The following is a 100,243-nucleotide window of genomic DNA, read 5'->3' as shown; positions in this document are numbered from 1 at the left end:
CCGGCGGCTGGGCGTGGGCGCCACCCCCCCCCCGACCTGCCCCCTTGTGCGCCCCCCGGGGGGGGGGGGGCGCCCCCCCCCCCCCCCCGCCGTCCTGTGGGTCGATCCATGCCGTGTGTCCGTACGTCGAGCAGGCCGCCGAGGAGACCTTCGAGCAGGCCTTCGAGTTGAGGAGTTCCGATGAGGTTCACGCGTTCCGTCGTCGTCCTGTCCGCCGCCGCGCTCGCGGCGAGCGTCGCGGCGGCCTTCGGGCCGTCGGCGTCGGCCGCCACCCCGGCGTCCGGCAGCCTCACGCTCACCGCGAGCACCGCCTTCGCCCACGGCGCCGTGTGCGACGGGCTGTTCGTCTCGGTCGGCTCGCCGGCCACCTCCTCGTGGAGCGGCACGACCGGCGGCACCGCCGTCCTGCCGGTGACCGGTGGCGACGCGAACCTGACCCAGTTCGTGGGCAGCGCGCAGCTGGGCGGCAGCCTGACGGTCGTCGACGTGGCGACCGGCCACTCGGTGACCTTCTCCCAGCTGACCTTCGACGACTTCGCCGGTGTCTTCTCCGGCGTCCCGCAGGGCGGTACCGCGCCGGTGGCGCTGCTGGACCCGAGCGGCGACCTCTCGGTGTCGGCAAGCGGCGGGGTGCAGACGTTCAGCGCGTCCGAGTCCGACCTCGACCCGGCCGGGGCCGCCTACCTGGACGGCGCCCTGCACACCGCCTTCTTCCAGGGCGGCGCCGCGGTCGGCGCGCTGACGCTCAGCTACACGCCCGCCTCCTGACCCACCGCCGACGGGACGTCCCTCGAGGAACCCCCCTCAAGGGGCGTCCCGTTGGCGCCTCATACATCTGCCGGTCCGTCACATGTCATGTGGGACAGGCGAAATGGGCCACACACATGACGGGAGTGCGCAGATGCGATCGAGACACGTCGTCGCCGTCCTTGCGGCGGCCCTGGGTGCGGTACTGCTGCTTCTGGCGGGTGTGCTGCCCCCGGCGGCCCCCGCTCTGGCGGCGGCTCCGGCATCGGCCGCGGCCGGGAGCGGCGGCTCCCTCACGGTTCCCGGCCCCCCGGTCTGGCAGCCGACGACCGGGACCTACGGGCCGCCAGGGAGCGTGACGGTGAGCCAGGCCACCGACCTCACCGACCAGGTGATCCACGTGAGTTGGTCCGGCTTCACCCCGACGCCGGGCAATCCGCCGCCGACCTTCGTCACCGCCACGGACGCCAACGCCCTGTACGCGGTCCGCGTCTACGAGTGCCGGGGCAGCAACCCCTCGGTCGTCGACTGCTACGGCAGCACCCTCTACGGCGGCGACCCCAAGAAGGGGTTCCAGCAGAGCCTGCCGGCCGGTGTGGTCAACGACCCGGAGTTCCCCTCCAACAAGGCCGTGGCCGTGACCCGGCCCGACGGCACCGGGTCGGCCGACATCGAGGTGTGGACCAGCCACGAGAGCCAGACCCTCGGCTGTGACAACACGCACGCCTGCTCGCTGGTGGTCGAGCCCAACTACGGCGGTGACGCCCTCGGGTACGGCCAGGCGCTGGGCACCGCGGGCGGCTGCGGCGACCACACCTACGACACCGCCGACAACCCGACCGGGCTGCCGGGCGAGGCCACCCAGGCCAACTTCAGCCAGCAGGACGTGTTCACCGGCTTCAACGACGGCGAACAGTGCGCCTGGAGCCACCGGGTGGTGATCCCGCTCGCGTTCGCGCCCACGGCCGCCGACTGCGCCGCCCGCGCCGCCGACTTCTCGCTCCAGGGTCTGGAGATGGCCAACCGCCTGCTCCAGGAGTGGCGTTCGGGCCTGTGCCAGGGCAGCGCGCCGCTCTCCGTCCAGTACACCCCCGGCGGCGGGGAGCCACAGGCGCGACGCGCCTTCCTCAGCGGCACCGGCCCGGACGGGGCCCTCACGGCGTACCCCGACACCGCGCCCGCGCCGCGGCCGTACGTCTACGCGCCCCTGGCCACCAGCGGCATCGCGGTCGCGTTCTACACCGACGACGCGGTGACCGGCGCGCCGATCACCTCCATGAAGCTCAACGCCCGGTTGCTGGCCAAGCAGTTGACCCAGTCGTACGTCGGCCAGCAGAACGCGGACGCCTACGCGTCCACCAAGGGCAACCCGGCCTGCATCTACCAGGACCCGGAGTTCCTGGCGCTCAACCCCACGGGCCCGAACGGGCCGCACTGGCCGTCCTGCGGTTCGCTCAACGGCGGCGCCGCGCTGCCGATCGTGGTCGGCGGGACCACCGACCTGGTGCAGCAGCTGACCTCGTGGATCGCCGCCGACCCCGACGCCGCGGCGTTCCTGTCCGGCAAGCCGGATCCCTGGGGCATGCGCGTGGACACCTACTACGAGCAGCCGACCTTCTCCGGCTACCCGGTCGAGGCGTTCATCCCGCAGGACGCCTCCGGCACCAGCCCGGACGGGTCGGTGACGCACATGAAGGGCTACGAGTGGAACCCGCTGCTCGGCGGCCTGGTCCAGGTGGCCCGCAACATGCTCCAGGCCCAGCCCACCGACCTGGACTGGCTCCCCGACCCCACCGGCCAGCACGACAAGGCGGGGCCGGAACCGGCCGGAAGCCGGGCCGTGATGGCGATCCTGGACGAGGGCCAGGCGGCGGCCTACTCGATGCCGCAGGCCCAACTGCTGAACCCGGCGGGCGCGTACGTCGCGCTCAGCCAGGCGTCCATGTCCGCCGCCGTCGCCGACATGGCCGTCAACGCCACCACCGGCACCCAGCAACTCCCGTACAGCAACGCGGGCAGCACCGGCTTCGCCAAGGACGCGTCGGCCTATCCGCTGACCACCGTCCAGTACGCCATGGTGCCGACGCACGGTCTCAGCACGACCAAGGCGAGCAAGCTGTCCGACTTCCTCCAGCACGTCATCGCCCCGGCCGCGCAGACCACCGGCTTCCAGCCGGGGCAGCTCGCCTACGGATTTATTCCTCTGACGAGCGGTCAGCTGACCCAGACGGCAGCCGCCGCCTGCCATGTGCTGCACCAGGACAGCGCCAAGCCCGGCAACCAGGGCGGCGGTTCGGCCGCCTGCGGCGGTGCGTCCCCCTCCGGCGGCGGCGGAGGGAGCGGCGGCGGCAGCGGAGCCGGGGGCCTGTCGGGCGGCGCCGGACTCGCCGGCGGAGCGAGTGGCGGGACGGTCAGCGGCACCAGCGGCGGTACCACCCAGGGCGCCTCCGGCGGATCCGGCGTCAAGCCCGCCACGGCCAAGGGCTCCCACCCGCAGGCGCTCGGCTCCGTTCCGATCGCCTCCGGCAGTGCGGACGGTGTCGGCAGCCAGCGGCTGTTGCTGCCGATCCTGCTGATCACCGGCGCGGTGCTGCTGGTCGGCGGTCCGACGACGCTGGTGCTCACCACCACGGACGCGGGCGAGCGGTTGAACCGGTCGACCAGGCGCCTGCTCCGGCGTCTGCGCGCCACCCGCCTGGGAGGCGGCCGTGGCTGAGGCGACCCTCGCGCCCGACGCGTCCGTGCCGGACGACGGCGGAGCCGCCGACCGGCCCCGCCGGATCGAGACGCCGGTGACCCTGCCGGACCGGCTCTTCCGGACGGGACTGCGCTCCGCCGGGTTCTCCGTCTTCGCGCTGATGGGCCTGATCGCCCTGTTCCTGCTGCTGCGCGGTCTTGAGGCGCTGCGCGCCACCGGCTGGTCCTTCTTCACCCAGTCCGCCTGGCATCCGGAGGCCCACGTCTTCGGGATCGCCGCGGTGCTGCCGGACGGCATCATCATCGCCCTGGTGGCGTTGGCCATCGCCGTCCCGGTGGCGCTCACCACGGCGGTCTTCATCTCCGAGTACGCGCCGACCCGGCTGAAGGCGGCCCTGGTCAGCATGGTGGACCTGATGGCCGCGATCCCGAGCATCGTCTACGGGCTCTGGGGGCTGTTCTTCCTCCAGCCCCGGATCGTCGGCTTCATCCGCTTCCTCGCGCTGCACCTCGGCGGCGTCCTGCCGCTCTTCAAGGTGCGGACCGGGGACATCGACACCTCCTACACCTCGTCGCCGTTCATCGCGGGCTGCGTGGTCTCGCTCATGATCATCCCGATCGTCACCTCGCTCAGCCGGGAGGTCATGTCCCAGGCGCCGCAGGGCGAACGTGAGGGCGCCTACGCGCTGGGCAGCACCCGGTGGGGGATGGTCCGCAGCGTCGTCCTGCCCTTCTCCCGGGGCGGGCTGATCGGCGCGGTGATGCTGGGCTTCGGGCGGGCCATGGGAGAGACCATCGCCGTCGCGCTGATCATCTCGCCCTCCTTCAGCGTCACCTGGCACGTGCTGGAGAACGGTGCCAATTCCATCTCCGCCCTCATCGCGCTGCGCTACAGCGAGTCCGACCCGTTGTCGCTCTCCGCGCTGATGGCCGCGGGCCTGGTGCTGTTCGGGCTGACGCTGCTGGTCAACATGCTGGCCGCGATGGTCATCAACCGCTCGCGTTCCGGCGCGGCCACCAACGAGTGAGGCGACAGTGACCACCATCGCAACGGCGACCGGCGGCCCGTCGGGGCCACCGGACCAGCAGGGGCCCGCGACCGGTCCTTCCGCCGCTCCGGCGTCCGAGCCCGAGGTCCGGATCCGTTTCGGCGGGATCACCGGCCCGGGCCTGACCTCGCTGCTCGGCGCGGCCGTCGGCTCCTTCGCGCTGTGCTGGCTGCTCTACGAGCGCCTGCTCCCGCTCAGCGGCGCGCAGGGTTTCCTGCTCAGCTGGTACGTCCTCTTCCTGGCCATGTACTGGGGGATCGGTCGCACCCAGTGGGACCCGCGCACGGTGCGCGAGAACCTCGCCCGGGTCGTGGTCTGCAGCGCCGGGCTGGCGGTGACCGCGCTCATCGTCGACCAGGTCTTCTTCGTCGGCGAGATGGGCGAGCACGCGGCCTCGCACGCCAACTTCTACACGCAGGACATGGAACGCACCGCGTCGCTGTCGCCGATCACGTCGGGCGGCGCGCTCGCGGCGGTGATCGGTTCGCTCGAACAGCTGGGGCTGGCAACGCTCTTCGCGGTGCCGCTCGGCATCGCCACCGCGGTCTACCTGGCGGAGGTCGGCGGACGCGGGGCCCGCGCGGTGCGCACGGTGGTGGAGGCCATGACCGCGCTGCCGTCCATCGTGGCCGGGCTCTTCGTCCTCGGGGTGGTCATCCTCACGCTCGGCCTCCAACAGAGCGGCTTCGCGGCGTCGTTGGCCCTGACCGTGATGATGATGCCGATCGTCACCCGCGCCTCCGAGGTGGTGCTCCGCCTGGTTCCCGGGACGCTGCGGGAGGCCTCCTACGCGCTCGGATCGAGCCAGTGGCGGACGGTGTGGAGCGTGGTCCTCCCCACCGCCCGCCGGGGGCTCGTCACCGCGGTGGTCCTGGGCATGGCGCGCGGCGTCGGCGAGACCTCGCCGGTCCTGCTGACCTCCGGCTTCACCGCGCAGTTCAACGCCAACCCGTTCAACGACCACCAGGTCAGCCTGCCGCTGTTCATCTGGAACTACGTGCGCTACCCGTCCTCCGACATGGTGGCCCGCGCCTTCGCGGCCGGGCTGCTGCTGATGTTCGTCGTACTCGTTCTGTTCGTCACCGCGCGGCTCCTGGCCGGCCGGTCGTACCAGGGAGGATCGCGGTGACTGGACATCGCGCGTGGAAGCGGACCTTGGCCCTCTTGTTGGCCCTGCCCGCGCTGATGCTGGTGCAGCTGTTCCAGACCCAGCCGGGCTTCGCCTCGACCTCGCTCAACGGCGACGGCTCCAGCTGGGCGGGCCCGGCGCTGGACCAGTGGCGTCTGGACGTCGAACCCCAGGGCATCGTGATCCAGTTCAACCCGGACGGGTCTGCGGCGGGACGGAACAACTGGTCCCAGGGGCAGGACGACTTCACCGCCTCCGACGTCCCGTTCCGCACCACCGCCGACGCGGGCGCGGGCGCGGGCGCGGGCGGACAGTACGGGCTCGGACAGCCGGAGAAGCCCAACTACGGCTACTCGTACGTCCCGGTGACGGCGGGCGGCACCGCCTTCATGTACAACCTCAAGGTCGGCGGGCAGCAGGTGACCAACCTGCGGCTGTCGCCCGACACCATCGTCAAGATCTTCACCGGGCAGATCACCTACTGGGACGACCCGGCGATCCTGCACGACTACGGCGGCACGCTGCCGCACATCCCGATCACCCCGGTGGTCCGCTCGGACGGGTCCGGCGCCACCGCGCAGTTCACCCGGTACATGGAGCACACCCACCAGAGCGAGTGGGACGCCTACTGCCGCCAGGTGCTCGGGGTGGTCTGCGGTGACTACACCGAGTTCTACCCGGCCTCCGGCCACATGGTGGCCCAGAACGGCTCGGACGTCGTCGCCAACTACATCCAGGGTCCGACGGGCCTCGGCACCATCGGCTACGACGAGTACGCCTACGCGCTGCGGGCCAACTGGCCCGTCGTCAAGGTGCTCAACCCGGCCGGGTACTACTCGCTGCCCACCGCGTCCAACGTGGCGGTGGCGCTGACGGCGGCCAAGATCCGCGGCGTCGACGACAACACCTCGCCGAGCGACCCCAACTACCTGCAGCAGAACCTCGACGGCGTCTACACCATGACCGATCCGCGGTCGTACCCGATCTCCAGCTACAGCTATCTCATCGTGCCGCGCGGGGGCGCTTCGCTGCCGGTGCCGCCGAGGTTCAGCAACGACAAGGGCGCCGCGCTGAGCACCTACATCGACTACATCCTCTGCGCCGGTCAGGGCGAGGCGGCGCAGCTCGGCTACTCGCCGATCCCGCGCAACCTGGTGCGCGGCGGACTGCTCCAGGTCAGCCACATCCCCGGCCAGGTCGGCGGGGTCAACCCGAACACGCTGCAGAACTGCCCCAATCCGACCTTCAACTCGGCCGGGCAGCTGACCGTCCTCACCACCGCGCCGATGCCGAGCCCGTGCGACAAGCTCGGCGCGCCGCTCGACTGCACGGCCGGCGGCTCCGGGGGCGGCTCGGGCGGCTCCGGAGGGGGCGCCGGGGGAGCGTCGGGCGGCACCGGGGGCACGGGCGGTTCCGCGGGGACCGGCGGCGCGGCCGGGGGAGCCGCGGGTGGCGGCGGGACCGTCATCGACCCGCAGACGGGACAGGTCGTCCCGGTCGGCGCGGGGACCGGCTCAGTTGCGGGCTCGGGCGGGGTCGGTTCCGCCGGGGCGGCCACCGTCGTGGCCCTGGCAGGTGGCCAGGACGACTGGATGCTCTCCGGCCTGACCGGGGTGGAACTGCTCGGCGTCGTCGCCCTGCCCCCGCTGCTCGGCGCCTATCTGAGGCGTCGTCGGCGTGCGGCGGGCGACGGCCCCACCCCGGGCGGCGGTGACCGGTGAGCGCCCTCGCCACCCAGCAGGCCTCGCCGGGCGGACCGACCCCGGACGACGGTCGCGACGACACCACCGCGCCCGCCTCGGGGCGGCGTCCCGAGCAGGCCCCGCCCCCGCGCGGCCGTTCCCGCGGACGCTCGCGTGCCGTCGTCGCGCGCACGGCCTTCGCGGCGACCCTCCTCGGCACGCTGCTGCTGGGATTCGTGGTGTTCCTGCTCGCCGTCAGCGGGCTCCAGGAGCAGCACTTCCAGTCGACCGAACACCGCACGTTCGCCAACGAGTTGGAGAACGCGATCGCCCCGGTGGGTGCGGCGCCCGACGGCACGCCGGTGGCGGTGATCTCCATTCCGGCGATCGGCCTGCGCGATGCCGTGGTCGTCGAGGGGACCACCGCCCGCGACCTGATGCGCGGCCCCGGCCACCGGCGCGACACCGCGCTCCCCGGCCAGACGGGCGCCGCCGTCGTGTTCGGCCGCCGCACCTCGTTCGGCGGTCCCTTCGCGCACCTGGACGCGTTGCGAGTGGGCAACGCGGTGGACGTGACCACCGGTCAGGGCCGCTTCACCTACGTCGTCGACGGCCTCGGCACCGGCGCGCACCCGGTGGTGAGCGACGCGAGCGCACGGCTGATCCTGGCCACCGGCAACTCGTCCTGGATCCCGACGGGCACCGTCCTGGTCAGCTCCCATCTGCAGGGCTCCGCCGCGGTGAACCCCGGCGGCCGTCCGGCCCAGGTGCCCGCCGACAAGGCCATGGCCGGAGAGCCGGACGCGGTCGCCCCGCTCCAGCTCTGGATGCTCGCGCTGTGCGGCGCGACCGCCCTCGCCGTGATCGCCGCGCTGCGGTGGCGACGGTCGGCGGCGTACCTGGTCTTCGCCCCGGTGCTCACCGCACTGGTGTGGTGCGTCTACGAGAACGCCGCCGCCCTGCTCCCCAACCTCTACTGACCGAACACCGACCCGATCACCGACCTCTACTGACCCGATCACCGAACCGGTGGCGCACCGCGAGCCGATGGAGAACCGATGACCGACGCCGATCTCGTCGAGACGGTCGAACTGCCCCTGACCGTGCACGGTCTGGAGACCCGTGGGGTCTCCGCGTGGTTCGGCGAACGCAAGGTGCTGGACCGGGTGTCGCTCGTCATGCCGGCCGGGGAGGTCACCGCGCTGATCGGCCCCTCCGGCTGCGGCAAGTCCACCTACCTGCGGATCCTCAACCGGATGCACGAGATGGTGCGCGGGGCCGGGCTGGCCGGACAGGTGCTGCTGGCCGGTGAGGACGTCTACGCGCCCGGCCGCCTGCCGGCCAAGGTGCGGCGGCGTATCGGCATGGTCTTCCAGCGGCCGAATCCGTTTCCGGCGATGTCCGTCTACGACAACGTCGCTGCGGGGCTCAAGCTGGCCGGCATCAAGGTCGGCAAGGCCGAGCGCGACGACCTCGTGGAGACGAGCCTGCAGCAGGCCGGCCTCTGGGCCGAGGTCCGGGACCGCCTGCGGTCTCCCGGCGGCGCACTCTCCGGTGGACAGCAGCAGCGGCTCTGCATCGCCCGCTCCCTGGCCGTCTCGCCGGACGTGCTGCTGATGGACGAACCCTGCTCCGCGCTGGACCCGACCTCCACCCGCCGGGTCGAGGAGACCATCGAGCTGCTGCGCGGGCGGTTGACGATCGTCATCGTCACCCACAACATGCAGCAGGCCCAGCGCGTCTCGCAGTCCTGCGCGTTCTTTCTGGCCAGCCACGACACCCCCGGCCGGATCGTCGAACACGGCTCCACCGAGGACCTCTTCGAACGCCCGCGAGACCAGCGCACGGCGGACTACGTCGCAGGTCGCTTCGGCTGACCGGTCGTCACGTCCTGAGCTGTTCATCAGCAGGAACGGGGTCAGCAAGGTCTTGAAACCCGACAAATGGCCGTTTTTCAATGAGGCAAAGGTCACAGATCGCTGAGAGGAAACTGAGAGGTTTCTGGGCGAGATCTATTGACCCGTGTCTGACAACTCTGCTTCACTCTCGTGCCATCCGACTCACCACTCGTCGTGGTGACACGACGTCAATTGGCGCCCCCCACTCCGCACGGAGGCGTCACGTGATCTGAGAGGAAGCTCCCCACATGCGCAACCCCCTCCACTCCGGCCGGGCCCGTACGGCCCTGACCGGGATGGTCTCCCTCGGCATAGCCGTGGCCGGCCTGGCCGCCAGCCCCATCGCCCAGGCTGCGACCACCGCGCCGAACGCCGCACCGCTCGCCGCGCCGGTCCTCGCCTCGGCCCACGCCGGCCACGGCCACGCGAACGTGCACTACCGGCACGAGTGTGCCGCTCCGAAGGCGCACCAGGCCTCCTGCTTCGCGCTGGTCCGCACGGACGTGACGGAGCCGCACGCGCTGGCCCTGCGCGCCGACAGCCCGGCCGCGACGCCCGACGGCTTCGGTCCGAGCGACCTGCTGAGCGCGTACAACATCCCCGCCAACGGCGGCGCGGGTGCCACCATCGCCATCGTCGACGCGCAGGACGACCCCAACGCCGAGGCGGACCTGGGCTCCTACCGTGCCCAGTACGGGCTGCCCGCCTGCACCACCGCCAACGGCTGCTTCCAGAAGGTCGACGAGAACGGCGGCAGCAACTACCCCACCGCCGACGCCGGTTGGGCCGGGGAGATCTCCCTGGACCTGGACATGGTCTCCGCGATCGCGCCGAACGCGCACATCCTGCTCGTCGAGGCGTCCAGCGCCAACACCTCCGACCTGGGCACCGCCGTCAACCAGGCGGTCACCATGGGGGCGAAGTACGTCTCCAACAGCTACGGCGGCTCGGAGGACTCCTCCGACACGCAGACCGACAGCAGCTACTACAACCACCCGGGCGTCGTGATCACCGCCTCCGCCGGTGACAGCGCCTACGGCGTCGAGTACCCGGCGGCGTCGCCCTATGTCACCGCCGTCGGTGGCACGTCGCTGACCAAGGACTCCAGCTCGCGCGGCTGGTCCGAGTCGGTCTGGTACACCAACTCGACCGAGGGCACCGGCTCCGGCTGCTCCGCGTACGAGACCAAGCCGACCTGGCAGACCGACACCGGCTGCTCCAACCGCACCGTCGCCGACGTCTCCGCCGTCGCCGACCCGGCGACCGGTGTCGCCGTCTACGACAGCTACCAGTCCAACGGCTGGCAGGTCGTCGGCGGGACCAGCGCGTCCTCGCCGATCATCGCCTCGGTCTACGCCGACGCGGGAACCCCGGGTGCGAACGACAACCCGGCCCAGTACCCGTACCAGCACACCTCGGCGCTGAACGACGTGACCACCGGCAGCAACAGCGGCTCGGGCTGCACCCCGAGCTACCTGTGCACCGCGGGCACCGGCTACGACGGCCCGACCGGTCTCGGTACCCCGAACGGTCTGACCGCCTTCACCGCGGGCAGCGGCAGCTGACGCTGACGGCATCAGCTCGCTAACCCCTGTGGGGCCGGTCGTCCGACCGGCCCCACAGGCGTGTCCCGCGTCTCGTCGCTCAGCCGATCAGGACGCCGGGGTTGAGGACGTGGTGCGGGTCCAGAGCGTCCTTCGCGGCCTGCAGCGCGAGGGCGAACGGGGCCGGGCGCTGGAGGTCGTAGCCCGGGCGGTGGTCGCGGCCGACCGCGTGGTGGTGGGTGATGGTGGCGCGATGGCGGTGCAGGACCTCGGTCGCGACCGCCTTGATCTCGTCCCAGACCGCGACCTCGTCACCGGGACGGCCGGCGACGGCGACGGTGAAGTAGGGCGCGGCGCCGTCCGGATAGACGTGCGTGAGACGGCAGTTGACCGTCGCGGGGTGGCCGGTGGCCTTCAGCGCGGCGGCGCCGACCTCGGTGCGGACGGCGTCGATCAGGGCGGGGACGGTGTCCCAGGTGGCCGCGGTCTCGAAGGTCTCGACGACGGCGCCGACGCGGGCCAGGCCGTCGCGGATGTAGGGCATCCGGAGGAAGGCCGACCGCCACGCGCTCACGGCGGAACCGCCCGCGCCGGCCGGGGAGTTGCGCTCCTCGTCGTCCCCTTGGCCACCGTGGGAGCGGGCGATGTCCAGCGCGCTCGCGAGCCGGTCGTCGACGCGGGACGTGGCGGACTCGAAGCCGAGGACCAGCACGGACGACCCGTCGCTCGCGGCACCTGACAGCAGTGCCTCACCCGGGTCGAGCAGACGGCAGTTGGCGGGCGCGAGGTCTGACTGCGCGATGGCGCGCACCGCGTCCAGCGCGCGGGAGAAGTCGGTGAAGGAGACGGATGCCGACGCCTTGTGGACGGGCCGCTGCTGCAGCCGCATCCACGCCTCGGTGATGACGCCGAGCGTGCCCTCGGAGCCCAGGAAGAGCCGGTCGGGCGACGGCCCCGCCCCGGACGCGGGCAGCCGCCACGACGTGCTCGTGCCTGCGGGCGTGATCACGCGCAGGGACTGGACGAAGTCGTCGATGTGGGTGTGCACAGTGGCGTAGTGCCCGCCCGCCCGGGTGGCGAGCCAACCGCCGAGCGTGGAGAACTCGAAGCTCTGCGGGAAGTGACGCAGCGTCAGACCGTGGGGTCGCAACTGCTGCTCCAGTACCGGCCCGAGGGCCCCGGCCTGGATGCGCGCCGAGCGGCTGGTGGCGTCGATCTCCAGTACCCGGTCCATCGAGGTCAGGTCGAGCGACAGCACGGCGCGGTGGGCGTCGCCGCGGTACTCCACGCCGCCGACCACCGAGGAGCCGCCGCCGAAGGGGATGACGGCGACGTCGTGGTCACCGGCCCAGTCGAGCAGGTCGGTCACGTCCTGGTCGCAGGTCGGGAGGGCGACGAGGTCGGGGATCCGGCCAGGCCTGCCGCGCAGGGCGCGGGCGACGTCGCGGTAGGCCTTGCCCATTGCGTGGGCGGCGCGCGCCTCGGGATCGGCGGTGACCAGGTGCGCCAGCGCGGACGGGGGCGTCACGGCCGGGCGGGTGATGTCCAGGTCGGCGACCCGGGGTATCGGCAGCGGACGGGCCAAGGTGCCGGGCAGCAGTGCACCCATCGCCAGGCACTCGGCGTCGTCGGGATGGGCGTCGACATAGCCCCAGCCCCACCAGGAGCGGGTGCGCGAGGTGCCGGGGAGGGGCGAGGCTGTGGACATGACGGTGCTCCCAGCGGGGATCCGATGAACTTACCCAACGGAAAATTACCCTAGGGTAAGATCGGGTCCCATGACAACGCTGCACCCGCGGGCCGGTAGCGCGACCGGTGCCAAGGCGGGCACCAAGGGCGTGCCGAGGGCCGCGCGCGAACAACAGGTAATCGCCGCCGCCACCGAGGAGTTCGGCCGTCACGGCTACGAGGGCACCACCGTCGCCGCGGTCGCCGCCCGCGTCGGGGTCACCAAGCCGCTGCTGCACCAGTACTTCGGCAGCAAGCAGGATCTCTACCTGGCCTGCCTCGAACCGGTGGGCGATCGGCTGCTGGACGCCATCCGTGCCGCGATGGCCGAGCCGGGCGCGGACGCGTCGCCCACGCCCCTGCGGGTGCTGCGGGCCCTGTTCACCGCGCTCGACGGGGAGCGCCGGGCGTGGTTCGTGCTCTACGACCCGTCGCTGCCGCCCGGCAGCGAGGCCGCCGAGCGCGCCGACCACTACCGCGACGCCATCGACGACCTCGCCGCGATCGGCTCCGCGGACCTGCTGCACGCGGCCGGATCCGGCGATCCGCTCGACGCCGACGCGCTGATGTACGCGTGGCGTGGCCTGTGCACCGCGCTCGTCCGCTGGTGGATCAACCACCCCGAGGAGTCGCCCGACGCGATGGCGCGTCGCTGCGCCCGGCTCTTCGCCGTCACCCGTTTCGTCGAACTGGGCGATGTTGAGAGTGACGGCGTCGGCGGCGTCTGAGTCGTTGCGCCTCGCGGGCAATGGCGAACGCCGGCCCGTGCCCGAGGACCCGGGCGCGGACCGGCGTTGGCGTTGCGGTGCTGTGGATCAGTGGCACCAGCGCGGCGCGGGGCCGATGTTGACGATGTAGCGTGCGGAGGACCACGCCCACCGGCCGTCGGCCAGCTTGTACCAGCGCGGGTTGCCGTCGATCCACTGGCCGTTGACCTTGCACACGATCCAGACGGTCTGGCCGTAGTTGAGCGAGCCGATCACCGGGGCACTCTGCGACGGGCCGCTCCGGATGAGCAGGCCGGTGCGGGCGATGACCCTGCCCTCGTAGAGGTGGTGATGGTGGTGCATCGCCATGGCGGGCTTGGCCTGCGCGGCCGGAGCCATCTGCGGCGCAGCGGCAGAGGCGGTCCCCGCCGCGGCCAGCGTGGCGAGCGCGCCGATGGCCGTGACGGAGGCGATCTTGCGAATCGTCGACTGCAGAAGCATCTACGAATCTCCTGGTGAGGCGGCCCACTTCGGGCCGAGGAATGGGGGCCTGCTGCCACAAGGCGGCGGTCACCCCTCGAAGACGGCCCTGGAACGTCATCCGTGGTTCCGGACCGGTCGAGACTCACGCTATGCACGTCACCAGGAGTCGGCAACTTGTCACTATGGGTAGCGATTCGCGGCTTTTGTCCCTGCCCTTGCGCTCACGCGTCGTTGGACGACACCTGCGGCCGACCCGTCCTCCAGGTAAGGGACTCGTCGCGGCCCAACGCCTCTGCCGAGGTGGGCAGTTGCTAGAAGCGAACCGTCAACGCCACCGTCACCTCGTCCCCTTCGGCGAGGCGTTCCGGCTTGCGCACGGCGTTCTTCAGCGGCAGCAGATAACCCCCGTCCTTCGGGAAGAGCGAGGTGGAGAAGGCGGTCCCGCCGATCCGGGCGTCGACCGGGATCACGCCCCAGCCGTAGCTGGCCTGCGCGGCCACCTCGCGCACATCGGCGGACTGCTCGTCGGGCAGGGCGACGAAGTAGTACGGCGCAGGGCCGCGCCACTCGAACACGCTGCCGCTGAAGTGGAGTTGCACGATCGCTCCGGTCACTCGTCGCCGCCCGTCAGTCGTCGGCGCGGTCGTGGTCGCCGGTCTTGCCGTCGATCAGCTCGCGGAGGATGTCGACATGACCGGCGTGACGGGCGGTCTCCTCGATCATGTGGACCAGCACCCAGCGCATGGTGACCGTCTCCCCGAACCAGGCACGTCCCTCCGCGTCCAGGCCGGTCGCCTCGACGGCCGCGTTGGCCGCCGCGCGGGCGCGGGAGTAGAAGGCGAGGACGTCCGCGGTGGTCTCGTCGTCACGGAGCCGCAGGTCGGCCTCGGGGTCGTTGTCGTCGAACGGGAGCGGCTCCGTCTCGATCCCGAAGGGCTCGCAGAACCAGCCGTACTCGACCGCGGCCAGGTGCTTGACCAGGCCCAGCAGGCTGGTGCCGGACGGCACCATGGGGCGGCGCAACTGCGTGTCGTCCAGGCCGTCGAGCTTCCACAGCACGGCGTCGCGGTGACGCTCCATGCTGCGCAGCAGGATGGACTTCTCGTCGCGGGGGAGCTCCGGTGTGGTCGTCATGTCCGAGCAAGCTAGCAGCGGCCACTGACAGCCCGCGGCGCTTTTTCCGTGGAAGTCGTCCGTCCGCACGGCCGCCTGTTCGGGCGGGTGATCTACCCTGGGCACCATGCCGACTCTGCTGCTCGTCCGCCACGGCCGTTCCACCGCCAACTCCTCCGGGGTCCTGGCCGGGTGGAGTCCGGGGGTGTCGCTGGACGAGCAGGGGGAACAGCAGGCCAAGGGCCTGGCCGAGCGGCTCTCCGGACTGCCGCTCAGCGCCGTCGTGAGCAGCCCGCTGGACCGCTGCCGGCAGACCGTCGCGCCGCTGCTGGCCGCGCGGCCGGAGCTCTCGCTGCGGATGGACGAGCGTCTCGGCGAGTGCCGCTACGGGGACTGGACCGGCCGCAGCCTGGCCGAGCTGTCCAAGGAACCGCTCTGGAGCACCGTCCAGGCCCAGCCGTCCGCGGTGACGTTCCCCGGCCCGGACGGTGAGTCGCTGCGCGAGATGAGCCGCCGCGCGGTCGAGAGCGTCCGCGAGTGGGACGCGGAGATCGAGCGCGAGCACGGTGCGGAGGCGCTCTGGCTGGTCTGCAGCCACGGCGACATCATCAAGGCGATCGTCGCCGACGCGCTCGGCCTCCATCTGGACCTGTTCCAGCGGATCTCGGTCGAGCCCGCCTCGGTGACCGCGATCCGCTACACCCCGGTCCGCCCCTACCTGCTGCGGCTCGGCGACACCGGTGAGCTGGCGGGGTTCGCGCCCCGGCCGCGCCCGGAGGGTGACGACGCCGTGGTCGGCGGATCGACCGGAACCCGCTGAGGTCAAGGTCCGTAGGTAGGGTGGACACCACGAGAGCTACCGTCATGTCCATCGAACAGGCAGTCGTACAGGTCATTTCCTGGGTCCCCCGTCCCAGGTACCAGTAGTCCCGTCGAAGTCAGTCCCGTCGCAGTCCGAGGAAACGAGCCACCAGCTCGAAGCCCCCGATCCCGTGGAGCAAGCATCGTGCCCCGCCAGGTGTTCTTCTACGACCCTCCCGAGCGCTTCGTGGCCGGAACGGTCGGCGAGCCGGGCCACCGCGCCTTCTACCTGCAGGCCAGCGCGCGTGGCCGGATCACCACCGTGCTGCTGGAGAAGGGCCAGGTGGCCGCGCTCGCCGAGCGGGTGGACGAGCTGCTCGACGAGGTGGTCCGCCGCAGCGGCGGGAGCACCACGGTCCCGGCACTGGCTCCGCCGGAGATGATGGACAGCGCCCCGCTCGACACGCCCATCGACGAGGAGTTCCGCGTCGGCACCATGGCCCTGGCCTGGGACGACGCGGTGCAGCTGCTGGTCGTCGAGGCACAGGCCGTGATCGAGGGCGAGGGTGAGGAGGCCGACGAGGCGGCGCTCTTCGAGGACGACGAGAACGGCCCGTCGCTGTTGCGCGTCCGGCTCAACGGCGCGATGGCCCGGGTCTTCGCCAAGCGCGCGCTGGAGCTGGTCTCGGCGGGCCGCCCGCCGTGCCCGTTCTGCAGCCTGCCGCTGGATCCGGAGGGCCACGTGTGCCCGCGCCAGAACGGTTACCGGCGCTGAGCGCCGCCGTCCCCGAGGCGGACGCGGTCGCCAGCGCGGCGCTCGCGGCGGACCCGGAGCGCGCGCTGCCGCTGCTGCGCGACGGGGACCTGACCGTCCACGGGCGGGTCACCTCGGCGTCCAACGCGGTCTTCTACTGCACCGTCACCCACCCGGAGTTGGGCACGGCGGTCTGCGTCCACAAGCCGGTGCGCGGCGAACGCCCGCTGTGGGACTTCCCCGACGGCACGCTCGCCGGACGCGAGACCGCGGCGTACCTGGTCTCGGCCGCGACCGGCTGGGGGCTGATCCCGCCGACGGTGCTCAGGGACGGGCCGTTCGGCGAGGGCATGTGCCAGATATGGGTCGAGGAGGACGACGACGCGCCCCAGCTGATCGCCCTCCAGCCGGGGGAGACCCCGGCCCCGGGCTGGCACGCCATCGGCCTGGCCGAGGTCGAGCCGGGGCAGACCGCGCTCTTCGTCCACGCCGACGACGAACGGCTGCGGCGACTCGCGGTGCTGGACGCGGTGCTCAACAACGCGGACCGCAAGGGCGGTCACTTCCTCTCGGCGGCGGACGGACGGCTCTACGGCATCGACCACGGGGTGACCTTCGCGGTCCCCGGCAAGCTCCGCACGCTGCTGTGGGGTTGGGCGGGCGAGCCGCTGACGGACGAGGCGACGCAGGTCCTCGGCGGTCTCCGGGAGGAGCTGGACGGCGCTCTCGGCGAGGCGCTGGCACCGCTGCTGACGGAGCGTGAGATCGCGGCGACGCGAGCGCGGGTGGACGGGCTGCTCAAGGAGGGCCGTCACCCGCTCCCGTCGCAGGAGTGGCCGAGCGTGCCCTGGCCGCCGATCTGACGCGGCGTCAATCGTTGGGGCGGTGGGCGGCGCGGACCTGCGCGGCCCAGGCGCGGGTGGTCGCCGTCCACAGCGTGCGGAGCTCCGGCTCGGCCGCACGGACCTGCGCGACGGCGGCGTCCGGGTCGGCGCCCGCCTTCCGCACGGCGGGACCGTCGGAGGCGGCCCATGCCGCGACGTCCACGCCCGTCACCTCGGGGTGGAACTGCACGCCCCAGGCCACACGCCCGATCCGGAAGGCCTGGTGCTCGCAGGCGTCCCCGGTCAGCAGCGGGGTCGCGCCCGGCGGCAGCGCCACGATGTCGTCCCAGTGCCACTGCGCGGCAGGTGCGCCCTCGGGCACCCCGCACAGGACCGGGTCGCTGGCCACGTCCGGCAGCCGGCGCAGCGGCACCACGCCGACCTCCGGCGGCCGTCCGGCTTGCCCGCCGACCCCGCCGGTCTCGGCTTGCGTGCCGGTCCCTTCGGCGCCCTCGGCGCGCGGCCGGACCCGGCCGCCCAGCGCGGACGCCATGATCTGCGCGCCCAGACATATCCCCAGCAGCGGCACTTCCGTGTCCACCGCCTGGCGGACCAGCGCCCGGACGGACGGAAGCCAGGGTGCGGTGGTGTCGTCGTCGCAGTTCGCCGCGCCGCCGAGGACCAGCAGCCCGGACACGCCGCCCAGGTGCTCGGGCAGCGGTTCGCCGCGCCACGGATGCCGGACGTCGAGCCGCAGGCCTTCCGCCGCAAGCGCCGCCCCGACGATGCCGGGACCGGCCGCGTCCTCCTGCTGCACGACAAGGACCGCCGGGATCTCCGTCACAGCGCACGCCTCCCCGATCCGGCTCCCCGATCCGCCGACGACTGACGCTCTACCCCGCGACCGGGCCTCGCATGCACGTGCGACCGATCAAGGTCGACAACGGCTGATCGCCGCCAATCACGGCCAATCATGGCTGATCACAGAAGGTCGTTAGCGGATCGAATGATCAGCCGGTTAGAGTCAAGGCTATGCATGCTTGGCCCGCCTCCGAGGTGCCCCTGCTTCCCGGCAAGGGACACCCCCTGCGCATCCACGACACCGCGACCGGCGGTCTGCAGACGACCAGCCCCGGGCCGACCGCCCGGCTCTACGTCTGCGGGATCACCCCTTACGACGCCACCCATCTCGGCCACGCCGCCACCTACAACGCGTTCGACCTGGTCCAGCGCATCTGGTTGGACGCCGGCCACCAGGTCGTGTACGTGCAGAACGTCACCGACGTCGACGACCCGCTGCTGGAGCGCGCCGTCGCGACCGGCGAGGACTGGGTGAAGCTGGCGGAGCGTGAGACGGCGCTGTTCCGCGAGGACATGACGGCGCTGCGGATGCTGCCGCCGGCCCACTACGTCGGCGCGGTCGAGTCGATCCCGCTGATCGTCCCGATCATCAAGGACCTGCTGGCCAAGGGCGCCGCCTACGAGCTGGACGGCGACATCTACTTCTCCGTCGCCTCCGACCCGCGCTTCGGCGAGGTCTCCGGCTACGACGCCGACGAGATGCTGCGCTACTTCGGCGAGCGCGGCGGCGACCCGGACCGGGCCGGAAAGAAGCACCGGCTCGACCCGCTGCTCTGGCTGGCCGCCCGTCCGGGCGAGCCCGCCTGGGACACCGAGCTCGGCCACGGCCGACCCGGCTGGCACATCGAGTGCGTGGCGATCGCGCTGGAGCACCTGGGCATGGGCTTCGACCTCCAGGGCGGCGGCAGCGACCTGGTCTTCCCGCACCACGAGATGGGCGCCTCGCACGCCCAGGTGCACGCCGACGCCCACCCGTACGCCAAGCACTACGTGCACGCGGGCATGGTCGGCCTCGACGGCGAGAAGATGTCCAAGTCGAAGGGCAACCTGGTCTTCGTCTCCGCGCTGCGGCGCGACGGCGTTGACCCGGCGGCGATCCGGCTGGCGCTGCTCGGCCACCACTACCGCAGTGACTGGGAGTGGACCGACGCCGACCTGAGCGGCGCGCAGGAGCGGCTGGCCCGCTGGCGTGCCGCGGTCTCCCGTCCTGACGGCCCGGACGCCACGGCACTGCTGGCCGAGGTCCGCGCCGCGCTGGCCGAGGACCTGGACACGCCCCGCGCGCTCGCGGCGGTCGACGCCTGGGCCGCGCGTCAGGAGGCCGAGGGCGGCGCGGACACCGGCGCACCGGGCCTGGTCTCCCGTACGGTCGACGCGCTCATGGGCGTCGCGCTCTGAGCACGGCTGTTTGAACGGTTGTCGTACCTGCCCGTCCGCTGGAACTCTCAGCGGGCGGGCAGTTCGCTCTCCTCGCCGTGCTGGTCCGGGGCCGGGTAGGTGCGGCCCTTCCAGGCGGCGCCGCGTCCGCGCCAGTGCTGGATCGCGGAGTCGACCGTCATCAGCAGGTAGAGCGACGCCGTGAACGGCAGCAGCAGCGTCTCGGCCGCCGGGCGGCCGTAGTAGGCGAGCATCGGGCGGAAGGTCACCGCCATCAGCGCCCAGGCCGCCAACGACGGGACGATCACCGTCGGCGCGAGCGTGACCAGCCCGACCACCAACAGCACCGGCGGGACCAGGTAGATCAGCGCCAGCCCCAGCACCGTGCCGACCAGCAGCAGGACGTTGTGCCGTAGCTGCGCGTAGGCGCTGCGGGAGACCATCCGCCACAGCTGTCCCAGCTCCGGGTAGGGGCGGACGCTGTCCACCCGGTCGCCGAGCCCGATCCAGGTCCGGCCGCCACCGCGCTTGACCAGGCGGGCCAGGTTGACGTCGTCGATCACCGCGCCCCGGATCGCGGCCACCCCGCCGACCTCGGCCAGCGCCTCGCGGCGCACCAGCGTGCAGCCGCCCGCCGCCGCGGCGGTCCGGGCGCCCGGCTTGTTGCTCCAGCGGAAGGGGTAGAGCTGGGCGAAGAAGTAGACGAAGGCCGGGACGATCAGCTGCTCCCAGCGGGTCGCCGTGCTGAGCCTGGCCATCTGCGAGACCAGGTCGTAGCCGCCGCTGCCCGCATTGCGGTCCCGCCCGGTCTCGGCGGCGGCCACCAGGCTGTCCAGGGAGTCGGGCGCGTGGGCGATGTCCGCGTCGGTCAGCAGCAGGTACTCGACGTTCCCGGCCAGTTCGACGCCGTGCCGCAGCGCCCAGAGCTTGCCGGTCCAGCCGGCGGGCGGCTCGCCCGGAGAGGTGACGGTCAGGGGGAGGGTGTCGGCGGCCTCGCCGAGCTTGCGGGCCAGGTCACCGGTGCCGTCGGTGCTGCCGTCGTCGACCAGGATCACCCGGGCCTCGCCTGCGTACTGCTGGGCCAGCAGGGAGGGCAGGCTCAGCGGCAGCACCTCCGCCTCGTCCCGGGCGGGCACGACGACGGCCACGCTGGGTCGGGGAGCGCCGGGATCGCGTGGCGGCAGCCGGAGGTCGGTCCACCAGAACCGGCCCTGACCGAAGGCCAGCCAGGCCCAGGCCAGCAGGGACACCCATGCGATCAAGCTCAGCGCGGTCACCCGCGCGAGTATGCCGCAGTTGTGCTGCCGGACGCCTCCGGAGCGCGGATCGGATAGGGTCGGACCCTGTGAAGATCGCACTGATGGACTCCGGTATCGGCCTGCTGGCTGCCGCCGCCGCGCTGCGAACGCTGCGGCCCGACGCTGACCTGGTGCTGTCGCAGGACCCGGACGGCATGCCGTGGGGCCCGCGCACGTCCGAGGACATCACCGCGCACGCCGTGGCCGTGGCCCGCGCCGCGGCGGAGCAGAAGCCCGACGCGCTGATCGTGGCCTGCAACACCGCGTCCGTGCATTCGCTGGAGGCGATCCGCGCCGAGCTGGAGCCGGACATCCCGGTGATCGGGACGGTCCCCGCGATCAAGCCCGCCGCCGCGTCCGGCGGACCGGTCGCGATCTGGGCCACCCCCGCGACCACGGGCAGCGCCTACCAGCGCGGCCTGATCCGCGAGTTCGCCGCCGACGTGGACGTGACCGAGATCCCCTGCCCGGGGCTCGCCGACGCGGTCGAGTACGCCGACGCCGAGGCCACCGCGGAGATTGTCGCGACGGCCGCCGCGCAGACCCCGCCCGGGACGCGGGCGCTGGTGCTCGGCTGCACCCACTACGAGATGCTGCGGGACCAGATCGCCGCGGCCCTTGCGGGCACCTGCCCGGACCTCGCCTTCTTCGGCTCCGCCCGCGCCGTCGCCGAGCAGGCCCTGCGCCGGGCCCGCCCCCTGCGGGAGACCGGCGGCGGCACGCTGACCGTGATCCGCAGCGGCCGCGTCGAGGAGCTGGCCCCGGAGGCGCTCGCCTACGCCGAGGGCCGCGCGATCAGCGACCGGTCGACTGCGGGCCTGCGGTAGCGCCGAACGCCGGGTAGGGACCGGGATTCGGAAACCGCGGCCGTCGGGCCGTCCCTCAGCCGACCAGTCGTTTGCGCCAGTCCAGTGAAGGGAGGAGGACGGCCTGCGACGGATCGCCCTCCCACTCGGGGGACAGCCCGACCTGCTCCAGCGCCGCGACGACCTCGGCTCCGATCCCGCGGGTGGTCTGCTCGGAGCCGTCGAAGCCGCCGTAGTGCAGGTGCAGCGCGCCGCCGGAGGCCGCGCCCTCGGCCGACTGGCTGTGGAAGTAGACGAAGCCGCGTGAGCCCGGCTCAGCCTCCGCGCCTATCTCCGCCTGGCCGCAACTGCGGCAGCAGGTGAAGTGCTCGCGCGCGGTGATCCCGCGCTCCTCCAGTGCGTCGAACGCCCGGGTGATCCGCTCCGGGTCGGTCTCGCCCACCCATGACGTCTGTTCGGCGACGCGCTCGCGCCACAACCGGTTCGCCAGGGCTGCGGCCTGCGGTCCCGACACCGGGCGCACGCCGTCGTCGACCAGGTAGTCCTCGGCAGTCTCGGTCAGCTGTTCAAGGGTGACGTAACCGCAGGTCAACAGTCCCCGCAGGCAGTCCTCCAGGGCGCGGAGGTCCTCCTCCGGCAGCTCCAGAGGAGGGACGGGCGGTGCCTCGTCCCAGTCCTCCAGCCGCTCCCAGGAGAGCCCGGTGTCCCAGGTGTCCTGGACACGGGCCCAACCGAACAGCGCGGCGACGACCTGCTCGGCGTCGGGCAGGCGCGTCCGGAAGTGACGGACCGGCGCGCCGTCGCGATGCTCGACGGTGTAGTCACCGCCGTTCTCGTGCCAGATCTGGAAGTAGACGTCAGGCAGATCGGGCACGCGGCCGGCGACAAGGAAGCGGTCGCCCGGATCGCCGATACCGCGCACCAGCGCGCCCAGGGCCTCGGCGGTCGGGCGGAGCAGGCGCGCGGTGCGCTCGGTGTACACGCTGACGGGGAGCATGACCAGGAGTCTTGCACCCGCCACTGACAACCGTGGATCTGCTTTCGGCATCAGCCTGGTGACAGCGTTTCAGCCGTCGCCGAGCCGGCTGTCCCGGCTGGCCCGGCGGTCGCGAGACGCCCGATCGCTTCAAGCCTCCTGGAGGGCTCCGCGCAGGCGGCGGCTCGGGGCCCAGCCGGAGAGGGCGGCGTCGAAGCGGGTGCGGGCTGTGCGGGAGTCGACGCGGAGGCGGCTGATGCAGAGCGGGTCGGGGAGGCCGCCACGGGTGTCGACCAGCATGCCGTCGTTGCGGAAGGCGCTGCGGTAGCCCAGCTCGCGCAGCAGCGCCACGGCGCGCAGGTCGTGGGTCTCCTCGGGGTAGGCGAAGGAGGTCGTGGCCGTGCCGGTCAGCTCGCCAAGCCGCTCGTGGGCGCCGACGATCTCCTCGCGCAGCGCGTACTCGTCGCAGCGGTCGAGCCGGGCGTGGTCGAGGCCGTGGCTGCCGACGGCGATGCCCGCGTCCAGCAGGCGGTGCAGGTCGTCGGTGGTGAGCTGCGGGGCGGAGGGGGCGCGGTGGCGGGCCGTCACCCGGAGCTCGGCCAGGCTGCGGCGGCGGTCGGGGTCGGGCATGGCGGCCAGTTTCTCGGTGACCGGGCCGCCCCCGCGGCCGGACAGGCAGCGCGCCCAACCGCCCTGGGCCACCAGGTACTCGGCCTCGTCCCACCAGTAGGGCCGGTCGGTGTCCACCAGCCCGGCGACCACGAACGCCAGCGCCGGCACCCGCCGGGCGGCGAGCAGCGGCAGCGCCTCGGTGGCCACGCTGCGGTGGCCGTGCTCGAAGGTGAGCAGGACGCTGTGCGGGGGCAGGCTGGGGCCGCCCGTCATCGCCTGCTCGACCTGGGTCACGGAGACCGGCGTGGCGGACCGGAGCACCCGGTCGAGCTGCGCCTCGAAGACGCCGCGGTCGAACACCTCGCGGAACGTCAGCACCGCGAGTCGGCGGGCGGTGCGGGCCCGCAGAAGTGGCACCGTGGTGACGTGGGTCGACTGTCGCACGGGCTTCCCTTCGGTGGCGGCTTCGGACACATGGAAGACACGCGCCTTCGGAGGAAGGTTGTACGCGGTACGCGATTTTTGTCGATGAGTTTTTCGCGGCCTCTGCGCCTGTTGGGATTGGTGTGACTTTACGGTGCGACCTGCGGCTTCCATGATCCGTGGACATCAGGTGGAGATCGCGAGGAGAAGCCTGGAATTCCCGGTCCGGAGCCCTCGATTTCGGTCCTGGACGAACCGAGAAGAGAATGTGCGCATGACATTTCAGCCGCCCTCACCGGATGCTCTGCCGAACGACCACACGGGCGACCACGCGGACGACCGTCCCGTCGTCCGGGAGGTGGATCTGGGCACGGCCCGGCTGCTGCCCGACGTGGACCGGCCTGGCGGCTGGCTGCTCACCATGGACGACACGCCGCAGTCCTACGTCGACCTGACGGACCCGCAGTACCTGGAGTTCGAATACGTCCAGCGGCTGGCCCACGTGGCGGACCTCTGCGCGGACGAGGGCGCGCCGCTCGACGTCGTGCATCTGGGCGGCGGCGCGCTCACCCTGCCCCGCTACCTCGCCGCTACGCGTCCCGGCTCGCGGCAGCAGGTCGCCGAGCTCGACGCCGGGCTGATCGCGCTGGTCCGCGAGGTCCTGCCGTGGGGCAGGGGCGCGGAGGGCCCGGAGCCCGCCGTCCACGCTGCCGACGCCCGCGCCTTCCTGGCGAGCTGTCCGCCCGACAGCGCCGACCTGCTGGTCGCCGACGTCTTCGGCGGGCACACCATCCCGGCGGCGCTGACCTCGGTCGAGTTCGCCGGGATGGTCGCCCGCGTGCTGCGCGCCGACGGCGTCTACGCGGCGAACCTGGCGGACGGCGCGCCGCTGGACTTCCTGCGCGGCCAGATCGCCACGGTCCGCACCGTGCTGCCGGAGCTGGCGCTGATCGCGGAGCCGTCCGTGTTGCGCGGGCGCCGCTACGGGAACGTGGTGCTGGTGGCCTCCAGCCGTCCGCTCCCGGTGGCCGGGCTGACCCGGCGCGCTGCCGGCGACCCCTTCCCCGCGCGGGTCGTCGCGGGGGAGGAGGCCGCCGCGCTGGCGGCGAGGGTCCGGCCGGTCACCGACGCGACGGCGGTGCCGTCCCCGCCCCCGCCGGACGGGGCCTTCTCGGTCTGAACGGTCGGATGCGCCCGGAAGCGCCCGGCAAGAGGGCCCGCAACAGGCGCTGCGGCGTCAGTCCAGCACGCGGGCGAGGGCGAAGCCGTCCCAGCCCTTGGCGCCGACGGTCTGCACCGCCGTGCCGAGCAGCCGCGGCTCACTCTCGATCAGCTCCAGCGTGGCCCGGGTGCCCTGGATCGTGTCGTCGCCGTTCGGGTCGAGCACGCCGCCGTTGCGGATCACGTTGTCGACCACGATCAGCGCGCCGGGGCGGCACAGCCGCAGGGCCCAGCGGACGTAGTTCGGGTTGTTCTGCTTGTCCGCGTCGATGAAGGCCAGGTCGAACGGCTCGCGGCCTTCGAGCTCCAGCTGCGGCAGGGTGTCCAGCGCCTTGCCGATCCGGATCTCGACCCGGTCCGTCAGGCCCGCCGCCTCGATGTTGGCGGCGGCCACCTCGGCGTGGTGGGGGTCGTACTCCAGGGTGACCACCCGGCCGCCCTCGGCGAGTCCGCGGGCCAGGTTGATCGTGGAGAAGCCGCCGAGCGTGCCGATCTCCAGGATCCGGCGGGCGCCCTGGAGCTCTGCCAGCAGCCGCAGCAGCCGTCCGGCCGGGGCCGAGACCTCGATGTGGGGCAGGCCGGCGGCGGCGCTCGACTTGAGCGCGTTGTCGAGTGCGGGGTCGAGCAGGTCGAGCGTCGACGTGAGGTAGCTGTCGACAGCAGTCCAGTTCTCATGGGTGCTCATGTCGCCAAAGTAACTGCAGAAGGCCTTGTCCAAGGGCATTTCCCGGCTGGTTAGCATGGCTCCATGCGCCTCATCGGAGATCTTGACCCGACCCGTCCGCTTCTTGTCGTCGCCGTCGCGGAGGAAGCGGCCCACCTCTCCACCGACCTTCCGGTGCTGCTCACCGGGATGGGCAAGGTGAACGCGGCCACCGCGGTGGCCGCCGTGCTGGCTCGCGGCCCGCGTCCGACGAACGTGGTCAACCTGGGCACGGCCGGGGCGCTGAAGCCGGGCCTGGCCGGGACGCACGAGGTGAGCGCGGTGCTGCAGCACGACCTCGACTCCGAGTTGCTGGCGGGCCTGACCGGCGTCAGCTACGGGCTGCCGATCGGCCTGAGCGGCCGGGGGCCGGTCCTCGCGACCGGGGACCTCTTCGTCGCGGACGAGGACGCGCGCAAGCGGCTGGCCGAGCGGGCGGACCTGGTCGACATGGAGGGTTACGCCGTCGCCTCGGCGGTGCGTCAGGCCGGGCTGCCGGTGCGGCTGGTGAAGCACGTCAGCGACGAGGCGGGCGAGGGCGCCGCGCAGAGCTGGAAGGAAGCGGTCGACGGCTGCGCGCAGGAGCTGGCCCGCTGGGTGCGCGAGAACCTCGGCTGAGCAGGGGAGTCCTCGGCCGGAACCGGGGACGCAACGGCGCACGTGAGCCCGCGGCCTGCGATCGGCAGGCGGCGGGCTCAGTGCTGTGGTGACGGCTGCTGTGGGTTCTGTTCTGGGTTCCGCTGCCTGGTCCGTGGGTTCCGCGGCCGGCGTGGACTCACTCGGCGGTGATCCGGAAGACCGGGAATCCGGGGGCGATCCGCTCGATCTCCTCCTGCGGGGAGTCGGCCTTGACGTCACCGAAGAAGTAGCCGACCTCCCAGGCCCAGCGCCGCAGGTACTCGCGCAGGATGGCCGGCTTCTCCTCGTCCGGGACCTCGGTGGCGGTGAAGGCCTCGGCCTTGTTGCCCAGGCGCAGCTCGCCGCCGCCGACGACGCGCATGTTGCGGACCCACTGGGTCTGGCCGCGCGGGGCGACCAGGTAGCGGGTGCCGTCCAGGGTGAGCAGGTTGACGGGGGTGGTGCGCCACTCGCCGCTCTTCCGGCCGCGGACGGCCAGGATGCGGGAGTCGAGGACGCTGATGCCCGCCTTGGTCAGCCAGATCATGAGCTGGCGGGTGATCCGGTCGAGGGTGACCATGACCGGGCCCTGCGGGGTGATCAGTCGGGTGGACGCGCTCTGGCTCATCTTTCCTGCTCCTTCGGCCCTGGCACTGCGTGTGGTTCCGACGTTTGCGAGAGCACTGCTCTCGCGTTATGTCTCGACTATTGCGCGATCGGTGCGCTCTGTCAAGAGCAGTGCTCTCGAAACAGTCTGTTGCATGCATCTAGGTTCGCCGCTCTTGTCTGTGGCATCCTGTTCGACATGCCGACAGTGATCCGTACCGCCCGGGAGAGAGCCCGCGAAGAACTGACCCGCGAGATCAAGCAGGAGGCCCGACGCCAGCTCGCGGAGGAGGGTGCACAGCGCCTGTCGCTGCGCGCCGTCGCCCGTGAGCTGGGCATGGCCTCGTCCGCGCTGTACCGGTACTTCCCGAGCCGCGACGAACTGCTCACCGCGCTGATCATGGACGCCTACAACGCGCTCGGCGATCGTGCCGAGCAGGCGATCGCGACGGCTCCGGCCGACGACCACCGGGCCCGCTGGCGCGCGCTCTGCCACAGCGTGCGCGCCTGGGCCGTGGCGCACCCGCACGAGTACGCGCTGCTCTACGGCACCCCGGTCCCCGGCTATGCGGCCCCGGCCGACACGGTGGCCCCGGCGTCGCGGGTCTCGCTGGCCATAGTCTCGGTGTTGCGCGGAGCCGCGGACCGCATCCAACCGGCGGCCGACGCCCGCCCGTTGGAGGGTGTCTTCGCCGCGCAGGTGGCGGCGCTGGTGGCCGAGGTCGCGCCGGATCTCACCCCGGTCGAGGTCAGCCGGGCGCTGGTGGCCTGGACCCAGCTCTTCGGCATGATCGGCTTCGAGCTCTTCGGGCATCTGGCCGGGACGGTCGAGCCGGCGGACGGCTTCTTCGCCCACACCGTCGACACGATGGCCGACTTCCTCGGGCTTCCTGACGGTTCGTAAGGTCTAAAGGCTTCGAATTCGCAGGCGGGAAGGCTTTTGTGACGGTTGGTCAGCAGTGACCGTCGCTCACCCGGGATCTCGTTCCCGCCGGACGCGGGGCATGGGACGGGCGGCGGTCATGCCCAGCAGCAGTCCGCCGCCGACCACCACCCAGGCCACGCTCAGCACCGAGGCGACCGTGGCCTGCACGCCCAGCGCGGCCATCGCCGCGGCGGTGCTCAGCACCGCCGCCGTGGGGCGCGGGGAACGCGCCAGTGTCCACAGCGTCCAGCCGAACGCCGCGCCCAGCAGCAGCACTCCGGGCAGGCCCTGTTCGGCGGCGGTCTGCAGGGCGGACGAGGAGGCGCCGGTCGGCTCCGTGGACTCCAACGCCGTCGGGCTGACGTCGGTGAACCGGCCGGGACCGACGCCGCGCAGCGGCTGCTGGTCGAACTCCCGCACCGCGTCCCGCCAAAGCGCCAGGCGCTGCGAGGAGACCTGCGTCACCGGCCCGTAGGCGCGTGGCGACGGTCCGGTGACGGTCGCTCCGCTGTGCTGCGCCAGCAGCACCGTCGCGCCGAGTGTGAGCAGGACGCAGAGGGAGAGCAGCGTCAGCGCCGGGACGCGTCGGCGCGCGCGGTGCACCGCGACCGCGACCACGAGCGTGCCGCCGCAGGCGATCGGGCCCAGCATCGAGTCGGTGGTGAGGGATTCGGCCACCAGCAGCACCGCCAACGCACCGCAGCCGCGGGCGATCCGGCGCATGCCGTGCGCCTGGGCCGCGTAGCCCGCGCAGCAGGCCGCGCCGACGGCCAGGGAGAGGAGCGCGGCCAGGGCGTCGTCGTCGTGCAGGTGCGCGCCCGTCCAGGGGGCGAGCGCGGCGGCCGCGCCGGCGGCGGCGAGCGGTGCGCCGACGGGCAGCACCGCGCCCGCGATCCGGCCGGTCGCGTAACCGGCGGCGATCGCCAGCAGACCCAGCAGGGTCCCCTCCGGCTGCGCGTCCCGGCCGCTGGAGCTGTAGACGGCCCAGCATGCGCAGGCGGCGAGCAGCAGCACGCCGACCACGTCGCAGGCGGTCCCGTCGCGAGGGTCCGGGGTGTCGATCCGTGCGCCGTCCGCGAGCTCCCCGTCGGCGCTCGGCGCCGCGGATCCGCTCCCGGGCATGCCGGTGTGCGCCATCGGCGGCCCCCCTCGCACGACTGTGTGCTGCCCGGCGGCTCCACGGTAGCCCCGCAACTGGCCGAATGTGCCCCTTGCTGCAGAGAGTTGTTCGAACGTTCGGCCGCTGGTGAGATCCCGGGCTGAGCGGGCGTCAGGATCTACTGTGGGCGGCATGCCAGTACCTGAGTTCGTACGCGAGCTGCGCGCGCACATCGGCCACGGCCCGCTCTGGATGTCCGGCGTCACCGCCGTGATCCTCGACGGGGAGGGCCGGGTGCTGCTCACCCACCGCTCGGACAACCGACGCTGGGCGCTGGTCGCCGGGATCGTCGAACCGGGGGAGGAGCCCGCGGACGCCGCCGTGCGGGAGGCATGGGAGGAGGTCGGCCTGCGGATCCTGCCGGAGCGGCTGGCCGGGGTCGGCGTCGATCCGCCCGCCGTCTACCCGAACGGCGACCAGGTGCAGTACCTCAACCTGACCTTCCGTTGCCGGGTGCTCAGCGGCGAGGCGCGGGTCAACGACGACGAGTCGCTCGCCGTCGGCTGGTTCGCGGTCGACGCGCTGCCCGACGACCTCGGCGCGCACCAGCGCCGACATCTGGCCTGGGCACTCGCGGACGAGGAGCGCGCCCAGTTTTCGCTGACAGCGAGCACCCCTGGCGCGGCGGACGATCACGACGCAGGGTCGGGGGCATGAGACTTCTGATCCTCGGCGGTACCGAGTTCGTCGGCCGCGCCGTCACCGACGACGCGCTGGCCCGTGGTTGGGAGGTGACCGTCTTCCACCGCGGCACCCACCGGCCGCCGGAGGGCGTCCGGGAGCTGCGCGGCGACCGGCTCGCGCCGGGTGGGCTCGCAGCGCTGGAGGCGGTGGACGGGCGCTGGGACGCGGTCGTCGACACCTGGTCGGCCGCGCCCGTCGCGGTCCGCGACGCCGTGCAGGTGCTGGCGAAGCGGGCCGACCGCTACGCCTACGTCTCCAGCGGCTCCGTCTACACCTACCCGAACCCGCTGGGCAGCGACGAGAGTTGGCCTCTGGTCGACGCCTCGCCGGACGCGGCGGTGGCGCCCTACCCGGAGGCGAAGCGCGGGGCCGAACTGGCCGTGCTGGACGGGTTCGGCGAGCGGGCGCTGCTCGCCCGGGCCGGGCTGATCCTCGGTCCTCGGGAGAACGTCGGCCGGCTCACCTGGTGGCTGGACCGGATCGCGCGCGGCGGCACCGTCCTCGCGCCCGGTCCGCGCGACCTCCCGCTCCAGTACGTCGACGCGCGGGACCTGGCGGCGTTCGTGCTGGACGGGCTGGCGGCAGGTCTGGGCGGCGCGTACAACGTGATCGCCCCGCCCGGATTCACCACCATGGGCGAGCTGCTGGAGACCTGTCGCCGCGTCACCGGTTCGGACGCGCAGCTGCGGTGGACCGATCCGGAGACGATCCTCGCCGCAGGCATCGAGGGCTGGACGGAGCTGCCGATCTGGATCGAGCCCGGCCAGGACCACGCGACCATGCACGGCACCGGGGTCGAGAAGGCACTCGCCGCCGGGTTGCGGCCGCGCCCGGTCGCCGAGACAGTCGCCGACACCTGGGCCTGGCTGCAGTCGGTCGGCGGGTCCGTGACGAAGCGGCCGGACAGCTCGGCGGTCGGTCTCGACCCGGCCCGTGAGGCCACGTTCCTCGCCAAGCTGGACGGTGACGCCGCGTCAGCGAGTGTGAGGACGCCGAAGGTCTGAGTCAGACCGGGGGGCGGTGGTGGTTGTCGGTCTTGCGGACGCGATAGGCGTCCTCGGCCGCCTCGACCACCGCCGCCAGGTCCCCACCGGCCGCCGCCGTCGCGATGGCGGGAACCGCGCCCTCGACCAACGGCGCGTCGCAGAAGCGGATCGGGAAGGGCAGCGCCAGCTCCTCCGCCCGCTCCAGCAGGGCGACCAGCTCGTGCGCCGTCTCGTCCAGGTCGCAGAGCAGCGCCACGCCCACGCCCTCGTCGACCTGTCGTGCGGCGGCTACCACGCCCTCGGCGTCGCGGCCGACCGCCGCGACCGGGGCCGGCGCGGGGCCGGTCAGCAGTCCGACCGCCAGGTGCAGCGTCGCCTGGGCCAGCGCGCGGCTGCGCGAGACCAGCACGATCCCGACCCGGTCGTACTCGGCGGGCGGAAGCATCCGGAGCGGAGCGCGCGCGTCCGTGTCCGCGTCGTCCCGGGCGGCCGGGTGCAGGGGCAGGACATCGGCGTCGACCCTGTCGGGCGGCTGATCCGGCCCGGCACTCATGTTCACGCTCCACCTCCGGCGATCAGCGTAGGACGCGGTGGCGGTTTCCGCCGGGATGACACAGGTGGGGCGGCTGCTGCCGCTACAGCTGGTGCAAGGTCCAGCCGCGTCCGGAGGGGTCGAGCGGGCGGGTGGCCCCGGCGAAGAGCTCGGCCGCGCGGCGGTACGACAGGCGACCGCGACCGGTCAGCGGGCAGCGGTCCTCCGGCGGCGTGGTGGCCGGTGCGCGGCGTTCGGTCAGGAAGACCGGCCCGGCGGTGCGGCTGACCAGCAGCAGGGAGAGCAGCCGACCGGTCGCCTCGCCCCAGTGCAGCTGCGGCAGGTCGCGTCGGTGCGCGGCCGGAGCGGCGCGGACGTGGGTGCGGCGGCGGGGGCGGTCCAGGTCGCCGATGTCGAGCGCCAGGACGTGTTCGGCGCTGCCGCCGCTGTCGTGGAGCAGGTGCCAGAGCGTCTGGTCGCGCAGCGTGGCCCGAAGGCCGAGCACGGTGTTGAGTTGACTGTCCGTCAACACCGGTCTCGGCTCGGCCTTCGGGGCGGCGGGTGCGGCGGGTGCGTCGGCTGTCCCGTGCGGTTCCGGCAACGGCCCGGCCGCGAGCCAGCCCTGGGCACGCCACCAGGTCACCGCGCTGCGCAGGGTCGACAGTTCACGCTGCCGCGTCCGTGGGCTCCGCGCCGCGAGCGCGGCTTCGACGCGTGCGGCCTGCACCGGATCGTCCAGCGCGGAGAGCAGCACGACCGGAGGCCGCGCGCCGCGCCGGTCCGCGCCGCACGGCGGGGCCTCGCCCACCAGCGTCCACGCCCATCGCGTCAACGCGATCCGGTACACGCGGCGGGACGCGTCCGTCAGCGGCGCGCTCGCGAGGTAGCGCTCGACGGCGACGGCGAACTCGACCGGTTGGGCGGCCATCGTCCCTCTTTCGTGATCTGCTATTTGCTACCGCAGTAAATAGGCGAATTTACTGCGGCAGGATCTGCCTCAGAAAACAATAGACGGGATTTCCGGAGAAAAACAGGGAAAGGCCTTGAGCGTGTCTGTGGTCCTGTCGCATTCTCGACGTCATGGCACTTGGCATCGGCGGCCGTCAGGGTCGACGTCTGCGTTCGTCCAGCCCGGCCGATGACGCGCTCGGTCGCGATTTCCGGCATTACCTGTGCGCACAGGCGACCTCGCAGACCGGAACCCAGATGGCGTCGCTCGCCATTTCCTTCGCCGTGCTCGCCGCCGGGGGAGGAGGCGGTGGACTCGGACTGGTGATGGGCGCACGGATCCTCCCGCTGGTGCTCGTGCTGCTGCTCGGCGGGACCGCGGCCGACCGCTGGGGCAGTCGCCGGGTCATGCTGGGCGCGGACACGCTGCGCTGTGTGACGCAGGCGGCCTTCGCGGCGCTGCTGCTGACGGCACACCGGCCGAGCGTGGCGGCGATGGTGCCGCTGGCGGCGCTCTCCGGCGTGGGCGAGGCCGCGTTCGGCCCCGGTCAGTCCGCCCTGCTGCCCCGGCTGGTCCCGGCCGCCGGACTGCTGCGCGCCAACGCGCTGTTGGGGACGGTACGCAGCGCGGCGGTGATCGTCGGGCCTGTGCTGGCGGGCGTGCTGGTCGCGGCCGCCGGGCCCGGGGTGGTCCTGGTCGTGGACGCGGCGAGCTTCGGCGTGAGCACGCTGGTGCTGTGGCGACTTCCCGTCGGACGGCGGGCGGTGACGACGGACGGTGACGAGGGCGGCGAGGGCGGCGAGGTGCCGGGCTTTCTCGCGGATCTGCGCGCTGGTTGGGGCGAATTCCGCTCGCGCGGGTGGCTCTGGATCACCACCGCGCACTTCGCGCTCTTCAACCTGCTGCTCTGGGCGCCCTACCTGGTGCTCGGGCCGGTCATCGCCGCGCAGCGCCTGGGCGGGGCGGGTGCTTGGGGCGCGGTGGCGGGCGCGTACGGCGCGGGTGCGCTCTGCGGGGGGCTCGGGCTCGGGATGGTGCGCAGCTTGCGCCGTCCGCTACGGGCGGGGGTGCTCCTCTCGGCGTGCTTCGTGGGCGCGCCCGGTGCGTTGGCGCTGGGACTGCCACTGGCGTGGGTCTGCGGCGGCGCGGTGCTCTCGGGAGTCAGCTCGGCGGTGTGCGGCGCGCTGCTTGACGGCTTCACGCAACAGCGGGTCCCGGCGCAGGTGTTGGGGCGGGTGAGCGCGTACACGTCCGTGGGGTCGTATGTGCTGGGCCCGATCGGCCTGGTCGTCGCGGGGCCGTTGGCGGCGGTGGTCGGCGCGCCGACCGTGTTGGGCGCCGGCGCGATGTGGCTGCTTGCCAGCACTGTCCTCGTCGCTGCGCTGCCTGCCGTGAGGAGTGCCGATTGCGCACTACCCAGGGGCGCGAGGAACTGCGCGGCAAGCCACAAACCCAGGTAGAACACCGATCGCGCAGGGCCATCCGCATGCCGGTGGTGACTCGCGCCCACGCGGCGGAGCCGCAGATCAGCAGAGCCCCGCGCCCCAGGCAGTGCAACTACCTGCCTGAGCCTTTGGCCGCGCGCAGCGCGGTCAGCAAATCAGGCCCGGACCACGCGCGGGACTGCCCCGCAGGGGCGGCCTCGGCCTCGTGGACGAGGGCCACCAGGCGGGCGTTCGCCGGTGCCGTCAGGCCATGCCGCTCGGCCAGTGCGACGACCTCGCCCTGCAGCGAGTCGACCTCGGTCGGGCGGCCGCGCTGGAGGTCCTCCCACATCGAGGAGCGCGCCTTCTCGTCGATGGCCAGCATCTTGGCGGCCGCCCGGCTGAACACCGCGTCCGGCAGACGCAGCAGATACGGCGTCAGCGTCGGTCGCACCGCGCCCAGTTGGGCCGGACGGATCCCGGCCGCGCGGAACGCGGCCAGCGCCTCCGTCTGCATCAGGGCCAGGCAGGCCCGGTACGCGCGTTCGCCGAGCTCCGCGCGCAGCGGGATGCCGGCGAGCGCGTTGACGGCGTTGTTGAGGTTCATCAGCAGCTTGGCGTACTGCACCTCGCGCATGTCGGCGCGTGGCTGGACGTGCAGCCCGGCCGCGTCGAGTGCGGTGACGAGCGGTGCGCCGGCTGGGACGTCGTCCAGCATCAGCGCGCCGCCGGTGCCCTGGTGGAAGCTGCCGGGCTCGGTCTGGAGGATGTTGTAGGGGACCATCCCCGTCAGCACCGTGTGGTCCGGCAGCTCCTCGCGCAGCGCGTCGGCGTTGCGCAGGCCGTTCTGGAAGCTGACCACGACCGTGCCCGGAGCCAGGTGTGGCGCCAACTGCCGTGCGGCGTCCCGGGTTCCGTCGGACTTGACGGTGATCAGCACCACGTCTGCCCCGGCCGCGGCGCTCGCCTCGGTCGCGGTACGGAACGCGTCGGCCGCGACCCGGCGTGGCGGGCGGCGGGAGCTGGTCAGGGTGAGCCCGCGTTCGGCGAGGAGTGCCATGGCCGCCGGACGGCCGATCAGCGTCACCTCGACGCCGTCCACGGCGGCGAGGCTTCCGCCGAGGTGGCAGCCGATGCTGCCCGCGCCCATCACCGCGATCCGCAGGGGACCGCGCCCGTCCGCCGCGCTGCCCGTCGCCGTCTCCGCCATCGTGCCCGTCTCCGTCTGCTCGTCGCCCACGTGAGTGCCCCCGTCCGGTGCGTCCAGTGCGTCTGCCGCGCCCGGTGCGTCCGCCGTGCCCGTCATGACCGGACCGCCTCGGCCGCCGCGCGGCCCGCCGCACGGCCGGAGAAGAGGCAGCCGCCCAGGAAGGTGCCCTCCAGTGCGCGGTAGCCGTGCATCCCGCCGCCGCCGAAGCCCGCGACCTCACCCGCTGCGTACAGTCCAGGAATCGGCGCGCCGTCCGCGCCGAGCACCCGGCTGGACAGGTCGGTCTGCAGACCGCCGAGCGTCTTGCGGGTCAGCACGTGCAGCTTGACCGCGATCAGCGGTCCCGCCTTGGGGTCGAGCAGCCGGTGCGGGCGGGCGACGCGGATCAGCTTGTCGCCGAGGTAGGCGCGGGCCGAGCGGAGCGCAGCGATCTGCAGGTCCTTGGTGAACGCGTTGTCGATCTCCCGGTCCCGGGCCACGACCTGACGCTGGATCGTCTCGAAGGAGAGCAGTGGCTGGTCGGTCAGCCGGTTCATGCCCTGGACGAGGTCGGCAAGGTTGTCCGCCACGACGAAGTCGGCGCCCTGCCGCTTGAACGCCTCGACCGGCGCGGGCGCGCCGCCGCCGAGCCGGGCGGCCAGCACCTGGCGCAGGTCCTTGCTGGTCAGGTCGGGGTTCTGCTCGGATCCCGAGAGCGCGAACTCCTTCTCGATGATCTTCTGGGTCAGCACGAACCACGAGTGGTCGTGTCCGGTCGTCCGCAGGTGCGCGAGCGTGCCGAGGGTGTCGAAACCGGGGAAGAGCGGCACCGGCAGCCGCTCGCCGGTCGCGTCCAGCCAGAGCGAGGAGGGGCCGGGCAGGATCCGGATGCCATGGTTCGGCCAGATCGGGGCGTAGTTGGTGATGCCCTCGACGTAGTGCCACATCCGGTCGCGGTTGACCAGCCGTGCGCCCGCCGCCTCGCTGATCGCGAGCATCCGCCCGTCGACGTACGCGGGCACGCCGGTCAGCATCTGCGCGGGCGGAGTGCCCAGCCGTTCGGGCCAGTTGGCGCGGACCAGGTCGTGGTTGGCGCCGATGCCGCCGGAGGTGACGATCACCGACTCGGCCCGGTACTCGAACTCGCCGACCGCGTCGCGGTTGGACGCCTCGCCGCGCGCCGTCGCGCTGGGCGCGAGGACCGTGCCGCGCACCCCCTCGACGCCATTGGCGCCGGTCAGCAGCTCGTTGACCCGGTGCCGGAAGGCGAAGGTGACCAGCCCGCTCGCGGCGGCGTCCTGGACGCGGCGGACGAAGGGATCGACGACGCCCGGCCCGGTGCCCCAGGTGATGTGGAAGCGCGGCACGGAGTTGCCGTGACCGAGCGCGTCGTAGCCGCCGCGTTCCGCCCAGCCGACCACCGGGAACACCTTGACTCCGCGCTCGCGCAGCCAGGAGCGCTTCTCACCGGCGGCGAACTCGACGTAGGCGCGGGCCCAGCGGCGGGCCCAGGAGTCCTCGTCCTCGCGGTCGAAACCGGCCGTGCCCTCCCAGTCCTGCCAGGCCAGTTCGAGGGAGTCGCGGACGCCCATCCGGCGCTGCTCGGGGGAGTCGACCAGGAAGAGTCCGCCGAAGGACCAGAACGCCTGCCCGCCCAGGTTGGCCTGGTTCTCCTGGTCGACCAGCAGGACCCGGCGCCCGGCGGCGACCAGCTCGCAGGTGGCCGTCAGCCCGGCCAGCCCGGCCCCGACGACGATGACGTCCGCATCCACGGTGGTGCTCCTCGCTGCGCTGCGCTCCTGGCGGGTTCCTGCTGCGTTGGGCTGCACCCTACCGGCGAGTCGGGTGCCGCGACTCTTCCGAGTTTATGGAACACGTTCTAGTCTGCGCGGTGCAGCCGCGCCCGGGCTGCGCAGCCGTGACCGCAGAGGGAGAGCGTCGTGCACCTGGACCACACGCCGGAGCAGCATCGGCTCCGTGCCGAACTGCGCGCCTACTTCGCCGACCTGATGCCGCCCGAGGCGCACGGCCGACTCAACGACCCCCGGCAGCAGAAGAAGTTCTACCGGGACGTCAACCGCCGTCTCGGCGCCGACGGCTGGCTCGGCGTGGGCTGGCCGGTCGAGTACGGCGGGCGCGGGCTGAGCGCGTTCGAGCAGTTCATCTTCTTCGACGAGGCCGCGCAGGCGGGCGTCCCGCTGCCGATCATGGCGTTGAACACGGTCGGTCCGTCGATCATGAAGTTCGGCACTCCCGAGCAGAAGGCCTTCTTCCTGCCGAAGATCCTGGCCGGTGAGATCGACATCGCCATCGGCTACTCCGAGCCGGACGCGGGCACCGACCTGGCCGCGCTGAAGACCCGCGCGGTCCGCGAGGGCGACGAGTACGTCGTCAACGGGCAGAAGATCTGGACCACCAACGGCGACACCGCCGACTGGGTCTGGCTGGCCACCCGGACCGACCCGGACGCCCCGCCGCACAAGGGCATCACCATGCTGATGGTCGACACCACCGACCCGGGCTACTCCACCACCGTCATCCGCACCCTGGCCGGACACGACACCACGGCCAGCTACTACCAGGACATCCGCGTACCGGTCTCGATGCGGGTGGGCGAGGAGAACGCGGGCTGGCGGCTGATCACCAACCAGCTCAACCACGAGCGGGTCACCCTGGCCGCCCACGCCACCATGGCCAACCGCGCCCTGGCCGAGGTCCAGCAGTGGGCCCGCGAGACCGAACTCGCGGGCGGCAAGCGGGTCATCGACCTGCCCTGGGTCCGCCAGCGCCTCTCCCGCACCCACAGCCGCCTGGACGCCGTCAAGCTGCTCAACTGGCAGATGGTGGACGCCGTCCAGCGCAACGCCCTCACCCCGCAGGACGCCTCGGCCGTCAAGGTCTACGGCAGCGAGGCACGCCGCGACGCCTACGCCTGGCTGCTGGAGGTCGTCGGCGCGGCGGGCCCGCTCAAGGAGGGCAGCGCGGGCGAGGTCCTGCGCAGCAACCTGGAACGCGGCTACCGCAGCGCGGTCATCTTCACTTTCGGCGGCGGCAACAACGAGATCCAGCGCGAGATCATCAGCTGGATCGGCCTGGGCATGCCGCGCGTTCGGCGCTGAGTCGCCGCTGAGCTGCCGCTGGGCGCGAGGCGTGTTGCGGTGCCTCGCGCCCAGCGGTGTTCAGTTGTGTGTCGGGTCTGTCAGGTCTTTCGGGCGTCTCAGGAGGCGTTCAGCGCCGTGTCGTCGAGCACGAAGCTGGTCTGCGGGCCGCTCTGCTCCACGCCGGTGAACTTCAGGGTGACAGTCTGGCCAGCGTAGCTGTTGAGGTTGAACGAGTACTGGTTGTACCCGCTGCTCGCGTTCAGGTTGGAGTAGGTCCCGAGGGTGCTGAGCACGGTGCCGGAGCTGTTGAGGACCTGGACCTTGAGGGTGTCGACCGCAGTGGTGGCGGTCCTGCCGGTGTCGACGTGCAGCCAGAGGGAGAACGCCGCGCTGCAACCGGACGGGACCGCAACGGTCTGGGCCACGGTGTCGGTGTGGGCGGCGCCATAACCGTCCAGCCAGGCGTCCCAGTTGCCCGAGTGGGCGGGCTCGTCGACGGTGTCGTTGTTCAGCACGCCCGACGTCATCGTCCACGGTGTAGTCGTGCCGGTCTCGAAGCCCGGGTTGCCCAGCAGCTGGCCCGGCTTGGTGCAGCCGCCGCCGCCCGTGGTCGAGTTGACGGTCCAGCTGAAGGAGGCGGTGCCGGACGCGCCCGTGCTGTCCTTGGCGGTGACCGTCACGCTGTCGGTCCCGGCGGTGGTCGGGGTGCCGGAGATCAGGCCCGAGGAGGAGATCGACAGACCCGCAGGGAGGCCGGTCGCGGTGTAACTCAGGCTTGCCCCGGCCGAGTCCGAGCCGCTGATCTGCAGCGACGCGGCGGTGCCGACCGTCGACGTCTGGCTGCCCGGGTTCGTCACGGTGACCGTGTTGCCGGTGGAGGAGCCGCTCTGGAAGGCGGTGGTGCCGTTCGGGGTGCCCCAGCCGGTCGGGCCGTCGTAGCCGGCCTCGGCGGTGCACAGGTACGCCGGGGAGCAACTGGCCGTGGAGCCGGTGGTGACGTCGTTGAGCGAAGAGGTGTGCGCGTACGGGTACTTGGCCGGGTAGTCGCTCGCGCCCGGGTTTCCGGCGAGGGCGTAGACGGAGGCGATGATCGGCGAGGCGACGGAGGTGCCGCCGTAGACGTTCCAGCCGCCGTTGTTGTTGTAGGTGTCGTAGACGGCGACGCCGGTGGCCGGGTCGGCGACCGCGGAGACGTCGGCGACGGTGCGCTTGGAGCAGCCGGTGTCGGTCTGCCAGCTGGGCTTGGGGTCGTCGGCCGAGCAGCCGGATCCGGCGCCCTCGGTCGAGGAGGTGGACCAGACGGACTCGGTCCAGCCGCGCGTGTTGGACGCGGTGGACAGCGAGGTGCCGCCGACGGCGGTGACGTACTGCGAGGCGGCCGGGTACTCGACGCCGTAGCCGCTGTCACCGGAGGAGACGGTCACCGCGACGCCGGGGTGGTCGTAGTACTCGGTGTCGTAGGTCGAGTCGGTGGAGGACTCGCTGCCGCCGTAGCTGTTGGAGACGAACTTCGCCCCCGCGTTGACGGCCGCGTTCACGGCCGCGCCGAGGTCGTCGTTGCTGTCGGAGTTGGCCTCGACCAGGTCGATGTGGCAGTTGGGGCAGATCGCCGAGACCATGTCGATGTCGAGCGCCTCCTCGCCGGTCCAGTCGTCGCTGGACGGGGCGGGCGAGGGGAGCGGGCTGGCCTGCCCGTTCTCGTTGAGCTTGGTGAAGCAGCCGCTGTCGCAGGCCGGCAGCCCGAACTGACTGCGGTAGGTGTCCAGGTCGCTCTGCGCGCTCGGGTAGTCGTAGGCGTCGATCAGCGCGACGGTCTCCCCGCCGCCCTTCGACGCCGCCGCCGAGGCGAGGTTGTAGGCCGACTGCAGGTTGCTGGGGCCGTAGCCGGACACCGTCGCCAGCGGCGCGGCGTCGGCGTGCGCCGACTGCGGACGGACATCGGTGCGCTTGAGCGCCAGGCAGCTGGAGTAGCCCACGGGCTCCTGCGGGCACTGGCGGTGGACCGTGACGGAGCTGCTGGTGGTGGCGGCAGGCGCGGCTGTCGCCGCCTGTGCGGGCGTGATCGCCGCCAGGCCGAAGAAGCCGACGGTGACGGCGGTGACGGACGCGGCCACGGTTCGGCCGAGCGCGCTGGTGCGGCGCGCGATTCCGGTGGTACGCAACCCACCCTCCCTGAGGGACGAGGGGAAGGCACCGCGCAGCACTGACGCGACGTCAGAACACGGTGCCATTCCGAATCAGGAAACGAATCAGGAAACGCAGTGCATGTGCTGACGACACGTCGGCTCGGCTCGCGGCACGGTCGGCCGCCAGCTGACACCCTGCATCGTGGTGGTCTCGCTGCTACGTGAGAGTAGGGCTGACGCGTACACACTGAACAGAGCATCGGGCGGAAAACTTCTGGAAATCCTCTGAACTGACGGCTCCCTGAGAGGAAACTGAGAAGTTCCTGGTAGAGGCCGAGGTAAAGACCTTGGGGATGGCGGGCGTTGGCCCTCAGTCGGGATGCCGGAGGATCAATACGCGAGCCGGGTCGAACACGCTGCGCGGTCCGGTCACCGGGCCGATGTCGATGTGCGCGATCAGGAAGCGGCGGACGTCGTCGCGCCGCGAGGCGGACAACCGGTGCCAGTTCCGGCGTGTATGACGTCCCGTCAACTCCGGACCGACCGCATCCGGGACGCGTACCGCCACCATGCGGTTCTCCTTGCGGATCCGCGCCGCGAGTGCCGCGTGCTCCCGGGTCGACTGCGGCTCGGGCGTGGCGGTCGGCGCGGGCAGTTCGGCGAGCCGGGCCTGGTCGTGGTCGCGGCCTTCCGCGGTCTTCGGGTCGAGGACGGCGGCGGGCGTTCCCTCACTGGGCAGTTGGGCGTTCTCCAGCGCGAACAGGACGTGCTCGTCGACCAGTTCCTCCAGCCGCGTCGCGCTGATGTACCGGTGGCAGGGTTCGCCCTCGCCGGTGCTGCGGCCGATGCAGCCGTACATGGGGTAGCCGTTCTTGGTCTCGCCGACCATCCGCCGACCGCAACGGCCGCAGCGCACCAGGCCGGTCAGGCGGTAGTGCCGCTCCGGGCGGCGCTCGGCGCGGGTGGTGAGCTCGGCGCTGCGGCGCAGTTCCTGTGCCGCCTCCCACTGGGAGAGGCTGACGCACGGCTCCCAGCTGCCCGGCACGTACGCGCCGCTCGCGTCGCGCAGGACCTCGCCCTGCCGCACCTGCAACGCCGCGTAGCGGGGCGCGTCGAGGATCCGCGCCACCTTGGTGGACGTCCACCGTCCGCCGGCGGCGGTGGGTATCCGCTCGGTGGTGAGCTCGCGGGCGATCCAGGACAGGGAACGGTCCGTCAGATACCAGTGGTAGATCCGGGCGACGACGGCCGCCTCGTCCGGGACGAGCTCGTGGCCGGACTGCGTGTAGCCGAAGGCCCGGCGTCCGCCGCCGTGCGGCCGTCCGTCGGCGGCGGCCCGGGACTGGGCGGTCCGGGTTGTTCCGGAGGCGTCCTCGCGGCGGCGGCACCGTTCCCGTGTCCGCTCCCGGAGGGCGCTGCGGGCGGCGGGCGTGTTGAGGTCGACCTCCTGCTCGGGGTCGAGCAGGACCAGGTCCCGTGCGTCCGCGAGCGTCAACAGCGCGGCCAGGTCCCAGGGGTGGAACTGTTCGAGCTCGTCGGTGCCGGCGATGAGGACGTGCGTCACCGGTCCGGTCCGCAGGTCCCTGAGCAGCGCGTCCCAGCCGGGGCGACGGCCGTCGCGCTCGTCGGTGCGTGCCCAGCTCGTCGCCAGGGGGTCGATGAACACCCGCCAGGGGGCGACGTGAAGGCCGTGACGGTCGGCCAACTCGCGGCACCGGGCCTCGCGTTGGTCCACCCCGGCCTGTCGGGGCGAACGCCGGTGGGCGACGCGGCAGTAGACCGCGGCCTCCCCGACCTGGGTGGAGTCGCTGCCCCCCATGTCGCCCCCAGAGTCATGCGAAGGATTCCGAAACCTGTGGGCGGCGTCCTCTCGGTGCGTCCACGGTGGAACCGATCGTTCCTCTGAGTTTCTTCTGAGTCAACGGCATCGTTGCATTTCACAGCTTCTCCCGATGCGGCCGGCGCGCTTCAGCAACGGGGAGCGCTGGTTACGAAATGGTCACGTCGGCACCTGAGAAGTCGGGATGAAGCGTGCCAGAACGGACGCAACGCCACCGCCCCGTGCATGAGAGCGGAGGGGTGGGGGTAGCGATGCCCCGGGCTGCAACTAAGGTAAGCCTTGCCTACTGGGTCGGCGCGAGGGTTCGTGCCGGTCCGAAAGGCAGCCCGGACCGCGCCCACTGGCGGCCCGGGTGCTTCTTCCCATGTCGGAGGTCGTGCGGTGTTCGTCGGTGTTCGGTCCATGAAGCGGTCGGTGTTCTCGACCGCCGTCGCGTCCCTCGCGGGCCTCTGCGTGCTCTCCCTGAGCGCCTGCGGCTCGGGTGCGTCCTCGGTGTCCTCCTCGGCCTCCGGCGGCTCGCTCGCTGGGCAGACGATCACCGTGTACAGCGGGCAGCACGAGCAGACCATGGACGCGCTGGTGAAGGGCTTCACCGCGCGCACCGGCATCAAGGTCCAGCTGCGCTCCGGCGACGAGGCCGAGCTGGCCCAGCAGCTGCTGGTCGAGGGCGCGGCCTCCCCGGCGGACGTCTTCGTCTCGGAGAACCCGCCCACGCTGACCACGCTGGAGGAGAAGGGCGCCCTGGCCAAGGTCGACGCCTCGACCCTCGGCGCCGTGCCCGCCGCCGACAGCTCGGCCAAGGGCGACTGGGTCGGCCTCTCCGCGCGCTCGGCGGTGTTCGTCTACAACACCGGCAAGCTGACCGCCGCCCAGACGCCGAGCTCGGTCACCGCGCTGGCTTCGGCGGTCTGGCAGGGCAAGCTGGGCATCGCGCCGTCCGAGACCGACTTCACCCCGATCGTCACCCGCATGATCCAGATGAAGGGCCTGGCCGCCACCACGTCGTGGCTCAAGGCGCTCAAGGCCAACGGCAAGGTCTACGACTCCAACGAGGACCTGGTCGCGGCGGTCAACCGGGGCGAGGTCGCGGGCGGCGTCATCGACCACTACTACTGGTACCGGCTCCGCGACGAGCAGGGCGCGTCCAACATCCACAGCGCTCTGGCCTACTTCGCTCCCGGCGACCCGGGCTCGCTGGTCGACGTCTCCGGCGCGGGCGTGCTGGCGTCCAGCCGACACCAGGCGGCGGCCCAGGCCTTCCTCGCCTACCTGGTGAGCAAGCCCGCGCAGCAGATCATCGCGACCTCTGAGAGCTACGAGTACCCGCTGCTCGCCGGTGTGACCGACACCCGCCTCGCGCGGACCCTGCAGCAGGCGGGGCCCGTCGACTCCGCCGCCCAACTCGGCGACGGCTCCCAGGCGATCCAGCTCATGCAGAGCCTGGGCCTGCTCTCGTGACGCTCACCGAAGCCCCGTCACCCGCCGTCCGTCCGTCGCGTTCTCCGCGGCGGATCCGGACGGCGGGTTCCGGCGTTCTCGCGCTGGTGGCGATCGCGGTGACGCTGCTGGTCGCCAGCCCGCTGGTCTTCGTCGCGCTGGAGGCGTCCCAGTCGGGTTGGGGAACCGTCCAACGCCTGCTCGGCCGCCCGCTGATCGCCACCCTGTTCTGGCACACCGCCGTGCTGACCGCGATCGTCACCGTCGGCGCGCTGGTGCTGGGCTTCGGCGCGGCCTGGCTGGTCGAACGCACCGACCTGCCGCTGCGGCGGACCTGGACGGTGCTGGTCGCGATGCCGCTGGCGATCCCGGAGTTCGTCCACGGCTACTGCTGGGTCTCGCTCTTCCCTGCCGTGCAGGGCCTTTGGGGCGCGGCGCTGGTGATGACCTCCTCGCTCTACCCGCTGGTCTTCCTGCCCGTCGCCGCCGTGCTGCGGCGCAGCGACGCGAGCGCGGAGGAGGTCGCCCGCAGCCTGGGCAAGGGCCGACTGACCGTGCTCTGGCGGGTCACCCTGCCCCAGACCCGCCCGGCGCTGGCCGGCGGCGCGCTGCTGGTCGCGCTCTACCTGCTCGGCGAGTACGGCGCGTTCGCGATGCTGCGGTACGACACCTTCGCGACCGCCATCTACACCCAGTTCGAGACGGCCTTCGACACGGTCTCGGCCTCGGTCCTCTCGCTGATCCTGATCGCGCTCGCGCTGGTCGTCGTGGTGCTGCAGAACCGGATCGGACGGAACCGCGGCCGGGTGGTCCGCGAGGGCAACGCGACCCGCCCCGCCACACCGGTCGCGCTGGCAGGCGCCAAGCCGCTCGCGCTGCTGGCGATGGCCGCCCTGGTCGGCGTCGCGGTGGGCGTGCCCGTCTACGCGCTCGGGTACTGGCTGGTCAAGGGCGGTTCCACCACGCTGCCCTCGGCCTCGATCTGGTCCCTCACCGCGACCACGCTCGGCTACGCGCTGGCCGCCGCTGCCATCGCCACCGCCGCCGCGGTCCCAGTCGCGCTGTACGCCTGGCGGCGCGACACCCGCCTGGCGCGGGCCGTCGAGCAGACCGCCTACCTCACCCGTGCGCTGCCCGGCATCGCGGTCGCACTGGCGGTGGTCTTCTTCGCGATCCGCTACGCCCAGCCGTTCTACGAGCAGCCTCCGCTGCTGGTCGCCGGATACGTGGCGCTCTTCTTCCCGCTCGCGCTGACGGCCGTGCGCTCCTCGCTGGCGCAGGTCCCGCACGGCGTCGAGGACGTGGCGCGCTCGCTCGGCACGCCGCCGCTGGTGGTCCTGGCCCGGGTGACGCTGCCGCTGATCCTGCCCGGCCTCGGCGCGGCCTTCGCCATGGTCGCGCTCACCGCCAGCACCGAGCTGACGGCGACGCTGCTGCTGCGGCCCACCGGCACGGACACCCTGGCCACCCAGTTCTGGACCTACACCACCGGCCTGGCCTGGGGCGCGGCCGCGCCCTACGCGGCCGTGATGACCGCGCTCTCCGTCCCGGCCGTGCTCCTGCTGACCCGCCGCACCCTCGGCGGTGCCCGAACCCCGAAAGAGGCTGCGCGATGAGCGGCTTGACCGTCACTGATCTGCACGCGCAGCACGGCAAGGCGTCGGTGCTGACCGGCCTCGACCTGACCGTCGGCGGCGGTGAACTGGCCGCCGTGCTCGGCCCGTCGGGCTGCGGCAAGAGCACGCTGCTGCGGATCGTGGCCGGGTTCCACGCCGCCGCGTCCGGGACCGTCGCCGTCGGCGGCCGGGTGCTGGACGACGGGCGGAGCCGGGTCCGCGCCGAGCAGCGCCGGATCGGCTACGTCCCCCAGGACGGCGCGCTCTTCCCGCATCTGACGGCGGCGGGCAACATCGGCTTCGGACTACCGCGCGCCGAGCGCAAGGCCCGCGTGGCGGAACTGCTCGAGCTGGTCGGGCTGGGCGGCCTCGGCGACCGGCACCCGCACCAACTGTCCGGCGGCCAGCAGCAGCGCGTGGCGCTCGCCCGCGCCCTGGCACCCCGCCCGGACCTGCTGCTGCTCGACGAGCCCTTCTCCGCGCTCGACGCCCAACTCCGCATCGAGCTGCGCGCGGAGGTCGCCGCCGCCCTGCGCAGCGCCGGGGCCACCGCGGTCCTGGTGACCCACGACGTGGACGAGGCGCTGGCCTTCGCCGACGTGGTCGCCGTCATGCGCGACGGCCGGATCACCCAGGCCGACGCCCCGGACACGCTCTTCCACCGCCCGGTCGACACCCACGTCGCCCGCGCGCTGGGCGAGGCCAACCTGCTCGCGGCCACCTTCGCCGACGGCGAGGCCAGGACGGCTCTCGGCACGCTGCCCTTGACCGAGCCGCAGACCCCGTCCGGCAGCGGGACCGTGCTGCTCCGGCCGAGGCAGCTGCGCCTCGGCGACGAGGGCGTTCACGCCACCGTCACCGCCGTGCACTTCCGTGGCCACGACCACCGCGTCGAGCTCGACCTGGTCGCCGACGGCGGGCGGCGGGAGCGACTCGTCGCCTACACCGACACCGCCCCTCCCGGGCCCGGCAGCTCCGTCGGCGTCACCGTCGTCGGCGCGGCGCACGCGCTGACCCCGGCCGGAGAGGCCGCTGCCCGCCCGGAGGCGGAGACCGCGACGGTGCCCGAGCGCACCGTGGCCGAGGCGCACTGACGTTCTGACGGTCCGTCCGAACACCTAGCCCGCCCGGCGTACGTGCGCCGGCGGGCGAGGTGATCGTGCTGGTCAGGCGCGTTGCTCAGGGCGCGTAGGCCTGGAGCTCGGAGAGCTGTCCGGCGGGCCAGGCGGAGTTGGCCGTGAAGGTCAGCTGCAGGTAGCGGGTCGTGGTGCCTGCGGGCAGGGTGATGGTGGCGGTGTTGCCCGTGTTGGGGTCGAAGGAGTAGGTGGCCGACGGGACGAGGGTGCTGTAGCTGGAGCCGTCGGTGCTGTCGAGGACGGAGAGGGTCTGCGTGCGCGCGCCCCAGGACGTCGACGGCGGCAGCAGCATCACCAGCTTGCCCACGGCGGTGGAGCTGCCGAGGTCGAGCGTGAACGTCTGCGGGAAGGCGTTGTCGGTGCTCTCCCAGTAGGTGTTGGCGTCACCGTCGACGGCGTTGGCGGCCATGTAGGTCTGCGTGTGGCCGGTGTCGGAGACCGCCTTGCCCAGCGCCAGGTTGCTGCTCCCGGTGGCCGTGGCAGTCGGCGTCGGCGTCGGTGTGGGAGTGACCGTCGCCGAGCTGCTCGGGGCGTAGGCCTGGAGTTCGGAGAGCTGTCCGGCCGGCCAGGCGGAGTTGGCGGTGAACGTCAGCCGGAGGTACCGGGTGTCGGTGCCCGCGGGCAGGGTGATGGTGGCGGTGTTGCCCGTGTTGGGGTCGAACGAGTAGGTGGCCGAGGGGACGAGGGTGCTGTAGCTGGAGCCGTCGGTGCTGTCGAGGACGGAGAGCGTCTGCGTGCGCGCGCCCCAGGACGTGGACGGCGGGAGCAGCATGACCAGGTGGTCGACGGCGGTGGTGCTGCCGAGGTCGAGCGTGAAGCTCTGCGGGAAGGCGTTGTCGGTGCTCTCCCAGTAGGTGTTCGCGTCACCGTCCACCGCGTTCGCGGCCACGTAGTTCTGGGTGTGGCCGGTGTCCGAGACCGCCTTGCCCAGCGCCAGGTTGCCGCCAGGCGGCGTGGTCTGCGTGGGGGTGGGCGTCGGGGTCGGCGAGGTGCTGGTGGAGGTCGGGGTGGGCGTCGGTGAGCCGGTGCCGTTGCCCGGACCGGTCGGCGGCAGGCCCACCGGGGACGGGAAGGCGGTCAGCGTCGGCGTGGTGCTCCACCCGCTGTTGCCGCTGCCCTGGTTGAACGCGAACGTGCCCGCCACGTCGTTCGGGTAGCCGTAGTCGTACGCGCCCGCCACGCCGACGTTGCTCGCGGTCAGACCGCTCACCGAGGCGGACCCGGTGGTCTCCGCCTGGAAGACCGTGGTGCCGGTCCAGTCGACGCTGTTGTTGGTGAAGTTGAGGCCGTTGACCGCGTAGCCCTGGCCCCCGCCCCCGACGATCTCGAAGGCGCTGTACGGGCTGTCGTCCACCGCGTTGCCGCTGACGTTGACGGTGACGTTGGTGAACGCCGAGTCGTAGGCGTCGAACCGCATCGCGCCCATCGGGTGGCCCCAGTTGGGGTTCATCGCCCCGGTGCGGATCAGCGTGTTGTCGGAGACCGTGACGGTCCCGGAGAGCGGCGTGAACGGCTGCAGGAACGCCTCGTTGGAGACGGCGATGCCGCTGCCGAGCGGGTTGGTGTCGGCGACGACGTTGCCCTGGATGGTGTTGTTCGAGCCGCCGTAGTCCGCGATGCCGTTGGCGAGCGTCGGCTCGACGACGGTGTTGTCGCTGAGCGAGTTGCCCGAGTCGGTGGCGGGGTAGGACCACAGCGCCAGGCCGTCGTCACCGGTGTTGCGCAGGAAGTTGTTCTCGACGGTGTTGTTCGTCGCGTTGCCGTTGAAGTTCAGCCCGTCCGCGTCCGTGGACAGGACGACGCAGTTCTTCACGGTCAGCCCGGTGTTGCCGTACTGGAGCCAGAAGCCGACGTTGGTGTCCTGGATCCACAGGCCGTCCACGGTCGAGCCGCTGCCCAGCGAGCCGTTGATCGCGTTGGCGGTGCTGTCGTCGTGACGGCCGACGGTCGAGCCGAGGATGGCAAAGCCGCTCAGGTTGACCGGGCCGGAGACGTCGGAGGTGTTGTCGATGAACTCGTTGCTCTTGATCTGCGAGTACCAGTACCCGGCTCCGGCGATCGTCGCCTTGGGGACCTGGAGCGCCGAGGAGACCACGAAGGTGCCCTGCGGGATCCACACCGACTCGTTGGCGGAGGCCGCTGCGGAGATGGCGGTCCGGAAGGCGTTGGTGGAGTCGGCCGCACCGGTCGGGTCCGCGCCCTCGCTGACCACCGAGATCGAGTTGGCGGGCTGCGTCGCGGGCGCGCCCACGTCGAAGAAGTCGGCGACGTCCAGGGTGTAGGGCAGCGCGGTGTCGCCCGAGTCCACCTGGAAGGTGACTGTGCCACCGGTGTTGACCGTGGACGGCAGCATCATCCGTACGTCGTCGTAGAGCTTGTGCACCTTGGAGCCGGGCACCTGGCTGGTGGTGATGTAGCTGTAGGCGGAGGTGAGTTGCAGCTCCTGGCTGAGCTTGGTGCCGTTGACGTAGACCGAGAGGCTGCCGGAGCTGCCCTGCGGCACCGCGTAGTGCAGGTCGAAGGCGTTGGCCGGCGCGGTCAGGGTGAACGTCACGTGCTGGCCCTGGCCGGTCAGTTGGACCGCCTGGCGGCCGGAGGCCTCGGTGGCCAGGTCGCCCTGGGTGTAGTCGGGGCCGATCACCGTGCCGTTGGTGGACGCCTGCGGGCCCTCGGCCTCGTACTCGGTCATGCCGGAGACCGAGGCGCCGGTGCCGTTGGCGGCCCCGGCGGCGAAGGGGGTCAGCGCGGAGTGGGCTGGTGCCTGTGCTGCTGCCTGGGCCTGGTGGGCGGGCCCGGCGAGGAGGAGGCCCAACACGCCGGTCGCTGCTGCGGTGACGGCAGCGAGCACGGCGGTGGAGCGGCGGTACGTCATCACGTACGACCTTCCGTGGACGGGGACTTCCGTGGACGGGTTGCAGCCGCGAGGGTCGACATGGCGGTCCCAGCAGGGCGGGGGCATGACACATCCCCGCAGAGCACAGACCGGTCCGTCTCGGCCTGGCGGAACACTCTGGCACAGGCGGCAGGACGTAGCAATATGCCGACAGAAATCTGCAAATAGTGAGCGGTTGAGCTGCTGCTATTGCAGGGCGTGCTTGCACCCGGCACGTCAGGCCGTTGCAGATGATGGCAAGAAGAGGCAAGAACTTGCGGGTATCCGGCATATAGCATGTCGGCATGACACGACGACTTGCCCATGTGGCCCAGAAGGTCGGAGTGAGCGAGGCGACCGTCAGCCGGGTGCTCAACGGCAAGCCCGGGGTCTCCGCGCAAACCCGCGAGGCGGTGCTCACCGCCCTGGACGTGATGGGATACGAGCGTCCGACCCAACTGCGCGGCGAGCGCGCCCGGTTGGTCGGGCTGGTGCTCCCGGAGCTGCAGAACCCGATCTTCCCCGCCTTCGCCGAGGTGGTCAGCGGTGCGCTGGCGCAGCAGGGGTTCACGCCGGTGCTCTGCACCCAGACCGCGGGCGGCGTCTCCGAGGCGGACTATGTCGAACTCCTGCTCCAGCAGCAGGTTTCCGGCGTGATCTTCTTCGGCGGGCACTACGCCATGGCCGGCCTCTCCCATGCGCACTACGAGCGTCTGGAGCAGCGCGGGCTGCCCACCGTGCTGATGAACGCCGCCGTCCCCGGCCTCGGGTTTCCGCAAGTGAGCTGCGACGACGCGGCAGCGGCCGAGCAGGCGGTCGCGCTGCTGGTCTCGCTGGGGCACGAGCGGGTGGGGCTGGTCCTCGGCCCGCCCGACCACATGCCCTCGCGGCGCAAACTCGCCGCCGCCGAGCGGGCGTTGGTCAAGGCGGGGCTCGAACTGCCGGAGGACCGCGTGGAACACGCGCTGTTCTCGTTGGAGGGCGGCCAGGCCGCCGCGATGCGCCTGCTCAACCGGGGCGTGACCGGGATCGTCTGCGCCTCCGACCCGATAGCGCTCGGCGCGATCCGCGCGGCGCGACGGCAGGGGCTGGACGTCCCACGAGCGGTCTCGATCGTCGGATATGACGACTCGTCGTTCATGACCTGCACCGATCCGCCGCTCACCACGGTCCGCCAGCCGATCGAGGCGATGGGCCGGGCGGCCGTGGAGCTGTTGATGGGCGAGCTGGCGGGGACTCAGGTCACCCATGACGAGCTGCTGTTCGAGCCCGAGCTCGTCGTCCGCGGCTCGACCGGCCCGGCAAGCGTCCGGTAGGGACGCACGGCAGGGCACAGCGCAGGACTGAGGGGCCGCATCCGCCGGGATGCGGCCCCTCAGTCATTGATGCATCATCATGTCTCGGTTGTGCGTCGCCTTCTTGCAATTTTTCGTCGACATCTTGTGCTGCCTTGTGAGCATGCCTATCGTGATCCGCGCCGCAGCCTCTTGCCGGCACCCACCCCACGAAGGGCCTCCCGCCATGCGCAGATCCGCAGCGCTCGTGGTCGCCGCCACCGTCGCGATGACCGCAGCAGCCTGTTCCAGCTCGGGCACCAGTTCCACGGGAAACACCGGCAACGCCAACGGCAAGGTCACCATCTCCGTCGACTGCGCACCGCCGAGCAGCCGCCCGACCCAGGTGCAGCAGTGGAACGCCGACATCGCGGGGTTCGAGAAGCTCCACCCGAACGTGACGGTCAAGAGCATCGACACCTTCCCGTGCGAGACGCCGGAGCTCTTCACCGCGGCGCTGCGCGGCGGCACGGAGGCGAACGTCTTCTACACGTACTTCACCGACCTGCCGCAGGTCCTCGCCTCGGGCCAGGCCGCCGACATCACCCCGTACGTGACCTCGGCCAACCTGCCGGTCAAGAACGACATCCTCCCGTCCGTATGGGCGCCGCTGAGCTCGGGCGGCAAGACCTACGGGGTCCCGCGGACCAACTACACGATGGGGATGATCATCAACCGGAAGCTGTTCCAGCAGGCCGGTCTCAACCCCGACCAGCCGCCCACCACCTGGGCCGAGGTGGAGACCGACGCCAAGAAGATCGCCGCGCTCGGCAACGGCATCGACGGCTACGGCGACTACAGCGCGGGCAACAACGGCGGCTGGCACTTCACCGCGGAGCTGTACGCGCAGGGCGGCCGGATGGTGAGCTCGGACGGCACCAAGGCCGCGTTCGACAACGCGCAGGGCCTCGCCGTCCTGCAGAACCTGCAGAAGCTGCGCTTCACCGACAACGTCATGGGACAGACCCAGCTGTACAAGTGGGGCGACCTGCAGAAGCAGATGGCCGCGGGCAAGCTCGGGATGTACATCGCCGCCCCTGACGACATCACCTACATGGTGCAGAGCCTCGGCGCGCACTACTCGGACTTCTCCATGGGCCCGATGCCCGGTCAGAGCGGCCCCGCCGTCGGAACCCTGGCGGGTGGCGACGACTACCTGTTCAACGTCAAGGACACGCCCGCCCAGATCACCGCGGGCGTCCAGCTGGTGAGTTACCTGTGGCTGACGATGGGTCAGGGGCAGCAGTACAACTACCCGCGGTCCAAGGCGTCCGGACAGGCGGTCGGCCTGCCCGAGCCGGAGCTGTTCCAGGGCGCGACCGCGGCCGCGGACAACTCGCTCAAGGCCGCCAACGCGACCATGTCCGTGCAGGCCTTCGCCCCGTTCGTGAACGCCGCGATCCCCGGCGTGACCGAGCCGCCGAACGCGCAGGCCATCTACAAGGTCCTCGACACCACCATGGCCTCCGTGCTCACCGACCCGCACGCGAACCTGCAGCAGCTGCTGGACACCGCCCAGTCCCAGGTCAACGAGGTCCTGGCCAACGCGCAGTAAGGCCGACCCGCTGCCTCACCCTCACCTGAGCTTCGAGGAGTCCCCGAATGGCGGTCCTGACCGCATCCTCCGACGCCGGCTCGCCGCCCCTGCGGACGGCGGGCCGGGCCGGGGCGCTGCGCCGAAGTGTGCGGCGCAACCTGACCGCGCACGGCTTCCTGATCGGCGCGGTGCTCTGCTTCGCCTGTTTCACCTGGTACCCCATGGTCCGCGAAGTGATCATGAGCTTCCAGAAGGCGCGGGCGGGGCAGACCACCTGGGTCGGCCTGCACAACCTCCAGCAGATCAGCAACGACCCGAGCTTCTGGATCGCCTGGCGCAACACCGCCGAGTTCACCGGCCTGGCCCTGGTCCTGGGCTTCGCGCTGCCGTTCGTCGTGGCCGTGGTGATGAACGAACTGCGGCACGCCCGCGGCTATCTGCGGGTGCTCGTCTACCTGCCGGTGATGCTTCCGCCGGTGACCTCGCTGCTGGTCTTCAAGGACCTCTACGACCCGCAGTACGGCCTGCTCGACCGGATGCTCCAACTGCTGCACCTGCCCACCTCGGCCTGGCTGCAGTCGCCGAACATGTCGATGGTGGCCGTGGTCATCGCGTCCACCTGGATGAACATGGGCAGCGCCACCCTGATCTACCTGGCCGCCCTGCAGAACATCCCGGGCGAGCTCTACGAGGCGGCCGAGCTCGACGGAGCGGGAGTGCTGCGCCGGATCCGGCATGTGACGATCCCGCAGACCCGGCTGATCCTCTCGCTCATGCTGATGCTGCAGATCGTGGCGACCATGCAGGTCTTTGTCGAGCCGTTCGTGCTGACCAACGGCGGTCAGGGCGTGGACAACTCCACCACCACGATCGTCTACCTGATCTACCAGTACGCCTTCAACTTCAGCAACTACGGCGCCGCCTGCGCGCTCGGACTGCTCCTGCTGCTGGTCCTGGCCGGGTTCTCGCTGCTCTACGTCCGTCTGAACCGGAGGGCCGAAGCGTGAGCGACACCCGGACGCTGATCAATCCCGCGCAGCTGAACCGCACCGTCTACCGGGTGACGCTGCTGCTGGTCGTCGTGGTCTTCTCTCTGGTCTTCCTCGGCCCGCTCTACCTGCTGGTGACCGACGGCCTGAAGACCACCGCCGAGTCCATCGCGACGCCGCCCACCTTCTACCCGCACCACGTCCAGGTCTCCAACTACTCCGACGCGTGGAACCGCCTCAACATCGAGCAACTGCTGGTCAACACGCTGTGGTACGCGTTCGGCGCCCTCGCCTTCCAACTGGTCCTCGACGTGGCCGCCGCGTACTCGCTGTCGAAGCTGCGGCCCGTGCTCGGCAACGTGATCCTCGGGCTGATGCTGGCCAGCCTGATGATCCCCGCCATGGTGCTGATCGTCCCGCAGTACCTGACCGTGCTCGACCTGCCGCTGGTCCATCTCAACCTGCTCAACAGCCCCTGGGCGATCTGGCTGCCGTCCGTGGCCAACGCCTTCAACATCTACCTGCTCAAGCGCTTCTTCGACTCCGTCCCGCAGGAACTGCTCGACTCCGCCGCCATCGACGGGGCCGGACCGCTGCGGACGCTGTGGTCGATCGTGCTGCCCATGTCCCGGCCGATCCTCGGGGTGGTCTCGATCTTCGCCCTGGTCAACGTGTGGAAGGACTTCCTCTGGCCGCTGCTGGCCGAGCCCGACCCCACCAAGCAGACCCTCAACGCCGGGATCTACTCGCTCTCGCTCGGTGTGCCGCAGAACGTGCTCATCGCGGCGGCGGCCATCTCGGCCGTGCCCACCGTGCTGTTCTTCCTGATCTTCCAACGCAACATCATGTCCGGTCTGACCGCAGGCAGCCTCAAGGGCTGACCCTGCCGTCCCTCTCCCGACTCGCCCGAGGAGACCGCTACCTTGCTTCAAGCCCACGAATGGTGGCGCGGCGCCGCGATCTACCAGGTCTACGTGCGCAGCTTCGCCGACGCGGACGGAGACGGCGTCGGCGACCTGGCGGGAGTCCGCTCCCGGCTGCCCTACCTGGCCCGACTCGGCGTCGACGCGCTCTGGTTCAACCCCTGGTACGCGTCGCCGATGGCGGACGGCGGCTACGACGTCGCCGACTACCGCCGGATCCACCCGGCGTTCGGCACCCTCGCGGACGCCGAGCAACTCATCGCCGACGCGCTCGAACTGGGGATCAGGACCATCGTCGACATCGTCCCCAACCACGTCTCCGACCAGCACGACTGGTTCCGGCAGGCGCTGGCCGCAGGCCCCGGCTCGCCGGAGCGGGACCGCTTCTGGTTCCGCGAAGGACGCGGCACAGCAGGCGAGTTGCCGCCCAACAACTGGCCCTCGCAGTTCGGCGGCAGCGCCTGGACCCGCGTCCCGGACGGGCAGTGGTACCTGCACCGCTTCGCCTCCCAGCAGCCCGACCTGAACTGGCAGCACCCGGAGGTGCGCCGCGAGCACGAGGAGGTGCTGCGCTTCTGGTTCGACCGCGGCGCGGCCGGGGTCCGCATCGACTCCGCAGCTGAGGTCGCCAAGGACCCGCTGCTGCCGGACGTGGTCGAGGGCACCGACGAGCGCCCCTACATCGACCGGGACGAGATCCACGACATCTACCGCAGCTGGCGGAAGCTCGCCGACTCCTACAGCCCGCCGCGCGCCCTGATCGGCGAGGTCTGGCTGCCCGATCCGGACCGCTTCGCCCGCTACCTGCGTCCCGACGAGCTGCACACCGCCTTCAACTTCGGCTTCCTCAGCTGCCCTTGGGACGCGGACCGGCTGCGCGAGACGATCACGACCACGCTCACCGTGCACACGCCGGTGGGAGCGCCGGCGACCTGGGTGCTCGCCAACCACGACATCACCCGCACGGTGACCCGCTACGGCCGGGCGGACACGGGGTTCGACTTCGCCACCAAGGCCCACGGCATCCCGACCGACCTGGAGCTCGGCACCCGCCGGGCCCGCGCCGCCGCGCTGCTGAGCCTGGCCCTGCCCGGCTCGGTCTATCTGTACCAGGGCGAGGAGTTGGGCCTGCCGGAGGTCGAGGACCTCCCGGCGGAGGTGATCGAGGACCCGATGTACCACCGCACCGCCGGGGCGGACCCCGGCCGCGACGGCTGCCGGGTGCCGCTGCCGTGGAGCGGCACCGAGCCCCCGTTCGGCTTCTCGGCGTCGGCCTCGGACGATGCGGTGCCCTGGCTGCCCCAGCCACGGGACTGGTCCCACCGCACGGCGGAGAGCCAGGTGAACGACCCGGACTCGATGCTCCAGCTGTACCGCAGAGCACTGCAACTGCGCCGCACCCACCCCGCGCTCGGGGACGGCACAATGGGCTGGCTGCCCGGCGACCCCACCGTGCTGGCCTTCACCCGCAACGGCTCGGGTTTCACCTGCGTGGCCAACCTGGGCACGACCCCCGCGCCGCTCCCGCCGCACGACGAGGTCCTGCTCACCAGCGGGCCGCTGGCCGATGGCCAGTTGCCCCCGGAGACTGCGGCGTGGCTCCACGCCTCCTAAGAGGCTGTCGGGGAACCTGAGCCGGGCTGGGCCCGCCTGGTACGCACGCTCGCCGCGTTGCCGAACCGCCCAAGTAGCTCCGCTACGAGGGCGCTCCGGCGCCTTGCGATCGCACGCACCAGCCGACCCCAGCTGATCCGGCCCAGGTTCCCCGACAGCCTCTGTGGAGCCGCGCCGCACGGGCCGCACCGCTTTCGAGGGTGAGCGGTGCGGCTTCACCACTCCGTCAGAACGACGCGACCTGCGGTTGCGCCTGGACTGATGCCGGTCCCAGCCTCGCGACAGCAAGGAGCAGCGCTCGCGCCGCCGCGTCGTTCTGGCGGAACGCGGGAGAGTTGGAGCGGGGGCGGGCGAACGCCGCGACCGCCCGCGCGCTGGTGTGCGCGCCGAGGGCGATCCGGCGCGGATGCGGTCGGCCTGAGTCGTCGACGACCGCACCGCTCTGAGGATCCGTCAACATCAGTCCCGAGCGCCGCTCTTCGGTCGCCTCCCCGCGCGCGAGCAGGTCGCGCAGGAGCGGGGAGTCGGTGCGCCGCAGCGTGGCACGCGGGAGGCGTGCCTCGACGAGCGTGGTCGCAGTCGTCACCGCTCCCGCAAGGGCGGGGCTGTGGGCGAGGAACCTGCCGCTCGCCTCGTCCGCCTCGACGCGCAGGTCGGGGCCGAGGAAGTGCAGCAGGCCCGCGTCCGACAGCGCCAGCAGCTCCCGGAGCCGGTGTCCGGGCGGACCGCTGGCGAGGAAGCTGAAGAAGCCGTGCCACCAGCCGTCCAGGTCCCTGGCCAGCGACGTCGCGTCCAGTCGACCGCTCGCGGCGACGCGCGGGAGCTGGCCGTAGACGGAGAGCAGCGCGTAGAACGCACCGAGATCGGCACTGTGGGCGCGGTCGCCGCGCCGCGCGAGGTCGTTGCGGATGTGCCGGCGCAGCGTCTCCCGCAGGGCGTCGGGGGAGGCGAACGACGTCCCGGCGAGCGGGCGGTCCAGCGCCTCGAAGTCGATCCGGTCGTCCGGGTCGGGGACGGCGCGGCCGACCAGTGCGGCCGTGGCCGGGGCGTACCAGGCCAGCGGGGTGAAGGCGGCGAGGAACTCCTCCCACGGCATCCGGGTCCGTTCCGGATGGCCGTGGAACAGCTCGTGGTAGTGGCCGTACGCGATCTCCTTGGCCACCGACGGCCACACCTCGGCCCGGAAGTCGAGCGGGCCGTCCCCGCCCAGCAGCAGGTCCACCGCGTCCGGCCCGAAGAAGCGCGGCAGCGGAGGCGGCGGGCCCTGCAGGCGGTAGCCGGTCTTGGCGTGGTACGGCACACCGCGTCGCGAACCCGCGTGCAGCACGGGTTCGCGGCCCGACGGCAGATACGCGAGTGAGCCGTCGGTCCGGGGGAGGTAGCGGCCGCCGCGTCCCTCGGTGAGCAGCACGATCAGGTCGACGGCAGCCAGGCCGAAGCCGCGCAGGACCACGTCCTCGCCGGGTGCGATCTCGTCCAACTCGGCGCCGAGGTCGGCGGAGTAGGCGGGCGGCAGGTAGTGCAGGCGGTGGCGGCCGGCGAAGTCCGTCAGGCGCTGCTCGTCGGACTCGGGCCGCGCGTCCAGGTGTCCCAACGTCAGCACGACCAGGTCCGCGGTGACGGTGTTCCCGGACGCGAGGACGACCTGCTGCGGCTCGTCCGGCCCCCCGCGCACGTCGACGGCGGCCTCGCGGTGGACGCGGACCGTGGCGTAGGGGGCCAGCGCGGCCGTGGTCCGTCGGAACACCCAGTCGAGGTAGGCGCTCTGGACGCGCCGGGTGGCGAAGTCGGTGGGGGCCAGCTGCTCCAGCTCGGCCCGGACCGCCGGGTCGGCGACGGCACGGGCGTCCGGCCCGGCGGCCCACTCGGCGAGCGAGGGACCGGGGCGGACCGGGCCGTCCATGACGGTGGCGGCGTCGGTGAACATGGTGACGTCCTCCGCCATGGAGTTCATCCGCAGCAGCGGGGACTGGTCGTGCCGCCACACCCGGCCCGGACCGGGCGGATGCGGGTCGATCAGATGGATCGTCAGATCGACTGCTGACGGCAGTAGTTGCGGCGCGTTGGCGACGATCCGGTCCAGCAGGCCGGTGGCGCGCGGCCCGACGCCGACCACGGCGATGCTGACCCGCCTCATCGGCTGCTCCGTCCGACACGGCGCTCCAGAAAGAACTGACCCACCGTCAGAACGCTGGTGACGACCAGGTACCAGATGGCTGCCACCAGCAGCAGCGGGATCACCTGGTAGGTGCGGTTGTAGACGATCTGCACCGAGTAGAGCAGGTCGACCACGGCCAGCACGCTGACGATCGAGGTGCTCTTGAGCGTGCCGATCAGCATGTTGCCGGCAGCCGGGACGATGCTGCGCATGGCCTGGGGCAGCACGATCCGGCGCAGCGTGCGCAGTCGGCCGAGCCCGAGCGCGGCGGCGGCCTCGTGCTGGCCGGCATCGACGGCGAGCAGCCCGCCGCGCACCACCTCCGCCGCGTAGGCGGCCTCGTGCAGGGTCAGGCCGATGACGGCGGTGGCGGTCCCGCCCAGCAGGTTGACCGTGCTGACCGAGGCCAGCGTCGGGCCGAACGGGACGCCGATGCTCAGCGTCGGGTAGAGCAGGCCGATGTTGTACCAGAGCAGCAGTTGGACCAGGACCGGTGTGGCCCGGAAGACCCAGAGGTAGCCCCAGGCCAGCCCGCGCAGCACCGGGTTGGCGGAGATCCGCAGCGCGGCGATCACCGCGCCGAGGGCGAAGCCGAGTCCGGTCACCACGGCCGTCAGCCAGAGCGTGAGCACCAGTCCGTCCAGCACGCCCGCGCTGCTGAAGTACCGGGCGACGACGCCCCATTGGAAGGCGCGGTTGGACAGGACGGAGCGCAGCACCCAGGCGAGCAGGAGCAGGGCCGCCGCGGCGGTCGCCCAGCGTCCTGGATGTCGCCTGGGCCGGATCCGGGTCGGTAGCGGCGGGCTGGTCTCTGTTGCGTCGTTGGCTTCGGCAGCGGGCTCGGCGGCGGGTTCGGCGTTGGAGAGGCGAAGCGGGGGAACGTCGGATGCGACGGTCATGGAAGGAGTCTCCGAAGGGAGTGCGGACAGCGGCGTCGCGGCACGGAGGCCGGGTGGACGCGCCGGGCCCTGACGAGCCACGGCGGCGTGATCGCTGTCGCCGACGCCGCGTCCCTCAACACGGCGTCACCGCAAGACTACGTCGCCCGGTCGGCGTGCCGTCAAGGCCGCCTGCCGTTGCCAGGAGCTGCGCGGCGTCCGACGGGCGGGACGGTGGTTGACGCGAACGTATGACCGCTGCTCAACTGTGCGATGTGAGTATCGAGCAGCCTCTGGTCATTCGGGGCCACATCGACTTCGGTCGGGTGTGGTCCGCAGCGTGTTGTCGCTGACCCCGTCCTGCTGACTCGGTAGCGGGCCGCTCGTTCGGCCCTTCCCTCCTTCGCGCCCCTGTGCCGTGGGCCGGACTCCTCCACGCGTTGCCGCTGCCGCGCATCCGCTGCTGTCGCCTGCCTCCTTTGCCTTGCTTGCCTCCCGTTTCCGTGGCCTGACCCTGCCCGCCTTACCGGTGCGCGGCCGGTCGGCCACGGTGTCACCCATGCCCGCGGAAAGGCCGCGCCTTGCCTGCAACCATCGTTGAGCCACGCCCTCAAGCACCCGTTCACGCCCTGAACTTCGCGGTGCGAGCCGGGCCGCTGCCCTTCCGACGAGCGTGGAACGTCCCCGTCGTACTGCTGCTCAGCCTCGTCGCCCTGATCGCGTTGAGCGGGTGTGCGTCCAACCCGTCCGGCGCGTCCGGCGGCCCCAACTCGGCTGCTGCGGGCGGGACGAGCGCCGACCTGGTCTCCTCGGTGCGGAAGGTGGACGCGGCGGCCGCGCTGCTTCCCGCCGCCGTCCGCGCCTCGGGGGAGATCACCGTGGCGACCGCGATCGGCGGCCCGCCGAGCGCCTCCTATCCCGACGGTGCGAGCAGCACCCCCGTGGGGCAGGACATCGACATCACCGACGCGGTCGCGGCGGTGCTGGGCCTGCGGGTGAACCGGCAGATCGCCGCCTTCGAGACGATCCTGCCGGGGCTGAGCTCGGGCAAGTACCAACTCGGCGTGGGCAACTTCGGGGTGACGACCGAGCGGCTGAAGACCGTCGACTTCGTCACCTACATCGACGACGGCCAGGGCTTCGCCGTCCGTGCCGGGAGCCCGATCAAGCAGATCAGCTCGCTCCGGCAGCTGTGCGGACTGACCGTCGGCACGGGAGCCGGGACGACCTTCGAGGCGACGCTGGAGCAGAACGCGCACGTCTGCACGGACGCGGGGCAGCCCGCGTACCGGGTGCAGGTCTACTCGGACGGTGGGGCGCTGCAACTCGGCCTGCAGCAGGGCCGGTTCGACGTGCTGATGTCGACCATCAACGGCCTGCGCTACCAGGAGAAGCAGACCGGCGGCGCGGTGCACTACCTCGGCCCGTTCCACCGGCTGGACGTCGGCTTCGTCTTCCCCAAGGGCTCGCCGCTGACCCGCGCCTTTCAGGCCGCCGTCCAGCACCTGATCGCGGACGGGACCTACCGGAAGATCCTCGCCGCCTGGGGCACGACCGACTCCGCGATCACCACCTCGCAGATCGACCCGCCCGAGTCGGCGGGCTGAGTCGGCCGGCTGAGTCGCTGCACCGCTGAGTCACCGCATCCTTCACCCCCTCACGGAGTTCCCATGAGCATCACCACCTCCGACATCGCCGCCCCGCCACCGACGCCACCGACGCCACCGACACCGCCGCCGACGGCGGTCGTCGCCCCGGACCGCAGAGCCCAGCAGCCGCGGATCGTGCCGCTGCGCCACCCCGCCCGTTGGGTCGGCGTCGCCGTTGCGCTGGTCCTGCTGGCGCAGTTGGCGCACGCGTTGGTCACCAACCCCGGCCTGGACTGGCCGACCTTCCGGGCCTACCTCTTCGATCCCAGCGTGCTCCAAGGTGTCTGGCTCACGCTCCAGTTGACCGTCCTGTCGGCGCTGGCCGGATTCGCGCTCGGGCTGGTGCTCGCGCTGATGCGGCTGTCCCGCAGCCCACTGCTGCGCGTGGTCGCCTACGGCTACGTCTGGTTGGTCCGGTCGGTGCCGCTGCTGGTCCAGGTGCTCTTCTGGTTCAACCTCTCCTACCTCTACCAACGCATCCAGATCGGCGTGCCGTTCGGGCCGGGGTTCTTCTCGATCACGACCAACAGCCTGGTCAGCGCGATGGGCGCGGCCGTGCTGGCACTCGCCGTGAACGAGGCCGCCTTCGCGGCGGAGATCGTCCGGGCGGGCGTCCTCTCCGTGGACGCGGGGCAGTTGGAGGCAGCCGCCGCGCTCGGCCTGCCACGCGGACGCCAACTGCGCCGGATCGTTCTGCTGCAGGCGATGCGCACCATCGCTCCCGCGGCGGCGAACCAGCTGATCGCGCTGTTCAAGAACACCTCGATCGTCTCGGTGATGGCGATCATGGAGCTCTTCTACACGGTCCAGGTGATCTACGGCCGTACCTCGCGGGTGGTCCCCATGTTGCTGGTGGCCACGGCCTGGTACGTGGCGTTGACCACCGTGCTCTCGCTCTTCCAGTACGCCGTCGAGCGACGCTTCGCCCGCGGAGCCGGACACGACGGCAGACGCGACGGGGGAGCCACCCGACGGCGACCCGCCCATCCGCTGCGGCGACTGCGCGCCGCATTCGACGACCTCCGCGCCCGCGCGGCCGAAGGGAGCCTGCGATGAGCAGCACCACAGAAGTCATCGCGACAGCAGTCAGTACGACGGAGGCCAGGGTCGACACCCCGCCCGTCGTCGTGGACGTGCGCGGGCTGCGCAAGTCCTTCGGCAGTCACGAGGTGCTGCGCGGCGTCGACCTTCAGGTCCGGGCCGGTGAGGTCACCGTCGTGCTCGGGCCCTCCGGTTCGGGCAAGTCGACGCTGCTGCGCAGCATCAACCATCTGGAGAAGGTCGACGCCGGCTACGTCCGCATCGACGACGAGCTGATCGGCTACCGGCAGGTCGGCGACCGTCTGCACGAGCTGCGGGAACGCGACGTGCTGCGCCAGCGGGCCCGGATCGGCTTCGTGTTCCAGCAGTTCAACCTCTTCCCGCACCTGACCGTGGTGGAGAACCTGGTCGAGGCGCCCGTCTCCGTGCTCGGGCGGCCCCGCGACGAGGCCCGCGAGCTCGCGCTGGCGCTGCTGGACCGCGTCGGGCTGCGGGAGAAGGCGGACGCCTACCCCCGTCGGCTCTCCGGCGGTCAGCAGCAGCGGGTCGCCATCGCCCGCGCGCTGGCGCTGGAGCCGAAGGTGCTGCTCTTCGACGAGCCCACCTCCGCGCTCGACCCGGAGCTGGTCGGCGAGGTGCTCGACGTCGTCAAGGACCTGGCCCGCAGCGGTACCACGATGATCGTCGTCACCCACGAGATCGGCTTCGCCCGCGAGGTGGCCGACATCGTCGTCTTCATGGACGGCGGCCAGATCCTCGAACAGGGCCCACCCGCCGAGGTCCTGGACGATCCGCAACACCCGCGCACCCAGGCGTTCCTGTCCAAGGTGCTCTGAGTCTCCCCAAGTTCCTTCCCCCTGCATTCCGTCTCGCAGAAAGTCCGAACACCATGCGTCCCTTCCGTACCGCTGCCGCCGTCACCGTCCTGGCCACCGCGCTCACCCTCACCGCGTGCGGTGCCTCCGGGACGAGCGCCGGGGGCGCAGGCCAGCAGTCCGTGACCGAGGCGAACGGGGTCAGCTTCAACCTGACGGCAAATCAGCATCGTTACACCGCGCCCGAGGATCCGAAGCTCGCGGCCGAAGTCCCGGCCGCGATCCGGGCCAGAGGGACGCTGGAGGTCGTCGACTCCGCCCAGGGGGCCGCGCCGCTCAGCTTCTTCGCCACCGACAACCGGACCGTGATCGGCGTCGAGCCCGACCTCGCCTCCGCCGTCGCCGACGTCCTCGGCCTCAAGGTGCAGTTCCACCCGGTGGACTGGGCGCAGATCTTCGTCGGCCTGGACAGCGGGAAGTACGACGTCGGCTTCTCCAACATCACCGACACCGAACTGCGCAAGCAGAAGTACGACTTCGCCACCTACCGCAAGGACAACATCGCCTTCGAGGCCCGCAAGGGCACCACCTGGCGGATCAACGGTCCGAAGGACGTCGCGGGGAAGACCATCGCGGTCAGCTCGGGGACGACGCAGGAGAAGATCCTGCTGGACTGGAGCCACCAGGACGTGGCAGCCGGGCTCAAGCCGGTGGACGTGAAGTACTACAGCACCGACTCCGACACCTACCTGGCACTCCAGTCCGGCCGGATCGACGCCTACCTCGGCCCCAACCCGACCGCGCAGTACCACGCGGCGGTCTCGGGACAGACCGAGGTCGTCGGCGTCGTCTCGGGCGCGGGTGAGGCGCTGCAGGGCCTGATCGGCGCGACGACCAAGAAGGACAGCGGGCTGGTCACGCCGCTGGCCGACGCGATCGACGAGCTGATCGCGGACGGCACCTACGGCAAGATCCTGGTCCGCTGGGGCCTGACCAGCGAGGCTCTCACCTCGTCCCGGATCAACCCGCCGGGGCTGCCGCTGAGCAACTCGTAACGGCCCGAGGGCATGCAGAAGGGGCGCGGTGCCAGGCACCACGCCCCTTCTGCACACCCCTCGACGTCAGGACGCGACCCGCCGCCGCTCCGCGCCGCCCTGGCCCGGCAGGTCAAGGCCGAGGTGGTCGCGGAGCGTCGTCCCCTCGTACTCCGTCCGGTGCACGCCCCGCTCCTGCAGCAGCGGCACCACGGTGTCCGCGAACTCGTCCAGGCCCCCCGGAACCAGGTGCGGCACGAGGATGAAGCCGTCGCTCGCGTCGGCCTGCACCAACTCGTTGATCTGCTCGGCCACCGAGGCGGGGGAGCCGACGAAGTTCTGCCGGCCGGTGGTCTCGATGACGAACTCGCGGATCGACCACTGCCGCGCCGCCGCCCGCTCGCGCCACTCCGTGGCCGTGGCCACCGGATCGCGGAACATCCGTACGCTGGCCCGGCCCTGGGCGACCGTGTGCTCGCCGACCTTCGGGTCGATCTCGGGCAGCGGACCGTCCGGGTCGTAGCCGGACAGGTCGCGGTTCCACACCTGCTCCAGGAACCGCAGCGCGGTCTGCCCGCTGACCTGCTGACGCCGGACCTCCCTGGCCCGCTCGCGCGCCTCGGCGTCCGTCGCGCCCAGCACGAAGGTGGCGGCGGGCAGGATCAGCAGCTCGTCGCGGGAGCGGCCGTAGCGGGCCAGCCGCCCCTTGACGTCGGCGTAGAAGGCGCGGCCCTCCTCCAGCGTGCCGTGGCGGCTGAAGATGGCGTCGGCGTCGGCCGCGGCGAACTCGCGTCCCTCCTCGGAGTCCCCGGCCTGGAACACCACCGGCCGCCCTTGCGGGCTGCGCGGCACGTTGAACCGGCCGTGGATGTCGAAGTGCGGGTCGCGGTGCTCGAACGCGCCCGCGCGCGCGTCGTTGAGGAACCGCCCGGTGGCGGGGTCGGCGGCGACGGCGTCGGGGTCCCAGGAGTCGAACAGCTCCTGCGCGGTGTGCAGGAAGGAGCGGGCCCGCGCGTAGCGGTCGGACTGGGCCAGGAAGCCGCCGCGCCGGAAGTTCTCGCCGGTGAACGCGTCCCACGAGGTGACGACGTTCCAGGCCGCGCGGCCTTCGGAGAGGTGGTCAAGCGTGGCGAACTGCCGGGCCACCTCGTAGGGCTCGTTGAAGGTCGAGTTGATGGTCCCGGTCAGCCCGAGCCGCTCGGTGACGGCGGCGAGGGCGGCCAGCACGGTGAAGGTGTCCGGACGGCCGACGACGTCGAGGTCGTAGATCTTCCCGTGCTGCTCGCGCAGGCGCAGTCCCTCGGCGAGGAAGAGGAAGTCGAACCGCGCGCGCTCGGCGGTCCGGGCGAAGTGGACGAAGGACTCGAACGCGATCTGGCTGCCTGCTGCGGGGTCGCTCCACACGGTGGTGTTGTTGACGCCGGGGAAGTGCGCGGCGAGATGGACCTGCTTGAGTGGCTTGCTCATGGGTGACGGTTCCTCAGGTCTGGTGCGGTGAAGGTCCTCGGTCGGTCGACTGCGCGGAGCGGTCCGCTCACGACCCCGACAGGGCATAGCGGTTGACGGGCCGCGCCAGCCCGAACCGGGCGCGCAGCGATCCCTCGTCGTAGCCGCGCCGGTAGACCCCGCGACGCTGGAGCTCGGGCACCAGCCCGTCGACGATGGCGGGCAGGTCGTGGGCCAGGACGCCGGGGTGGAGGCGGAAGCCGCTCAGTCCGGCGTGCTGCCAGGCGAGCAGCAGGTCGGCGAGGTCCGCCGGGGTCCCGGCGAAGACCTCTGCCGTGCCGCGGCCGCTGCCGGGCGCGCCGTAGCCGAAGCCGTACCCGTCGATGTCGGCACCGAGGCCGCCCGCCGCCTCGTCCAGCCGGGAGAGGCGTTCCACGGCGGCGGCGTGCGAGTCGTCCAGATAGACCGTCAGATCAGCCAGCACGTGCAGGGGTTCGTCGCCCCGCCCGGCCTGCTGCTGCGCGGAGCGCACGCCCGCGACGGCAGTTGCCGCCTCCGCGTCGCTGTGCGGGGCGACGAAGGCGAGGTCGGCGGCGCGGCCCGCCAGCGTCCAGCCCTCCGCGCCGTGCGCGGGGATCGCGACCAGGGGCTGTCCCTGCGGCGGCCGGGGCGTGATCGACGGGCCGCGGACGCTGAAGTGCCGGCCCTCGAAGTCGATGTAGTGGAGCTTCTCGCGGTCCACGAAGCGGCCGGTGGCGGCGTCGCGGATCTCCGCGTCGTCCTCCCAGCTGTCCCAGAGACGGCGGACTGCCTCGACGTAGTCGGCCGCCTCGTCCAGCAGGTCGGGCAGCGTCTCGCCCGGCGCGGGATCGGTGAGGCTGCGTCGCCCGAAGTGGTCGGCGACGTCCGGGCGCGGCGACACGGTGACCTGGAGACCGGCACGCCCGGCGCTGATGTAGTCCAGCGTGGCCACGGCCTTGGAGAGGTGGAACGGCTCGGTGTGGGTGGCGACGGCGGTCGGCAGCAGGCCGATCCGCCGGGTCAGCGGCGCGACGCGGGCGGCGAGGAGCCCGGCGTCCAGTCGGCCGCGCACGCGGTCCGTCCGCTCGTCCGGCCGGTCGGGCAGGGAGGACTGCATGCCCAGGCCGTCCTCGAAGGTCACCAGGTCGAGCAGGCCGCGCTCGGCCTCGGCGACCTGGTCGGCCCAGTAGCGGGCGGTGAAGAGCTCGTCGGGGCGGGCGCCGGGCTCGCGCCAGGCGGCAGGGTGTGCGCCCGCGTCGGCAAGGGCTACGGCGAGGTGCAGATGCGGTCGCGGGTGGGACTTTCCGGAGGTCACGGAACTGCCTTTCGGGCGGTGGGAGAAGAAAACTGAGGGAACGTCAGGCGGCGCGCAGCGCCCGGCCCGTGGGGAGCGCTCCGATGAACTCGTCGACCGCACGACGCAGCCGCTGCTCCGACTCGGGGTCGAGGAGCACGCCGTGGGGCTGTGAGGTGTCGATCGACCGGTCCAGCAGGAAGCAGCCGCTGACCACGTGACGTGCCGTCAGCGCGGCCAGGACCGGCCGGAGCGCGTAGTCGATGCTGAGCACATGGGCGACCGTGCCGCCGGTCGCCAGCGGCAGCACGGTCTTGCCCGCCAGTCCGTCCTGCGGCAGCAGGTCGAGGAAGGCCTTCAACAGCCCGGTGTAGGCGGACTTGTAGACGGGTGTGGCCACCACGACCCCGTCGGCGCGCTCCACTTCGGCGAGGGCCCGGCGCACCTCGGGATGGTCCGTCTCGGCCGCGAGCAGCGCGTCCGGCGGCAGTGAGCGGAGGTCGAGATGGTGGACGTCGAAGCCGGTCAGCGAGAGCTGCTGCGCCAGATGCTCACCGACGAGCGCGGTGCGGGAGGAGGCGGAGGGGCTGCCGGACAGGACGAGCAGAGCGGACATGGATGGTCTCCAGAACAGGCCGGGGCCCGGCTGCGGACGGAGCGACGCTGCGACCGTCAGGGCAGGCGGGGCCGGGGCGGGAAGGAAAGACAGGGCGGGCCGGACAGGCGCTCCGTCGACGCCCTGCGGGCGTCAGCCCGTGCCGACGTCGGAACGCGCACACGGTCAGGGCGTCAGGGCGTCATCACGTCAGGACGTCAGAACGTCGATCGGGGAGAACCGAAGCGGCGGAGCGGCAGTCCGGAAGAGCCGGGCGCGGCGGAATCAGCGGCCGGCGGCACAGATGGCACTGGCCTGGCGTCGCAGATCGACGTGCAGGCGGGCGCAGAGAACCTCGGACTGGCTCACGTCTGGAAGCCTCTCAGTCAGGAGCATTTCCGTCAATGACTCATATCCGGACGGAGACTGACGGCCGGCGGGCCGCCTGCGGCGCGTCAGCCGTTCGGGAGGATGACCGCGCGGCCGGTGATCTTGCCCTCGTGCAGGCGCTTGTAGGCAAGCGGCGCCTCGTCCATGCTGTAGGTCTCGACATGGACGTCCACCGCGCCCGCCCGGGCCAGGTCGAGGACCTCGATCAGCTCGGAACGCGACCCCCAGTACGGCGCGCGGACCGCCGCGTCGTACGGCAGGACGCCGAAGCCGACCGGCAGCGCGCCGCCGCCGATGCCGACGATGGTCACGTCGCCCTCGACAGCGACCATCGCCCCGGCGGTCTTGACCGTCGGCGGCGCGCCGACGAAGTCGAAGACCGCCTCCGCGCCGATGCCGCCGGTCAGCGCCCGGACCGCGTCGGGCGCGCGCTCGTCGCTGAGCACCGTCTCGTGCGCGCCGACCTGCCGGGCCAGGGCCAGCTTCTCCTCGCTCACGTCCAGTGCCACCACGTGCGCGGCCGTCATCGCCCGCAGCAGCTGGATCGCCACGTGCCCGAGCCCGCCGGTGCCGATGACCACGGCGGTGCTGCCCGGGACGAGCTTGGGCAGCGACTCCTTGATCGCGTGGTACGGCGTGAGCCCGGCGTCCGTCAGCGGGACGGTCCTGACCGGGTCCAGATCGCCCAGCGGGACCAGATGACGTGCGCTGTCGACGAGCAGGTACTCGGCGATGGCCCCGGGCGCGCCCAGACCCGGCGGCCGGATGCCGAGCTCGGCCGCGCGCAGGCAGTAGTTCTCCTTGCCCTCCGCGCACTTCACACAGATGCCGCAACCCCACGGACCGTAGACGGCCACGGACTCGCCGACCGACACGCCGCTTGCGCCCTCGCCGAGCGCGGCGACCGTCCCCGCACCCTCGTGACCGAGCGTGAGCGGCAGCTCGAAGGGCAGCGCCTCGGCGGGCCAGCTCATCACGGCGATGTCGGAGTGGCAGACGCCCGCGGCCGTCACCTTCACCAGCACCTGCCCCGGACCCGGCTCCGGATCGGGGACGGTGACGACCTCCGGTGCTGCGCCGATGCTGCGGTACTGGAGCGCTTTCATCCGGCTGCCTTCCTCACGCGTCGCGGGCACGTCGCCTTCCACTACACACCCGCTCGCCGCGCCCGCGCACCCCGGCCGCCCGTGCCGGTACTACTTCCAGTCGAAGCGGTACGCGCGGTAGGTGTTCACCCCTGCCGGGAACTCGGCGTTGAAGAGCAGCTTCCCGCTCGGACCGAACTCCGACACGTACGGCAGCGAGCCCCAGCCGACGGCGAGGTCACCGTTGCGCAGCGTCTGCGCGTTGCCCTGGGACGAGGCGCTGAGCCCCTCCGGCTGCGCAACCGAGCGGACCAGCGTGGCGGTGTGCGTGCGCAGGTCCAGCTTGACGGTGTCGACGCGGCTGTAGGGGAGCTCGGAGAGCGCGCCGCTGCCGGTGTTGGCGATGCCCGCCGACTCGTTGTCGAAGTAGGTGTAGAGCCCGTTGCCGAGCGGCTCCGGGTCGTGTTGCCAGGCGAAGAGCGTCTGCGCGGTGTTGAGGCTCTGGCCGTGTGCGGCGGTCAGCTTGAACGAGCTGTCCTTGCCGCCCAGCCGCCAGCGGACCGCGCCCGTGGTGCGGGAGACGTCGTAGGTCGTCCAGGTGTTGCGCGCGTCGACGAGCAGGCTGCCGTCGGTGTCCACCTTGACCGCGTTGACGTGGAACCAGTCCCACGGCGTGGCGGCCGAGGCGGGCCGGGGCTGCTCGCTCTGCGCGTAGGGGACGTGCTTGGCGGCGTCCCACTGGAAGACGACCTTGCCGGTGCGGATGTCGATCTCCTGGACCACGCCGTCGATGACCTTCTGGTCCGCCGGGCCGCCGATCGCGCGCAGGTCGGCGGTGGTCTCCTTGTAGGCGAGGATCAGCGCGGTGCCGCGTGAGGTGATCAGGAACTCGTGGCCGTCGGCGGAGTAGCCGTTCCCGGCTCGGACCTCGGCGACCTTCTGGTAGCGGTCGTTGTAGATGTAGTCCACGCCCTGGGTGAGCCCGCCGAGTCCGGTGCCCTGCCACCAGGTCAGCACCGGACGCCCCCGGTAGCTCTGCTTGCGGAAGTCCGCCGCCTCCTGGCCGGTCGGCACGGTGTGGGACCAGACGACCCTGCGGCCGTCGGGGCTGAGGATCTCCACGCCGCTGGCGTACGCGGGGTTGGCGGAGGAGGGCGCGACAAAGAGGTCGTCGCCGCCCGTGCCGGGCTTGTCGGTCAGCACCTTGAGCGGCGGCAGCGGCAGTGCGTGCCCGGCGGAGCCGCTGGTGCCGGTGGCGGCCGAGGCGGACACGGGCAGGAGGGCGGCGGCGACCGCTGCGGTGGCAGCGGCCAGGATGCTGGCATTCCGACGCTTCTTGGGCATGGGAGACATGGGAGACCTCGTCCTGTGGGCGGGCAGACGTGAGTGAACGCCGCGGCAGGGTGGACGGCACAGCGTCCGTGCGGCGGTGGGGAAGTGATCAGTGGTCAGCGGCGGCTGCGGAGCAGCGGCCGGACATGGGGTCGCGTGCGGTGCTCAGCAGGCGCGACAGGCAGCGGAACAGACCCGCAGGAGGTCGATGTGACCCCGCGTGGTCAAGGCGATTCGTCGCTGCTGCATGGCCGGAAGCTAGCACGCGGGGGAGCGGCCGGGCCAACTTCCGTCCGGATCTTGAGAGCAGTGTTGCGGGCACGTTGCGGCGTGTTCCGCCGGTCTTTCCGCCGGTCTTCCGTCGATCTTTGAGGCGATCTTTCAGGCGGGTGGCTGCGGGCGCGGCGGGGTCGCCCCGCATACTGTTCGGGTGGACGAGAACACGCTGGTCCAGGGACGGTACCGACTGCTGCGGCGGATCGGCCGAGGGGGAATGGGGGAGGTCTGGAAGGCGGAGGACGAGTTCCTCGGACGGCAGGTCGCCGTGAAGTGCCTGATGCCGGAGACGGCCGGACGACGCGGGGGAGCGTCGGACGAGCTGGTCAAGGAGCGTTTCCGGCGTGAGGCGCGTCTGGCCGCGCAGTTGCAGCACCCCGGGATCACCGTGGTGCACGACTTCGGCGAGTGGTCCGGCATCCTCTTCCTCGTCATGGAGCTGCTCCACGGCGAGGACCTCGGCGCGCTGTTGAACGCCGCGCGGGGCCGTCGGCTGCGGCCGGTCGAGGCGATCGGCATAGGCCGTCAGATCGCCACCGCGCTCGCGTACACCCACGAACGCGGTGTGATCCATCGCGACCTCAAGCCGGCCAACCTGATCCGCACGGTCGACGGGACCGTCAAGATCTGCGACTTCGGCATCGCTCGGCTCGGCACCGACCTGGGCTTCACCGCCCGCATGGGCGGCAGTTCCTTCGCCATCGGCACGCCGTTCTACATGTCGCCTGAGCAGATCGAGGGCACCGCCGTCGACGAGCGCAGCGACCTCTACTCGTTCGGCTGTCTGCTGTACGAACTGCTGCTCGGCCACCCGCCGTTCCACACCGGCGATCCGCTGGTCATCCTGCTGGACCACCGCGACGCTCCGGTGCCGCCGCCGCGCGCGGAGCGGCCGGAGATCCCCGAGGCGTTGGAGCGCCTGGTGCTCGACCTGTTGGCCAAGGACCCCGCCGACCGTCCCACCGACGCCCGGCAGGTGCTGGCCCGCCTGGACGCGGCGGCCGAGGCCGCGCCGGGGGCGCGCGGCGTGCTGCCCGACTGGGCGAGGGGCATCGGTCCGGTGCCGGTCTCGCTGGTCCGTGTCGTGCCTGAGCCCCCGGCCGTGGCCGCGCTGACGCGACGCTGGCGGCCCTGACAGCGCTGGCGGTGGCGCCGCATCAGCACCCCGTCGTCAGCTCGATTTATCTGACGCTGCGTCAGAAAATCTCTTCCGCTCTCTCGCGCCGTGCGCCATGCTGCCCCCACCAGGGTGACGCCGGATGCGAGGGAGAGCGCCGATGAGGACCCCACTCAGCGAACAACTCGGCATCGAGCACGCCGTCTTCGGCTTCACGCCGTTCCCCGCCGTGGCCGCCGCGATCACCCGGGCCGGAGGGCTCGGCGTGCTCGGAGCGGTCCGGTACGGCGAGGCCGAGGCGCTGGCCAAGGACCTCGACTGGATGGACGCCCAGTGCGGCGGACTGCCCTACGGCGTCGACGTGGTGATGCCCGCCAAGAAGGTCGAGGGCGTCACCGTCGAGCAGGTCGAGGCGATGATCCCGGAGGGCCACCGCGCCTTCGTCCGCGAGCAGTTGGCCCGGCACGGTGTCCCAGAGCTGCCGGAGGGGCAGCGCGGCGGCTGGCGGATCACCGGGTGGATGGAGGAGGTCGCCCGGTCGCACGTCGACGTCGCCCTGGAGCACCCGATCAAGCTGCTCGCCAGCGCGCTCGGCTCGCCGCCACCGGACGTGATCCAACGTGCCCACGAGGCAGGCGTGTTGGTCGCCGCTCTGGCAGGCAGTGCCCGGCATGCCGAGCGGCATGCCGCAGCCGGGATCGACATCGTCGTCGCCCAGGGGCACGAGGCGGGCGGGCACACCGGCGAGATCGGCACGATGGTGCTGGTCCCCGAAATCGCCGCCGCCGTCGACCCGTTGCCGGTACTGGCCGCCGGAGGCATCGGCACGGGCCCGCAGGTCGCCGCCGGTCTGGCGCTGGGCGCGCAGGGAGTGTGGCTCGGCTCGGTCTGGCTGACCGTCGCCGAGTCGGAAATGACCTCTCCGGTGCTGCGGCGGAAGCTGCTCGCGGCAGGCAGCGGCGACACCGTCCGCTCCCGCTCCCTGACCGGCAAGCCCGCGCGCCAGCTGCGCACGGAGTGGACCGAGGTGTGGGACGGCGCGGAGAGTCCCGGCACGCTGCCGATGCCGCTCCAAGGTCTGCTGGTCGCCGACGCGTTGAGCCGGATCCAGACCTACGAGACGCCCGAGCTGATCGGCACGCCCGTCGGCCAGATCGTCGGCCAGATGAACGAGGTACGGCCGGTCGCGGCCGTCATGGACGAGCTGACGCGCGGCTTCGAGCAGGCCGTCGCCCGGCTGAACCACATCGCCCGGAAAGGGGAGCAGGGATGACCGAGGCCAACGCGGGCCCCAACGGCTTCTGGGCGCAGGCCGCAGCCGACCCGGAGCGGGTCGTGATGCACGCGCCCGACGGCACGGCCTGGACCGCCGGACGCCTGCTGGCAGCGGCCAACCGGCTGGTCCACGGCCTGCGCGAGGCGGGCCTGGGCGTCGGCGACGCCTTCGCCGTCGTACTGCCCAACGGCGTCGAGCTGTTCACCGCCTACCTGGCCGCCTCGCAGGCCGGCTTCTACCTGGTCCCGGTCAACCACCATCTGGTCGGTCCGGAGATCGCCTGGATCGTCTCCGACAGCGGCGCCAAGGTGCTGATCGCGCACGAGCGCTTCGCCGAGGCTGCGACCGGCGCGGCCGACGAGGCGGGCCTGCCGAAGGAGCGTCGCTACGCCGTCGGCGACCTGTCCGGATTCCGGCCCTACGACGACCTGTTGGACGGTCAGAGCGCGGAGACGCCGGTCGATCGCACCACCGGCTGGGTGATGAACTACACCTCCGGCACCACAGGACGCCCGCGCGGCATCCGCCGCCCGCTGATCGGCCGGCCGCCGGAGCAGACGCCGCTCGGCGGGTTCCTCGGCATCTTCGGCATCCGGCCCGGCGACGGCAACGTGCACCTGGTCTGCTCGCCGCTCTACCACACCGCCGTGCTCCAGTTCGCCGCCGCGTCCCTGCACCTGGGCCACGAGGTGGTGCTGATGGACCGTTGGACGCCGGAGGACATGCTGCGCCTGATCGACCGTCACCGGGTCACCCACACACACATGGTGCCGACCCAGTTCCACCGCCTGCTCGCGCTCCCGGCGGAGACCAGGGCGCGCTACGACGTCTCCTCGATGCGCCACGCCATCCACGGCGCCGCGCCCTGCCCGGACCACGTGAAACGGTCGATGATCGAGTGGTGGGGCGAGTGCGTCGAGGAGTACTACGCGGCCAGCGAGGGCGGCGGCACCTACGCCACCGCCGCCGAGTGGCTCGCCCGTCCGGGAACGGTCGGCAAGGCGTGGCCGATCAGCGAGATCGCCGTCCTCGACGACGCGGGCGAGCCGGTGCCGTCCGGTGAACTGGGCACCGTCTACCTCAAGATGAACACCGGCGGCTTCGCGTACCACAAGGACGAGGCGAAGACGCGGGCCAACCGGGTCGGCGACTTCTTCACCGTGGGCGACCTGGGCCTGCTGGACGCCGACGGTTACCTCTTCCTGCGCGACCGCAAGATCGACATGATCATCTCCGGCGGCGTCAACATCTACCCCGCCGAGATCGAGTCCGCGCTGCTCCAGCACCCCGCCGTCGCCGACGCGGCGGCCTTCGGCATCCCGCACGACGACTGGGGCGAGGAGGTCAAGGCCGTCGTCGAACCCGCCGTCGGCCACGAACCGGGGGAGGAGCTCGCGGCGGACATCCTGGCGCACTGCGAACGGGTGCTGGCGAAGTACAAGCGCCCCCGCTCCGTCGACTTCGTCGCCGAACTGCCGCGCGACCCCAACGGCAAGCTCTACAAGCGCCGCCTCCGCGACCCGTACTGGGAGGGCCGCACCCGCCAGGTCTGACGGCTTTGACGGCTCGTCACTCGGTCGACCGGCTCTCCACCGTCCTCCACCCCCGGGTGGAGGACGCTGCGTCCACCCCCGGTTGGGTGCCTCCGCCCCCTGACGTGGGAGACCGTGGAGACGGACACGCCGTCGACCGTGGGGAGCGTCATCGTGAGTCTGCCTGGATATCTCGCGGAAGCGGGCATCCTCTGCTGGGTCGGCTACGAGCTGCTGCTGCGCCGTCGCGAGGATCCGAACGCCGGTACCTGGCAGGCGGACGACCGCGACCGCGGCTCCACGCGCGTGCTGTTCGCCGCCTACGGAGCGGCGGTGGCCGCCAATGTCGCCCTCGGCCTCGCCGGGGTGGGCGTGCTCCCCGACGGCGTGCGCTGGTGCGGCGTCGCGCTGCTGGCCTGCGGGTTGGCGCTGCGCGCCTGGGGCATGCGCACGCTCGCCGCCTCCTACACCCGCACGCTGCGCACTGTCGACGACCAACACGTGGTGCAGGACGGCCCGTACCGGCTGATCCGCCATCCCGGCTACTGCGGCAGCCTGTTGGTCTGGATCGGCTACTCACTCGGCCTCGGCAGCTGGCCGGCGACACTGGTCGTCACGGCCCTGCTGGTCGCCGCGTACACCTGGCGGATCACCGCGGAGGAACGCCTCCTGCTCGATGCTTTCGGCCCGGTCTACGGCGAGTACCGGGACCGGACGAAGCGCCTGATCCCCTTCGTCTACTGATCCGCTCCGCGGAACGGGTGGTCTGCGGCAGACTTGGCCGACATGGGGGACTGGTACGAGCGACACGAGGCGGGCGAAGGCGTCGTCCGGATCAGCGAGCCGCACACGGATCCGTTGGTCCGGGCGAACCTGTGGTGGTTGCGCGGCAGCGATCGGGACCTCGTCGTCGACGCCGGGCTGGGCGTGGTGACGCTGCGTCAGGAACTGCCTGAGCTCTTCGCGCGCGACCCGCTGGCGGTGCTGACCCACGCGCATCTCGATCACGTGGGCGGCGCGCACGAGTTCCGCGAGCGTGCCGCCCATCCCGCAGCGGCCCGCAGTCTCGCGGAGGGCGTCCCCGCCAGCCTCTTCGGCGCGGAGCTCTGCGAGAAGCTCCGCATTGACGACGCCGGGGAGCCCGTTCCCGAGCTGCTGCTGGACGCCCTGCCGCACCCGGGTTACGACCCGCGCGGCTACCGGATCGAACCGGTCCGGCTGACGCGCGAACTCCGGGCGGACGACCGCGTGGAGCTGGGCGGACGGACCCTGACGGTCCTTCACCTCCCCGGCCACACCGCCGACAGCATCGGCCTGCTGGAGGAGCGCACCGGGGTGCTGTACTCCGGCGACGCGGTCTACGACGGGTACCTGATCGACGACCTCCCCGACTCGGACGTGCCCGCCTACCGGCGCAGCATGGAGCTGCTCGCCGAGCTGGACGTGGCCCTCGTCCACCCCGGTCACGGGCGCAGCTTCGACGGGACGCGCCTGCGTGAACTCGCCGCAGGCTACCTGCGCCGGACGTCGGGCGACCGTTAGCGTCTGTCCTGCGGCTCAGACCGCGGGTGCCTTGGCGGGTGCCCTGTCGGGCGCTTTGGCGGGTGGGAGCAGGGTGAGCAGGCGGTGCGGGCCTGCGGTCAGGGCTCGGGAGACCGCGTCCTCGCGGGCGTGCGGTCGCGCGCCCGGGCCGCGGCGGACCTCGACGTCCTCGGGCGGGACCGGAACGCCGCAGGACGGGCAGCCGGAGAGCGGGTCCAGCACGGTGCCGCAGCTCGCGTGGCTGAAGACCATCCGGGACCCGTCGGGGGAGGAGTGCCGCTCCCCCCACATGGCCAAGGTGTAGATCGGCAGCCACAGTTCGCGTCCGGAGTCGGTCAGCAGGTAGCCGTAGCGGACCGGGGACTGCTGGTACGGCTCCTTGCGCAGCACGCCCGCCGCCACCAGGGACTGGAGCCGTGCGGTGAGCACCGCGCGCGGGATGTCGAGGTGGGCGAGGAAGTCGTTGAAGCGCTGCACCCCGTAGAAGGCGTCGCGGAGGATCAGCATGCTCCAGCGCTCGCCGACCACCTCCAGGGCGCGGGCCAGCGAGCAGTCCTGCAGTTCGTAGTCGATACCGAGCGCCATGGGCTCCAGGATAACCGAAGGTTCATTCATCGAACCAAGGGTGTAGATTGTCGTCAGTAGGTTCATTCACCAGACCTTCTTGCCGGGGAGTGCCATGCCGTCCGACCAGCCCTCCGCCGCGCCGCCGCATCGGCCCGGGACCACGCTGCTGACCGCCTGCTTCGGCACCCTCCTGGTGCTGATCGACTACACCGCGCCGCTGACCACGCTCGGCCCCACCGCCTCCGCCCTGCGCCTCGGCACCACCGCCCAGACGTGGGTGCTGACCGGCACCCTGGTCGGCCTCGCCGCGCTGCTGCTGACCACGGGCAGCCTGGCTGACGACTTCGGCCGCAAGCGCGTCTTCAGCGCGGGCGCGCTGCTCCTGCTGCTCTCGACGGGCATGTCGGCGCTCGCGTCGGGCCCGGCGGTCTTCCTCGCCGGACGGGTGCTCCAGGGCTGCGCGGCGGCGGCGATCCTCGCCCCGAGCCTCGGGCTGATCGGCCACGCCTATCCGGCCGGTCCCGCACGGGTGAAGGCGCTGGGCCACTGGGGCGCGTCGGTCGGACTGGGCATCGCGGTCGGTCCGGTCTACGCGGCGCTGGTCGAGCGGTCCGTCGGGTGGCGCAGCGTCTACGCGCTTCTCGCCGGTCTTGCCGTGCTGCTGCTCGTGCTCAGCGCGTTCGGGCTGACCGAGTCGCGCAACGAGCGCGGGCGCAGGCTCGACCTGCTCGGCGTCCTCGCCCTGGCGGGAGGCAGCTCCTGCCTGATCGCCGGACTGGCCGAGGGCCGCAGCGGCTGGGACCGGACGGGGGTGGTCCTGCTGCTCGTCCTCGGCGTCCTGCTGCTGGCCGTGTTCGTCCTGGTCGAGTCGCGGGTTCGGGAGCCGATGCTCGACCTGGCCCTGTTCCGCAGCCCGGGTTTCGTCGCGGCCGGAAGCGGCGCGCTGTTCACCGGGCTCTCCATCGTCGGGCTCTTCAGCTACCTGCCGATCGTGCTGCAGAAGGCGCTGGGCGAGACGCCGGCGACCGCGGCCTGGGTGCTGGCGATCTGGTCCGGGCTCTCCGTGGTCGCCGCGCTCCAGTCCCGCCGCCTGGCCGCCAGGGTCACGGCCACCACCCAGCTCGCGGGCGCGCTGCTGCTCTGCGGGATCGGCGAAGCCGCCCTGTACGGGCTGCACGCGCACGGGTCGTGGACCCCGCTGATCCCCGGCCTGGTCGTCGCGGGCATCGGCAGCGGCGTGCTGAACGCCGGGCTGGCCCGACTCGCCGTCAGCAGCGTGCCCGCCGACCGCGCGGCGATGGGGTCGGGCGCCAACAACACGGCCCGGTACCTCGGTTCGGCGCTGGGCGTGGCGGTGATGATCACCGTCGTGAGCCAGAGCCGCTCGGCACGCGGCCCAGCGGTGGCCGCGGCGACGGGCGCGAACCACGCGGTGCTGGTCGCGGCCCTGTTCTGCGTGGTCGGTGCGGCGATCGCGCTGTGGGCCCGCATCGCCGAGTCGCGCGCGGCGCGACGGTCGTCGGCGGGGCCGTCCCTGCCGGTCGCCGGTTTGACTGCGGCGGACGGGGTGGTCCGGGCGGTCGGCGGGGAAACCGACGACTCCCGGGCCACCACCCGTGCTTCGATGGGTGGATGAGCTTCCGGAAGGGTCATCAGGTGGACTGGGCCGGGGAGCACCGCACATCCGAACACGCCGCAGAGCGCTCGTTCGTGATCCGTCGCGGTCCCTCGCCCGTCCCCGGCACGGTGTGGACGCCGGTCGGGCGGCCGGGGCCGGTGCCGCTGGTCCTACTGGGACACGGCGGCAGCGGGCACCGGCGCAGCGACCGCATCCTGACGACGGCGGAGCGGGTCACCCGGTCCGGGCACGCGGCGGTCGCCATCGACGGCCCGTTCCACGGCGACCGTGTCCCCTCACCGCTGACGCCGCCCGGGTACCAGGCGCTGATCGCCGCCGAGGGCGTCGACCGCGTGCTGGACCGGATGGCGGACGACTGGCTCGCGGCCCGCGATGTGCTCGTGGGCACGGGAGTTGCCGACCCGGAACGGCAGGCCTACGTCGGGCTGTCCATGGGCACCCGCTTCGGCCTGGCCGCTGCGGTCGGCCTGGGCGAGTCCCTGAGGTGCGCCGTCTTCGGGAAGTTCGGCGTCCAGTCCGCGCCCGACCTCGACCCCGGACTCCAGTCACCCGACCGCGCGTTGCAGGACGCCGCCCGCATCACCGCGCCCGTGCTGTTCCACCTCCAGTGGGACGACGGACTCTTCCCGCGCCAGGGCCAACTCGACCTGTTCGACGCCTTCGCAAGCCCGGACAAGGAACTCCACGCCTTCCCCGGCCCCCACGGCCACACCCCACCGCGCGCCCCGGACCTCCGGCACGCCTTCCTCGACCGGCATCTCGGATGAGTTCCGCGCCCCTGCTCAGGCCGATCAACGAACGGGTCGCGTGGGGAGAAGGTAGCGCGGTTCCCGACGCCGGCGAGCCGGCGAATCCAGATCCGGATAGCGGAAGTTGAGATACACGGCCAGTGCGTGGTCATGTTTCTCCAGCGCGGCGTCCGGCAGTTCCCCGGGTTCGGTCGCGCTGGACTCCAGCACCAGGCGGTTACGTGTGCTGTGTCGTGTCCGGTGGGCGTGCTGCTGCAGTGAGGTTGCCTGTCCACGGCTGCACCACGAGACCCACAGGGACGGGGCCCGCCTCAGCCTCTCCGACGAGAGTCTCCCGTCCGGGCCCGGCGGATAGCTCAGCGCAGCGGTCGGTCGCCACGAGAACGCTTGGCCACTGTCCGAGGGAACCCACGCTCTGCTTCGCCACACGGTTCTTTCCCATCCTGCAGCCGACAGCGCCTCACGGAGTTGGTTGAGGCGCTCTGTCAGATCGCCGTCGAATCCGTAGACCGCGATCACGCCGCGGTCGCACCCCAGGCTCGCGAACCGACGGGGCTCAAAAAGGTTCCCCTGAAAGGGCGAAGGAACCAAGCCCGAGCAGTAGTCCCAGACATCGCTGCCGACCCGATGCAGCCAAGGCGCGCCGTGTTCGAGCGCAGCGAAGTGACTGTCCAGCCATGCCACGACAATGGCGCGCTGGGCGACGAACACCTGTCTGCTGGTCCAGCGCGGCAAGTTGAACTGTCGCCTGGCGATGAGGACGAACCCGATTGGCCGGACGAGCGGCTTCAACGTTCGGATCAGCAGCGGTCGCACCTTCATGCCGCCAGGCCTCCTGCACGGTTGCGTTCCGGTCGGCTCGTCCATCCAGGTTCAACAGGAGCGTACTCCCCGGGCTCAGCCCAACCCCCGTTGCTTCGGCAGGAGGAGCGCCGCCACGGCCACCGACTCCATCGCCGCCGTCTCGCGCGGCGTCCGGCCGCGGGCGCCGCGGCCGAAGAAGCCTCCTTCGTTGTTGGCGTCGGCGACGGCTCCCGCGATCTTCGTCAGGAAGCCGCGGAAGGTGGCCAGTTCGTCGTCCGCCCGGCGCGACAGCAGGGTGCAGGCGGCCTGGATGGCGTCCAGCGCCTTCTTCTCGTACTCGGCGTAGCGGATGCCCGGCCGCAGGCCGGTGTCGAAGGTGGAGGTCGCGGCCAACTCGCGGATCAGGCGCCGGGGATGGGTCAACCCGGCCTCGCGCAGCAGCTGGACCATGGCGAAGATCTCCTCCGCGTCGATCTCCCCTTCGGCGAGGGCGACCAGGACGCCGGCGGCCATCAGGGCCTGGTGCAGCGTCGCCCACTCGTCCGGCGTGAAGTCGATCTCGCCCACCCCGTCCGCACCCGGACCGGTCCGCAGCACCTGGAAGCCGATGTCGGCCAGCACGGTCGGCAGATAGCGCACGGCGTCCACGGCCTGCGCGCGTGCGGGCGCGGAGAGTTCCTCCCAGGGCGTCAACTCGCCCTGGCGCGGGCCGCCCTGGGCCTGGGCCTCCTCCTCGCTCAGCCGGTACTCGTGCTCCAGACGGGCCAGCACCTCCGCCTCCTGGTCGTCGAAGGCGGTGACCGGTTCGGGGCCGTGGGCGGTGGGGGCGGCGGGGAACGTCAGGCATCCGATCGCAGCCAGGCTCTCGCCGACACGGCGCGCGTGCTCCAGACCGGCCTCACGCGACTCGTCAGGCAGCGCGTGCCAGGGGCGCAGTGCCGCTCCGCCGGAGGACTGTTGAGATGCGGGTTCGGGGCTGGTCGCCTGCATCCGGCTCTGGTGCAGGGCCTGCGCCAGGTGCTCGGCGACCTGGGCCGAGGTGTAGTCGGCGAGGCTGTCGATGACGAGGTCCTGTGCGGCGAGCCGCGCCTTCATGCGGCGGCACTCGTGCAGGATCGCCTCGGCGTCGAGGAAGGTCTGCTCGGACCTCCGGTCGCCGGAGAGGCTGAGCACCTTCTGCCCGACCATGATCACGATCATGAAGACCAGCTGCGCGAAGGTGGAGAGGAAGGACATGAACGCGAACGGGTACGGGTCGAAGGACTGCAACCCCAGCTCGGCCGCGCCGATCCAGACGACCTGCGTCCCGGCCGCGATGTAGAACGCGCCCATGCTGCCCAGTCGCCCGGTCAGCCAGGCCGCGATCCGCCCGTTGACGCCGACCGCGTGGTCCACCGCCTGTGGTGGTGGCTGGACCCGGTGGCCGCGGATCCACGGGTGGGGGCTGGACTCCAGCAGGCTGGCGCCGCGCCCCAGCGCCCGGTCGTGCCGGTCGAGATGCGCCTGCAGGTCCGCGACCTGCGCGAAGATCGCCTCCGCGTTGGTGTAGGTCTGCACGGCCCGTCGGTCGGCGGCCTTTCCGAGCACGCGTTGGCCGACCAGGATCACCGCGCAGAGCACCAACTGCACGACGTTGTTGAGGAAGAGCAGGAACCCGAACGGGTAGGGGTCGATCCGGTGCAGCGGGCCCCAGGTGGCCAGAACCATCCAGGTGCCGCAGAAGACCAGCGTGAGGTAGAGCGCGGGCATGGACCCGACACCCCTGGTCAGGGCGGCGGCGATCGCGCCGTTGACGCCCACCCGCTCGTCGGCGATCGTGACGGGCTGCTGGGGCAGCCCGGCTGCCGTTTCGCCGACGTCAGTCACAGGCACTCCCCAGATTGGTCCGGAGGGGCATGTGACCATTCGTCATCTCCGGTGCGCAAGTCCACCCGTGTGATCCAGCCGTGCCCGCACGACGTGGCGCGGAGCGTGTTGCTCGTGTTGGGGTGGTCGGCGGTGCGACGCGCTGACGCGGAGAGGCAACCGCCGTGTCCCACGCGGCGGTTGCCTCATCGGTCCCGGGTCCGTGCCCTCCCCTCGTAGGGCACGGGCCGTCGGCAGGTGCGGGCGGGCAGCTTCACCGCCGCTGTGAGCGATCTTTCGTGATGCGACCAGGATGTGCCAAGTGTCCGCTGCCCCCGCGCGGCCGTCCCACCCCGGCGCACGCCGCTGACCAGCACTTTGAGACGCGTCTCCGGCCGAAGTGGTGACGCGGGCGGCGGCGCGGACGCGGACCGGAGCGGTCGGTGCACCCGAAGTAGTCGGGCCTAGGACCAAAGTCCGAGTGGATTCAAGATTAGACTTTGTCTAAACTAGACCACGTTCGACAGAAAGGATCGAAGCCATGGGCACCGCGAGCATCTCCCCTCAGCTCCACGACCCCGCTGACCAGCGCGCGGCGCGTGCCCGCTTCCGCGCGGCCCTGGACGCCGAGCGGCAGAGCGCTGTGCTCTACCGCGCGCTCGCGGACGGAGCGGAAGGCGAGCGGCGGCAGATCCTGCTGGAGTTGGCCGCCATCGAGGAGCGGCACGCCGCGCACTGGGAGGACAAGCTCACCGAACTCGGCGAGTCCGTGCCGCAGCCGAGGCGCGTCGGACCCCGTGTCCGGGCGCTGTCCTGGCTGGCACGCCGGTACTCGGTCGATCTGGCGCTGCCCTTCGTCGAGCGCGCGGAGCGGGCGGACTCGGGCCTCTATCTGGGCGATCCCGACGCCGCCCCCGGCATGGCCGCCGACGAGCGCTCCCACGCCCGCGTGCTGACCCGTCTGCGCGAGGACGGTTCCGCGCCCGTGGCCCAGCAGGAGGAGACCGGCGGGCGCGGCATCCTGCGCCGCGAGCGCTGGCACCGCAGCGACCGGTCCGGCGCGCTGCGCGCGGGGGTCTTCGGCGTCAACGACGGTCTGGTCTCCAACGGCTCGCTGGTGCTGGGCTTCGCGGGCTCCGGCGCCTCGGCGGCGACCGTCCTGTTCGCGGGCGTCGCAGGGCTGCTCGCCGGTGCCTTCTCGATGGCGGCGGGGGAGTACATCTCCATGCGCAGCCAGCGCGAGTCCTACGAGCGTGAACTCTCCCTGGAGGCGGCCGAACTGGCGGAGGACCCCGAGGCCGAGGCCGAGGAGCTCGCGCTGATCTACCGGGCCAAGGGCCTGAGCGCGGACGAGGCGCAGCAGGTCGCCGCAACCATCATGAAGGACCCCGACAGCGCCCTGGAGACCATGGCCCGCGAGGAACTCGGGCTCGACCCTGACGAGTTGGGCTCGCCCTGGGCCGCCGCCCTGTCCAGCCTGCTCGCCTTCGCCCTCGGCGCGGTGGTCGTCATCCTTCCGTACCTCTTCGGCAGCGGCGGCAGCGCCGCGCTGGTCACGGCCGTGGCCCTGACGGGACTGGCGCTGTTCACCGTCGGCGGCGCGCTCGGCCTGGTCAACGGCCGACCGCTGCTCCGCTCCGGCCTGCGCCAGCTCCTGGTCGGCGGCGGCGCGGCGCTGCTCGTCTTCGTGTTCGGTCACGTGATCGGCGCGGGTGGACTGCACTGAGAGAACTGAGATGTGCGTGCGGACGTGCCGTCAACTCCGGGCGAACGACGTACCGAAGGCGACCACACCGGCCGCCGCCGCGCTGGTGAAGACGATCGCAGCCGCCTTGGCGGCGGAGTCCACCTGGCCCGACTGGCCCACCAGCGGCCAGAGGACTCCGTGCAGTGCCAGAGCCACGGGCATGGCGAACGAGGCGGCCACGGCGGCGTGGCGCACCGCCCTCGACTTCGACGCCCTCGACCCCCTCTTCGTCACCACGCTCGTGCCGCCGCCGGGTGCGGACTCTGGGCCGGAGTTGGCGCCGTGGTCGGCGCGGGTCGCCTGGGGGACTGCGATCCGCAGGACGGCATTGCAGCACATGCAGAAGGCGAAGTAGCCGCCTCCGGCCACGCCGACGCTCAGAACGAAGAGCAGCGGGCTCGTCCAGCCCTCGCCGATCGCCTGCGCTGCGCTCTGCGCAAGGCCCGCCGCCAGGCTCGCCGCCGCCGCGAGCGCCACGACATGGCGGCGGATCCAGTCGATCACCGCGTCGCTGAGCAGGCGCGCGGCCAACTGCACTCCGGTGTCCGGGAGATGCGAGGCCAGGCGGAGCGCGAGGACGGCCAGGTCGCCGAGCCAGTCGCCGTCGGGTCGGCGTCGGCCCTGGGCTGGCAGTCGGCGCAGCGCATGCCACAGCAGGACGAAGGCCGCGACTGTGCCGGCGGTGAGCAGGGCCAGTGCCGCGATCATCCAGGGCGTGCCCTGGTCCCAGCGCGCACGGTCCGCCCGGAGCGCCACCGCGGCCCAGTCGAGCAGTGCCGTCGCGCCGACCAGCAGCACGGACAGCCCTGCGGCGCGCAGGAGTTGCTCCGCTCGGTACACCGGCTGCGGTTCACCCCGCCGGTACAGCAGCGCCCGGACCGCCGTCAGCACGACGAGCGCGGGGACCAGGAACAGCGTGAAGGACACCCCGACGTCGTAGGGGTCGTCCTGCCAAGGGCTTCCGGCCCGCACCGAGTGGACGTGTGCCGTGACGTAGCCGAAGGCCGTGAACGTCACGGCCGTGGCGAGTGCGACCCACAGGGCTCGAAGGGTGCTCCGTCGGGAGTCGTGGTCGGCAGTCAGAAAGCGTTCGCGCGGCTCCGGCGCGATTTCGTCGTTCGACATGGCGGCATAGTACACAGTGCGTAGTACGCGCCGCGTGCTACTTGAGGTGTACTACCTGGTGCGTAGTACCGTGAGAAACGCCCGGACGGGCCCGGAGCGATGAGGAGAGCATCACGATGCAGGCGAACGACGCCCAGACGCTGGTGCTGTGCGCACTGGTCGACGGTCCCTTGCACGGGTACGCCATCAACGCCGCGATCGAGGACCTGGTCGGTGAGCGCCTGGGTCCTGGCAGTCTGTACGGGGCCCTGGCCCGTCTGGAGGCCAAGGAGCTGATCGAACCGGCCGAGGAGCAGGGGCGACAGCGACCGGTCCGGCTGACGCCGAAGGGCCGTCAGGTGCTGGAGCAGGAGCTCCGGTCGATGGCGAAGGTCGCACACGCGGGGCTGCGCGGCCTGGGGGTGAACCCGGCATGACCGTGCGGCAGGGCCTGGTCCGGCTGTATCCGGCCGCCTTCCGGGACCGGTGGGGCGCCTCGATGGCGTCGGACGACGGGTGGGACCGCGCGGCGGACCACGAGCCAGGCCGCCGGACGGCCGGCACCGCGGCCGGATGGCGCACCTGGGTGAGCCTGCTCGCCGGCGCCGCGGACATCTGGCTGCACCCCGTGATCTGGCCCGTCGACCGCCGGGCCCAACGCCGGGAGCGGGCAGCCGTGTTGGCCCTTGCCGTGGCCGCACTCGTCGGTCTGCTCGGCCATGCGGCCGGAGAGCTGGGCGTCCCGCTGCGCACGGCCCCGGGCGGTGCCTGGATCGCGCGGGCCAGTGCTGTCCTGCTGCTGCTCGGTCTGGTCCTCGTCGCCCCGCTGCCCCGACCGACCCGTGCCGCCGCCACCGCCCTGCTCGGCCGCGCCGTGCGGCGTCTGGTGCCGCCGCTGGTGGCCGTCGTCGCATTCGTGGCCGTGGCGCACCGCTACGGGCCCGTGATCGCCGCGAGCCCGTGGCGACTCGTCGCGGTCGCCGGCTGGTGGGCGGCGCTCGCTGCCGTGGGCGTCCAGGCCTGCCGCGTCCTCGCGGGCCTGGGTGGGACGGCGGTGCGACCACCTCGACCGCGACGGCTGCGACTGGGCCTGTGGGGCCTGACCGCGGCGAGCGTGCTCGCGGGTTCGAACGAGCTCGCCTCCGCGATCGCCCGGCAGGGCGTCGACGGCATCGGGTTCGCCGCCGGGGCCGTGCTGCTGGCGGCCGCGTGGGCGCTGGCGGCAACGCTGCGTGATCTGCACAGCGTCGCGGCGGACTGATCGCGCGGGCTTCCCCGTGTCGCCACCTTCCCGGTGCCGCCACCATCAGCCCATCAAATGTCTCTTTTGCGCGATCTGACCTGACAATGGGGAGGTTGGCGAAAGCCCCTGGAGCCCTGGAGGCTCGTGATGGAACTCGACCTGCTGCGCCCGCTGTACGACACCGACACCGAAGGTCCGGTGGTGTCGGTCCACATGGACACCAGTCGTACCGACCAGGACGCGGACAAGCGCCTGGAGCTCACCTGGCGCGACCTGCGCCGGGACCTGGTCGCGCAGGGCGTGGACGAGTCGACACTGAGCGTCCTGGACGACGCAGTCGGCGGCTCGCCGCACATCGTCGGGCCGCAGGGCGAGTCGCTGTTCGCGGCGCAGGGGAAGCTGCTCGGCGCGTTCACCCTCTCGGCGCCCCCAGCCAGGACCCGGGCGGTGGTCCAGGCGGTCGCGGATCCACTGGAGACCGTGCTGGACCTGGACCACCAGGTCCCCTACGTGGTGGTGGCGCTGGACCGCGAGGGCGGTGACATCGACGCCTACCCGGTGGGCGCGTTCGACGCGGCCACCAGTCGCACGTACGACGGCAGCACCCTGCACATCACCCGGGTCCGCGGCGGCGGCCCGTCCATGGCCTCCTACCACCGCCGCAGCCTGAACCTGTGGACCCGGAACGCCCAGGGGGTCGCGGCCGAGATCGCCGAGGCGGTGTCGGCGGTCGACGCCCGGGTGGTCTTCGTCGGCGGCGACCCGAAGGCGCTCGGCGTGCTGCGCGAGCTGCTGCCCACGCATCGCATCCACGTCCCGCTGGTGGACGTGTCGGGCGGGCGCGGCGGCGAGGACGCCGAAGCCGCGCTGCGCCGGTCCGTGGACACCGAGCTCGCCACGGCCTCCGACCGGATCCACGAGCAGGCGATGGAGGACTACCGCGAGGCGCTCGGCCGGAAGCTGGCGGTGCAGGGCATCCCGGCCGTCTCGGACGTGTTCGCCGTCGGCAACGTCCACACCCTGCTGCTCCACTCCGACCGCGACGCCGATCCGCTGAAGTGGGGAACGCCCGGTGACCCGAAGCTGGTCGCCAGCTCGCCCAAGGCGCTCGGCGAGCACGAGTCCACCGCTTTCGAGGCGCCGGCCTCGTCCCTGCTGCTGCGTGCCGCCACCCTCACCGACGCCGCCTTCGCCGAGATCCTCCCGGTAGCCCCTGTCGACGACGGTTGCGCCGCGATCCTGCGCTACGGCGAGTGATCCGCCCCGCGTGGGGCGGGGAGTGACCCATTCCGTGCCAGGTCGTTGCCAGTGCATGAAGAAGGTCATCGCGCTCGCCGCACTTACCACCGCAGGTATCGCCGTCGCCGCCCCCGCACAAGCCGACGACGGCGCGAACTCGCCCCAGTCCAAGGGCTTCAAGGCTGTCGTCACCTGCCTCCCCGACCTCGTCCTCACGCCCGTCACGGGTCCGGCCGCCGCCACCCACTGCGTGAGGGGACAGCTCTTCGACCACTCCAACTGAGCCTTCGCCGACTCGGCGACGCGGTGGTGCAGCCGGACCGGTCGCGGACGCTAGAGTCCTGCGTATGCGCTACATCATCGTCGGGGCGGGCGCCGTTGGCGGCGCTGTCGGCGGCCGGTTGGCCCAGAGCGGGCGCGAGGTCGCCCTGGTCGCGCGCGGCGCGCATCTGGACGCGCTGCGCAACACCGGGCTGCGGCTGGTGACGCCTCAGGGTGAGGAGCGCCTGCGCATCCCCTCCTACGCCCACCACGAGGACATGGGCCCGCTCGGCGCGGAAGACGTGCTGGTGCTCGCGGTCAAGTCGCAGGACAGCGAGGGGCTGCTGCGTCAGTGGTCGCTCGCGCCCGTCCTGGGCGGCGGCACGGCGGGCGAGGTCCTGCCGATCGTCTGCGCGCAGAACGGCGTCGCCAACGAGCGCACCGCGCTGCGGCACTTCCGCACGGTGGTGGGCATGACCGTGTGGCTGCCCGCGACCCATCTGGAGCCCGGCACGGTGGTGGCGCACTGTGCTCCGCTCACCGGCATCCTGACGCTCGGTCACTTCCCCGAGAACGGTGCGGAGAGCGCGGACTCGGCGTTGCTGCGCCAGATCGCCGCCGACCTGGAGGCGTCGTACTTCGCCGCCCCCGTCGTGCCGGACGTGATGCGCTGGAAGCACGGAAAGCTGCTCAACAACCTTGCCAACGCCCTGGAGGCGCTGCTCGGCCGCTCCGCGCTGGCGCAGGGGGCCGGAGCCGAGGACCTGTTGGCGCAGGTGAGGGCCGAGGGCGTGGCCGTGCTCGACGCGGCCGGGATCCCCTACAACTCCGAGAAGGAGCGCTCGGTGGTCCAGGGCGAGCGGATGCGGGTCGTGGACATCCCCGAGGTCGACCGGGCCGGGGGCTCGACCTGGCAGAGCCTGACCCGTGGCGGCAGCGTCGAGGCGGACTACCTCAACGGCGAGATCGCCCTGCTGGGCCGGATGCACGGCGTGCCGACCCCGCTCAACGACCTGCTGCGCCACGAGGTCACCCGGCTGGCCCTCGAGGGCCTCCCGCCCGGCAGCGTCTCCGCCGACGAGCTCCGCGCGATGCTCGGCGGCGCACGCACCGCCTGAGCAGGGCCTGGAGAGCCACGTCTCAGGGCCTCTGTCTGGGTCAGTCCGCGACGCGGTAGGAGGTGCCGTCGGCCGAGCGGGTCAGGAATCCGTTCTCTACCAGGTAGCGGCGCAGCGCGGCGCAGTCGTCCCAGTACTGCTTGAGCGCGATGTTGACCTCGGGCTCGGTGTAGCGGACGCCCGGCTCGAAGATCCGCTCCGTCAGGTACGCCAGTAGCGCGAGTCGCCGCGCGGGGCGGACCGGGATCTCGGTCAGCCGTCCGTCGCGGAAGAGCTGCGCCACGTCCGCGCCGGGCCCGCCGGGCACGTCCTGCTGCTTGGCAGGACCGCGCAGGGCTGCGGCGAACGGCTCGGCGTCCGCAACCAGCCGGCCGTCCTCGGACCGCGCCCGGAGCAGGCCTGCCGCCACCAACCGGGCGGCGTGACGCCCGAGTTCGGCAGGAGCCACGCCCTCGGCCCCGGCCAGGACGGCGGTGGCGTAGGCGTGCAGGCGGTCCTGGTCCGCGAGCGCGGAGGCGAGCGGTGCGAGCTGCGACACATCAGGCATGCCTTGGAGGCTAGCCCTGGCCCGAGCGACGGAGCGACCGAATTGTTGCCGGTCCCCGCTCGGTCCGCGTTCGGTCCGCGTTCGGTCCCGTTCGGACCGTGATCGGGCTCACCGTCCGGTTCGGTGTGGGAGCACGGCAACTGGTGCATGATCAGCAGCAGTGTGAACGCAGAGCGGAGGACGGGCGTGAGCGAGGCATCGGGCGAGGTCGCGGGCGGTGCGACGGCGCGCCCTGAGGCGGGTGGCGTCGCGGAGGTTCGGCCGCCCGGCGGCGCGTTCGTCGCGGAGACGACGCCGGACGCCGCCTCCGGCGTGGAGCGCACGGCACTGCTGTTCGAGCGGCAGGCCCTCGGCTGCGAGGAACTCGGCTCACCGTTCTACGCCGGTCTGCTGCGCCGGGCCGCCGAGGACGTCCGTGCCGGTGGCCCGTGCGCCGACGCGGTCGCCGGGTACGAGCAGGCTCCCGGCCCGGACGCCATCGCGCTGCGCCTGCTGGGCGGCGTGCACGCGCTCGTCCTCACCGGCCGGGCGCCCCGCCTCGCGCCGTACTACCCGAGCGCCGGCGGCACCGCCGACGCCTCACGGTCGGACGCGTGCTGGCGGGAGTTCCGCCAGGTCGTCGCCGACGAACTGCCGTGGATCCGCGACTGGATGACCCGGCCGCCGCAGACCAACGAGGTGGGCCGGGCGAACCTGCTGATCGCCGCTCTGCTGCGCGCCTCCGTGGACCACCCGCTGCCGATCCGTCTCTTCGAGCTCGGTTCCAGCGCTGGGCTCAACCTCCGTCCCGAACTCTTCCGCTACAGCGCGCCCGGCTACACGTGGGGCAGCCCGGACTCGCCGGTGCACCTGGACGACGCCTGGCAGGGCGGCGTGCCGACCTGGCTGGCCGAGGCGGCCGAGTCACACCCCACCCTCGACGTGGTCGAACGCCATGGCTGCGACCTGACCCCCATCGACCCGCTCACCGAGAGCGGCGCACTGGCGCTGCGTGCCTACGTCTGGGCCGACCAGCCCGCCCGCTCCGCCCGCCTGCGCGGCGCCCTGGAGCTGGCCGCCCGGCACCCGGCCCAGGTGCAGCGGCTGGGAGCGGCGGAGTTCCTCAAGGGCGTGCACGTCCAGGACGGGACGCTGACCGTGGTCTGGCACTCGATCATGAAGCAGTACGTCCCGGCGCAGGAATGGGCCGAGGTCAGCGCCGAACTGGCCCGTCTCGCCGGTGAGAGCAGCGCGGAAGCGCCGTTCGCCTACGTCTCCTTCGAGCCGGAACGGGTCGGCAACAGCTTCCCCTTCCGCGCGTCGGTGCGCATCGGCACGCGGGACCGGATCCTGCTGGCTGAGGCGTACCCGCACGGGCTGCCCGCCTGGGCGATGTGAGCGAGCCGGGCCTCGCGGGCGAGGCGGGCGATACGGGCGATGTGACCGATGGGAGCGATGCGACGTAGCCGCCCGTCGTCCCGTCAGCGGGAGTTGGCCTCGCCGCTGGGCCGACGTATCCGGTCGACGAAGCCGAGCATTTCGTCGGCCGTGGGCCAGCGGGCGGTGGTCAGCCGCTTCGGCGCAGGGCCGGTCGGGCCGGTCCCGGTGGAGCGGGCCGCCTCGCCGGCGTCCGTGCCCGCTGTTGCGTCCGCCTGGCGGGGGCGGTCCCAGTGGCGGAGGGCGTCGGCCTCCTGCGTGCACTCGTCGCTGAGCCGCGCGAGGTCGTCCTCGGAGAAGCGGTGCTGGCGGTCCTGCACGGCCCAGCGCAGCTCCTCCGCGGCGTGCATGATCCGCTCGGCGCGCCGCCGCAGCTCCGGGAGCTTGGCGTCCACACGGGCGGCGTCGGGCTCGCGCTCCAGCACGCGCAACTGGCCGTCGAGCTCGGCCGCGTGCTCGCTGAGCCGCCGAAGCAGCGCCATCGACTCACCGACCTGGGCGTCCTGCGAGGAAGCGGCGTTGAGTGCGTCCCGCGTGCCCTCCAGGGAGCTGCGCAGCCGGAGCCGCGTGGTGGCGATCCGGCCCTGGGAGCCGAGATTGGTGTACGCCTTCGTCCTGAGGCTGAGGTCCTCCGCCTTGGCTCCGACCGCGCGGGCGGCCCGGACCATCCCGAGGACCACCAGGACGATCACGCTGATGCCGACGAGGGCGAACAAGGCGCTCAGCACTCCTGCAACCTCCATGGCCGACCTGCCTCTCTCGCTGACGCCCCGGTCCGCAGGAATCCACCGTAACCTCTCCAGGTGACAGCGGCGCCGGTGATCAGGGGGAGCTCGGGGAACTCTGGGGGAGAACCCCGAGGGCGACCCTGACCGGACCCTGATGCCGGTCCGGTCGAAGCAGGCAGAAGCGCAGGTCAGCGCGGTCAACGTGGCAGGTCCGCCCGGCTTCCCACCCCCGGCCCCCGGCTCGCGTGGCTGGTCAGACCGCGGCCGCCTGCTTCGCCCACCGCATGTCCGGCTTGCCGGTCGGGGTGCGTTCGATCAGCGGGACGAGTCGGAGCCGGCGCGGGACCTTGTAACCCGCGACATGGGCCCGGCAGTGCGCCTGCAGCGCCTCCAGGGTGAGCTCGGGCTGCCCCTCGCGCTGGTGGACCAGCGCCACCACGGTCTCGCCCCACCGCTCGTCCGGCGCGCCCACGACGACCGTGTCGTATACCGCTGGGTGGGCCTTGATCGCCGACTCGACCTCCTCGGGGAAGACCTTTTCCCCGCCGGAGTTGATACAGGACGACCCGCGACCGAGCAGCGTGATCCGGCCGTCCTCCTCCCGGCGTGCCCAGTCGCCGGGCACGGCGTAGCGGGTGCCGTCGGGCGCGGTACGGAAGACCTCCGCGCTCTTGGCCGGGTCGCCCAGGTAGCAGAGCGGTATGTTGCCGCGCCGGGCGAGCCTGCCGACGACGCCCGCGGGGAGCGGGTTGAGGTCGTCGTCGACGACGTCGGAGTCGCCGATCGGCTTGGTGGTCACCGACCCCTGTCCGCCGCCCTCCCGGTCGGCCGCGCTCCACTGGCTGACGCCGCCCGCGCCGCCCTCGCTGGAGCCGATCGCGTCGCTCAAATAGAGGTTGGGCAGCAGGTCGAGGAAGCGGTTCTTCACCGGCGCCGAGAACAACGCGGCGCTGCTGACCAGCCCGAACAGCGACGTCACGTCGTAGCCCTCGCTCGCGCCTGCGCCTGGGCCCGAGCTCGCCTCGACGGCGGCGCCGAGCGCCTCGACCAGGGGGCGGCCCATCGCGTCGCCGGTGATCATCACTACGTTCACCTTCTCGCTGCCGACCAGCTGCCAGACCCGGTCGGCGTCGAAGCGGTCGACCAGCACCGCGCGGTTGCCGCGGAACAACTGCTGCATCAGCGCCCACTGGGTCGCGCCGTGCATCAGCGGTGCGATCGGCAGGAAGGTGACCGGGTTGTCGTAGGCGGTGGTGGCGATCTCCTCGGGGGTCGCCATCCGGTGGCCGTTGGTGACGTCGATGCCGCCGCCGAGGGCGAAGAAGACGTCCTCCTGCCGCCAGACGACGCCCTTCGGCAGACCGGTGGTCCCGCCGGTGAAGAGCAGGTAGTGGTCGTCGGCCGAGCGCGGCGCGAAGTCGCGCTGCGGGCCGCCGGAGGCGACCGCCTTCTCGTACGGAACCGCAGGCAGGGCGGTGCCCAGGCCGGGAGCCACGTCCCCGGCGGGAGCCACGTCCCTGGCCGGAGCGACGTCCGAGGCCCCGGTCCCGGGCTCCTCGATCACGATCAGGTGCCGCAGCCCGGACAGGCCCGGCCGGACCTCGGCGACCCGGTCGGCGAAGCGCTCCTGGTAGATCATCGCTGTGGGCTCGGCCATCCCCAGCAGGTAGGTCAACTCGTCCGTGACGTACCGGTAGTTCACGTTGACGCAGACCGCGCGCACCTTGCAGATCGCCAGCAGCGACTCGACCCACTCCACGCAGTTCAGGGCGTAGACGGCGATCCGGTCGCCCGGACCGAGCCCGGCCTCGGACAGGTGGTGGGCGAGGCGGTTCGCGCGCTCGTCCAGCTCCGCGAAGGTGCGCCGCTGCACGGCTCTGCCGTCGACGGTGGCGCAGCTGATCGCCTCGCGCTCGGGGAAGTGGTCAACCGCTTGCTCGAACAGATCGGCCAGGTTGAATTCCATGGCCGGAGAGTAGGAGCGGGGCCTTCAGAACTCCAGGCTTCCGGCATCTTGAACTTGTTCTTGGAACCGTACTTGAAAACCCGTCAGCAAGACTGCAACCTGTTCTAGATCTGAACCGGACAAGGTCGGCAGCCACGGCGGAGGCGATGCCATGACGGGCACGGAACATCTGATCATCGAGCGGCACGGCGCGACGCTGGTGCTGACCCTGAATCGTCCCGAGGCAAAGAACGCGTTCTCACTTCCGATGCTGGTGGGACTCCACGACGCGTGGATCGAGGCGGACGCGGACGACGCGATCAGATCAATTGTGCTGACCGGCGCGGGCGGTGCTTTCTGCGCCGGAATGGACCTCAAAGCGCTTGCCGGCGGAGGTTTCGCCGAGGACGACGCGTACCGCGCGCGGCTCGCCGCCGACCCGGATCTGCACTGGAAGGCGATGCTGCGCCACCACCGCCCACGCAAGCCGGTCATCGCCGCCGTCGAGGGCGTCTGCGTCGCGGGCGGCACCGAAGTGCTGCAGGCGACCGACATCCGGGTGGCGGCGGAGTCCGCGAGTTTCGGACTCTTCGAGGTCCGGCGCGGGCTCTTCCCGGTCGGCGGGTCCACCGTCCGGCTGGCCCGGCAGATCCCGCACACCCACGCGCTGGAGATGCTGCTGACCGGCCGTCGCTACAGCGCCGCCGAGGCGCGCGACATCGGCCTGGTCGGCAGCGTCGTCCCGGACGGCACGGCGCTCAAACGCGCGCTGGAGCTGGCCGAGGCCGTCAACGAGGCCGCGCCGCTCGCCGTCGAGGCGGTCAAGCGATCCGTCTACGAGACCGCTCCGATGAGCGAAGAGGACGGCCTGAAGCGGGAGCTGGAGATCGGCTGGCCGATCTTCGCGACCGAGGACGCGAAGGAGGGCCCCCGCGCCTTCGCCGAGAAGCGCGCCCCCGTCTACCGCCGCCGGTGACGCGGACCGCAGACGCGCGTCCCGTAGTCCCGCAGATCCGCAGACCCCATCCCGCAGACCCAGGCCCCAGACCGCAGACCCACAGATCCCCGACCCCCGGAAGAGGAACCGCCATGCCCCCCGAGGTGCTCAGCGCACCGCTGATCGTCGAGTTCCCGTTCACCCGCTCCACCGGCCCTGTCCTCGGAGCGTTCCTCACCGGGCTGCGCGAGCGCGTCGTCCTCGGCGTGCGCGGCAGTGACGGCAGGGTGATCTGCCCGCCCGCCGAGTACGACCCGGTGACCGCAGAGGAGCTCACCCACCTGGTGCCGCTGGGCCAGCTCGGCACCGTCACCACCTGGGCCTGGAACGCCAGTCCGCGTCCCTACCAGCCGCTGGACACCCCCTTCGCCTGGGTGCTGGTCCGCCTGGACGGCGCCGACACCGCACTGCTGCACGCGCTGGACGCACCCCGCGCGAGCGTGCGCACCGGCATGCGCGTCGCCGTCCGCTGGGCCGAGGAGCGCACCGGGGCCATCACCGACATCGCCTGCTTCGTGCCGGTGACCGATGCCGCGACCCCGACCGATGCCGCGACCTCGACCGAGACCGCGTCGGCGCCGGGCACGGACGACGCCGCCCCGACGGAACCGGAAGGCCCCGCCGTATGACCTCAGCCGCCGAACTCCTCGCGGGCATAGCCGAACTGGCCGGTGCCGAGCCGATCACCCGGGTGACGATCCCCGCCCGCCTGGAGTACGCCTACAGCCCCGGCACCGCGCAGACCCGGTTCCTCAACGCCCTGCGCGAGAAGCGCCTGCTGGCCGAGCGCTGCCCGCAGTGCACCCGCGTCTACGTCCCGCCCCGAGGGGCCTGCCCGACCTGCGGCATCGCCACCTCCGAGCAGCTCGAACTGCCGCACACCGGCACCGTCACCACCTTCTGCATCGTCAACATCGCCGCCAAGGGCCTCGACGTCGAGGTGCCCTACTGCTACGCCTACGTGCTGATCGACGGCGCCCATGTCGGGCTGCACGCGCGCATCGGCGACACCCCCTACGCCGAGGTCCGCATCGGACAGCGCGTCGAGGCCGTCTGGCGCGACGAACTCGGCCCGAGCCTCGCCAGCATCAGTCACTTCCGTCCCACGGGCGAACCGGACGCCGACCCCGAGAGCTACCGGAGGTGGATGTGAGCAGCTCCAACAGCCCCAAGAGGGGACTGCGCGAGATCGCCGTCGTCGCCTTCGCGCAGAGCGACCACACCCGTCACACCGACCAGCTCTCCGAGGTCGAGCTGGTGATGCCCGTCCTCCACGACGTACTCAAGCAGACGGGACTGACAGCCAACCAGATCGGCTTCACCTGCTCGGGCAGCAGCGACTACCTCGCCGGTCGCGCTTTCTCCTTCACCATGACGCTCGACGGCGTCGGCGCCTGGCCGCCGATCTCCGAGTCGCATGTGGAGATGGACGGCGCCTGGGCCCTCTACGAGGCCTGGGTCAAACTCCAGACCGGCGAGGCCGACACGGCGCTCGTCTACTCCTACGGCAAGTCCAGCCCGGGCAGCCTCCGCGATGTGCTGACCCGTCAGCTCGACCCCTACACCCTCGCGCCGCTCTGGCCCGACACGGTCGCGCTGGCCGCGCTCCAGGCCCAGGCGCTGCTCGACGCGGGTCTCACCGACGAGCGCGAGCTGGCCGCGACGGCCCTCCGCAGCCGTCGCGCCGCCGTGAGCAACCCGCATGCGCAGCTGCGCGACAGCGCCGACGTCGCCGAACTGCTGGGCCGCCCCTACGAGGTGGAGCCGCTACGCCGTCACGACTGCCCGCCGGTCAGCGACGGCGCGGCCGCGGTGATCCTGGCCGCGGGCGACACCGCCCGTGCCCTGCACGCCCGTCCCGCCTGGATCCGCGGCATCGACCACCGGATCGAGGCGCACCAGCCGGGCGTGCGCGACCTGACCGAGTCGCCGTCCACCAGGACCGCCGCCGTCGCCGCCGGGGCCTTCGACGCCCCGCTCGACGGCGCCGAGCTGCACGCGCCGTTCACCCCCCAGGAGGTGGTGCTGCGGCGGGCGTTGGACCTCGGCGACGGCGTCCCCGTCAACGCGTCGGGCGGGGCGCTGGCGGCCAACCCGATGATGGCCGCCGGACTGATCCGGATCGGCGAGGCCGCCGCCCGGATCCACCGCGGCGAGGCCCACCGGATGCTGGCGCACGCCACCTCGGGGCCCTGCCTGCAGCAGAACCTGGTGGCTGTGCTCGAGGGCACGGAAGGCGGACAGGCATGAGCAAGCAACCGGTCGCTGTCGTCGGCATCGGCCAGACCAAGCACGTGGCCGCGCGCCAGGACGTCTCCATCGCGGGACTGGTCCGCGAGGCCGCCGTCCGGGCCCTGGCCGACGCGGAGTTGGGCTGGGCCGACATCGACGCGGTGGTCGTCGGCAAGGCTCCGGACTTCTTCGAGGGCGTGATGATGCCCGAGCTCTACCTCGCCGAGGCGCTCGGCGCGGTGGGCAAGCCCATGATGCGCGTCCACACCGCGGGCTCGGTCGGCGGTTCGACGGCGCTCGTCGCCGCCAACCTGGTCGCCGCAGGGGTGCACGGCACGGTGCTCACGGTGGCTTTCGAGAAGCAGTCCGAGTCCAACGCGATGTGGGGCCTCTCGCTGCCGGTCCCGTTCCAGCAGCCGCTGACCGCCGGCGCGGGCGGATTCTTCGCGCCCCACGTGCGCGCCTACATGCGGCGCACCGGCGCACCGGACACGGTCGGCTCGCTCGTCGCGTACAAGGACCGCAGGAACGCGCTGAAGAACCCCTACGCGCACCTGCACGAACGCGACCTGACGCTGGAGAAGGTGCAGACGTCGCCGATGCTCTGGGACCCGATCCGCTATTCCGAGACCTGTCCCTCCTCGGATGGGGCATGCGCGTTGGTGCTCACGGGGGAGCGCGGGGCGACACGCGCGCCGCACCCGCCCGCCTGGGTTCACGGCGGTGCGATGCGCAGCGAGCCGACCATCTTCGCGGGCAAGGACTACGTCAGCCCGCAGGCCGGACGCGACTGCGCCGCCGACGTCTACCGCCAGGCCGGGATCAGCGACCCGCGACGGCAGATCGACGTGGTCGAGATGTACGTGCCGTTCTCCTGGTACGAGCCGATGTGGCTGGAGAACCTCGGCTTCGCCGAGCAGGGGGAGGGCTGGAAGCTGGTCGAGGCCGGGGTCACCGAGATGGACGGCGATCTGCCGGTCAACCCTTCGGGCGGGGTGCTCTCCTCCAACCCGATCGGCGCGTCCGGCATGATCCGCTTCGCCGAGGCGGCGCTCCAGGTGCGCGGCGGGGCCGGCGAGCACCAGATCGACGGCGCCCGGCGCGCGATGGGCCACGCCTACGGCGGCGGCGCGCAGTTCTTCTCGATGTGGTTGGTCGGCAGCGACAAACCACAGCACTGAGCGCGCTTTTGACACCTTCCAGCCATTCCGGTGATGCCTTCCGTGCACCGAGCGGAGGGTGTCGTCGCCCGCACGCTCTACCACCGCGATCCGCCTGTGTCACCCTCACGGGCGGATCGCGTCCAAGCCCTCCACCCAGGGGTGTCGTGGAGATTACAGTGGGATCAACTGACGGCGGGAGGAGCACGACGTGGCAGGCGACGCATTCTTCGACGGCACTGCGAGGGCCACTGTTCTCACTCAGCGGGGTCCCTTCGGGACAGCCGTTGAAGTGAAACCGCACCTGGACCTGAGCCGTGCGGAGTGGATGTCGAGCAGTCAGGGCATCGGGGACGTTCAGATCGCCTTTGTCGACGGTTTCATCGCGATGCGCGACGGCCGAAGCCCGGAGGGCCCGTCGCTGATCTTCACCCCGGCCGAGTGGAACGCCTTCGTCCTCGGCGCGCGGGACGGCGAGTTCGACCTGACCTGAGCGGCCTGAGCTGCCAGAGCGCCTGAGCGGCCTGAGGGATCACCCGATCTGAATAAGGGCGCCGCGTCGACCACCCCCACGGGGTCAACGCGGCGCCCAGCCCGCACGCACACGCCCCCACGCGGTGCGAAGCGGGCCCGCCTGCCCCTGCCGGTCATGGCACGGCAGGCGAGTCCCAGGGTTCTTCGATGGTTCCGGGTCGAAGCAAGATTGGCAAAGGAAGAGGGCCGTACGCAGGCGCACGGTCGATGCGAGCCTGATCCTTGGGTGAATCCTTGGAGTGATCGCCGGAACTGCCGGACTTCGCTGGACTTCGATGTCTCCGAGGCGTCAACGGCTCGGGATGCAGCACCGACAGGCTGCCGACGCCACGCGAAGCAGGTCGATATGACCCCTGCTCACCAACCGCGTACGTCTCTGCATGTCGCCGACCGTAATCGGAACGTGATCGGCTCGTCAACCCGGAATCCCCGCCCCCGGAACGCGTTGCCAGGGTCAGGCGTGGAGCCGGATCGCACCCGAAGCGGAACCGAACCGGAACCGCGGAGCCGCCGGAAGGGAGCCCGAACGGGGTCGGCAGAGAATCCCGGGCCAGGCCACGCGTTCGCGACGTTCACGGACACGTACGATTGCCCCATGGCTTTCCTTCGCCGCCGCTCCGGCACTCCCGCAGGCCCGGATTTCGACGTTCTCGCGATGGACCCGGGCGACTGGCCTGGAGACCTCGGCGCCGTCCTGCTCAGTGACCCGGAGGACGGCACCTGCCAGGGCGTGGTGCTGCGCTACGACCTGATGGGCGGCCGTGGCCCGTCGATGCTGATCGGCAACCTGCGCTCCGGTTCCCCCGCGCGCGAGCCGGAGGACGGCGTCCCCTTCGAGGTGCGGCAGATGCTGGCGGCCGTCGGCAACGACGAGCCGGTCGGGGTGCTCGACACCGAGGACTTCCCGGTGATGCTGGACGACGCGCTGCTGATCGTGAAGAAGGTCAAGCTGACCGAGGGCCGTCTCGCCTGCGTGCAGTTCGGGCGGAGCGACGACATCCAGGTCACCGTGGTCACCTGGGACCGGCCGATCAGCGAGGACCTCTACAAGCTGCTCAAGCCGCTTCCCGCGGACATGTTCCAGGTCTGAGCCGAGCCGGACCGAGACTGTGACCCCCAACCGCACCACCTCGTCGACCCCGTCCTCCACCTCGACCCGGCGCGCTCCGTCGAGCTCCGGCGCGGCGCAGGCCGAGATGCTGGCCCGGGTGATGGCGGCGCTGCCGCGCGTCGTCGACCTGCTTGCCGCGCGTGCCGAGGAGCAGGACCGCGAGGCCGACTTCCCCTACCAGGGGGTCGAGACCCTGCACGCCGCCGGACTGCTGACCGTCACGGTGGCGGAACGCCACGGCGGACCGGCGGCCGGCCTGGCGCAGACGGTCGGCCTGCTGGCCGCGCTCGGCAGCGGCGACCCGTCGGTGGCGCTGCTGGCGGCGGAGACACTGCTCGTCCATGCCGCCGAGGACCGGTCGCCACGCTGGCCGTCCGGCGCGTACCAGGCACTGCTGGCGGAGTCGAAGCGCGGACCGGCACTCGCCGGGACGCTGCGCAGCCGCTCCGGCGTGCGCGCGGAACGGACCGCCGACGGTTGGCAGCTGACGGGCCACGAGCCGTCCGTGCCCGGAGCCGAGGCGCTGCACTGGATGACGGTCGAAGCCGTGGTCGCCGAGGACCGGAGTGCCGCAACGTTTCTGCTGCCCGGCGACGCCCCGGGGCTGATCATTGAACCCGGCACCGAGCAGTTCGGGCTCCGCGCGCGGGCCGTCCAGGACGTCGGCTTCGAGGACGTCGTGCTCGATGACGAAGCCCGACTGGAAGCCCGCCTGGCCGCGTCGAGTCGATGGGACGAGGCCGCGCGTCGTCTCGCGGTGGCGGCCGTCGCCGTCGGCGTCGCGTCGTCCGCGCGTGCCTGGCTGCGGCGGAGTATCAAGGAGTTGCCGCTGGCGGAGCTCGGTCGGCTTGAGGTCGAACTGGCCGAGTCCGAGGAGCTGTTGACTGCTCTCGCCCGTTCTCTCGACGCCGCGGACCCGGTTGGGGACCCGCACGAGGATCTGAACGAGGCTCCGAGCGTGGACCGGAATGCCGGCGCCTCCGACGCTACGCGTCGTGTGGCACTGCTGGCACCGCGGGTGGCCGAGCGGGCGCTGGGAATCGTGCGCCACTGCGTCGACCTGTCGGGTGCGCAGGGATTGACCCGTGGCTGGCCGCTGGAACGCCAGCTGCGGGATGCGGTGAGCCTGCGCGCGCTGCTGCCCCGGGAGGACGTCCTCCTCGCCGAAGCGGGCCGGTCGCTCGGCTGACCGGCTGTTCTCGCCCGACCCGATGGGTCATGGCTCTGTCGTGGGCCGCCTTTCGGCGGCCGGTCACGGCCGGTCGTGGCCAGCTGCGCTGGTGACGAGCAGTGGTTTCGGTGGTTGCTGTTGGTCTCGGCCGGTCGGCCCGGGAGGCGCCGACCGACCCGTTCAGCGCGTTCCGACGGCGGCGCGGACCGCGCGCCGTGCCAGCGCGGCGTCCTCGTGCAGGCGGCGGATCAGGATGCGCTGCTCCTCGCCCGCGCCGGGCACGTCGTGACGGCGCAGCTCCCGCATCAGCAGCAGGATCAGGTTGACCAGGAAGGCGTCGCGCGGCAGCGTTCCACCGGCCTGGGCGACCTGGCTCAGCTGACGCCGCGCGCCGGTGTCGCCCGACATGACCGTCCAGAGCAGGGCCAGGTCGTAGCCGGGCAGGTACCACCCGGACTGCTCCCAGTCGACCAGGACCGGGCCGGACGGAGCCAGCAGCACATTGGTCAGCAGCGCGTCGCCGTGGCAGAACTGCCAGGGCTGGTGGGCCAGTCCGTGCAGGAGCTGCTGCAGGTCGCCCGCGTCGCGGTCGGTCAGCAGGCCCAGCGCGTGGTAGCGGGCCACCTCGCGGCCGTAGTCCAGCGGACGGTCGAAGACGTCCGTCGGCGGGCGCCACAGGTTCAGCGCGCGGACCGCGCCGACGATCGCCCGGACCTCACCCGGCGTCGGAGCGTCCGAGGGGTGGCGCTCCCGCGCGGCCGGACGGCCGGGGACGCGCTCCATCAGCAGCACGCAGCGCTCGCTGTCGGCGGCGACCAGCTTGGGCTGGCGCGCCGGCGGACGGTGACGCACGAAGGCACGGTAGGTGGCGATCTCTCGCTGGAACTGGATCGTCCCCTCGACGTCCTCGCCGGGCCGCGCCAGGCACTTCGCCACCACCGGGGTACGACCGGCGGTACCGGCGATCAGCACGTGTCGTCCGTCGCGGATCAGCTGGCGCGGGACGAAGGAGGGAGATATCCGCGCGATGTGGGCCAGCGCGGCGCGGACCTGCGGCGAGCGCTCGGCCGGGTTCTCCGTGCGCGGCGCGGCGGCGGGCCGGGCCTGCGTCGGAACGGGGCGACGGAGCTGCTGGGCCGCGTGGGCCGGACGGGCCTGGAGCTGAGCGCCGCCCTGCTCACGGCCGCGGGGATCCAGCCCGATGGCGGGCCGACGCCGCAGCGGGCCCGGGACGGACGGCTGCTGGGGGCGGGACACCGGTGCGGGCGAGAGAGCCTGTGAGTACATGAGGTGGGTCCTGGTCCCTTCGTGTGTCCGGTGGCGGGCTGCCGCCGGTCGGCCGGGGGTTGGTCGACCGCTGGTGGGGTGGCGCACCGCCGCCGAACGGGCCGGAACCCGGTCGGCGCACCCTGGGGAGTTGCGTCTCCCGGGCGAGCCCTGGCGCGTGGCGACTGCACGCCACCCCATGCGCCACACCCGTAACCCTGGGGTCCGGCCGGCGAACCGACCAGGTTGAGGAGGCGCGTCTCTACAACACACCGAGTGACCGGCAGCGTGGCAGTTGGCGAACCCTGG

At 72.0% G+C, this 100,243-nt stretch carries 87 protein-coding genes and 1 pseudogene; 54 read left to right on the top strand and 34 right to left on the bottom strand.

What is annotated here, in order from left to right:
- Positions 1-180: 180 nt before the first annotated feature.
- The 8 genes from I2501_RS18500 to I2501_RS18465 all read left to right on the top strand — a co-directional run bounded on the left by I2501_RS18500 (position 181) and on the right by I2501_RS18465 (position 10,767).
- The gene (locus I2501_RS18500) at positions 181-768 is read left to right on the top strand and encodes a hypothetical protein (protein WP_196195191.1); all 588 of its coding nucleotides are present in this window, start codon (positions 181-183) and stop codon (positions 766-768) included.
- A gap of 133 nt (positions 769-901) precedes the next feature.
- The gene (locus tag I2501_RS18495; RefSeq protein ID WP_196195190.1) at positions 902-3,463 is read left to right on the top strand and encodes a hypothetical protein; all 2,562 of its coding nucleotides are present in this window, start codon (positions 902-904) and stop codon (positions 3,461-3,463) included.
- Positions 3,456-4,472, top strand: a complete 1,017-nt coding sequence (pstC, locus tag I2501_RS18490) for a phosphate ABC transporter permease subunit PstC (protein WP_196195189.1) — start codon at positions 3,456-3,458, stop codon at positions 4,470-4,472. The genes I2501_RS18495 and pstC overlap by 8 nt, the downstream gene beginning before the upstream one ends.
- Before the next feature lie 7 nt (positions 4,473-4,479).
- Positions 4,480-5,622 carry a phosphate ABC transporter permease PstA gene (gene pstA, locus I2501_RS18485; RefSeq protein ID WP_328806449.1) on the top strand — a complete coding sequence of 381 codons (1,143 nt, stop codon included), beginning with the start codon at positions 4,480-4,482 and terminating at the stop codon, positions 5,620-5,622.
- Complete coding sequence (locus I2501_RS40265; protein ID WP_328806448.1) at positions 5,619-7,343, top strand: substrate-binding domain-containing protein; 1,725 nt, start codon at positions 5,619-5,621, stop codon at positions 7,341-7,343. Before pstA ends, I2501_RS40265 begins: the two co-directional genes overlap by 4 nt.
- Positions 7,340-8,284 carry a class E sortase gene (locus I2501_RS18475; protein WP_215909749.1) on the top strand — a complete coding sequence of 315 codons (945 nt, stop codon included), beginning with the start codon at positions 7,340-7,342 and terminating at the stop codon, positions 8,282-8,284. Before I2501_RS40265 ends, I2501_RS18475 begins: the two co-directional genes overlap by 4 nt.
- 78 nt (positions 8,285-8,362) lie before the next feature.
- A complete protein-coding gene (locus I2501_RS18470; RefSeq protein WP_196195188.1) occupies positions 8,363-9,181 on the top strand; it encodes a phosphate ABC transporter ATP-binding protein in 819 nt (272 codons plus the stop codon).
- A 269-nt stretch (positions 9,182-9,450) separates the two neighbouring features.
- Entirely contained in the window at positions 9,451-10,767 is a 1,317-nt protein-coding gene (locus I2501_RS18465) for a S53 family peptidase (RefSeq protein ID WP_408022750.1), read from the top strand.
- Between the two features lie 79 nt (positions 10,768-10,846).
- Here I2501_RS18465 and I2501_RS18460 read toward each other — a convergent pair whose 3' ends face one another.
- Positions 10,847-12,454: an FAD-binding oxidoreductase gene (locus tag I2501_RS18460; RefSeq protein ID WP_196195187.1), complete on the bottom strand. Its 1,608-nt coding sequence runs from the start codon at positions 12,452-12,454 to the stop codon at positions 10,847-10,849.
- Positions 12,455-12,524: 70 nt separating this feature from the next.
- Between I2501_RS18460 and I2501_RS18455 the strand changes: the two genes are divergently transcribed.
- Positions 12,525-13,202, top strand: a complete 678-nt coding sequence (locus I2501_RS18455; protein WP_196195186.1) for a TetR/AcrR family transcriptional regulator — start codon at positions 12,525-12,527, stop codon at positions 13,200-13,202.
- A gap of 87 nt (positions 13,203-13,289) precedes the next feature.
- Here I2501_RS18455 and I2501_RS18450 read toward each other — a convergent pair whose 3' ends face one another.
- The 3 genes from I2501_RS18450 to I2501_RS18440 all read right to left on the bottom strand — a co-directional run bounded on the left by I2501_RS18450 (position 13,290) and on the right by I2501_RS18440 (position 14,798).
- Entirely contained in the window at positions 13,290-13,682 is a 393-nt protein-coding gene (locus I2501_RS18450; RefSeq protein ID WP_196195185.1) for an SH3 domain-containing protein, read from the bottom strand.
- A 293-nt stretch (positions 13,683-13,975) separates the two neighbouring features.
- Entirely contained in the window at positions 13,976-14,263 is a 288-nt protein-coding gene (locus tag I2501_RS18445) for a DUF1905 domain-containing protein (RefSeq protein WP_196195184.1), read from the bottom strand.
- 28 nt (positions 14,264-14,291) lie between these two features.
- Positions 14,292-14,798, bottom strand: coding sequence for a DinB family protein (locus I2501_RS18440; protein WP_196195183.1), 507 nt, complete (start codon positions 14,796-14,798; stop codon positions 14,292-14,294).
- Positions 14,799-14,904: 106 nt separating this feature from the next.
- Here I2501_RS18440 and I2501_RS18435 point away from each other — a divergent pair, with 106 nt between their 5' ends.
- The 3 genes from I2501_RS18435 to I2501_RS18425 all read left to right on the top strand — a co-directional run bounded on the left by I2501_RS18435 (position 14,905) and on the right by I2501_RS18425 (position 17,195).
- Positions 14,905-15,597, top strand: a complete 693-nt coding sequence (locus I2501_RS18435; protein ID WP_196195182.1) for a histidine phosphatase family protein — start codon at positions 14,905-14,907, stop codon at positions 15,595-15,597.
- A 186-nt stretch (positions 15,598-15,783) separates the two neighbouring features.
- Positions 15,784-16,353: a DUF3090 domain-containing protein gene (locus I2501_RS18430; protein ID WP_196195181.1), complete on the top strand. Its 570-nt coding sequence runs from the start codon at positions 15,784-15,786 to the stop codon at positions 16,351-16,353.
- A gap of 65 nt (positions 16,354-16,418) precedes the next feature.
- A complete protein-coding gene (locus tag I2501_RS18425) occupies positions 16,419-17,195 on the top strand; it encodes an SCO1664 family protein (protein WP_236046683.1) in 777 nt (258 codons plus the stop codon).
- Positions 17,196-17,202: 7 nt separating this feature from the next.
- On the opposite strand, the gene I2501_RS18420 is transcribed toward I2501_RS18425, so the two are convergent.
- Entirely contained in the window at positions 17,203-18,000 is a 798-nt protein-coding gene (locus tag I2501_RS18420; protein WP_328806446.1) for a type 1 glutamine amidotransferase, read from the bottom strand.
- 188 nt (positions 18,001-18,188) lie between these two features.
- Between I2501_RS18420 and mshC the strand changes: the two genes are divergently transcribed.
- Complete coding sequence (gene mshC / locus I2501_RS18415; RefSeq protein ID WP_196195179.1) at positions 18,189-19,415, top strand: cysteine--1-D-myo-inosityl 2-amino-2-deoxy-alpha-D-glucopyranoside ligase; 1,227 nt, start codon at positions 18,189-18,191, stop codon at positions 19,413-19,415.
- A gap of 47 nt (positions 19,416-19,462) precedes the next feature.
- On the opposite strand, the gene I2501_RS18410 is transcribed toward mshC, so the two are convergent.
- Positions 19,463-20,671 (bottom strand): glycosyltransferase, encoded by a 1,209-nt coding sequence (locus I2501_RS18410; RefSeq protein WP_196195178.1) that lies wholly within the window; start codon positions 20,669-20,671, stop codon positions 19,463-19,465.
- A gap of 68 nt (positions 20,672-20,739) precedes the next feature.
- On the opposite strand from I2501_RS18410, the gene I2501_RS18405 reads away from it, so the two are divergent.
- Positions 20,740-21,519 carry a glutamate racemase gene (locus I2501_RS18405; protein ID WP_328806445.1) on the top strand — a complete coding sequence of 260 codons (780 nt, stop codon included), beginning with the start codon at positions 20,740-20,742 and terminating at the stop codon, positions 21,517-21,519.
- Positions 21,520-21,574: 55 nt separating this feature from the next.
- Here the strand turns inward: I2501_RS18405 and I2501_RS18400 are convergent, their stop codons facing one another.
- Together I2501_RS18400 and I2501_RS18395 are read right to left on the bottom strand one after the other, a co-directional pair.
- Positions 21,575-22,495, bottom strand: coding sequence for a DUF6891 domain-containing protein (locus I2501_RS18400; protein WP_196195176.1), 921 nt, complete (start codon positions 22,493-22,495; stop codon positions 21,575-21,577).
- A gap of 129 nt (positions 22,496-22,624) precedes the next feature.
- Entirely contained in the window at positions 22,625-23,530 is a 906-nt protein-coding gene (locus I2501_RS18395) for a polysaccharide deacetylase family protein (protein ID WP_196195175.1), read from the bottom strand.
- Between the two features lie 253 nt (positions 23,531-23,783).
- Between I2501_RS18395 and I2501_RS18390 the strand changes: the two genes are divergently transcribed.
- Positions 23,784-24,689, top strand: coding sequence for a spermidine synthase (locus tag I2501_RS18390; RefSeq protein ID WP_196195174.1), 906 nt, complete (start codon positions 23,784-23,786; stop codon positions 24,687-24,689).
- Positions 24,690-24,746: 57 nt separating this feature from the next.
- Here I2501_RS18390 and I2501_RS18385 read toward each other — a convergent pair whose 3' ends face one another.
- Positions 24,747-25,415 carry an O-methyltransferase gene (locus I2501_RS18385; RefSeq protein WP_196195173.1) on the bottom strand — a complete coding sequence of 223 codons (669 nt, stop codon included), beginning with the start codon at positions 25,413-25,415 and terminating at the stop codon, positions 24,747-24,749.
- Between the two features lie 63 nt (positions 25,416-25,478).
- On the opposite strand from I2501_RS18385, the gene I2501_RS18380 reads away from it, so the two are divergent.
- On the top strand, positions 25,479-26,051 hold the full coding sequence (locus I2501_RS18380) for a nucleosidase (protein WP_196195172.1): 573 nt from the start codon (positions 25,479-25,481) through the stop codon (positions 26,049-26,051).
- Positions 26,052-26,208: 157 nt separating this feature from the next.
- Here I2501_RS18380 and I2501_RS18375 read toward each other — a convergent pair whose 3' ends face one another.
- Positions 26,209-26,631: a nitroreductase family deazaflavin-dependent oxidoreductase gene (locus I2501_RS18375; protein WP_408022755.1), complete on the bottom strand. Its 423-nt coding sequence runs from the start codon at positions 26,629-26,631 to the stop codon at positions 26,209-26,211.
- Positions 26,632-26,856: 225 nt separating this feature from the next.
- On the opposite strand from I2501_RS18375, the gene I2501_RS18370 reads away from it, so the two are divergent.
- On the top strand, positions 26,857-27,561 hold the full coding sequence (locus I2501_RS18370; RefSeq protein WP_196195170.1) for a TetR/AcrR family transcriptional regulator: 705 nt from the start codon (positions 26,857-26,859) through the stop codon (positions 27,559-27,561).
- A 66-nt stretch (positions 27,562-27,627) separates the two neighbouring features.
- Here the strand turns inward: I2501_RS18370 and I2501_RS18365 are convergent, their stop codons facing one another.
- Positions 27,628-28,719, bottom strand: a complete 1,092-nt coding sequence (locus I2501_RS18365) for an O-antigen ligase family protein (RefSeq protein ID WP_196195169.1) — start codon at positions 28,717-28,719, stop codon at positions 27,628-27,630.
- Positions 28,720-28,873: 154 nt separating this feature from the next.
- On the opposite strand from I2501_RS18365, the gene I2501_RS18360 reads away from it, so the two are divergent.
- Positions 28,874-29,398, top strand: coding sequence for an NUDIX hydrolase (locus I2501_RS18360; protein ID WP_196195168.1), 525 nt, complete (start codon positions 28,874-28,876; stop codon positions 29,396-29,398).
- Positions 29,395-30,429 (top strand): NAD-dependent epimerase/dehydratase family protein, encoded by a 1,035-nt coding sequence (locus tag I2501_RS18355; RefSeq protein ID WP_196195167.1) that lies wholly within the window; start codon positions 29,395-29,397, stop codon positions 30,427-30,429. The genes I2501_RS18360 and I2501_RS18355 overlap by 4 nt, the downstream gene beginning before the upstream one ends.
- A gap of 1 nt (position 30,430) precedes the next feature.
- On the opposite strand, the gene I2501_RS18350 is transcribed toward I2501_RS18355, so the two are convergent.
- Both I2501_RS18350 and I2501_RS18345 read right to left on the bottom strand, forming a co-directional pair.
- A complete protein-coding gene (locus I2501_RS18350) occupies positions 30,431-30,964 on the bottom strand; it encodes a PTS sugar transporter subunit IIA domain-containing protein (RefSeq protein ID WP_328806444.1) in 534 nt (177 codons plus the stop codon).
- Between the two features lie 82 nt (positions 30,965-31,046).
- Positions 31,047-31,871, bottom strand: coding sequence for a hypothetical protein (locus tag I2501_RS18345; protein ID WP_196195166.1), 825 nt, complete (start codon positions 31,869-31,871; stop codon positions 31,047-31,049).
- A 152-nt stretch (positions 31,872-32,023) separates the two neighbouring features.
- Here I2501_RS18345 and I2501_RS18340 point away from each other — a divergent pair, with 152 nt between their 5' ends.
- A complete protein-coding gene (locus I2501_RS18340; RefSeq protein ID WP_196195165.1) occupies positions 32,024-33,352 on the top strand; it encodes an MFS transporter in 1,329 nt (442 codons plus the stop codon).
- 97 nt (positions 33,353-33,449) lie between these two features.
- Here I2501_RS18340 and I2501_RS18335 read toward each other — a convergent pair whose 3' ends face one another.
- Together I2501_RS18335 and I2501_RS18330 are read right to left on the bottom strand one after the other, a co-directional pair.
- Positions 33,450-34,622: a 2-dehydropantoate 2-reductase gene (locus I2501_RS18335; protein WP_236046628.1), complete on the bottom strand. Its 1,173-nt coding sequence runs from the start codon at positions 34,620-34,622 to the stop codon at positions 33,450-33,452.
- Positions 34,619-36,277 carry an FAD-binding dehydrogenase gene (locus I2501_RS18330; protein ID WP_196195164.1) on the bottom strand — a complete coding sequence of 553 codons (1,659 nt, stop codon included), beginning with the start codon at positions 36,275-36,277 and terminating at the stop codon, positions 34,619-34,621. Before I2501_RS18330 ends, I2501_RS18335 begins: the two co-directional genes overlap by 4 nt.
- A 168-nt stretch (positions 36,278-36,445) precedes the next feature.
- Between I2501_RS18330 and I2501_RS18325 the strand changes: the two genes are divergently transcribed.
- Positions 36,446-37,624, top strand: coding sequence for an acyl-CoA dehydrogenase family protein (locus I2501_RS18325; protein ID WP_196195163.1), 1,179 nt, complete (start codon positions 36,446-36,448; stop codon positions 37,622-37,624).
- 98 nt (positions 37,625-37,722) lie between these two features.
- On the opposite strand, the gene I2501_RS18320 is transcribed toward I2501_RS18325, so the two are convergent.
- Positions 37,723-39,768 carry a S53 family peptidase gene (locus tag I2501_RS18320; RefSeq protein ID WP_215909748.1) on the bottom strand — a complete coding sequence of 682 codons (2,046 nt, stop codon included), beginning with the start codon at positions 39,766-39,768 and terminating at the stop codon, positions 37,723-37,725.
- 334 nt (positions 39,769-40,102) lie between these two features.
- Entirely contained in the window at positions 40,103-41,551 is a 1,449-nt protein-coding gene (locus tag I2501_RS18315) for a recombinase family protein (protein WP_196195162.1), read from the bottom strand.
- A gap of 423 nt (positions 41,552-41,974) precedes the next feature.
- Here I2501_RS18315 and I2501_RS18310 point away from each other — a divergent pair, with 423 nt between their 5' ends.
- From I2501_RS18310 to I2501_RS18300, 3 genes are read left to right on the top strand one after another with little or no spacing between them, the layout of a single operon-like run.
- Entirely contained in the window at positions 41,975-43,030 is a 1,056-nt protein-coding gene (locus I2501_RS18310; RefSeq protein ID WP_196195161.1) for an iron ABC transporter substrate-binding protein, read from the top strand.
- Entirely contained in the window at positions 43,027-44,625 is a 1,599-nt protein-coding gene (locus I2501_RS18305) for an ABC transporter permease (RefSeq protein ID WP_196195160.1), read from the top strand. The genes I2501_RS18310 and I2501_RS18305 overlap by 4 nt, the downstream gene beginning before the upstream one ends.
- Positions 44,622-45,719 (top strand): ABC transporter ATP-binding protein, encoded by a 1,098-nt coding sequence (locus I2501_RS18300; protein WP_196195159.1) that lies wholly within the window; start codon positions 44,622-44,624, stop codon positions 45,717-45,719. Before I2501_RS18305 ends, I2501_RS18300 begins: the two co-directional genes overlap by 4 nt.
- A gap of 85 nt (positions 45,720-45,804) precedes the next feature.
- Here the strand turns inward: I2501_RS18300 and I2501_RS18290 are convergent, their stop codons facing one another.
- A complete protein-coding gene (locus I2501_RS18290; protein ID WP_236046626.1) occupies positions 45,805-48,633 on the bottom strand; it encodes a discoidin domain-containing protein in 2,829 nt (942 codons plus the stop codon).
- A 305-nt stretch (positions 48,634-48,938) separates the two neighbouring features.
- Between I2501_RS18290 and I2501_RS18285 the strand changes: the two genes are divergently transcribed.
- The 5 genes from I2501_RS18285 (at position 48,939) to I2501_RS18265 (ending at position 55,030) form a co-directional block, all read left to right on the top strand.
- Positions 48,939-49,949 carry a LacI family DNA-binding transcriptional regulator gene (locus I2501_RS18285; RefSeq protein ID WP_196195158.1) on the top strand — a complete coding sequence of 337 codons (1,011 nt, stop codon included), beginning with the start codon at positions 48,939-48,941 and terminating at the stop codon, positions 49,947-49,949.
- 205 nt (positions 49,950-50,154) lie between these two features.
- Complete coding sequence (locus I2501_RS18280) at positions 50,155-51,522, top strand: extracellular solute-binding protein (RefSeq protein WP_196195157.1); 1,368 nt, start codon at positions 50,155-50,157, stop codon at positions 51,520-51,522.
- A gap of 47 nt (positions 51,523-51,569) precedes the next feature.
- Positions 51,570-52,511, top strand: a complete 942-nt coding sequence (locus I2501_RS18275) for a carbohydrate ABC transporter permease (protein ID WP_196195156.1) — start codon at positions 51,570-51,572, stop codon at positions 52,509-52,511.
- The gene (locus I2501_RS18270) at positions 52,508-53,374 is read left to right on the top strand and encodes a carbohydrate ABC transporter permease (protein WP_196195155.1); all 867 of its coding nucleotides are present in this window, start codon (positions 52,508-52,510) and stop codon (positions 53,372-53,374) included. The genes I2501_RS18275 and I2501_RS18270 overlap by 4 nt, the downstream gene beginning before the upstream one ends.
- Before the next feature lie 42 nt (positions 53,375-53,416).
- Positions 53,417-55,030, top strand: coding sequence for a glycoside hydrolase family 13 protein (locus I2501_RS18265; protein ID WP_196195154.1), 1,614 nt, complete (start codon positions 53,417-53,419; stop codon positions 55,028-55,030).
- 226 nt (positions 55,031-55,256) lie between these two features.
- Here the strand turns inward: I2501_RS18265 and I2501_RS18260 are convergent, their stop codons facing one another.
- Complete coding sequence (locus I2501_RS18260; RefSeq protein ID WP_196195153.1) at positions 55,257-57,167, bottom strand: FAD/NAD(P)-binding protein; 1,911 nt, start codon at positions 57,165-57,167, stop codon at positions 55,257-55,259.
- Positions 57,164-58,087 (bottom strand): amino acid ABC transporter permease, encoded by a 924-nt coding sequence (locus tag I2501_RS18255; RefSeq protein WP_196195152.1) that lies wholly within the window; start codon positions 58,085-58,087, stop codon positions 57,164-57,166. The genes I2501_RS18260 and I2501_RS18255 overlap by 4 nt, the downstream gene beginning before the upstream one ends.
- Positions 58,088-58,707: 620 nt before the next feature.
- Here I2501_RS18255 and I2501_RS18250 point away from each other — a divergent pair.
- The 4 genes from I2501_RS18250 (at position 58,708) to I2501_RS18235 (ending at position 62,626) form a co-directional block, all read left to right on the top strand.
- Positions 58,708-59,673 (top strand): ABC transporter substrate-binding protein, encoded by a 966-nt coding sequence (locus tag I2501_RS18250; RefSeq protein WP_328806443.1) that lies wholly within the window; start codon positions 58,708-58,710, stop codon positions 59,671-59,673.
- Positions 59,674-59,736: 63 nt separating this feature from the next.
- The gene (locus I2501_RS18245) at positions 59,737-60,771 is read left to right on the top strand and encodes an amino acid ABC transporter permease (RefSeq protein ID WP_196195151.1); all 1,035 of its coding nucleotides are present in this window, start codon (positions 59,737-59,739) and stop codon (positions 60,769-60,771) included.
- On the top strand, positions 60,768-61,592 hold the full coding sequence (locus I2501_RS18240) for an amino acid ABC transporter ATP-binding protein (RefSeq protein WP_196195150.1): 825 nt from the start codon (positions 60,768-60,770) through the stop codon (positions 61,590-61,592). Before I2501_RS18245 ends, I2501_RS18240 begins: the two co-directional genes overlap by 4 nt.
- A gap of 53 nt (positions 61,593-61,645) precedes the next feature.
- Entirely contained in the window at positions 61,646-62,626 is a 981-nt protein-coding gene (locus tag I2501_RS18235) for an ABC transporter substrate-binding protein (RefSeq protein WP_196195149.1), read from the top strand.
- A 66-nt stretch (positions 62,627-62,692) separates the two neighbouring features.
- Here I2501_RS18235 and I2501_RS18230 read toward each other — a convergent pair whose 3' ends face one another.
- The 5 genes from I2501_RS18230 to I2501_RS18210 form a co-directional block, all read right to left on the bottom strand.
- On the bottom strand, positions 62,693-64,072 hold the full coding sequence (locus I2501_RS18230) for an NtaA/DmoA family FMN-dependent monooxygenase (RefSeq protein ID WP_196195148.1): 1,380 nt from the start codon (positions 64,070-64,072) through the stop codon (positions 62,693-62,695).
- Between the two features lie 67 nt (positions 64,073-64,139).
- Entirely contained in the window at positions 64,140-65,387 is a 1,248-nt protein-coding gene (locus I2501_RS18225; protein WP_196195147.1) for an LLM class flavin-dependent oxidoreductase, read from the bottom strand.
- 43 nt (positions 65,388-65,430) lie between these two features.
- Positions 65,431-65,982: an NADPH-dependent FMN reductase gene (gene ssuE / locus I2501_RS18220; protein ID WP_196195146.1), complete on the bottom strand. Its 552-nt coding sequence runs from the start codon at positions 65,980-65,982 to the stop codon at positions 65,431-65,433.
- A 434-nt stretch (positions 65,983-66,416) separates the two neighbouring features.
- Positions 66,417-67,457 carry an NAD(P)-dependent alcohol dehydrogenase gene (locus I2501_RS18215; RefSeq protein ID WP_196195145.1) on the bottom strand — a complete coding sequence of 347 codons (1,041 nt, stop codon included), beginning with the start codon at positions 67,455-67,457 and terminating at the stop codon, positions 66,417-66,419.
- A gap of 90 nt (positions 67,458-67,547) precedes the next feature.
- Positions 67,548-68,780, bottom strand: a complete 1,233-nt coding sequence (locus tag I2501_RS18210; protein WP_196195144.1) for an arylsulfotransferase family protein — start codon at positions 68,778-68,780, stop codon at positions 67,548-67,550.
- A 418-nt stretch (positions 68,781-69,198) separates the two neighbouring features.
- Between I2501_RS18210 and I2501_RS18205 the strand changes: the two genes are divergently transcribed.
- The 5 genes from I2501_RS18205 (at position 69,199) to I2501_RS18185 (ending at position 74,511) form a co-directional block, all read left to right on the top strand.
- A complete protein-coding gene (locus I2501_RS18205) occupies positions 69,199-70,179 on the top strand; it encodes a serine/threonine-protein kinase (RefSeq protein ID WP_196195143.1) in 981 nt (326 codons plus the stop codon).
- A 142-nt stretch (positions 70,180-70,321) separates the two neighbouring features.
- Positions 70,322-71,434 carry an NAD(P)H-dependent flavin oxidoreductase gene (locus tag I2501_RS18200; protein WP_196195142.1) on the top strand — a complete coding sequence of 371 codons (1,113 nt, stop codon included), beginning with the start codon at positions 70,322-70,324 and terminating at the stop codon, positions 71,432-71,434.
- Positions 71,431-72,990 (top strand): acyl-CoA synthetase, encoded by a 1,560-nt coding sequence (locus I2501_RS18195; protein WP_196195141.1) that lies wholly within the window; start codon positions 71,431-71,433, stop codon positions 72,988-72,990. Before I2501_RS18200 ends, I2501_RS18195 begins: the two co-directional genes overlap by 4 nt.
- Positions 72,991-73,143: 153 nt before the next feature.
- Positions 73,144-73,713 (top strand): methyltransferase family protein, encoded by a 570-nt coding sequence (locus I2501_RS18190; protein WP_328806441.1) that lies wholly within the window; start codon positions 73,144-73,146, stop codon positions 73,711-73,713.
- A gap of 42 nt (positions 73,714-73,755) precedes the next feature.
- Positions 73,756-74,511: an MBL fold metallo-hydrolase gene (locus I2501_RS18185; RefSeq protein ID WP_196195140.1), complete on the top strand. Its 756-nt coding sequence runs from the start codon at positions 73,756-73,758 to the stop codon at positions 74,509-74,511.
- 15 nt (positions 74,512-74,526) lie between these two features.
- Here I2501_RS18185 and I2501_RS18180 read toward each other — a convergent pair whose 3' ends face one another.
- Positions 74,527-75,096 carry a winged helix-turn-helix transcriptional regulator gene (locus tag I2501_RS18180; RefSeq protein ID WP_196195139.1) on the bottom strand — a complete coding sequence of 190 codons (570 nt, stop codon included), beginning with the start codon at positions 75,094-75,096 and terminating at the stop codon, positions 74,527-74,529.
- 94 nt (positions 75,097-75,190) lie between these two features.
- Here I2501_RS18180 and I2501_RS18175 point away from each other — a divergent pair, with 94 nt between their 5' ends.
- Entirely contained in the window at positions 75,191-76,714 is a 1,524-nt protein-coding gene (locus I2501_RS18175) for an MFS transporter (protein ID WP_196195138.1), read from the top strand.
- Positions 76,711-77,484, top strand: a complete 774-nt coding sequence (locus I2501_RS18170) for a dienelactone hydrolase family protein (RefSeq protein WP_196195137.1) — start codon at positions 76,711-76,713, stop codon at positions 77,482-77,484. Before I2501_RS18175 ends, I2501_RS18170 begins: the two co-directional genes overlap by 4 nt.
- 24 nt (positions 77,485-77,508) lie before the next feature.
- Here I2501_RS18170 and I2501_RS18165 read toward each other — a convergent pair whose 3' ends face one another.
- Positions 77,509-78,288 carry a hypothetical protein gene (locus tag I2501_RS18165; protein ID WP_196195136.1) on the bottom strand — a complete coding sequence of 260 codons (780 nt, stop codon included), beginning with the start codon at positions 78,286-78,288 and terminating at the stop codon, positions 77,509-77,511.
- 75 nt (positions 78,289-78,363) lie between these two features.
- The gene (locus I2501_RS18160; RefSeq protein WP_196195135.1) at positions 78,364-80,136 is read right to left on the bottom strand and encodes a DUF1003 domain-containing protein; all 1,773 of its coding nucleotides are present in this window, start codon (positions 80,134-80,136) and stop codon (positions 78,364-78,366) included.
- 520 nt (positions 80,137-80,656) lie between these two features.
- Between I2501_RS18160 and I2501_RS18155 the strand changes: the two genes are divergently transcribed.
- Positions 80,657-81,841: a VIT1/CCC1 transporter family protein gene (locus tag I2501_RS18155; protein ID WP_196195134.1), complete on the top strand. Its 1,185-nt coding sequence runs from the start codon at positions 80,657-80,659 to the stop codon at positions 81,839-81,841.
- Between the two features lie 30 nt (positions 81,842-81,871).
- Here I2501_RS18155 and I2501_RS18150 read toward each other — a convergent pair whose 3' ends face one another.
- Entirely contained in the window at positions 81,872-82,987 is a 1,116-nt protein-coding gene (locus I2501_RS18150; RefSeq protein WP_196195133.1) for a hypothetical protein, read from the bottom strand.
- Between the two features lie 116 nt (positions 82,988-83,103).
- On the opposite strand from I2501_RS18150, the gene I2501_RS18145 reads away from it, so the two are divergent.
- The 5 genes from I2501_RS18145 (at position 83,104) to I2501_RS18125 (ending at position 86,827) form a co-directional block, all read left to right on the top strand.
- Positions 83,104-83,403, top strand: coding sequence for a PadR family transcriptional regulator (locus tag I2501_RS18145; protein WP_196195132.1), 300 nt, complete (start codon positions 83,104-83,106; stop codon positions 83,401-83,403).
- The gene (locus I2501_RS18140; RefSeq protein WP_196195131.1) at positions 83,400-84,227 is read left to right on the top strand and encodes a hypothetical protein; all 828 of its coding nucleotides are present in this window, start codon (positions 83,400-83,402) and stop codon (positions 84,225-84,227) included. The genes I2501_RS18145 and I2501_RS18140 overlap by 4 nt, the downstream gene beginning before the upstream one ends.
- Positions 84,228-84,356: 129 nt before the next feature.
- A complete protein-coding gene (locus tag I2501_RS18135; RefSeq protein ID WP_196195130.1) occupies positions 84,357-85,466 on the top strand; it encodes a baeRF2 domain-containing protein in 1,110 nt (369 codons plus the stop codon).
- A 55-nt stretch (positions 85,467-85,521) separates the two neighbouring features.
- A complete protein-coding gene (locus tag I2501_RS18130) occupies positions 85,522-85,731 on the top strand; it encodes a hypothetical protein (RefSeq protein WP_196195129.1) in 210 nt (69 codons plus the stop codon).
- A 64-nt stretch (positions 85,732-85,795) separates the two neighbouring features.
- On the top strand, positions 85,796-86,827 hold the full coding sequence (locus I2501_RS18125; protein ID WP_196195128.1) for a ketopantoate reductase family protein: 1,032 nt from the start codon (positions 85,796-85,798) through the stop codon (positions 86,825-86,827).
- Positions 86,828-86,867: 40 nt separating this feature from the next.
- On the opposite strand, the gene I2501_RS40625 is transcribed toward I2501_RS18125, so the two are convergent.
- Entirely contained in the window at positions 86,868-87,374 is a 507-nt protein-coding gene (locus I2501_RS40625) for a DUF2087 domain-containing protein (protein WP_196195127.1), read from the bottom strand.
- 186 nt (positions 87,375-87,560) lie between these two features.
- On the opposite strand from I2501_RS40625, the gene I2501_RS18115 reads away from it, so the two are divergent.
- Positions 87,561-88,751 (top strand): DUF2332 domain-containing protein, encoded by a 1,191-nt coding sequence (locus I2501_RS18115; protein WP_328806439.1) that lies wholly within the window; start codon positions 87,561-87,563, stop codon positions 88,749-88,751.
- 83 nt (positions 88,752-88,834) lie between these two features.
- Here I2501_RS18115 and I2501_RS18110 read toward each other — a convergent pair whose 3' ends face one another.
- Positions 88,835-89,533: a hypothetical protein gene (locus tag I2501_RS18110; RefSeq protein ID WP_196195125.1), complete on the bottom strand. Its 699-nt coding sequence runs from the start codon at positions 89,531-89,533 to the stop codon at positions 88,835-88,837.
- 238 nt (positions 89,534-89,771) lie between these two features.
- Positions 89,772-91,484, bottom strand: a complete 1,713-nt coding sequence (locus tag I2501_RS18105) for an acyl-CoA synthetase (RefSeq protein ID WP_196195124.1) — start codon at positions 91,482-91,484, stop codon at positions 89,772-89,774.
- A 151-nt stretch (positions 91,485-91,635) separates the two neighbouring features.
- Between I2501_RS18105 and I2501_RS18100 the strand changes: the two genes are divergently transcribed.
- The 5 genes and pseudogenes from I2501_RS18100 to I2501_RS18075 all read left to right on the top strand — a co-directional run bounded on the left by I2501_RS18100 (position 91,636) and on the right by I2501_RS18075 (position 96,345).
- A complete protein-coding gene (locus tag I2501_RS18100; protein WP_196195123.1) occupies positions 91,636-92,439 on the top strand; it encodes a crotonase/enoyl-CoA hydratase family protein in 804 nt (267 codons plus the stop codon).
- A gap of 113 nt (positions 92,440-92,552) precedes the next feature.
- Positions 92,553-93,613, top strand: a pseudogene (locus tag I2501_RS39440) (Zn-ribbon domain-containing OB-fold protein).
- A 26-nt stretch (positions 93,614-93,639) separates the two neighbouring features.
- Positions 93,640-94,710 (top strand): thiolase domain-containing protein, encoded by a 1,071-nt coding sequence (locus tag I2501_RS18085; RefSeq protein ID WP_196195399.1) that lies wholly within the window; start codon positions 93,640-93,642, stop codon positions 94,708-94,710.
- A complete protein-coding gene (locus tag I2501_RS18080) occupies positions 94,707-95,873 on the top strand; it encodes a thiolase domain-containing protein (RefSeq protein WP_196195120.1) in 1,167 nt (388 codons plus the stop codon). Before I2501_RS18085 ends, I2501_RS18080 begins: the two co-directional genes overlap by 4 nt.
- A 271-nt stretch (positions 95,874-96,144) precedes the next feature.
- Complete coding sequence (locus I2501_RS18075) at positions 96,145-96,345, top strand: DUF397 domain-containing protein (RefSeq protein WP_328806438.1); 201 nt, start codon at positions 96,145-96,147, stop codon at positions 96,343-96,345.
- Positions 96,346-96,675: 330 nt separating this feature from the next.
- On the opposite strand, the gene I2501_RS40945 is transcribed toward I2501_RS18075, so the two are convergent.
- Complete coding sequence (locus I2501_RS40945; RefSeq protein WP_408022749.1) at positions 96,676-96,768, bottom strand: putative leader peptide; 93 nt, start codon at positions 96,766-96,768, stop codon at positions 96,676-96,678.
- Positions 96,769-96,981: 213 nt separating this feature from the next.
- On the opposite strand from I2501_RS40945, the gene I2501_RS18070 reads away from it, so the two are divergent.
- Positions 96,982-97,476, top strand: coding sequence for a hypothetical protein (locus I2501_RS18070; RefSeq protein WP_196195118.1), 495 nt, complete (start codon positions 96,982-96,984; stop codon positions 97,474-97,476).
- A 19-nt stretch (positions 97,477-97,495) separates the two neighbouring features.
- Positions 97,496-98,686, top strand: a complete 1,191-nt coding sequence (locus I2501_RS18065; RefSeq protein ID WP_196195117.1) for an acyl-CoA dehydrogenase family protein — start codon at positions 97,496-97,498, stop codon at positions 98,684-98,686.
- A 162-nt stretch (positions 98,687-98,848) separates the two neighbouring features.
- Here the strand turns inward: I2501_RS18065 and I2501_RS18060 are convergent, their stop codons facing one another.
- Positions 98,849-99,955 (bottom strand): aminoglycoside phosphotransferase family protein, encoded by a 1,107-nt coding sequence (locus I2501_RS18060; RefSeq protein WP_196195116.1) that lies wholly within the window; start codon positions 99,953-99,955, stop codon positions 98,849-98,851.
- Positions 99,956-100,243 lie beyond the last annotated feature (288 nt).

This window comes from Streptacidiphilus fuscans, assembly GCF_015690355.1.
Taxonomy (GTDB): Bacteria; Actinomycetota; Actinomycetes; order Streptomycetales; family Streptomycetaceae; genus Streptacidiphilus; species Streptacidiphilus fuscans.
The sequence above is the reverse complement of the archived record's forward strand: the minus strand, read 5'-3'. Positions and strand labels throughout refer to the sequence as shown.

Excerpts from the sequence above, each read along its gene's own strand:
- mshC (WP_196195179.1), top strand. The coding sequence starts at position 18,189 with ATGCATGCTTGGCCCGCCTCCGAGGTGCCCCTGCTTCCCGGCAAGGGA.
- I2501_RS18170 (WP_196195137.1), top strand. The coding sequence starts at position 76,711 with ATGAGCTTCCGGAAGGGTCATCAGGTGGACTGGGCCGGGGAGCACCGC.
- I2501_RS18450 (WP_196195185.1), bottom strand. The coding sequence starts at position 13,682 with ATGCTTCTGCAGTCGACGATTCGCAAGATCGCCTCCGTCACGGCCATC.
- I2501_RS18460 (WP_196195187.1), bottom strand. The coding sequence starts at position 12,454 with ATGTCCACAGCCTCGCCCCTCCCCGGCACCTCGCGCACCCGCTCCTGG.
- I2501_RS18375 (WP_408022755.1), bottom strand. The coding sequence starts at position 26,631 with ATGGTCACCCTCGACCGGATCACCCGCCAGCTCATGATCTGGCTGACC.
- I2501_RS18100 (WP_196195123.1), top strand. The coding sequence starts at position 91,636 with ATGACGGGCACGGAACATCTGATCATCGAGCGGCACGGCGCGACGCTG.
- I2501_RS18235 (WP_196195149.1), top strand. The coding sequence starts at position 61,646 with ATGCGTCCCTTCCGTACCGCTGCCGCCGTCACCGTCCTGGCCACCGCG.
- I2501_RS18060 (WP_196195116.1), bottom strand. The coding sequence starts at position 99,955 with ATGTACTCACAGGCTCTCTCGCCCGCACCGGTGTCCCGCCCCCAGCAG.
- I2501_RS18130 (WP_196195129.1), top strand. The coding sequence starts at position 85,522 with ATGAAGAAGGTCATCGCGCTCGCCGCACTTACCACCGCAGGTATCGCC.
- I2501_RS18285 (WP_196195158.1), top strand. The coding sequence starts at position 48,939 with ATGACACGACGACTTGCCCATGTGGCCCAGAAGGTCGGAGTGAGCGAG.
- I2501_RS18240 (WP_196195150.1), top strand. The coding sequence starts at position 60,768 with ATGAGCAGCACCACAGAAGTCATCGCGACAGCAGTCAGTACGACGGAG.
- I2501_RS18080 (WP_196195120.1), top strand. The coding sequence starts at position 94,707 with ATGAGCAAGCAACCGGTCGCTGTCGTCGGCATCGGCCAGACCAAGCAC.
- I2501_RS40625 (WP_196195127.1), bottom strand. The coding sequence starts at position 87,374 with ATGCCTGATGTGTCGCAGCTCGCACCGCTCGCCTCCGCGCTCGCGGAC.
- I2501_RS18300 (WP_196195159.1), top strand. The coding sequence starts at position 44,622 with ATGAGCGGCTTGACCGTCACTGATCTGCACGCGCAGCACGGCAAGGCG.
- I2501_RS18105 (WP_196195124.1), bottom strand. The coding sequence starts at position 91,484 with ATGGAATTCAACCTGGCCGATCTGTTCGAGCAAGCGGTTGACCACTTC.
- I2501_RS18260 (WP_196195153.1), bottom strand. The coding sequence starts at position 57,167 with ATGAGGCGGGTCAGCATCGCCGTGGTCGGCGTCGGGCCGCGCGCCACC.
- I2501_RS18365 (WP_196195169.1), bottom strand. The coding sequence starts at position 28,719 with ATGGCGCACACCGGCATGCCCGGGAGCGGATCCGCGGCGCCGAGCGCC.
- I2501_RS18340 (WP_196195165.1), top strand. The coding sequence starts at position 32,024 with ATGGCACTTGGCATCGGCGGCCGTCAGGGTCGACGTCTGCGTTCGTCC.
- I2501_RS18230 (WP_196195148.1), bottom strand. The coding sequence starts at position 64,072 with ATGAGCAAGCCACTCAAGCAGGTCCATCTCGCCGCGCACTTCCCCGGC.
- I2501_RS18315 (WP_196195162.1), bottom strand. The coding sequence starts at position 41,551 with ATGGGGGGCAGCGACTCCACCCAGGTCGGGGAGGCCGCGGTCTACTGC.
- I2501_RS18135 (WP_196195130.1), top strand. The coding sequence starts at position 84,357 with ATGGAACTCGACCTGCTGCGCCCGCTGTACGACACCGACACCGAAGGT.
- I2501_RS18335 (WP_236046628.1), bottom strand. The coding sequence starts at position 34,622 with ATGACGGGCACGGCGGACGCACCGGGCGCGGCAGACGCACTGGACGCA.
- I2501_RS18140 (WP_196195131.1), top strand. The coding sequence starts at position 83,400 with ATGACCGTGCGGCAGGGCCTGGTCCGGCTGTATCCGGCCGCCTTCCGG.
- I2501_RS18150 (WP_196195133.1), bottom strand. The coding sequence starts at position 82,987 with ATGTCGAACGACGAAATCGCGCCGGAGCCGCGCGAACGCTTTCTGACT.
- I2501_RS18245 (WP_196195151.1), top strand. The coding sequence starts at position 59,737 with ATGAGCATCACCACCTCCGACATCGCCGCCCCGCCACCGACGCCACCG.
- I2501_RS18280 (WP_196195157.1), top strand. The coding sequence starts at position 50,155 with ATGCGCAGATCCGCAGCGCTCGTGGTCGCCGCCACCGTCGCGATGACC.
- I2501_RS18310 (WP_196195161.1), top strand. The coding sequence starts at position 41,975 with ATGAAGCGGTCGGTGTTCTCGACCGCCGTCGCGTCCCTCGCGGGCCTC.
- I2501_RS18255 (WP_196195152.1), bottom strand. The coding sequence starts at position 58,087 with ATGACCGTCGCATCCGACGTTCCCCCGCTTCGCCTCTCCAACGCCGAA.
- I2501_RS18195 (WP_196195141.1), top strand. The coding sequence starts at position 71,431 with ATGACCGAGGCCAACGCGGGCCCCAACGGCTTCTGGGCGCAGGCCGCA.
- I2501_RS18470 (WP_196195188.1), top strand. The coding sequence starts at position 8,363 with ATGACCGACGCCGATCTCGTCGAGACGGTCGAACTGCCCCTGACCGTG.
- I2501_RS18110 (WP_196195125.1), bottom strand. The coding sequence starts at position 89,533 with ATGGAGGTTGCAGGAGTGCTGAGCGCCTTGTTCGCCCTCGTCGGCATC.
- I2501_RS18175 (WP_196195138.1), top strand. The coding sequence starts at position 75,191 with ATGCCGTCCGACCAGCCCTCCGCCGCGCCGCCGCATCGGCCCGGGACC.
- I2501_RS18465 (WP_408022750.1), top strand. The coding sequence starts at position 9,451 with ATGCGCAACCCCCTCCACTCCGGCCGGGCCCGTACGGCCCTGACCGGG.
- I2501_RS40945 (WP_408022749.1), bottom strand. The coding sequence starts at position 96,768 with ATGCAGAGACGTACGCGGTTGGTGAGCAGGGGTCATATCGACCTGCTT.
- I2501_RS18435 (WP_196195182.1), top strand. The coding sequence starts at position 14,905 with ATGCCGACTCTGCTGCTCGTCCGCCACGGCCGTTCCACCGCCAACTCC.
- I2501_RS18500 (WP_196195191.1), top strand. The coding sequence starts at position 181 with ATGAGGTTCACGCGTTCCGTCGTCGTCCTGTCCGCCGCCGCGCTCGCG.
- I2501_RS18275 (WP_196195156.1), top strand. The coding sequence starts at position 51,570 with ATGGCGGTCCTGACCGCATCCTCCGACGCCGGCTCGCCGCCCCTGCGG.
- I2501_RS18290 (WP_236046626.1), bottom strand. The coding sequence starts at position 48,633 with ATGACGTACCGCCGCTCCACCGCCGTGCTCGCTGCCGTCACCGCAGCA.
- I2501_RS18355 (WP_196195167.1), top strand. The coding sequence starts at position 29,395 with ATGAGACTTCTGATCCTCGGCGGTACCGAGTTCGTCGGCCGCGCCGTC.
- I2501_RS18350 (WP_328806444.1), bottom strand. The coding sequence starts at position 30,964 with ATGAGTGCCGGGCCGGATCAGCCGCCCGACAGGGTCGACGCCGATGTC.
- I2501_RS18385 (WP_196195173.1), bottom strand. The coding sequence starts at position 25,415 with ATGAGCACCCATGAGAACTGGACTGCTGTCGACAGCTACCTCACGTCG.
- I2501_RS18495 (WP_196195190.1), top strand. The coding sequence starts at position 902 with ATGCGATCGAGACACGTCGTCGCCGTCCTTGCGGCGGCCCTGGGTGCG.
- I2501_RS18125 (WP_196195128.1), top strand. The coding sequence starts at position 85,796 with ATGCGCTACATCATCGTCGGGGCGGGCGCCGTTGGCGGCGCTGTCGGC.
- I2501_RS18180 (WP_196195139.1), bottom strand. The coding sequence starts at position 75,096 with ATGGCGCTCGGTATCGACTACGAACTGCAGGACTGCTCGCTGGCCCGC.
- ssuE (WP_196195146.1), bottom strand. The coding sequence starts at position 65,982 with ATGTCCGCTCTGCTCGTCCTGTCCGGCAGCCCCTCCGCCTCCTCCCGC.
- I2501_RS18155 (WP_196195134.1), top strand. The coding sequence starts at position 80,657 with ATGGGCACCGCGAGCATCTCCCCTCAGCTCCACGACCCCGCTGACCAG.
- I2501_RS18200 (WP_196195142.1), top strand. The coding sequence starts at position 70,322 with ATGAGGACCCCACTCAGCGAACAACTCGGCATCGAGCACGCCGTCTTC.
- I2501_RS18400 (WP_196195176.1), bottom strand. The coding sequence starts at position 22,495 with ATGCTCCCCGTCAGCGTGTACACCGAGCGCACCGCGCGCCTGCTCCGC.
- I2501_RS18145 (WP_196195132.1), top strand. The coding sequence starts at position 83,104 with ATGCAGGCGAACGACGCCCAGACGCTGGTGCTGTGCGCACTGGTCGAC.
- I2501_RS18455 (WP_196195186.1), top strand. The coding sequence starts at position 12,525 with ATGACAACGCTGCACCCGCGGGCCGGTAGCGCGACCGGTGCCAAGGCG.
- I2501_RS18165 (WP_196195136.1), bottom strand. The coding sequence starts at position 78,288 with ATGAAGGTGCGACCGCTGCTGATCCGAACGTTGAAGCCGCTCGTCCGG.
- I2501_RS18390 (WP_196195174.1), top strand. The coding sequence starts at position 23,784 with ATGACATTTCAGCCGCCCTCACCGGATGCTCTGCCGAACGACCACACG.
- I2501_RS18185 (WP_196195140.1), top strand. The coding sequence starts at position 73,756 with ATGGGGGACTGGTACGAGCGACACGAGGCGGGCGAAGGCGTCGTCCGG.
- I2501_RS18345 (WP_196195166.1), bottom strand. The coding sequence starts at position 31,871 with ATGGCCGCCCAACCGGTCGAGTTCGCCGTCGCCGTCGAGCGCTACCTC.
- I2501_RS18070 (WP_196195118.1), top strand. The coding sequence starts at position 96,982 with ATGGCTTTCCTTCGCCGCCGCTCCGGCACTCCCGCAGGCCCGGATTTC.
- I2501_RS18370 (WP_196195170.1), top strand. The coding sequence starts at position 26,857 with ATGCCGACAGTGATCCGTACCGCCCGGGAGAGAGCCCGCGAAGAACTG.
- I2501_RS18440 (WP_196195183.1), bottom strand. The coding sequence starts at position 14,798 with ATGACGACCACACCGGAGCTCCCCCGCGACGAGAAGTCCATCCTGCTG.
- I2501_RS18215 (WP_196195145.1), bottom strand. The coding sequence starts at position 67,457 with ATGAAAGCGCTCCAGTACCGCAGCATCGGCGCAGCACCGGAGGTCGTC.
- I2501_RS18380 (WP_196195172.1), top strand. The coding sequence starts at position 25,479 with ATGCGCCTCATCGGAGATCTTGACCCGACCCGTCCGCTTCTTGTCGTC.
- I2501_RS18360 (WP_196195168.1), top strand. The coding sequence starts at position 28,874 with ATGCCAGTACCTGAGTTCGTACGCGAGCTGCGCGCGCACATCGGCCAC.
- I2501_RS18210 (WP_196195144.1), bottom strand. The coding sequence starts at position 68,780 with ATGCCCAAGAAGCGTCGGAATGCCAGCATCCTGGCCGCTGCCACCGCA.